General features: G+C 65.3%; 102 protein-coding genes, 1 tRNA gene, 2 rRNA genes and 1 pseudogene (1 of these 106 running past the window's edge). 43 read left to right on the forward strand and 63 right to left on the reverse strand.

Features of this window, described 5'->3' with window-relative positions; all coding sequences use genetic code 11:
- The 9 genes from H536_RS0110550 to hydA form a co-directional block, all read left to right on the forward strand.
- Positions 1–282, forward strand: a 23S ribosomal RNA gene (locus tag H536_RS0110550); the annotation flags it as partial.
- 87 nt (positions 283–369) lie between these two features.
- Positions 370–484: ribosomal RNA gene (rrf, locus tag H536_RS0110555) — 5S ribosomal RNA — on the forward strand.
- Between the two features lie 126 nt (positions 485–610).
- Positions 611–1,495 (forward strand): aldose 1-epimerase family protein, encoded by an 885-nt coding sequence (locus tag H536_RS0110560; RefSeq protein WP_024350445.1) that lies wholly within the window; start codon positions 611–613, stop codon positions 1,493–1,495.
- Positions 1,496–1,645: 150 nt separating this feature from the next.
- Positions 1,646–2,341, forward strand: a complete 696-nt coding sequence (locus tag H536_RS0110565; protein WP_024350446.1) for a GntR family transcriptional regulator — start codon at positions 1,646–1,648, stop codon at positions 2,339–2,341.
- Between the two features lie 526 nt (positions 2,342–2,867).
- Positions 2,868–3,662, forward strand: coding sequence for a transporter substrate-binding domain-containing protein (locus tag H536_RS0110575; protein WP_024350447.1), 795 nt, complete (start codon positions 2,868–2,870; stop codon positions 3,660–3,662).
- A gap of 66 nt (positions 3,663–3,728) precedes the next feature.
- Complete coding sequence (locus H536_RS0110580) at positions 3,729–4,403, forward strand: amino acid ABC transporter permease (RefSeq protein WP_024350448.1); 675 nt, start codon at positions 3,729–3,731, stop codon at positions 4,401–4,403.
- Positions 4,403–5,146, forward strand: a complete 744-nt coding sequence (locus H536_RS0110585) for an amino acid ABC transporter ATP-binding protein (RefSeq protein ID WP_024350449.1) — start codon at positions 4,403–4,405, stop codon at positions 5,144–5,146. Before H536_RS0110580 ends, H536_RS0110585 begins: the two co-directional genes overlap by 1 nt.
- Positions 5,147–5,194: 48 nt before the next feature.
- Positions 5,195–6,415, forward strand: a complete 1,221-nt coding sequence (locus H536_RS0110590) for a cysteine desulfurase-like protein (protein ID WP_024350450.1) — start codon at positions 5,195–5,197, stop codon at positions 6,413–6,415.
- 78 nt (positions 6,416–6,493) lie between these two features.
- Positions 6,494–7,921: a dihydropyrimidinase gene (gene hydA, locus H536_RS0110595; RefSeq protein WP_024350451.1), complete on the forward strand. Its 1,428-nt coding sequence runs from the start codon at positions 6,494–6,496 to the stop codon at positions 7,919–7,921.
- Positions 7,922–7,954: 33 nt separating this feature from the next.
- Here hydA and H536_RS0110600 read toward each other — a convergent pair whose 3' ends face one another.
- From H536_RS0110600 to H536_RS0110640, 9 genes are all read right to left on the reverse strand, one after another.
- Entirely contained in the window at positions 7,955–8,725 is a 771-nt protein-coding gene (locus H536_RS0110600; RefSeq protein ID WP_024350452.1) for a short-chain dehydrogenase/reductase, read from the reverse strand.
- Positions 8,725–9,612 carry a polysaccharide deacetylase family protein gene (locus H536_RS0110605; RefSeq protein WP_024350453.1) on the reverse strand — a complete coding sequence of 296 codons (888 nt, stop codon included), beginning with the start codon at positions 9,610–9,612 and terminating at the stop codon, positions 8,725–8,727. The genes H536_RS0110600 and H536_RS0110605 overlap by 1 nt, the downstream gene beginning before the upstream one ends.
- Positions 9,609–10,388, reverse strand: coding sequence for an ABC transporter ATP-binding protein (locus tag H536_RS0110610; RefSeq protein ID WP_024350454.1), 780 nt, complete (start codon positions 10,386–10,388; stop codon positions 9,609–9,611). The genes H536_RS0110605 and H536_RS0110610 overlap by 4 nt, the downstream gene beginning before the upstream one ends.
- A 13-nt stretch (positions 10,389–10,401) precedes the next feature.
- Positions 10,402–11,295 carry an ABC transporter permease gene (locus tag H536_RS0110615; protein ID WP_024350455.1) on the reverse strand — a complete coding sequence of 298 codons (894 nt, stop codon included), beginning with the start codon at positions 11,293–11,295 and terminating at the stop codon, positions 10,402–10,404.
- Between the two features lie 66 nt (positions 11,296–11,361).
- The gene (locus H536_RS0110620; protein ID WP_029703051.1) at positions 11,362–12,363 is read right to left on the reverse strand and encodes an ABC transporter substrate-binding protein; all 1,002 of its coding nucleotides are present in this window, start codon (positions 12,361–12,363) and stop codon (positions 11,362–11,364) included.
- A gap of 28 nt (positions 12,364–12,391) precedes the next feature.
- A complete protein-coding gene (locus H536_RS0110625; RefSeq protein ID WP_024350457.1) occupies positions 12,392–13,204 on the reverse strand; it encodes an enoyl-CoA hydratase in 813 nt (270 codons plus the stop codon).
- Positions 13,205–13,207: 3 nt separating this feature from the next.
- The gene (locus tag H536_RS0110630; RefSeq protein ID WP_024350458.1) at positions 13,208–14,386 is read right to left on the reverse strand and encodes a CaiB/BaiF CoA transferase family protein; all 1,179 of its coding nucleotides are present in this window, start codon (positions 14,384–14,386) and stop codon (positions 13,208–13,210) included.
- Positions 14,383–15,720: an amidase gene (locus tag H536_RS0110635; protein WP_024350459.1), complete on the reverse strand. Its 1,338-nt coding sequence runs from the start codon at positions 15,718–15,720 to the stop codon at positions 14,383–14,385. Before H536_RS0110635 ends, H536_RS0110630 begins: the two co-directional genes overlap by 4 nt.
- 157 nt (positions 15,721–15,877) lie before the next feature.
- The gene (locus H536_RS0110640) at positions 15,878–16,780 is read right to left on the reverse strand and encodes a LysR family transcriptional regulator (protein ID WP_024350460.1); all 903 of its coding nucleotides are present in this window, start codon (positions 16,778–16,780) and stop codon (positions 15,878–15,880) included.
- Positions 16,781–16,882: 102 nt separating this feature from the next.
- On the opposite strand from H536_RS0110640, the gene H536_RS0110645 reads away from it, so the two are divergent.
- Positions 16,883–17,836, forward strand: coding sequence for a LysR substrate-binding domain-containing protein (locus tag H536_RS0110645; protein WP_024350461.1), 954 nt, complete (start codon positions 16,883–16,885; stop codon positions 17,834–17,836).
- A gap of 152 nt (positions 17,837–17,988) precedes the next feature.
- Positions 17,989–18,807 (forward strand): HTD2 family dehydratase, encoded by an 819-nt coding sequence (locus tag H536_RS0110650; protein ID WP_024350462.1) that lies wholly within the window; start codon positions 17,989–17,991, stop codon positions 18,805–18,807.
- 13 nt (positions 18,808–18,820) lie between these two features.
- On the opposite strand, the gene H536_RS0110655 is transcribed toward H536_RS0110650, so the two are convergent.
- Positions 18,821–19,627: an HpcH/HpaI aldolase/citrate lyase family protein gene (locus H536_RS0110655; RefSeq protein WP_024350463.1), complete on the reverse strand. Its 807-nt coding sequence runs from the start codon at positions 19,625–19,627 to the stop codon at positions 18,821–18,823.
- A 370-nt stretch (positions 19,628–19,997) separates the two neighbouring features.
- On the opposite strand from H536_RS0110655, the gene H536_RS0110660 reads away from it, so the two are divergent.
- Positions 19,998–21,155 carry an acyl-CoA dehydrogenase family protein gene (locus tag H536_RS0110660; protein ID WP_024350464.1) on the forward strand — a complete coding sequence of 386 codons (1,158 nt, stop codon included), beginning with the start codon at positions 19,998–20,000 and terminating at the stop codon, positions 21,153–21,155.
- Positions 21,155–22,474 carry an MmgE/PrpD family protein gene (locus tag H536_RS0110665; RefSeq protein ID WP_024350465.1) on the forward strand — a complete coding sequence of 440 codons (1,320 nt, stop codon included), beginning with the start codon at positions 21,155–21,157 and terminating at the stop codon, positions 22,472–22,474. The genes H536_RS0110660 and H536_RS0110665 overlap by 1 nt, the downstream gene beginning before the upstream one ends.
- An 83-nt stretch (positions 22,475–22,557) precedes the next feature.
- Here the strand turns inward: H536_RS0110665 and H536_RS25485 are convergent.
- The 4 genes and pseudogenes from H536_RS25485 to H536_RS25130 all read right to left on the reverse strand — a co-directional run.
- A pseudogene (locus H536_RS25485) lies at positions 22,558–22,764 on the reverse strand (glyoxalase superfamily protein); the annotation flags it as partial.
- Between the two features lie 48 nt (positions 22,765–22,812).
- Positions 22,813–23,307, reverse strand: a complete 495-nt coding sequence (locus H536_RS25120) for an MATE family efflux transporter (RefSeq protein ID WP_342341760.1) — start codon at positions 23,305–23,307, stop codon at positions 22,813–22,815.
- Positions 23,237–23,509 (reverse strand): MATE family efflux transporter, encoded by a 273-nt coding sequence (locus tag H536_RS25125; protein WP_024350467.1) that lies wholly within the window; start codon positions 23,507–23,509, stop codon positions 23,237–23,239. Before H536_RS25125 ends, H536_RS25120 begins: the two co-directional genes overlap by 71 nt.
- Before the next feature lie 142 nt (positions 23,510–23,651).
- On the reverse strand, positions 23,652–24,008 hold the full coding sequence (locus H536_RS25130) for a hypothetical protein (RefSeq protein ID WP_244495421.1): 357 nt from the start codon (positions 24,006–24,008) through the stop codon (positions 23,652–23,654).
- A gap of 84 nt (positions 24,009–24,092) precedes the next feature.
- Here H536_RS25130 and H536_RS0110675 point away from each other — a divergent pair, with 84 nt between their 5' ends.
- From H536_RS0110675 to H536_RS0110700, 6 genes are all read left to right on the forward strand, one after another.
- Positions 24,093–26,861, forward strand: a complete 2,769-nt coding sequence (locus H536_RS0110675; RefSeq protein WP_024350468.1) for a caspase family protein — start codon at positions 24,093–24,095, stop codon at positions 26,859–26,861.
- Positions 26,862–26,881: 20 nt separating this feature from the next.
- A complete protein-coding gene (locus H536_RS0110680; protein WP_024350469.1) occupies positions 26,882–28,894 on the forward strand; it encodes a gluzincin family metallopeptidase in 2,013 nt (670 codons plus the stop codon).
- Positions 28,895–30,015: 1,121 nt separating this feature from the next.
- A complete protein-coding gene (locus H536_RS24350) occupies positions 30,016–30,234 on the forward strand; it encodes a hypothetical protein (RefSeq protein ID WP_155898458.1) in 219 nt (72 codons plus the stop codon).
- 131 nt (positions 30,235–30,365) lie between these two features.
- Entirely contained in the window at positions 30,366–30,728 is a 363-nt protein-coding gene (locus tag H536_RS24990) for a hypothetical protein (RefSeq protein ID WP_205620013.1), read from the forward strand.
- 664 nt (positions 30,729–31,392) lie between these two features.
- Complete coding sequence (locus H536_RS23725) at positions 31,393–32,139, forward strand: outer membrane protein (RefSeq protein ID WP_081651894.1); 747 nt, start codon at positions 31,393–31,395, stop codon at positions 32,137–32,139.
- 62 nt (positions 32,140–32,201) lie between these two features.
- Positions 32,202–32,870, forward strand: a complete 669-nt coding sequence (locus H536_RS0110700) for an SOS response-associated peptidase (protein ID WP_024350473.1) — start codon at positions 32,202–32,204, stop codon at positions 32,868–32,870.
- Between the two features lie 45 nt (positions 32,871–32,915).
- On the opposite strand, the gene H536_RS24355 is transcribed toward H536_RS0110700, so the two are convergent.
- From H536_RS24355 to H536_RS0110730, 8 genes are all read right to left on the reverse strand, one after another.
- Positions 32,916–33,137, reverse strand: coding sequence for a hypothetical protein (locus H536_RS24355; protein ID WP_155898459.1), 222 nt, complete (start codon positions 33,135–33,137; stop codon positions 32,916–32,918).
- A 591-nt stretch (positions 33,138–33,728) separates the two neighbouring features.
- Positions 33,729–34,169, reverse strand: coding sequence for a thermonuclease family protein (locus H536_RS0110705; protein ID WP_202814810.1), 441 nt, complete (start codon positions 34,167–34,169; stop codon positions 33,729–33,731).
- The gene (locus tag H536_RS24360) at positions 34,139–34,285 is read right to left on the reverse strand and encodes a hypothetical protein (RefSeq protein ID WP_155898460.1); all 147 of its coding nucleotides are present in this window, start codon (positions 34,283–34,285) and stop codon (positions 34,139–34,141) included. Before H536_RS24360 ends, H536_RS0110705 begins: the two co-directional genes overlap by 31 nt.
- Positions 34,286–34,412: 127 nt before the next feature.
- Positions 34,413–34,748 carry a hypothetical protein gene (locus H536_RS24365; protein ID WP_155898461.1) on the reverse strand — a complete coding sequence of 112 codons (336 nt, stop codon included), beginning with the start codon at positions 34,746–34,748 and terminating at the stop codon, positions 34,413–34,415.
- A 43-nt stretch (positions 34,749–34,791) separates the two neighbouring features.
- Entirely contained in the window at positions 34,792–35,508 is a 717-nt protein-coding gene (locus tag H536_RS23730) for a M48 family metallopeptidase (protein ID WP_081651895.1), read from the reverse strand.
- The gene (locus tag H536_RS0110720) at positions 35,498–38,563 is read right to left on the reverse strand and encodes a type I restriction endonuclease subunit R (protein ID WP_024350475.1); all 3,066 of its coding nucleotides are present in this window, start codon (positions 38,561–38,563) and stop codon (positions 35,498–35,500) included. Before H536_RS0110720 ends, H536_RS23730 begins: the two co-directional genes overlap by 11 nt.
- 42 nt (positions 38,564–38,605) lie before the next feature.
- Positions 38,606–39,805, reverse strand: a complete 1,200-nt coding sequence (locus H536_RS0110725) for a restriction endonuclease subunit S (protein ID WP_081651896.1) — start codon at positions 39,803–39,805, stop codon at positions 38,606–38,608.
- Positions 39,802–42,237: a type I restriction-modification system subunit M gene (locus tag H536_RS0110730; RefSeq protein ID WP_024350477.1), complete on the reverse strand. Its 2,436-nt coding sequence runs from the start codon at positions 42,235–42,237 to the stop codon at positions 39,802–39,804. The genes H536_RS0110725 and H536_RS0110730 overlap by 4 nt, the downstream gene beginning before the upstream one ends.
- 621 nt (positions 42,238–42,858) lie before the next feature.
- On the opposite strand from H536_RS0110730, the gene H536_RS0110735 reads away from it, so the two are divergent.
- Entirely contained in the window at positions 42,859–44,085 is a 1,227-nt protein-coding gene (locus tag H536_RS0110735; RefSeq protein ID WP_155898462.1) for a hypothetical protein, read from the forward strand.
- 402 nt (positions 44,086–44,487) lie between these two features.
- Here H536_RS0110735 and H536_RS0110740 read toward each other — a convergent pair whose 3' ends face one another.
- The 6 genes from H536_RS0110740 to H536_RS24370 all read right to left on the reverse strand — a co-directional run bounded on the left by H536_RS0110740 (position 44,488) and on the right by H536_RS24370 (position 51,246).
- Positions 44,488–44,889 (reverse strand): hypothetical protein, encoded by a 402-nt coding sequence (locus H536_RS0110740; RefSeq protein WP_162142660.1) that lies wholly within the window; start codon positions 44,887–44,889, stop codon positions 44,488–44,490.
- 590 nt (positions 44,890–45,479) lie between these two features.
- A complete protein-coding gene (locus H536_RS0110745) occupies positions 45,480–45,806 on the reverse strand; it encodes a DUF6634 family protein (protein WP_024350480.1) in 327 nt (108 codons plus the stop codon).
- A gap of 93 nt (positions 45,807–45,899) precedes the next feature.
- Entirely contained in the window at positions 45,900–48,176 is a 2,277-nt protein-coding gene (locus tag H536_RS23265) for an AAA family ATPase (RefSeq protein ID WP_024350481.1), read from the reverse strand.
- On the reverse strand, positions 48,176–48,481 hold the full coding sequence (locus tag H536_RS0110755; RefSeq protein ID WP_155898463.1) for a hypothetical protein: 306 nt from the start codon (positions 48,479–48,481) through the stop codon (positions 48,176–48,178). The genes H536_RS23265 and H536_RS0110755 overlap by 1 nt, the downstream gene beginning before the upstream one ends.
- 172 nt (positions 48,482–48,653) lie before the next feature.
- Positions 48,654–49,733 (reverse strand): hypothetical protein, encoded by a 1,080-nt coding sequence (locus tag H536_RS0110760; RefSeq protein WP_051141576.1) that lies wholly within the window; start codon positions 49,731–49,733, stop codon positions 48,654–48,656.
- A 796-nt stretch (positions 49,734–50,529) separates the two neighbouring features.
- The gene (locus tag H536_RS24370) at positions 50,530–51,246 is read right to left on the reverse strand and encodes a hypothetical protein (RefSeq protein ID WP_155898464.1); all 717 of its coding nucleotides are present in this window, start codon (positions 51,244–51,246) and stop codon (positions 50,530–50,532) included.
- A gap of 73 nt (positions 51,247–51,319) precedes the next feature.
- Here H536_RS24370 and H536_RS24375 point away from each other — a divergent pair, with 73 nt between their 5' ends.
- A complete protein-coding gene (locus H536_RS24375; RefSeq protein ID WP_155898465.1) occupies positions 51,320–52,135 on the forward strand; it encodes a DUF7946 domain-containing protein in 816 nt (271 codons plus the stop codon).
- Between the two features lie 213 nt (positions 52,136–52,348).
- Here H536_RS24375 and H536_RS23735 read toward each other — a convergent pair.
- The 4 genes from H536_RS23735 to H536_RS0110785 form a co-directional block, all read right to left on the reverse strand.
- Positions 52,349–53,292 (reverse strand): IS630 family transposase gene (locus tag H536_RS23735; protein ID WP_192844229.1). Its coding sequence is split into 2 segments (ribosomal slippage): positions 52,349–52,956 and positions 52,956–53,292, totalling 945 coding nucleotides; the frame shifts between segments, so codons are not numbered across the junction.
- A gap of 321 nt (positions 53,293–53,613) precedes the next feature.
- The gene (locus H536_RS0110775) at positions 53,614–55,497 is read right to left on the reverse strand and encodes an ATP-dependent nuclease (protein ID WP_024350486.1); all 1,884 of its coding nucleotides are present in this window, start codon (positions 55,495–55,497) and stop codon (positions 53,614–53,616) included.
- Between the two features lie 192 nt (positions 55,498–55,689).
- A complete protein-coding gene (locus tag H536_RS0110780; RefSeq protein WP_060576905.1) occupies positions 55,690–57,279 on the reverse strand; it encodes a site-specific integrase in 1,590 nt (529 codons plus the stop codon).
- A gap of 85 nt (positions 57,280–57,364) precedes the next feature.
- Positions 57,365–57,454 (reverse strand) — tRNA-Ser (locus tag H536_RS0110785).
- A gap of 255 nt (positions 57,455–57,709) precedes the next feature.
- Here H536_RS0110785 and H536_RS25135 point away from each other — a divergent pair.
- The 4 genes from H536_RS25135 (at position 57,710) to H536_RS0110805 (ending at position 64,139) form a co-directional block, all read left to right on the forward strand.
- Entirely contained in the window at positions 57,710–60,448 is a 2,739-nt protein-coding gene (locus H536_RS25135; protein ID WP_060576902.1) for a LysM peptidoglycan-binding domain-containing protein, read from the forward strand.
- 230 nt (positions 60,449–60,678) lie between these two features.
- A complete protein-coding gene (locus tag H536_RS0110795) occupies positions 60,679–62,493 on the forward strand; it encodes an ABCB family ABC transporter ATP-binding protein/permease (protein ID WP_228241137.1) in 1,815 nt (604 codons plus the stop codon).
- A gap of 111 nt (positions 62,494–62,604) precedes the next feature.
- On the forward strand, positions 62,605–63,303 hold the full coding sequence (locus H536_RS0110800; RefSeq protein WP_024350490.1) for a phosphatidylserine decarboxylase: 699 nt from the start codon (positions 62,605–62,607) through the stop codon (positions 63,301–63,303).
- A gap of 5 nt (positions 63,304–63,308) precedes the next feature.
- Positions 63,309–64,139 (forward strand): CDP-alcohol phosphatidyltransferase family protein, encoded by an 831-nt coding sequence (locus H536_RS0110805; protein WP_024350491.1) that lies wholly within the window; start codon positions 63,309–63,311, stop codon positions 64,137–64,139.
- Positions 64,140–64,147: 8 nt separating this feature from the next.
- Here the strand turns inward: H536_RS0110805 and H536_RS0110810 are convergent, their stop codons facing one another.
- The 4 genes from H536_RS0110810 to radA all read right to left on the reverse strand — a co-directional run bounded on the left by H536_RS0110810 (position 64,148) and on the right by radA (position 68,623).
- Positions 64,148–64,888, reverse strand: a complete 741-nt coding sequence (locus H536_RS0110810) for an SDR family NAD(P)-dependent oxidoreductase (protein ID WP_024350492.1) — start codon at positions 64,886–64,888, stop codon at positions 64,148–64,150.
- 37 nt (positions 64,889–64,925) lie between these two features.
- Positions 64,926–66,377 carry an amidophosphoribosyltransferase gene (purF, locus tag H536_RS0110815; protein ID WP_009209368.1) on the reverse strand — a complete coding sequence of 484 codons (1,452 nt, stop codon included), beginning with the start codon at positions 66,375–66,377 and terminating at the stop codon, positions 64,926–64,928.
- A gap of 122 nt (positions 66,378–66,499) precedes the next feature.
- Entirely contained in the window at positions 66,500–67,114 is a 615-nt protein-coding gene (locus H536_RS0110820; RefSeq protein WP_009209369.1) for a CvpA family protein, read from the reverse strand.
- Positions 67,115–67,234: 120 nt separating this feature from the next.
- Positions 67,235–68,623 carry a DNA repair protein RadA gene (radA, locus tag H536_RS0110825; RefSeq protein ID WP_024350493.1) on the reverse strand — a complete coding sequence of 463 codons (1,389 nt, stop codon included), beginning with the start codon at positions 68,621–68,623 and terminating at the stop codon, positions 67,235–67,237.
- A 173-nt stretch (positions 68,624–68,796) separates the two neighbouring features.
- Between radA and H536_RS0110830 the strand changes: the two genes are divergently transcribed.
- Complete coding sequence (locus H536_RS0110830; RefSeq protein ID WP_024350494.1) at positions 68,797–69,114, forward strand: DUF1294 domain-containing protein; 318 nt, start codon at positions 68,797–68,799, stop codon at positions 69,112–69,114.
- Here H536_RS0110830 and alr read toward each other — a convergent pair.
- The 7 genes from alr to rpsF form a co-directional block, all read right to left on the reverse strand.
- Positions 69,111–70,238: an alanine racemase gene (alr, locus tag H536_RS0110835; RefSeq protein WP_244495425.1), complete on the reverse strand. Its 1,128-nt coding sequence runs from the start codon at positions 70,236–70,238 to the stop codon at positions 69,111–69,113. The two genes, H536_RS0110830 and alr, sit on opposite strands and share 4 nt — an antisense overlap.
- 38 nt (positions 70,239–70,276) lie before the next feature.
- A complete protein-coding gene (locus tag H536_RS0110840; protein ID WP_024350496.1) occupies positions 70,277–71,764 on the reverse strand; it encodes a replicative DNA helicase in 1,488 nt (495 codons plus the stop codon).
- A gap of 212 nt (positions 71,765–71,976) precedes the next feature.
- Positions 71,977–73,266: a cyclopropane fatty acid synthase gene (locus H536_RS0110845; RefSeq protein WP_024350497.1), complete on the reverse strand. Its 1,290-nt coding sequence runs from the start codon at positions 73,264–73,266 to the stop codon at positions 71,977–71,979.
- Between the two features lie 215 nt (positions 73,267–73,481).
- Positions 73,482–74,090, reverse strand: a complete 609-nt coding sequence (gene rplI, locus H536_RS0110850) for a 50S ribosomal protein L9 (RefSeq protein WP_024350498.1) — start codon at positions 74,088–74,090, stop codon at positions 73,482–73,484.
- Positions 74,091–74,123: 33 nt separating this feature from the next.
- Positions 74,124–75,089, reverse strand: a complete 966-nt coding sequence (locus H536_RS0110855; protein WP_024350499.1) for a hypothetical protein — start codon at positions 75,087–75,089, stop codon at positions 74,124–74,126.
- A gap of 165 nt (positions 75,090–75,254) precedes the next feature.
- Entirely contained in the window at positions 75,255–75,503 is a 249-nt protein-coding gene (gene rpsR, locus H536_RS0110860; RefSeq protein WP_024350500.1) for a 30S ribosomal protein S18, read from the reverse strand.
- A gap of 6 nt (positions 75,504–75,509) precedes the next feature.
- Entirely contained in the window at positions 75,510–75,950 is a 441-nt protein-coding gene (gene rpsF / locus H536_RS0110865) for a 30S ribosomal protein S6 (RefSeq protein ID WP_009209377.1), read from the reverse strand.
- Between the two features lie 407 nt (positions 75,951–76,357).
- On the opposite strand from rpsF, the gene fabD reads away from it, so the two are divergent.
- From fabD to gmk, 7 genes are all read left to right on the forward strand, one after another.
- A complete protein-coding gene (gene fabD, locus H536_RS0110870) occupies positions 76,358–77,290 on the forward strand; it encodes an ACP S-malonyltransferase (protein ID WP_024350501.1) in 933 nt (310 codons plus the stop codon).
- A gap of 68 nt (positions 77,291–77,358) precedes the next feature.
- Complete coding sequence (fabG, locus tag H536_RS0110875; protein WP_024350502.1) at positions 77,359–78,096, forward strand: 3-oxoacyl-[acyl-carrier-protein] reductase; 738 nt, start codon at positions 77,359–77,361, stop codon at positions 78,094–78,096.
- Between the two features lie 184 nt (positions 78,097–78,280).
- Positions 78,281–78,517: an acyl carrier protein gene (locus tag H536_RS0110880; RefSeq protein ID WP_009209380.1), complete on the forward strand. Its 237-nt coding sequence runs from the start codon at positions 78,281–78,283 to the stop codon at positions 78,515–78,517.
- Between the two features lie 40 nt (positions 78,518–78,557).
- The gene (fabF, locus tag H536_RS0110885; RefSeq protein WP_024350503.1) at positions 78,558–79,823 is read left to right on the forward strand and encodes a beta-ketoacyl-ACP synthase II; all 1,266 of its coding nucleotides are present in this window, start codon (positions 78,558–78,560) and stop codon (positions 79,821–79,823) included.
- Positions 79,824–79,926: 103 nt separating this feature from the next.
- The gene (gene mltG / locus H536_RS0110890; RefSeq protein WP_029703065.1) at positions 79,927–81,018 is read left to right on the forward strand and encodes an endolytic transglycosylase MltG; all 1,092 of its coding nucleotides are present in this window, start codon (positions 79,927–79,929) and stop codon (positions 81,016–81,018) included.
- 40 nt (positions 81,019–81,058) lie between these two features.
- Positions 81,059–81,946 (forward strand): YicC/YloC family endoribonuclease, encoded by an 888-nt coding sequence (locus tag H536_RS0110895; RefSeq protein WP_024350504.1) that lies wholly within the window; start codon positions 81,059–81,061, stop codon positions 81,944–81,946.
- Complete coding sequence (gmk, locus tag H536_RS0110900; protein ID WP_024350505.1) at positions 81,943–82,608, forward strand: guanylate kinase; 666 nt, start codon at positions 81,943–81,945, stop codon at positions 82,606–82,608. Before H536_RS0110895 ends, gmk begins: the two co-directional genes overlap by 4 nt.
- A 46-nt stretch (positions 82,609–82,654) precedes the next feature.
- Here gmk and rsmA read toward each other — a convergent pair whose 3' ends face one another.
- The 6 genes from rsmA to H536_RS0110930 form a co-directional block, all read right to left on the reverse strand.
- Entirely contained in the window at positions 82,655–83,494 is an 840-nt protein-coding gene (gene rsmA / locus H536_RS0110905) for a 16S rRNA (adenine(1518)-N(6)/adenine(1519)-N(6))-dimethyltransferase RsmA (protein ID WP_024350506.1), read from the reverse strand.
- Positions 83,491–84,525: a 4-hydroxythreonine-4-phosphate dehydrogenase PdxA gene (pdxA, locus tag H536_RS0110910; protein ID WP_373279280.1), complete on the reverse strand. Its 1,035-nt coding sequence runs from the start codon at positions 84,523–84,525 to the stop codon at positions 83,491–83,493. Before pdxA ends, rsmA begins: the two co-directional genes overlap by 4 nt.
- 25 nt (positions 84,526–84,550) lie before the next feature.
- Positions 84,551–85,495: a SurA N-terminal domain-containing protein gene (locus H536_RS0110915; RefSeq protein WP_024350508.1), complete on the reverse strand. Its 945-nt coding sequence runs from the start codon at positions 85,493–85,495 to the stop codon at positions 84,551–84,553.
- A 205-nt stretch (positions 85,496–85,700) separates the two neighbouring features.
- Complete coding sequence (locus H536_RS0110920) at positions 85,701–88,148, reverse strand: LPS-assembly protein LptD (protein WP_244495420.1); 2,448 nt, start codon at positions 88,146–88,148, stop codon at positions 85,701–85,703.
- 143 nt (positions 88,149–88,291) lie between these two features.
- The gene (lptG, locus tag H536_RS0110925) at positions 88,292–89,374 is read right to left on the reverse strand and encodes an LPS export ABC transporter permease LptG (protein ID WP_024350510.1); all 1,083 of its coding nucleotides are present in this window, start codon (positions 89,372–89,374) and stop codon (positions 88,292–88,294) included.
- Positions 89,371–90,549, reverse strand: a complete 1,179-nt coding sequence (locus tag H536_RS0110930; RefSeq protein WP_024350511.1) for an LptF/LptG family permease — start codon at positions 90,547–90,549, stop codon at positions 89,371–89,373. The genes lptG and H536_RS0110930 overlap by 4 nt, the downstream gene beginning before the upstream one ends.
- 286 nt (positions 90,550–90,835) lie before the next feature.
- Between H536_RS0110930 and H536_RS0110935 the strand changes: the two genes are divergently transcribed.
- Both H536_RS0110935 and H536_RS0110940 read left to right on the forward strand, forming a co-directional pair.
- Positions 90,836–92,335: a leucyl aminopeptidase gene (locus tag H536_RS0110935; RefSeq protein WP_024350512.1), complete on the forward strand. Its 1,500-nt coding sequence runs from the start codon at positions 90,836–90,838 to the stop codon at positions 92,333–92,335.
- Between the two features lie 13 nt (positions 92,336–92,348).
- The gene (locus H536_RS0110940) at positions 92,349–92,801 is read left to right on the forward strand and encodes a DNA polymerase III subunit chi (RefSeq protein ID WP_009209392.1); all 453 of its coding nucleotides are present in this window, start codon (positions 92,349–92,351) and stop codon (positions 92,799–92,801) included.
- A gap of 23 nt (positions 92,802–92,824) precedes the next feature.
- Here H536_RS0110940 and H536_RS0110945 read toward each other — a convergent pair whose 3' ends face one another.
- The 3 genes from H536_RS0110945 to H536_RS0110955 all read right to left on the reverse strand — a co-directional run bounded on the left by H536_RS0110945 (position 92,825) and on the right by H536_RS0110955 (position 96,335).
- A complete protein-coding gene (locus H536_RS0110945; protein ID WP_156421785.1) occupies positions 92,825–93,493 on the reverse strand; it encodes a hypothetical protein in 669 nt (222 codons plus the stop codon).
- Between the two features lie 322 nt (positions 93,494–93,815).
- Positions 93,816–95,726, reverse strand: coding sequence for an ABC-F family ATP-binding cassette domain-containing protein (locus tag H536_RS0110950; RefSeq protein WP_024350514.1), 1,911 nt, complete (start codon positions 95,724–95,726; stop codon positions 93,816–93,818).
- Between the two features lie 99 nt (positions 95,727–95,825).
- Positions 95,826–96,335, reverse strand: a complete 510-nt coding sequence (locus H536_RS0110955; RefSeq protein ID WP_024350515.1) for a DinB family protein — start codon at positions 96,333–96,335, stop codon at positions 95,826–95,828.
- A 195-nt stretch (positions 96,336–96,530) separates the two neighbouring features.
- On the opposite strand from H536_RS0110955, the gene ndk reads away from it, so the two are divergent.
- Complete coding sequence (gene ndk / locus H536_RS0110960) at positions 96,531–96,953, forward strand: nucleoside-diphosphate kinase (protein WP_009209396.1); 423 nt, start codon at positions 96,531–96,533, stop codon at positions 96,951–96,953.
- A gap of 92 nt (positions 96,954–97,045) precedes the next feature.
- Here the strand turns inward: ndk and H536_RS0110965 are convergent, their stop codons facing one another.
- The 4 genes from H536_RS0110965 to uvrC form a co-directional block, all read right to left on the reverse strand.
- The gene (locus H536_RS0110965; RefSeq protein WP_051141577.1) at positions 97,046–97,543 is read right to left on the reverse strand and encodes a molybdenum cofactor biosynthesis protein MoaE; all 498 of its coding nucleotides are present in this window, start codon (positions 97,541–97,543) and stop codon (positions 97,046–97,048) included.
- Between the two features lie 2 nt (positions 97,544–97,545).
- Positions 97,546–97,797 (reverse strand): molybdopterin converting factor subunit 1, encoded by a 252-nt coding sequence (moaD, locus tag H536_RS0110970; protein WP_024350517.1) that lies wholly within the window; start codon positions 97,795–97,797, stop codon positions 97,546–97,548.
- Positions 97,798–97,867: 70 nt separating this feature from the next.
- Positions 97,868–98,449 carry a CDP-diacylglycerol--glycerol-3-phosphate 3-phosphatidyltransferase gene (pgsA, locus tag H536_RS0110975; RefSeq protein WP_024350518.1) on the reverse strand — a complete coding sequence of 194 codons (582 nt, stop codon included), beginning with the start codon at positions 98,447–98,449 and terminating at the stop codon, positions 97,868–97,870.
- A 91-nt stretch (positions 98,450–98,540) separates the two neighbouring features.
- Positions 98,541–100,613 carry an excinuclease ABC subunit UvrC gene (gene uvrC, locus H536_RS0110980; protein WP_024350519.1) on the reverse strand — a complete coding sequence of 691 codons (2,073 nt, stop codon included), beginning with the start codon at positions 100,611–100,613 and terminating at the stop codon, positions 98,541–98,543.
- A gap of 368 nt (positions 100,614–100,981) precedes the next feature.
- On the opposite strand from uvrC, the gene H536_RS0110985 reads away from it, so the two are divergent.
- Positions 100,982–101,653, forward strand: a complete 672-nt coding sequence (locus H536_RS0110985; protein ID WP_024350520.1) for an outer membrane protein — start codon at positions 100,982–100,984, stop codon at positions 101,651–101,653.
- 18 nt (positions 101,654–101,671) lie between these two features.
- Here the strand turns inward: H536_RS0110985 and H536_RS0110990 are convergent, their stop codons facing one another.
- From H536_RS0110990 to H536_RS0111000, 3 genes are all read right to left on the reverse strand, one after another.
- Positions 101,672–102,277, reverse strand: a complete 606-nt coding sequence (locus H536_RS0110990; RefSeq protein WP_024350521.1) for a glutathione S-transferase — start codon at positions 102,275–102,277, stop codon at positions 101,672–101,674.
- Between the two features lie 14 nt (positions 102,278–102,291).
- Positions 102,292–102,825, reverse strand: coding sequence for a hypothetical protein (locus H536_RS0110995; protein ID WP_024350522.1), 534 nt, complete (start codon positions 102,823–102,825; stop codon positions 102,292–102,294).
- Positions 102,826–102,887: 62 nt separating this feature from the next.
- The gene (locus H536_RS0111000) at positions 102,888–103,733 is read right to left on the reverse strand and encodes a 23S rRNA (adenine(2030)-N(6))-methyltransferase RlmJ (RefSeq protein ID WP_024350523.1); all 846 of its coding nucleotides are present in this window, start codon (positions 103,731–103,733) and stop codon (positions 102,888–102,890) included.
- Positions 103,734–103,917: 184 nt separating this feature from the next.
- Between H536_RS0111000 and H536_RS0111005 the strand changes: the two genes are divergently transcribed.
- Positions 103,918–105,030, forward strand: a complete 1,113-nt coding sequence (locus H536_RS0111005) for an alkene reductase (RefSeq protein ID WP_024350524.1) — start codon at positions 103,918–103,920, stop codon at positions 105,028–105,030.
- Positions 105,031–105,170: 140 nt separating this feature from the next.
- Positions 105,171–107,303, forward strand: a complete 2,133-nt coding sequence (locus H536_RS0111010; protein WP_081651898.1) for a molybdopterin-dependent oxidoreductase — start codon at positions 105,171–105,173, stop codon at positions 107,301–107,303.
- A gap of 225 nt (positions 107,304–107,528) precedes the next feature.
- Here H536_RS0111010 and H536_RS0111015 read toward each other — a convergent pair whose 3' ends face one another.
- From H536_RS0111015 to purM, 4 genes are all read right to left on the reverse strand, one after another.
- The gene (locus tag H536_RS0111015) at positions 107,529–108,347 is read right to left on the reverse strand and encodes an outer membrane protein (protein WP_024350526.1); all 819 of its coding nucleotides are present in this window, start codon (positions 108,345–108,347) and stop codon (positions 107,529–107,531) included.
- Positions 108,348–108,772: 425 nt separating this feature from the next.
- On the reverse strand, positions 108,773–109,210 hold the full coding sequence (locus H536_RS0111020) for a PACE efflux transporter (RefSeq protein WP_024350527.1): 438 nt from the start codon (positions 109,208–109,210) through the stop codon (positions 108,773–108,775).
- A 167-nt stretch (positions 109,211–109,377) separates the two neighbouring features.
- Positions 109,378–110,079, reverse strand: a complete 702-nt coding sequence (purN, locus tag H536_RS0111025) for a phosphoribosylglycinamide formyltransferase (protein ID WP_009209408.1) — start codon at positions 110,077–110,079, stop codon at positions 109,378–109,380.
- Positions 110,076–111,140 carry a phosphoribosylformylglycinamidine cyclo-ligase gene (gene purM / locus H536_RS0111030; protein WP_024350528.1) on the reverse strand — a complete coding sequence of 355 codons (1,065 nt, stop codon included), beginning with the start codon at positions 111,138–111,140 and terminating at the stop codon, positions 110,076–110,078. Before purM ends, purN begins: the two co-directional genes overlap by 4 nt.
- Before the next feature lie 92 nt (positions 111,141–111,232).
- Here purM and H536_RS0111035 point away from each other — a divergent pair, with 92 nt between their 5' ends.
- The 4 genes in view from H536_RS0111035 to H536_RS0111050 are tightly spaced (at most 23 nt apart) and all read left to right on the forward strand, a layout consistent with a single transcriptional unit that may run on beyond the window.
- Positions 111,233–111,838 (forward strand): CDP-alcohol phosphatidyltransferase family protein, encoded by a 606-nt coding sequence (locus H536_RS0111035; RefSeq protein WP_029703074.1) that lies wholly within the window; start codon positions 111,233–111,235, stop codon positions 111,836–111,838.
- Positions 111,835–112,995 carry an AI-2E family transporter gene (locus tag H536_RS0111040; protein WP_024350530.1) on the forward strand — a complete coding sequence of 387 codons (1,161 nt, stop codon included), beginning with the start codon at positions 111,835–111,837 and terminating at the stop codon, positions 112,993–112,995. The genes H536_RS0111035 and H536_RS0111040 overlap by 4 nt, the downstream gene beginning before the upstream one ends.
- Before the next feature lie 12 nt (positions 112,996–113,007).
- On the forward strand, positions 113,008–113,700 hold the full coding sequence (locus H536_RS0111045) for a P-loop NTPase family protein (RefSeq protein WP_024350531.1): 693 nt from the start codon (positions 113,008–113,010) through the stop codon (positions 113,698–113,700).
- A 23-nt stretch (positions 113,701–113,723) separates the two neighbouring features.
- On the forward strand, positions 113,724–115,343 hold the 5' portion of the coding sequence (locus tag H536_RS0111050; protein ID WP_024350532.1) for an RNA degradosome polyphosphate kinase. The gene runs 903 nt beyond the window's last position; only the first 1,620 of its 2,523 coding nucleotides appear in the window; the start codon lies at positions 113,724–113,726; its stop codon lies beyond the right edge, outside the window.

Here is a 115,343-nt window from a genome sequence, read left to right on the forward strand (position 1 = left end):
GGTCCCTATCTGCCGTGGGTGCAGGAGAATTGACAGGATCTGACCCTAGTACGAGAGGACCGGGTTGGACGTACCTCTGGTGGACCTGTTGTGGCGCCAGCCGCAGTGCAGGGTAGCTATGTACGGTCGGGATAACCGCTGAAGGCATCTAAGCGGGAAACCCACCTGAAAACGAGTTCTCCCTATCAGAGCCGTGGTAGACCACCACGTTGATAGGCCGGGTGTGGACGTGCGGCAACGCATGAAGCTTACCGGTACTAATCGCTCGATCGGCTTGATCATTCTCATTCGTCAATGCCCACCCAAACAGGGTGCGCAACACAATCACAATGCCCTCCCAAGACCAGCTTCCAACTTGCCATTTGCCGACCTGGTGGTTCTAGCGGGGCGGCCGCACCCGATCCCATTCCGAACTCGGCCGTGAAACGCCCCAGCGCCCATGATACTTCGTCTCAAGACGCGGGAAAGTCGGTCGCCGCCAGGTCTGCAAATCGCAAGTTGTACACAGAGACCTCTTCTTCACACCACACCACGCAAAGCCCCTCGCGCTCCACAGCCGAGGGGCTTTTTGCGTTCAGGGGCTCCGAGAGTGGCGAAGGCGGTGACGACGATGATGGAAACGCATGAGATCGCAGCCGAGGGCGTTCGCGCCGTGATCCGCGACGCCGGGGCCGAACTGGTCAGCCTGCGTGACGCGGCAGGGGAGGAACTCCTCTGGCAGGGCGGCCCCGAATGGCCGCGGCAGGCGCCGGTCCTGTTCCCCATCGTCGGCAAGCTCGCGGGCGATGTCCTGCGCGACGGTGGCAAGACGTACACAGTCGGGCAGCATGGCTTCGCCCGGGATTGCCGCTTCAACTGGATCGAGCAATCGTCTCGGCGGTGCGTGCTCCGCCTCGCCGACGACGCGGTGACCCGACGCGTCTATCCCTATCCCTTCGTGCTGGAGCTCATCTACGAGGTGACCGGGGCGACCCTGACCGTAAGGACCCGGGTGAGCAATCCCGGTGAGGAGCCGCTGCCCTGCGGCGTCGGCGCGCATCCGGGGTTTCGCTGGCCACTGGTCGACGGCGTGGCCAAGACGGACCATGCAATTCACTTCGACCGCCAGGAGACGGGCGTCGCCCTGTCGGTCAGCGATGCGCTGCTCGGCGCCGAAAAGCCGCTGCCTTTCGATTGCCGGACGCTGCCCTTGTCGGAGGCGCTGTTTGCGCGGGACGCGCTGGTGATGCCGGATGTCGCCAGCCGCAGCGTGACCTACGCCGCGCAGGCGCCGGACGGGGAGATTGTCCGTTCGATCACCATCGGTTGGGAGGGCTACAAGGATCTCGGCATCTGGTCGCGATCCGGCGGTGCGCCGTTCGTGTGCATCGAGCCCTGGTTCTCGATGGCGAGCCCGATCGGCTGGGATGGTGCCTTCATCGACAAGCCGGGGATCCTGGTCCTGCCGCCCGGCGCCAGCCGCGACTTCACTTGGCGCGTAGGCGTCGATGCGTGACATTCTGCGGTTTCGGAGATAGCCCGGACCCGTGAACCGATCCGGCATCGCGTGAGGACAGGCGGCTTCCCGCGCGGCAACACGTATGGACTTTCGATGCCGTGTGGTATGCGATCGGGTGGGAACCGCGAAAAGGAGCATCATCCGCCGATGGCATTGTCACGCGATTCCGCCAGCCGCGTCGATCGGATCTGCCTCGCCATTCGGCGGGCGATCATCGAACGCGCTCTGGCGCCGGGCGACAAGCTGCCCGAGGACGCGCTCGGCGAACGCTTCGGCGTCAGTCGTACCATCGCGCGGCAGGCGCTGGGCCAATTGGCCGGCGAAGGACTGGTCGATCTCCGCCGCAACCGGATCGCGGTGGTGGCGACTCCCACCTTCGAGGAGGCGCGGGACACTTTCGACATCCGCGTCGAACTGGAGCGGCTGGTGGTCCGGCATCTGGCCGGCGCGCTCAGCCCGGAGCAGATCGCCGAGCTCAACGCCCATATTGCGGCGCAGGACAAGGCCGCCGGTGGTCCCGAAGCGGCGTCGATCCGGCTCGCGACGGATTTCCACGTGCTGCTGGCCCGGATGACCGGCAAGCCGATCCTCATCCGCTATGTCAGCGAGGTGGCCTATCGCAGCGGCCTGTCGCTCTCGGCCTATGGCCGCCCGCATTCGCCCGAATGCGCCGTCAACGAGCATCGCTCGCTGGTGGAGGCGCTGGCCAAGGGCGATCGCGACGCGGCCATGCGGCTGATGGCCGGGCATCTGGAAGCCGTGGCCGATCGGGCGTTCCTGCCCGATGCCGACCGGGGCACGAAGAACCTCGTCGATATTCTGGCGCCCTACGTCGAGGACTGACGCGGCGCGACTGCGTCAGCCGGTCGGCGTTCGAACGCAGATGCTGGCGCGGCGGGCCTGATGGCGAGCCCGGTTGGAGAGGTCGTGCGATCTCGTGCAGGCCGCGCTCACTCGTTTTCTGTCCCCGAGGGCCACCGGCGCGGAGCAGATTGGCTTCGAAGTGGCGACCCGCCGCCTCAAGGCTCCCGGCAGCCGGAGCGCCAACATTGAGCGCGGGTTCGCCCGTCGCCGGACCTCCCTGTGAGCAGGCCCCGGACGCTTCCCTGTCGCCATCGCGACGTTCGAGCCCGGACCGCATCCTGGAGGTGCTTTCGCCGATCATTCCCAGAATCTGGAGAAAATCGCCCTGCGGGATTGCGCGCCGGGATAATTCGCATACACTTTGTGCTCTAAAGTGCATGCGAAAAATATAGGCACCTGCATGCCGACGGTAGAAGCAGGTGCTGCGGGACGTCACGCCATCCAGTTCGATCTCCAGGCCGGCCGCGTGCCGGTGTGCTCCACCAACGAGACAGGGAAGACTTGCATGATCCGGACCCACATGATCGCCGCCGCCACCACCGCGCTCCTTCTGGTCGCCGGTCCCTCGCTCGCCGAAACGCTGACCGCGGGCGCCAATATCGGCAACGTGCCCTGGGAGTTCCAGGACGAGAATTCCGAGATCGTCGGCTTCGAGGTCGATCTGCTCAAGGAGGTCGCCGACCGCCTTGGCTATGACGAGGTCGACATCCAGAACGTGCCGTTCAATGGCCTGTTCTCCGCCGTCCAGTCCGGCCGCATCGACGTGGCGATCTCCTCGATCACCATCACTGACGAGCGGCTCCAGTCGGTGTCCTTCGCGCAGCCCTATTACGACAGCGACCAGTCGCTCTCGACCCGCGCCGATTCCGGCATCGCCGGCAGCGGCGACTTGAAGGGCAAGACCGTCGGCGTCGATACGGGTTCGACCGGCGACATCTATTCGACCGAGCGCGAGAGCGAGTGGGGTCTGGCCGGCATCAGCCGCTACGAAGGCCTGAGCCCGGCCATGCTCGATCTCGCGGCGGGGCGCATCGACGCCTATGTCTCCGACATTCCGGCGGTCGCCTACTATCTCAAGGACAAGCCCGAGATGAAGGTCGTCGAGCGGCTGGCCACGGGCGAGCAATATTCGATGATGTTCGCCAAGGACAGCGAGCTGGCCGGCAAGGCCAACGAGGTGCTGACGACCCTCAAGGACGAAGGCTACATCGCCGATCTGCACGAGAAATGGTTCGGCATGCAGCCGGAAGCCACGACGAGCACGGTGGAAGTGCGCGAGATGCCGAAGCCGAAGTCGTAATTTGACCGAAGGGCCGGGCGCTTTGCGTCCGGCCCCGACGCCTCTCCCGGAACAGTCGGCGGCTTGATGGATATCGTCCACACCTTCTTCAATATCGACGTTCTCCTGCGCTATTACCCGCTGCTCCTGGAAGGCTTGTGGCGGACGATTGCGCTGGGAGCCCTGTCCATCGTGCTCGGCCTGGTCGGCGGCCTCGCTCTGGCGATGATGCGGATCTACGGGCACCCGATCCTGAAATTCCTGGTCGTTGCCTATGTCGACGTGTTCCGGGCGCTGCCTGTGCTGGTCTGGCTGGTCATCGTCTATTACGCGCTGCCCTTCGTCGGCATCCGGCTTTCGGCCTTCGCCTCGGCGACGACGGCGCTGACGATGATCTCCAGCGCCTATACGGCGGAAATCTACCGCGCCGGCATCGAGGCGATCCCGCGGGGCCAGTTCGAGGCGGCCCAGTCGATCGGGCTCAGCCAGTGGTTCCTGATGCGCGACGTGGTGCTGCCGCAGGCGATCCGCATCGTCATTCCGCCGCTGACGAACAATTCGATCAACGTCATGAAGGACACTGCGCTCGCCTCCGTGGTGGCGCTGCCGGACCTTCTGAAGCAGGCGACGCAGGCACAGGCGCTGGCGGCCAATCCGACGCCGCTGATCGGCGCGGCGATCCTCTATCTCCTGCTGCTGTTGCCGCTGGTGCGTCTCGTCGCCGTCTTCGAGGCGCGCCATGCCAAGAAGGGAGCCCGCTGATGGAGGCGACCCGGCCGATCATCGAGATGCGTGGCGTCGGCAAGCGCTTCGGCAAGTTCGAGGCGTTGAAGGACATTGACCTCGAGGTCGCCGCCGGCGAGGTCGTGGTGCTGCTCGGGCCCTCGGGCTCCGGCAAGTCGACGCTGATCCGCTGCATCAATCTTCTCGAGCAATATGATGCCGGCGACGTCGTTGTCGACGGCACGCGGGTCGAGGCCGGCCGCAGGCTGCAGAGCGTGCGCCAGGAAGTCGCCATGGTCTTCCAGGCCTTCAATTTGTTTCCCAACCATACCGTCCTCGACAATGTCGCGCTCGGTCCGGTGCGGGTGCGCGGTCTCAGCTGGCAGGAGAGCCGCGCCCGCGCCCGACGCCTGCTCGAACGGGTCGGCATTGCCGAACAGGCGGAGAAATATCCGGTGCAGCTTTCCGGCGGCCAGCAGCAGCGCGTCGGCATTGCTAGGGCGCTGGCCATGGAGCCGCGCATCCTGCTCTTCGACGAACCGACCTCGGCGCTCGACCCGGAAATGGTCGGCGAGGTGCTCGACGTCATCAAGGGACTGGCGGGCGAGGGGGTGACCATGATGCTGGTGACCCACGAGATGGGCTTTGCCAGGCAGGTGGCCGATCGCATCGTCTTCATGGAAGCCGGCGAGATCAAGGAGATCTCGACGCCTGAAACCTTCTTCACGGCGACCCGGAACGAGCGCGCCCGCGCCTTCCTCGACGCCGTCCTCAACCACTGACGCGCGGGCAATCCCGCACATTCTGGCAGAGACCGAAAGGCACATCCGATGGCACTCGACATGGACTTCGTCCGCCGGCAGTTTCCGGCGCTTTCCGGCGACTGGGTCTTCATGGACAATGCTGGCGGCAGCCAGGTGCTGTCGCGGGTTGCCGACCGGATCTCCGACTACCTCCTGACGTCCAACGTCCAGACCGGGGCGACCTACGCGCCGAGCCAGCGCTCGACGGAACGGGTGCGCGAGGCGCGCAACGCCTTCGCCCGCTATCTGAACGCCGCCGATGCCGGCGAGATCGTCATGGGCGCCTCGACCACCATGCTGATCCGGGTGCTGTCGGAGGCGATGAGTGGCAGCCTGTCCGCCGGCGACGAGATCATCGTGACCAACACCGATCACGAGGCCAATATCGGCCCGTGGCTGAAGCACGATGCCCGCGGCATCGTCATCAGGTTCTGGAACTGCAATCCGGAAACGCTGGAGCTCGATCTCGACGACCTGAAGGCCTTGATGAGCGAGCGCACGAAGCTCGTCTGCGTCACCCATGCCTCGAACATCTTCGGCACCATCAACCCGATCGCCGAGATCTCGGAGATCGCCCATGCGGGCGGCGCGCAGGTCTGCGTCGACGGCGTCGCCTATGCGCCGCACCGCGCCGTGGACGTCCAGGCGCTCGGCGCCGACTACTACATCTTCAGCGCCTACAAGGTCTTCGGCCCGCATGTCGGGGTGATGTGGGGCCGGCGGGACCGGCTCCTCGAGCTCGACAACATCTATCATTTCTTCTTCGGGAAGGACGCCGTGCCGCACAAGCTGGAGCCGGGCAACATCAATTACGAGCTCGCCCATGGCTCGGTCGGCGCCATCGACTATGTCGAGGAACTGGGTGTCATGGCTGGCGCCACGGCGGGCCGCGCGGCGATCGAGGCCGGTTTCCGCGACATTGCCGAACAGGAGCGGGCGATCACCGCGCGGCTTCTCGACTTCCTCGGCAGCCGCAACTCGATCCGCATCGTCGGTCGCAATTGGAGCGCCGTCGAGGACCGGGTGGCGACGATCAGCTTCATTGCCGGCGATCGGGATTCCAAGGCGATCGTCGATCAGGTCGATCCGCACATGATCGGCATCCGGCACGGGGATTTCTACGCCAAGCGCCTGATCCAGGATCTCGGCCTTGCGCCGCAGAACGGCGTCGTGCGGGTATCGATGGTCCACTACAACACGCTGGACGAGGTCGACCGGCTGATCGCCGCGCTCGAACCGGCGCTCTAGCCGCGCTTGTCCTATCCCGCTGCCCGGCCGAGATCGCACTGGGTAGCCCTTCCTTCGTTTCATCGATCCGGACCGCCCATGCCCTACGACCTCGTCATCCAGAACGGCACGATCGCCACCGCGTCCGACGTGTTCCAGGCGGATATCGGCATCCGCGACGGCGTGATCGTGCAGATCGGCCGCGACCTCGGTGAGGCGGTCGAGACCATCGACGCCACCGGGCGCTATGTCCTGCCGGGCGGGATCGACAGCCATGTACATATCGCCCAGCCGTCGGGCGAGGGGATCGTCATGGCCGACGATTTCGAGAGCGGCACCCGCTCGGCTTTGTTCGGCGGCAACACCACCATCCTGCCGTTCTGCCTGCAGGAGAAGGGCCGGCCGCTGCGCGAGGCGCTGAAGGCCTATCACGCGCTGGCCGACGGCAATTGCTACACCGATGTCAGCTTCCATCTGATCGTCTCGGACCCGTCTGACGCGGTGCTCGGCCAGGAACTGCCGGCGCTGGTGGAGGACGGCTACACTTCCTTCAAGGTGTTCATGACCTACGAGGATCTGCGGCTCAGCGACGGCCAGATCCTCGACACGATGGATGTGGCCCGCCGCACCGGCGCCCTCGTCATGGTCCATTGCGAGAACGAGGACGCGATCCGCTATCTCATCGGCCGCCACGAGGCCGAGGGCGATGTCGCGCCGCGCGCCCATGCGTCGACCCGGCCGATGGCGGTGGAGCGCGAGGCGACCCATCGCGCCGTGTCGCTGGCCGAGGTCGCCGACGTGCCGCTGGTGATCGTCCATGTGTCGAACCGGGAGTCCATGGAAGAGATCGAGCGGGCGCGCCGCCGCGGCCGCAAGGTGATCGGCGAGACCTGCCCGCAATATCTGATGCTGACCGCCGACGATCTGGACGGGATGGACTGGGAAGGCGCCAAGTTCGTCTGCTCGCCGCCGCCGCGGGACGCGGAGAGCCAGGAGGCCTGCTGGGACGGGCTCGAACGCGGCGTCTTCGACCTGTTCTCATCCGACCATTGCCCGTTCCGCTACGACGACCCGGCCGGGAAGCGCAATCCGAAGGGCATGACCAGCTTCCGGCACATTCCGAACGGCATTCCGGGCGTCGAATTGCGGCTGCCCATCCTGTTCTCGGAAGGGGTGAACAAGGGCCGGATCGACCTGCCGCGCTTCGTGGCGCTGACGGCGACCAACCAGGCCAAGACCTATGGCCTCTATCCCCGCAAGGGTACGATCGCCATCGGCGCCGATGCGGATATCGCGATCTGGGATCCGGCGATGACCCGCACGGTCCGGCACGCCGAGATGCACGACGGCGCCGACTACACGCCCTATGAGGGGCTGGAGCTCACCGGCTGGCCGACGATCGTGGTTCTGGGGGGCAAGCTGATGGTGTCCGACGGGGCCCTCGTCGGCCGCAAGGGCGACGGCCAGTACCGCAGCCGCGACCGCTCCTATCTGGCGACACGGCGGGATCGTCCCGCGGCGCTCTGAGCCGCGGACCGGGATGGCCGCTCACGGGAGCGCTTAGCCTCGATGACGCATGCCGCCATCCACATCGACCACCGTTCCGGACAGATAGGCGGCCGCCGGCGAGGCGAGCATGGCGACGATGCGGGCGACTTCTTCCGGTTCCGACAGGCGGCCGAAGGGACGGTTAGAGATCATCTCGCGCCAGCGCTCGGGATCGCCCAGCGCGCTCTCGGCACGGCCGCGGGCGACGGTGACGATGCGCTCGGTTCGCGTGGCGGTCGGATTGACGCCGAAGACGCGGACGTTCCAGTCGGGGCTCTTGGCGCCGACCGCCTCGGTGAAGGCGATGAGCGCGGCATTGGCTGTCGAGCCGCAGACATAGTCGAAGCGCGGAGACCGGCCGAGATCGCCGATGATGTTGACGATGGTGCCGCTCTCGCGCGCCTTCATCCGCTCCAGATAGAGCCGCGTCAGGTCGATATAGCCGAACACCTTGAGCTGCCAGGATTCCTGCCAGGTCTCGATCGGCAGGGCGAAGAGGTCGCCGCCGGGAATGGCGCCGGCGCAATTGACCAGGATGTCGACGTCGCCGGCTTCCGCGACCAGAGCCGCCCGGGCGCCGGCCTCGGCGAGGTCGCTGACGATCGCGGTGACCGCCGTGCCGTGGGGCGCCAGCCGCGCTTTCGCATCGGCCAGGCGATCGGCATCGCGACCGACGATCGTCACGGCGGCGCCTTCCGCGGCGACGAGATCGGCGATGGCGAAGCCGATGCCCTTTGTGCCGCCGGTGATCAGCACATGCTTGCCGGACAGATGCAGGTCCATCAGCCGGCACCTGCGCCAAAGGGCTCGGCCGCGGCGTACCAGTCGGCGATCTCGGAGCCGCTGGTGAACAGCACGTCGTCGCTGGCCTTCAGCAGCTCCACCATGTCGCGCAGTTCCTGCAGGCGATGCGGCACGCCCATCAGATGCGGATGCAGGCCGATGGCGAGAACGCGCGGATTGGTGTCGATCTCGCGGCGGAAGAGGGCAAGCGTGCGCTGCAGCCGGTTCAGCATCTCGCCGGTCGCGTGCTTCTCGATGGCGTAGACGATGGAATCGTTGATCTCGAGATTGTAGGGCATCGCGATCAGCGGCCCGTCCGGCGTGGCGATCCAGGACGGAAGGTCGTCCACCACCCAGTCGAAGACGTGATCGACGCCGGCGCGGCGCAGGATGTCCGGGGTCTCCAGGCTCTCGCGCAGGCCTGGGCTGAGCCAGCCGCGCGCCGGCGTGCCGGTGAATTGCTCGATCAGCCGCAGGGTCTCGATGACCAGCGCCTCCTCGCTGGCGCCGGCATGGTTCAGCGCGCGCTGGTGCAGGCCGTGGCCGACGAACTCCCAGCCGGCGTCGCGCATGGCGCGGGCCGCCTGCGGATAGGCGGCGATGACGCCGGCATTGATCGAGGTGGAAGCCGGCAGGCCGAGATCGGCGAACAGTTTCAGGATGCGCGGCAGGCCGGCGCGCATGCCGTAATCGGCCCAGCTGAAGTTCGGCACATCCGGCACCGTCTCCTTGCCGTGCGGCGGGGTGATGATGGTGCGCGGCATCGGCTGGTCGAACTGCCAGTTTTCGACATTGACCACCAGATTGACGAGGATCTTCCGGCCCTGCATCGGCGGCAGGGACGGTCGCTCGGACGACATGCGGTAGGGGATGCGGGGATTGCTCATGCGGCCTGCGTCTCTGCCTGTCTGTGGGCGCTGCGCATCTCGGCCATGATCTCGGCCTTGTAGCGCGTGAAGTCGGGGGTGATCAGGTCGTCGATGGAGCGCGGACGCGCGAGTTCGATCGGGATCTCGCGGCCGATCCGCGCCGGCCGCGCGGTCATCACGCAGACCCGGTCGGCGAGCAGGATTGCCTCGTCGATGTCGTGGGTGACGAAGACGACGGTGGTGTTCAGCTTCTCCCAGACCTTCAGCAGCAATTCCTGCATGGCCAGCCGCGTCTGGGCGTCGAGCGCGCCGAAGGGTTCGTCCATCAGGAGGGCGCGCGGCCGCATGACCAGCACCCGGGCAATGCCGACGCGCTGGCGCATGCCGCCGGAGAGCTGCGAGGGATAGGCCTTGGCGAAATCCTGCAGGCCGACGATCTCCAGAAGCTCGCGGGCGCGCTCCTCGTAGTCGGCGCGGGCCACGCCCTGCATCTTGGGGCCGAAGACGACGTTCTCCCAGACCGTCAGCCACGGAAACAGCGCCGCTTCCTGGAAGACGACGCCGCGATCGGGGCCGGGCCGGCCGATGGTGCTGCCATCGATCAGCGCGCTGCCCTCGCTGTTGTTCTCGAAGCCCGCGAGGATGTTGAGGAGGGTGGACTTGCCGCAGCCCGAGGGGCCGAGCAGGGCGACGAACTCGCCCTCGGCGATATCCAGATCGACGCAGTCCAGTGCCCGGATCGGGGTGGCCGCATGATAGACCTTGGCGACCTGGCGAAGCTTGATTTCGGCCATCGGGAATTCCTTCTCAGCGGGTCTGCGCGAGGCGCCAGGACAGGGCCCAGCGTTCGGCGAGGAGGATGAGCTGGTCGCTCAGGAGGCCCATGACGCCGATCGACACCATGTCGGCGATGACCACGTCCATGCGGCCGACATAATAGGCGTCCCACAGGACGTAGCCGAGACCGGACTTCACCGCGATCATCTCGGAGACGATGACGGCGGTCCAGCCAATGCCGAGGCCGATCCGTAGGCCGGTGAAGATCGAGGGCAGGGCGGCGGGCAGGACGACGCGCCGCAGGATGTCGAAGCGGTTGGCGCCCATCATCAGCGCGGCGCGGATCAGATTGCGCTCGACATGGCGGGCCCCCTGGGTGGTGTTGATGACGATCGGATAGAAGGCGCCGAGGGCGATCAGGAAGATGGCGCTGAAGCCGCTGATGCCGAAGACGGCGACGGAGAAGGGCAGCCAGGCGGTGATCGGCACCGGGCGCATGATCTGGACCGTCGGGTCGAGAATCTGGGCGCCGAGGCGGCTCCAGCCGATCAGGATACCGGCGGGCACGCCGACGGCGATGGCCACGAAGAAGCCCTGGGCGACGCGCTGCGTGGAGAAGACGACATTGGCGAACCACGTGCCGCTATAGGGATTCAGCCCCATGCCGGCCTCGCCGAAGGCCCAGACCCACCAGGCCGAGACGACCCGGTCGGGGGTCGGTAGGACACCGCCGAAGAGCGAGCCGTCGGTGCCGGCGAACTGCCAGATGGCAATGATCGCGACCGGCAGCAGCAGACCGAGCAGCAACTGGCCGACACTGCTGGCGAGAATGAGCTGGGGCAACGTGCTGCCCAGCGTTCGCGCGCCCGGGGCGGCGAGTCCGGCACCGTCCGGAACGGGCTGCTTGACGGAGGTATCGGACATGGCGGTCTCCTGGCTGCGGGACGGGTGCCTCGCCCCGCGTCGGATCGCGGGGCGAGGCGGCAAGGATTACTGACCCTTGGCGGCTTCGACGATGGACGGATCCCAGTGATCGGCGATCTGGTCCGAGACGTCCTGCTGGATCACGCCGAGTTCGGCGAAGGCCTTGGCCTGGCGCTCGATCTGCTCCTGGTCGACCACCGAGCCGAGGGTGATCGGCTTGGCAGCTTCCGCCGCCACGTCCGGTGCGAGACCGGTGAGGTCGGCATAGGCCGCGGCAAAGGCTGCCGGGTCGGCGGCGAGCTTTTCCTGCGAGCTCAGATAGGCCCAGACGAAGCGCTCGACGGCGCCGCGCTTTTCCTCCAGCGCATCCTTCGTCGCCATCAGCATGCCGAGTTCGGCCCCGACGGCTTCCGATGCGCTGTATTCGAGGTTCTTGGCGAAGTAGCCGTAATCCTCGATCACCGGCACGGATTCGAAGGGCTCCCATGTGACGATGGCATCGACTTCGCCGCGCTTGAGCGCCTGGTCGAAATTGGCGCCGCCACCCTGGATGTTGACCGCGGTGAAGCTGTCATAGGGGATGTTCTTCTCGGTGACCGTCGCGGCGAACTGGAACCAGACAGCCGAGCCCGGCGCGATGCCGACCTTCTTGCCCTTCAGGTCTTCCCAGGAGTTCAGTTCGACGCCCTTGCGGCCGATGACGTATTTCTTGGAGGAGCCGACGCCCATCAGGCCGACGACGTTCTTGGAGCCCTGCGACAGCGAGATCGCGAGGTCGGCGGGGCCGACGGTGGCCATGTCGAGGGAGCCGGACAGAAGCGCCGTCCGGGCGTCGGCGTAGCGCGCGAATTCGACGGTCTTCAGGGTCACGCCGAGCTTTTCGAGCTCGTCCGAGATCAGGGTGATCGGCGCCAGATGCCCGACCTTCTGATAGCCGACCGTCAGCTCCACCGGATCGGTGAGAGCCTCGGGAGCCGGTCCGAGCGCGAAGGCCCGGAGCGGCACGAGGCCGACCGCGAGGCTGGCCGCCACTGCGAGGGAGTGGCGTATAATGCTGCGTCTGTTCATGTCGTCACCTATCGCGCCGAGGAAGAGGTCATTTTCGCTCAATCGGGGCCGTCTCGGCAGCGGCCTTGAAGAGCGGACGGCGTTTCTCGCTGAAGGCCTTGCGGCCTTCGGCGTAGTCGGAGCTGGCAAAGCAGGCCGCGACGAGGGCATCGACCGCCGCGGGGTCGCGCGCGCCGGCCGGGCGGGCCAGCTCGATGAGGGCCCGCTTGGTGGCGATGAGGGTCAGCGGCGCGTTGCCGGCGATGGTGTCGACGAAGGCGTCGCGCTCGGTCTCGAAGCTGGCCCGCGGATGGACGTTCTGGACGACGCCGAAGCGCAGCGCGTCGGCGGCGCCGAAGGCGCGACCGGCGAACATGATCTCCGCGGTGGCAGCCTGGCCGATCAGCTGCACGAACATCTCGATTGCGGAGAGCGTATAGCCGAGCCCGAGCTGGGCCCCCGGCATGCGGAAGAGCGCGCTGTCGTCGGCCAGCCGGAGGTCGCAGGCGAGCGCAAGTTCCAGCCCCCCGCCGAAACAGACGCCGCGAATGGCGGCGATGGCCGGCTTGGGGCAGGCGGCCAACGTCGTCAGTGCCCGGTCGACCGCGACTTCGTAGGCCGCGACCTGCTCCGGCGTGTCGCGCAGGGTGGCGAATTCCGAGATGTCGGCTCCGGCACAAAATGCCTTCGGTCCGGCGCCTTCGAGGACGATGACGCGAATGTCCGGATCGGCCGATGCCTCGGCGACGAGGGTCGGCAGCATCCGCCACATGGCGAGGCTGAGCGCATTGCGGCGCGCCTCATGGCTGATCGTCAGGATGGCGGCGTGGCCGGCGCGGCGAAGGTCGATCGTACCGGCCATGGCTCAGACCACTCCCTTGGCGCGCAGGGTGGAGATCTCGTCCGCCGACAGCCCGGCTTCGCCGAGAATGGCGTCGCTGTGTTCGCCGGCATCGGGGGCGGCGCTGTGGAAGGCGGCGGGCGTGCGGGTCATGGTGATCGGCTGGCCGACGACCCTGATCGGGCCACGGGCGGGATGCTCCAGGGGAACCGCGATGTTGAGGTGGCGGACCTGCTCGTCGGCAAAGACGTCGGCGAGGCCGTTGATCGGGCCGCAGGGCACGCCGTGGCGGTCGAGAAGATCGAGCCATTCGGCCGAGTTGCGGCTCGTGAAGATCTCCTGCAGCAAACCATTCAGCGCCGGGCGGTTAGCGAAGCGGTCCGGCTGGGTGCGAAAGCGCGGATCGTCGGCCAGTGCGGGTCGGTCGATCGCCTCGCAGAAGGGGCGCCACTGGTTCTCGCCGCCGACGGCGATATTGATGTGGCCATCGGCGGTCTGCACCACGCCCATCGGCGTGACATAGGGGTGGTCGTTGCCGGCCTGGGCCGGTTCCTCGCCGTCGATGAGGTAGCGCGCAGCCTGGAAGTCCATCATCGAGATCATCGCTTCCAGAAGCGAGGTGTGAAGCCACTGGCCTTCGCCGGATGTCTCGCGCTCCTGCAGCGCCAGGAGAATGCCGCAGGCGGCGAACACGCCCGCGGAGGAATCGGCGACCGCGATGCCGGCGCGCACCGGACCCTGGCCCGGCAGGCCGGTAACGCCCATCAGGCCGCCCATGCCCTGGGCGATCTGATCGAAGCCGGCGCGCATGCTGTAGGGGCCTGTCTGGCCGAAGCCCGAGATCGAGGCGAGGATGATGCGCGGATTGACCGCCTTCAGGTCGTCATAGGCGACCTTCAGCCGGTCCTTCACGTCGGGACGGAAATTCTCGACCACCACGTCGGCATCGCGCACCAGCCGCATGAACACGGCATGACCCTCGGGGGTCTTGAGGTTGAGGGTGAGCGAGCGCTTGTTGCGGTGCAGATTGAGCATGTCGTAGCCATGCCGCGCGCCGCTCATATTGGCGTTCGGATCCACCCCCACCGGGGCCTCGACCTTGACCACGTCGGCGCCGAAATCGGCCAGAATCCGGCAGCAGGTCGGCCCGGCGCGCACCCGGGTCAGGTCGAGCACGCGGAGATGGGAGAGGGCGGAGCTCATGCGACGAGACTCTCGGTAGATTGCAGGATCGGTTGGGCGAGCGGCGGCATCCGGCCGTGCCAGGAGGATGTCGCCTGGAAGGCGGCGCCGAGTTCCAGAAGCGCGCGGTCGCTGCCCGGCCGGCCGACGAGCTGAAGCCCGACGGGCATGCCGCGATCGTCGATGCCGGTCGGCAGCGCGAGGGCGGGCAGGCCGAGATAATTGGCAAAGCGCAGGAAGGCGCTGAGGGCGTAGAGCGTGCGACCGGAAAAGCCCGGCGCGGCAGGATCGATCTCCGCCAGCGTGGGGGTGCGGATCGCCATGACCGGCGTCAGAAGAAACGCGCTGTCGCCGAACACCGATGCGAGGAAGGCCGCCCGGGCCGCTTCGCGCCCATCAAGGTCGCGTCTGAGCGTGGCGTCGTCGATCCGGCCGCCGCTCGCCAGCCGGCGCGCCAGTTCCGGGTCCTGTTCGGCCAGTGCGGTCGAGGCGCCGAGACCGCGTGCGGCTTCGGCTTGCAGAACCCGCAGGGCGGCGTCGCCATTGGCGTCGACCGCAGGGCCGGCCGAACGACCTTCCAGCGGGTAGCCGAGTTCGAGAAAGTGGTCGATGCCGGCCTCGCAGGCGACGCGGATAGACGGCTCCGCGCGCTGCAGAAGGTCTTCGGCGACCGCGATGCCGCGGTGGGGCGTGCCAGCATCGCCGGACGGCAGAAGGCCTGTCGCTTCGGCGACCATCAGGATGTCGGCGGCGCCGCGGGCAAGAATGCCGATCGTATCGAGGCTCGGAGCCAGCACCATGGCGCCGTCGGCCGGCACGAGGCCGGCGGAGGGCTTCCAGCCGGTGACACCGCAGCAATGGGCGGGGATGCGCACCGAGCCGCCGGTATCGGAACCGAGGGCGACGAAGGCGGCGCCGCTGGCGACGGCAGCGGCGGAGCCCGATGACGAGCCGCCGGGTGCGAAGGCCGGGTTCCGGGGATTGCGGGCGGTGGCAAAGCCCGAGGGCTCGTAGGCGAGTTTTGCCATCCGTGCGAAGCCGATGCAGTCGGCCCCAGCCGCGTCCATGCGGTCGAGGATCGCGGCTGATCGCTTGGGTGGGGCCGCCAAGGGTTCTGCCATGCCGCAGGACGGCGCGCGGCCGGGCCTGTCGAACATGTCCTTCGCGGCATAGGGCAGGCCGGCCAGAGGCCCGTCGGTGGAAGGGGCGGCCCCGGAGGTGCAAGTCATGCCATCCGCGACGAACAGGCTGAACGCCGCGTCGAGTTTGTCCCGCGCGGCCCGGCAACGCTCCGCCTCGGCGACGCGGCGCTGCGGCGTCAAAGCGGTCCATTGGGGAAGCGTCGGCAGGGACATCAACGAGGCGCCTTTCGGATGCCTGTTTCTTAAGCCTGTTCAGCCTATGTGCGAAATCTGGTTCGGGGAATGAGAATTCAGCGTCGTCTGGTTTCGAATTTGGTGAAACCGTGGGTGCCGGTTGCTTTCGTCTGGTCGCGACTTGCCGGAGGGCCGATTAACCGGCGGTCGAGGCGCGCTCGCGCAAGAAGGCGATGAGGCGCTGGGTCGACGCATTGGGCGTGTCGGAGGGCTGGGCACAGATGGTGAAGCGGCGCAGCGCCCAGGGCTCGTCGAGCGGCACCAGCGACAGCCGCAGGGCTGCCGCTAGCGGTCCGATCGCCCGCCGCGGCATGATGCCGATGCCGAGCCCGCGCCCGATCATCTGGCACATCACCTCGAAGCTGCGGACCTGGACCCGGACCCGGGGCGCCCGGCCGTGCACCCGTGACTGCTCGGACAGAAGGCGATGCACCGCCGTACCCGGCTCCAGAGCGATGTGGTCGTCCTCGAAGAGCTCGTCGAATTTCAGCCGGCGCGCGGCCGCAAGGCGATGGTCGCAGGGGACGGCGACGGCCAGCATGTCGCTGGCATAGGGATAGCTGGACAGGCCCGACATCTCGCTGCCGGCCACCACGACGCCGACATCCGCCTGCTTGTGATAGAGCGCCTGCAGCGTGTCGCTGATCGGCCGCTCCTCCAGATCGATCTTGATGCCGGGATGCGCCTTGGCGAATTCCGCCAGATGCGAGGCGAGGCACTCCACCAGCACCGAGCTGGAGGCGAAGACGCGGACGATGCCGCTCGCCCCGGAGCGATGATCCTCCAACGCCGCCTCCACCTGCTGGCCAAGGTGCATGACGTCGCGGGCATAGCGCAGCACGATCATGCCGGCGGCGGTCGGCTCCACCCCATGCGGCCGGCGCAGCAGCAGCGGCAGGCCGGCCTCGTGCTCCAGGAGGCCGACGCGCCGGCTGGCGGCCGAGGCGACGATGTTCATCCGCTCGGCGGCCCGGCTGATGCTGCGCGTCTCGCAGATGTTCACGAAGAGCGCGAGGGAGAAGAGGTCGTGGTTTCGCATGGGGGCATTAGAGAGCAGCGACGCGGCCGGCGGAAGCGGGCCCTGTACAGATGCGGCGCGCGGGCGCTACCAATAGGATGTTCCTATTTCCCGGAGCCTTCCTTGGACTCACGCCAGCTTGCCTATTTCCGCCAGATCGTCGACAGCGGATCGATGAGCGCGGCCGCGCGGGTGCTCGGCATCGCCCAGCCGTCGCTGTCGCAGCAGACCCGCAATCTGGAAACTCACCTCGGCACCGAACTCCTGTCGCGGACCGCACGGGGCGTGGTGCCGACCGAGGCGGGGCAGGTGCTCTACGACCATTCCTGCCGGATCGGCAGCCTCATGGCCGAGGCCGAGGACGCGGTGCGGGCGATCGGGGCCGAACCGTCGGGCCGGGTCGAGTTCGGCATGCCGGCCTCGGTGTCCATGGCGCTGTCGATTCCGCTCGCCGAGACGGTGCGGGTGGAGATGCCGCAGGTGCGCTTCTGCGCCACCGAGGCGATGAGCGGTCATATCCGCGAACTCGTCACCAGCGGCGAGATCGACCTGGCACTGCTCTACGACCAGGACGGGATCGGCGATTGCCCCTCGCGGCTGATCCTGATGGAGGATCTCTGGTTCTACGCCGCGCCGGACGACTGGCCGTTTGCGACGCCGCCCGGCGTTCCGGTGCCGCTGGCCGAGGTGATGGCGCTCGATCTCGTCCTGCCGTCGCAGCGTCACGGGCTGCGACGGTTGATCGACCGGGTGGTCAAGGCCGAACGGCTGCAGACGCGGGTTGTCACCGAGATGGATTCGCTGCAGCAGATCAAGGCGCTGGTCGCCCGCGGCAGCGGCCACACCATCCTGTCCCCGGCGGCGGTGCATGATCTGGCCGAGACCGGCCGGCTCTTGGGCAGCCAGATCGTCTCGCCCCGCATGCGCCGCCCGGTCTATCTGGTGCGCTCGGCCAGGCGGCCCGTCTCGGCGGCGACCCGGGCCATCGAAACCCACTGCATCCGGGTCATCGAGGATCTGGTGCGGCGCGGGATCTGGCAGGCCGAGTTCCCCGACAGTCAGAGCGCGAGCCTATGACAGCCGCGACGACGGCCTATTGGACGGCGATCCGCAGCGCGCTCTAGTTTGCCTCCTCACGGGGCGGTCCCTTCGAGGCACCGCCAGGGCGGAAGATCACCGGTTTGCGCAAGTCGCGCTGGCGGTCCGGCGGCAGGAAAGGCAGACGATCGATGGACGAGGCGATCCGCAAGGAATGCATGGCCTATGTCGGGCGCCAGCGTGAAGCGACCGACAGCATGGCGCCCGAGACGGCGGCGAAGCAGGCGCATGCCCTTGGCGTCGCGGCGCCGGAGGCCGAACTGCCGGCGACCTGGCACTGGGCCTATTTCAACCACGGCTTTCCCATTTCGAACCAGGGCGAGGACGGCCATGAGCGGCTGGGCCTGTTCCTGCCGCCGGCGCCGTTCCACCGCCGCATGTGGGCGGCCGGCGACGTGACGGTGCATCGTCCCCTGCGCATCGGCGTGCCGGCGACGCGGCGCTCGACCATCACGGATGTCGCCTTCAAGAGCGGGCGGACCGGCGACCTCTGCTTCGTGACCGTCGACCATGCGATCGAACAGGATGGCGGGCTCGGGGTCGCCGAGCGGCAGACCATCGTCTACCGCGACTGCGGGCTGCCGGAAAAGGCGCTGCGCGCTCCCGGCGATCCGGTCCCGGACGGCTATGTCGTCCATCCGGACATGGAGCTGTTCTTCTATTCGGCACTCACCCATAACGGCCACCGGATTCACTGGGACCGGAACTTCTGCCGTGAGGTCGAGGGCTATCCGGGGCTAATCGTCCACGGCCCGCTGATGGCGACCAAGCTCTGCGACGCCATGGCGGGCACCGCGTCCGTCCGCCGGTTCGCCTTCCGGGCGCTGGCGCCGGTTTTCGACACGACGCCGATCCGGCTGGTTCACCCGGCCGCCGGCACCGGCGGCGAGGGGCGCATCGAGCGCTCCGACGGGGTGATCTCCATGCAGGCGACGCTCGAAACCGCCTGACCAACGACCTCCTTTAGCGGCCCTCCTGCTCTCCGGCGCGGGCGAGAAGTGCCTCGGCCTGGGCGACCAGTGGCCGATCCAGCATGGCGCCGTCGAGCTGGATCGCGCCGCCGCCGGCCGCCTCCGCCGCGGCGACGATGCGGCGGGCCCGGCGGATCGCGTCGTCACCGGGCCGCATCGTGTCGTGGACAGGACCGATCTGCGCCGGGTGGATGCAGAGCCGCGCACCGAAACCGAAGGCAAGGGCCCGGCGGGTTTCCGCGATGACCCGCTCGACATCGTCGATCGCCGGGGTCACCCCGTCGATGGCCGGCGCGAGACCGGCAAGCCGGGAGGCCAGCGCCAGTTCGGCGCGGTAGATCGCCATGGCCTCCGCGTCCTCGGGCAGGCCGAGATCGAGCATGAAATCGATGGTGCCGAAGGCCAGCCGCACGACCCCGGCGACCTCTGCAATGGTGCGCGCTGCCGCCAGGCCGCGCGCGGTCTCGATCAGTGGAATGACCGGCTTCGGCATCCGGGCGACGTCATCCGCCGTTTCGGCCTTGGCCAGCATCACGCCGGCGACGCCCGGATGGTCGAGACACTCCATGTCGGCATCATGCCATGGCGTGCCGGCGGCGTTGATCCGCACGAACACACCGGCGTCGCCGGCGAGCGCGGCGAGCAGGCCGGCCCGTGCCACCTCCTTGTCCGCCGGCGCGACCGCATCCTCGAGATCGACGATGACTGCATCCGCGCCCGAGGCGAACGCCTTCGAGATCCGCTCCGGGCGGGTCGCCGGGACGAAGAGGAAGCTGCGGGAATTGGCGGGATCGCGCATGAAAGGTCTCGTCTCGACAATGGCGGGCAGGACGGGCCGCTGGCATGATGCGGCCTCATCTGATGGCTGATCCTAGCCGGCCAAACCGTCGTTCGGAACGGACTGGGCGTCTATCGACCCGATAGTCCGGCCCTATCCACCCGCTGACGGCCGGGCAGATGGCGCGGTCCCTCCATCGTGAGTGACGTCAGGGGCTTGTCGCCAACCCTTGCGACAGTGATTCAGCCGGTTCGATCAGAACTGGAAACGGCGAGCCTCAATCGCGGACAATCGTGCGACTTCCATAGGAGTTGGCTATCGCCTCCATCGCCCGTGCGGTCTGCCGGTTTCCGTGCCGGACGCTATGCTGTCCCGAGCACAGGAGCGCAGCATGACCACGATCGACACCCATGACGAGATCCGCGAAGCGGTGGGCCGGCTCTGCCAGGATTTCCCGGGCAGCTACTGGCGCGAGCTGGACGAGCGCCGCGCCTATCCGACCGATTTCGTGAAGGCGCTGACCGAGGCCGGTTTCCTCTCGGCGCTGATCCCGGAAGAATTCGGCGGATCGGGACTGCCGCTTTCGGCTGCCGCTGTCATCCTCGAGGAAATCCACCGCCAGGGCGGCAATGCCGGCGCCTGTCACGCGCAGATGTACACGATGGGCACGCTGCTCCGGCATGGCTCGGACGCCCAGAAGCAGGCCTATCTGCCGCAGATCGCCGAGGGGACGCTGCGGCTGCAGTCCTTCGGCGTCACCGAGCCGACCAGCGGCACCGACACTGGGTCGCTGCGCACCACCGCCCGCCGCGACGGCGACGTCTACCGGATCAACGGCCAGAAGATCTGGATTTCCCGGTCCGAGCATTCCGACCTGATGATTCTCCTCTGCCGCACGACGCCGCTCGATCAGGTCGAGAAGAAGACGCAAGGGCTGTCGGTCTTCCTCGTCGACATGCGCGAGGCCAAGGCGAACGGCCTGACCATCCGGCCGATCCGCACGATGATGAACCACGCCACGACGGAGCTCTTCTTCGACGACGTGCCGGTGCCGGCCACCAACATGATCGGCGAGGAAGGGAAGGGGTTCCGCTACATCCTCTCCGGCATGAACGCCGAGCGGATCCTGATCGCCGCCGAATGTATCGGCGACGCCAAATGGTTCATCGACAAGGCCGCCGCCTATGCCGGCGAGCGGGTCGTCTTCGGCCGGCCGATCGGCCAGAACCAGGGCATCCAGTTCCCGATCGCCAAGGCCTATGCGCGCATGCGCGCGGCCGAGCTGATGCTGCACGAGGCGATCCGGCTCTACGAGGCGAACGAGAATCCGGGCGCCGAGGCGAACATGGCCAAGATGCTGGCGGCCGAGGCGAGCTGGGAGGCGGCCGAGGCCTGCGTCCAGACCCATGGCGGCTTCGGCTTCGCCGAGGAATACGACGTGGAGCGCAAGTTCCGCGAGACGCGCCTCTATCAGGTGGCGCCGATCTCCACCAATCTCATCCTCTCCTACCTCGCCGAGCACGTGCTCGGCATGCCGCGGAGCTATTGATGTCGATCGCCGCCCGTCTCGCCCGTTTCGCGCTCACCGAAGATCCCGGTTCGCCGGCGGCCCGCCGCTTTGCCAGGCTCTCGCTCTTCGACTGGGCGACGGCGGGACTGGCCGGGCGCAGCGAGCCGGTGGCGATCGCGGCCCGGCGCATGGCCGCGAGTGAGGCAGGCGCCGGCGCAAGCCTCATCGGCGGCGGGACGGCGACCCCGCGCGCGGCGGCGCTTGCCAATGGCACGACCAGCCACGCGCTGGATTGCGACGACACGCATTTCCTGCATATCGGCCATCCGAGCGTCGTCGTGATGTCGGCAGCCCTTGCGATGGCGGAGATGGAAGGTTCGTCCGGCCAGGCCTTTCTCGACGCGCTGGTCGTCGGGCTCGAAGCGACGTGCCGGGTGGGCGACTGGCTGGGGCGGTCGCATTACGAGGCGGGGTTCCACCAGACCGGCACCGCCGGCGCCTTCGGCGCGACCGTGGCGGCCGGGCGCCTTGCCGGGCTCGACGAGGCCGCGATGATCTTCGCATTGGGCCTCGCGACGACACGCGCATCGGGGCTGAAGAGCCAGATGGGGACGATGGCGAAACCGCTCAACGCGGGCTTTGCCGCCGAAGCCGGCGTCACCTGCGCGCTCCTCGCGCGGGCCGGCGTCGCCTCCAATCCGAACGGGTTCGAGGACCGCCAGGGGTTCGGGCCGACCCATGCAGGAACCGGACACATGGCAGCCTTCGACGGGCTCGGCGAAACCTGGGTCTTCCCCGACATTTCCTACAAGTTCCACGCCTGCTGCCACGGCCTCCACGCGACACTCGAGGCATTGCGAAGCCTGCGCGACGACGGCCTGGCGCCCGACGCCATTCGCAGCGTGACGATCTCCACCAACCCCCGCTGGTTCGACGTCTGCAACAAGCCGGAACCCGCGACGGGTCTGGAAGCAAAGTTTAGCTATCGCCTCGTTACCGCCATGGCCCTTCACGGGCTCGATACGGCGGACCTTGCCGTCTACGACGCGGCCAACTGCGTGCGCCCCGATCTCGTGGCGCTGCGCGACCGGGTCACGGTCGAGGCAGACCCGTCGCTGACCGACACGCAGTCCCGCGTGTCCGTGGAGACGGGGGACGGCCGGCAACTGACCGCCAGCCACGACCTTCTGGCCGCCGCCGACCCCGACACCATCGAGACGCGGCTTGCCGCAAAATCCGCCACGCTCCTCGGCCACGACCTGTCGGGCGCCCTCCTGCAGGCGGTCGACAGCCTTAGCGAGGCCGCGGATGTGACCGCATTGGCGACCCTTCTCGCAACGAAGGCGCCGGCCGACTGACTCAGCCAGGCGAACGATCGTAGCGCACCACGTCCACCGCCGCGTCGAAATCGAGCACGAGCCGGAACCTGCCCCGGCCGCAACTGTTCGGCAGGAAGGACGATCACCGTGACCTCTTGCGAGAGGTAGCGGCCCGTCACCCGCCCGCCGACATTCCAGCCTTCCGGCGGCCGGTCCCGAACTGCCACATGCAGCGCGTTCCAATCGCGGAAGCCATGCCGGCGGGCGATCAATTCGAGCGCCTGGGCGTGGCTGACCGCGGTCCTCGCGGCGGCGAGCTCTTCACGCAGCCCGCCTTGCCATGTCCCTGGCCTCCGCGAATGTCGGCAGGCCGCGTGTCATGTTCCCACCTTTTCGGCGCGCAGGAAGAGGCCCCATCGCAGGGATCGCTGCTTCGCCAGTTGCATCAGAACGAAGGCCGTCAGCGCGAGAAGCAAGACCTCTGACAGAGGGGAGGCGAGCCAGATGCCGGGCTCGCCCATCGTCCCGGCCAGCAGATAAGTCAGCGGCATCGCGAGGATGTAGGATTTCGAAAGCCCGAGGATCGCCGCGCGCCCGGCGTCGCCGATCGCCTGGAAATGCATGGCGATCATCATCAGCGGCCCCGCGGCAAAGAAGCCCGCCGAGATCACCGGCAGGATGCGCGCGACCTCAGTAACGACGACAGGGTCGGACACGAAGGCGGTTCCGATCGGGGCCGCGAAAACACTCATGCCGATCTGCAGGGTGAGACGGTAGCCGAGGGCCGCAAGAACGCCAGTCCTAAAGGCTGGCATCGCTGCGCTGATAACTCCCGGCACCGAAATTGTTACCGGTGATGGTCTGCATCGCATAAGCCAGGCCCAGCAACGGCAGGAAGGCGAAGGTGAGCAGCCGCGTGATGATGCCATAGGCCGAGCCCGCCACGCCCCCGTCCAGCACGCCGATCAGGACGTAGTTGAAGCCCATTTCGGCCAGCACCGCGGACCCGCCTGCCGCCAGCAGCGCGACCGGGGCGCCAAAGCCGAGAAACAGCGCGATCAGGATCAGCCCCATGCAGGCGGTAAGGCCGTGCGCGCCCGCATAGACACCGCCGGCCACGTCGACCTGCCGCGCGCCGGTGTGGCGGTGAGGATACTCGACATGCCCGACGAGACCAGCGTCGAGAGCGCCACGATCAGCATTTAGAGCGGGAACATCAGGGTGAGGGCAGCCAGCGCCTGCGCGCCCACGAAACGCCCAGGAACAGCGCATCGGCGACCGCCAGCAGACCGTTCATGCCCATCACGAAGATGATCGGAAGCGCGGTACGGAGGTAGATCGGGCCAAGCGGTCCGCTGAGAAACGAATTGGATTGCGACGACATGACCCCGTTTTCCTTCCGGCTCTTGTCGCGCAAGAACTGGACGGGGCCCGCATTACCATCCGCGCGACAGGTGCCGAGGATGACGACGATCGTCTCTGCTACAGAATCGCACGAATGCGGGAGGTGCAAGGCCTGCGCGCCTTCTGTGAAGGAAGGGACGACATCAGGTTGTCTGTTGACATACGTCAACTAAATCGGTCGAATGACGTAAAGTCAGTTGACAAATTCTGTTCAACCTCATCAAATTGCTTCAACAGATAATGGTTGTTTGCAATGGCTCGATCTTTTCACTCTGTTGACTTGAACGCGTTCCGCGAGATCGCAAGTGCGTTCCCATTCACGCGTCGCATCACGGAAGTGCATCTCCATCACACCTGGCGTCCCCGGCAGAGCGATTATCGCGGTCTGGCGACCATCCAGTCCATGTGGCGACACCATACGCAGAACAACGGTTGGAGCGACATCGCCCAGCACGTCACCATCGCGCCAAGAGGCGAGATCTGGCTCTGCCGCAATTTCAACGCGGCGCCGGCGAGTTCCAGCGGCTTCAACGGCAATGCCAGCGCTGGGCCCTTCATGATCGAAATGATCGGCGACTTCGATGTTGGACAGGAAACGATCACGAAGGAGCAGAAGCAGGCGACGCTGGGTGTCATCAGCGCCATCCAGATGCGGTTCAATCTCGCACCGCAGGATATGAAATTCCACAGCGAGATGTCGGGCAAGACCTGTCCGGGCACGAGCTTCGACAAGGCTGAATGGATCGGCGAAGTCGCAGCCATGACCGCGGCTGGCGGAAACCCGCGTTCAAGCAAAGCGCTCTTTGCGGATCAGTTCCGGCGTGGCGCCAGCCTGATCCAGGACCTTCTCGCCCTGCCGCAGGCCGTGGACGATATGGCAACGGCCGAACATGTCGTCGGCTACGAGATGTTCGAGGCGGAAGAGCCCGGCGGACGGGGTGGCAGCCTGAGCGGCGCCGAGCCGTCCCCGCAGATGATCGAGGCGCTCTCCGATCACGTCGTGAACCTGGAGAGGGGTAGCTTCTCGGATTCCGGCCGGATCGGGACGACGAAGGCCGATGTCGATCGCTTGTTCGAGGAGCGTATCCCCAAGGAAATCGCAGCGGCCAAGGCGCGCAAGGAGCCAGCGCGGCTTCTGTTCTATGCGCATGGTGGTCTTGTATCGGAGAAGAACGCCTTGCACGGCGCCTTCAAGCAACTGCGTTTCTGGCGTGAGAATAAAGTCTATCCGGTCTTTTTTATCTGGGAGACCGGTCTCGCCGAGACGATACGGCAGCTCATGACGGGCACAGTGGATCGAATCCGCGGCGGGGCTCGAGGTCCGTTCGACTTTCTGCTCAACGCCCCGATCGAGGAGCTGGTTCGCGGGGCTGGGGGGCGGATCGTATGGGACGGAATGAAGTCGAGCGCGGAGCGCGCGAGCGGCGACGGTGGCGGAGCGGCTTACGTTGCCGCCAAAGCCGCAGCTCTCGCCAAGAAACACGGCGACGACCTGGAGATCCACGTTGTGGGCCACAGCGCCGGATCGATCTTCCATGCCTATTTCCTATCGGCACTGGCCAACTCCGGCGCCAGCGTCAAGACGGCGCATTTCCTTGCGCCGGCAATCCGCAACGACCTGTTTCACCAGCGTGTGGCGCCGCTGCTCGGCAAGAACGTCGGGCCGCTGACCATCTTCACGATGAGGAAGCAGCGCGAGAAAGACGACACGGTAACGCCAGTTTATCGTCAGTCCCTGCTGTACCTCATCTACGAGGCTCTTGAAGAAAGGCGGAAGACCGACATTCTCGGCCTCGAAATCTCGCTGCGCGGCGACAAGCTGGCCAGCGATATTTTTGGGCTACGGGGGATGCCTTCCGAGCTGGGCGAAGTGGTCTGGGCCCCGAGCAATGGCAGCGACTTTGGCAGCGCGAGCGATTCTTGCACCCATGGTGGGTTCGACGATGACGCTGCGACAATGAACAGCGTCGTGCGCCGGGTCCTCGACCGTCGAAACGGGGAGCCGATCTTTCCCCTTGAAGACGGCGGCGCGCGCGTGGCGAGCAACGATCTATGGGATGGCCAGCTCGATGTCTCTGCGCAGGTCGAGGAGGCGCTGGCTCGGCTGTCCTTCACCCCGATCGGATCGTCTCCGGCCGGCACCTCGGTGCAGCCAGCGACCCCGGTTGCCACCAGGCCGGTTGTCGGCGCGCGGCGAGCGCTCTGCATCGGGATCAATGACTACCGCTACATCAGTCCGCTCAGGGGATGCCTCGCGGACGCAAAGTTGTGGGCCCAGACACTTGAGGCACTGGGCTATACCGCGCAGATCCTACCCCAGGAAGCAGCGACTGCGGCAGGAATCCGAGCCAGGGTCACCAGCTTCGTGGCCGCGGCCCGGGCGGGGGACGATCTGGTCCTGCAGTTTGCCGGACATGGCACCCAACTCGAGGATCTGAGCGGGGATGAAGCCGAGGAGGGGGCTGCGGTCGGGGAGATCAAGGACGAGTGCCTGTGCGCCATCGACTGTGGTTCGGATGACGACGGCCTGGTGATCGATGACGAACTGCGGATCATCTTCAGTGGCCTGGCGGATGGCGCGTCCCTGACCTGCTTCTTCGACTGCTGCCACTCAGGCACGATAAGCCGTGTGCATGCGCGCGCCCTATCCGCGACGCGCCTTGGCGCGAGGGGCGGGACAGCAGAGAGCGATCTGCGCGCACGCTACGTCGACCCGACCCCTGCGATGAAACACGCATACGCCAGGCGCTCGGCCCAGCTGCGACGGTCGGGCAGCCGTGCGCCCTTCATCCAGAGGGACGTTTCCTTCAGCGCCTGCACGTCTCAGGAACTCGCGTACGAGAGCAATGGTCAGGGCGAATTCACACTGCAGGCCACGAGTATCATCAGCGAAGGCATCGGGGTGACGTCGAACAGCGCCTTTCTCGATCGCATTCTTCAAAGATTCGGAGAGGTGCGACGTCAGAGCCCGGTCCTCGACTGCGCGCCCGAGAAACGTAGCGCGTATTTCTTGAGCCTTTGACCTGATGGTGGACGAGTCCGATGGCCGATCCTGCAACTCCTGCTGCGCCGGCACCGGACGCCGTCCAGTCTGTCGCCCAGACCCGGTCTGGCGAGGAACTCGGCTCGATGCACGAACCCGTCGCGTCCGAAGAAGGAGAAGACACGCTCTTCCGGATCAGCAAGCGCGTCAAGCTGGCGTTCCATACGCGGCTCTATGAGCGTCGGAGCGGGGATCCGGTTTATCGCCCGTTGTCCATCTACACGCGCGACCCATCCATCTCGCGCCTTGAGGGCGGCATCGCGCGGACGCGCGTGCAGTACGAGCCACTAAAGCCGGGGCCGCGGGGTTCGGTCGTGGAAGTGTCCACGTCGGACGGCGATGGCAATGATTGGGCGGCGGCGGATCTTGAAAATCCGCTGGTGCTGATCGAGGGAGGCTACGCGCCATCGCTATCCGACCCGCGCTTCCACCAGCAAATGGTCTACGCCGTTGCGATGACAACCTATGACAGCTTCAAGGCTGCCCTGGGCCGTAACGTTGCCTGGTCGTTCGACCGAGTCGATCCGGCGGACCCGCATCAGCGGAACCGGGTCCTCCTGAAACCCCATGGGGCGAACGCGGCAAACGCTTGGTACGACAATGCCAGCGGAGAAATCGTCTTCGGGTACTTCACGCCGAAGAACGCCACGTCGACGGTCCCGCCCGGCCGGGGTCACATCTTTACATGCACCTCGCATGACATCATCGCGCACGAGATGAGCCACGCCCTGCTCGACGGGCTGCGGGCGGCATTCCTCATCCCGAGCCACCACGACGTGCTCGCCTTCCACGAGGCATTCGCCGACCTGATCGCCTTCTTCCAGCATTTCACCTACGAGGACGTCGTGCGCTCGGCCGTGAACCTGACCCGGGGCAACCTCGACAAGGCAGAGAACCTGGTTTCGATTGCGCAGGAATTCGGCAAAGGCCTGGGTGAGGGCAAAGCGGCGCTGCGAACCCTCAACGACCTCGAGAGCGACTTCGCAGATTTTCTGGACAGCTCGCAGGATCAGCCGACCCGGCAGATTCTGACCTACGACTCCGCTCTGCGGGAAGACAACGGGCACGAGCCCCACAACCTGGGGCGCGTGCTCGCGCGAGCCGTCTTTGCCGCCTTCATCACATTGTATCGCAGAAAGTCCCAGCGCTACGTCAAGCTCGCCACCGGTGGAACCGGAAAATTGCCGGATGGCGATATCTCGACGGGGTTGCAGAACCTTCTCGTCTCCGAGGTGCGCAAGCTGGCTGGTCAGTTCCTCTCTATCTGCATTCGGGCCATCGACTATTGCCCACCCGTCGACGTGCGATTTGGCGACTATCTTCGCGCGCTGATTACCGCCGATCATGATGTGGTTGCGGACGACCGGTGGGCTTATCGCGAAACGCTCATCCAGGCTTTTGCCAAGCGGGGGATCTATCCCGACGACATCCGGTCGATGACGGAGGATACGCTTCTTTGGCAAGGGCCCCAGATCCAGATCGATCCCGAGAAAAGCCTTGGTTTCGGATCCATGGCGTTTGAGGGAGATCCGGCCAAGCCTGTCAGCATCAAGGAGATGTGCCGCCAGGCCGGGGTGCTCGGCCGCCTCGTGACGCGTCCGCATTGCGCACGTGAATTCGGACTCGTCAGCCCTGAAAGCGCCGAGTTCGCAACCGGCGAGTATAGCCTTCCCGTGGTGGAATCGATCCGCTCCGCGCGACGCATCGGACCCGACAAACAGGTGATCTTCGACATCATCGCCGAGGTCGTCCAGAAACGGCGCATCAAGCTTCCAGGCCATCGCCCGTTTGAATTCCACGGCGGCGCGACGATCATCCTCGGGCCGCTCGGCGAGATCAGATACGTCATTCGCAAACGCGTCGATCATCAGGATCGGCCCGCCGAACAAATCGAATTCATGAAGAGTTCGACCGGCGCGCGGTTCTGGCGCACAACAAGACAGGGTTTCAGACCTTCGACTGATGTCGCTCGGCTACTGTGCGCCCAGGCGCCTCAGGAGGCTGCTCCATGATGGCTGCGGTTAGAGTAGCCCCCGGGCTGAACTTTGGCCGAGGAGCACTTCGGCAGAATCCCGGCGCCGGACATCCCGAGCGCCAGAGCAAAGTCTTCGAGTTTGTCTGGCTTGACTTGGGATGCGAACGCCATTGACGATCACCAGCGATGCAAGCTGGCGCTAAGCCTCAAGAGTCGTAATGGGTTCGTCGATGCAATAGCCCAGAACTGGGCGCGGGGTTGGCGAGATGGACAATGATTTGCAGAGCAATCTTCGACCTCTCGCCGACGTCTGATACGGGCTCCTTCGAAGCGTTCGCTTATCGGATGGCTGTTGTGGGGCTAACGGACCGGCTGACCTCAACGATCTGAGGGGTGCGCTCGCGCACTGGTCGATCCGCCCGACGCGGTAAAAGCATCTGCAGTGGCCGCCGAGAGCGAGGCCAAGGCCGCTGCGACGGCGACTCTCGCGAAACTCAGCTACCTTTCCGCCGAGGACCATCGACTCCGAAGACAGCCCGCGCGCTTAGCCGACATCCCTCGTCCGCAGCGAGCGTTTGTCGGGCGCGCGCCCGGCAAGGCTGATGAAATCGATTGGTGCCCGAATGCTTGGACAGAGAACACCGTTAGTTGTGTTCTTAGATGCGAACCACCCGCAAGACCATGCGTGCTACGGGGCGGTTGCTAATACCGCAATCTATGAAGCATCAGGAAGATCAATGGCTTAAACGCTGGATGGCGGAGAGGAAGGGACTCTCGCCATTTGATCCAAAAAGCCTGAGAAACATGGCTTCGCGACCGCAGTATCGAGGCGAGGTGTACCAGTCTAGTGGATCGGCGTCCAGGCGTTGTTATTATCGATTCTGACAGCGGACCGAGGCTGCTGCCCGATCAGCTCTCGCCGGGTACGCACCCGAAGAACTCCTTCGACCTCGAACCGGAGGGGTCGATGCGCGCGAGCGTCGGATGCTACTGGCCAAAAAATATCGCCGAGGCAAAGGCGGAATTCGGACACAGTGAAAGCATTAGCTGCGCCCCTATCGGCCCGAGAACGGGAGTTGATGCTAGGCGAAAAGATCTGGAGCCATTTCGCGAGGCTATCGGGAAACCTCTCACCAGAGGCGAGACCAAGAGGGGAACTTGCGCCCAGGAAAGCTGCATCCGCACAAGCCTCCGGACGACGGCCACGTCATTGCGTTCGTGGTCGTAGTGTTGATTGGCGCAGTCTTGATTTTGCTGACCTTGTTGATTCAAGGGAGCTGGGAAAACTTACCAGACGCTCTCGACGCGCCAACATTCATCAATCCGCACGATGCAGATGGCACGTTTCCTCCTGGCATCTCACAAGGTTCGCGCTGATCGCAGAACTGAGAACGACGGTATCAGCGATGCTGACGTAACGATCCACGGTCGCAAAGAAGCGCGTGGACAGTTACATGAACGCCCCTCCAATCAGCAAAAATTTCTGATCTGGCATCTCGAGAGCGACTGTGAGTTCCGAGCAGGGTGCCCGCCCGTACAACCCGACCGCGATCGGCAGCCTCCGCGAGATCGCTCCGCTCATTGACGAGATGCGAGTGTTCTTCGCAAAGTGCGAGGGCAAGCGGCCAAGCTGCGGCATCCAGGAAGTCGCGTCGCTCGAAATCCGGTTCAACGCCACCGACTTCCGCATCGAACGGGCGCTGGCGGCTCTGGATGAATTAGGCGAGATCGATGGTCGGCCTTGCTTCAGGGCCACGTCAACCTGCCGGGCGCTCAAGCTGGCAGAGGCAGCAGAATCAACCCCTCTTCGATCACCTGTTCGACGGCGCGGATTGCACTATCCAGCCGCTTCCCGCTGGCAACGAAAGTAGTTGCTCATCTGCTCATCGCTCAAATCGAGCATGTATTTCGCTTCAGTCGCGGAGAAGCCGGCCTTCAAGGCATTGCTCAACGCGGTCCATTGGGGATTGTGCGACACCAGGGGCGCTGCGTGGGTTTGGTTTTCCAAGGGGAGGCGCTGAGTGGCGCGCTGATTCGCTTGCATCTCGAACTCCGGGTTCAGGCCTGCTCGAGCGAACGCAATACATCTCGGAGGTTCAGTGGGACGAAAGGAGGAAGCTGAAACGCATCTGGTACTGAGTGCAGAGTGTTCAGCGAATATGGTCACCGCGTGTCCGCTGCAGCGCAAACATACGCTGCGCTTCACTACCGCATCGGCTAATAGACATCGTCAAGCAAAGCCCGACATCTCCAGACCGCTCGATCCGGACCGCGGACCGGCTGCCCGTCCTGGGTGCCGGGCATCTTCCATTCCGTGACCTGCTTGGTCGGGCTATACTCCGTCCGTGCCATTTGGATGAATCTTGCAAGATCACCCATCGGCTAAGCCGTCGCACTCGTTGAAGCGTAGTGCAGCGGCTTTCAAAGCTCGCGAGCAGGCCATTTACCCAATTTTAGCTGTCTTTTCAGCAACCATTAGGCGCGATGACGAAGGAGCGGTAATCATTTTCCATCCAATTTGATGGGAAGTGTTCCATGCGTGTTCATCATACTCTCCTCACCTCGATCGCTTTTCTGGGCCTTGGCCTTCTCCCTGCTGCCGCCGCTGATCTGGTCTATGAAACCCCGACGCCTGCCTATACCCCGGCGACGGACAGTCTCGGCGACGTAGATTGGACGGGCGGCTACGTCGGCGCTTTCGGTGGCGCTGCTACTGGTGACTTTGACTACGAAGCGCGTAGTGGTGGCAATACGAGTGGTATTGGGGTGTCTGGCGGCGGGCTCTTCGGGGGAGCGCAAGCCGGATACGACTATCAGATGGGAAGCGTTGTGGTCGGTGGTGTCGCCGATATTGCTGCTACGGACATCGAAGCCGACGTCGATACACGCTCCGCTACCGGCGCAACAACAGCGTCAGCGTCAGCAGACTCACGCCTGAAATATCTTGGTACGGTTAGGGGGCGCGTTGGTTACGCGGTCGATCGGGCTTTGGTCTACGGTCACGGGGGTTATGCTTACGGCAAGACCGAAGCAGAGGTGTCTTCGACGGTTCGCACCGGCGGAGTTAGTCAGACCGCTACGACGAGAACCGACAGCGATATGAAGCATGGATATGTTCTCGGCGCAGGCGCTGAGTTCAAAGCCACTGACACCATCTCAGTTCTGACGGAGTACGGCTATCACGACCTGGGTCAGGACCGCATCTACAGTGGCGCTGGACAGCAGATTGACGAAGATGTTGAATTCCACGCAGTGAAAGCTGGTGTGAACTACCGCTTCTGAGATTCCGCCCTTCGCCGTGAAATGCGGCGAAGGGTTTCCCGTATTCTCGGGAGAGCAATCACGTGTGCAATCTCTACTCGATCACCAAGGGCCAAGCAGCAATCCGCGAGTTCACTGGCGCTATGCGTGACAGCACCGGCAATCTGCCTTCGCTGCCGGGCGTCTTCCCAGACTATGCCGCGCCAGTGGTTCGAAACGCTGGTGACGGTGAGCGCGAACTCGCGATGATGCGGTGGGGCATGCCTTCGCCGCAGTTCGTCTTGAAGGGTCGCAGCGTCGACGGAGGCGTGACCAATGTCCGCAATGTGAAGTCGCCGCACTGGCGGCGGTGGCTGGGGCCGGCGAACCGATGCCTTGTACCCTTCACCAGCTTCTCGGAGTACGAGACGACGGTAGAAGGTAAGAAGGCGCCTGTCTGGTTCGCAGCCGGCGAGAGCCGCCCGCTGATGGCATTCGCTGGCATCTGGACGAACTGGACCAGCGTGCGGAAGATCAAGGAGGGCGAGGTCAACGCCGACCTCTTCGCCTTCCTGACCTGCGAGCCGAATGGCGTCGTCGCTCCGATTCATCCGAAGGCGATGCCGGTCATTCTGACCGAGCCCAAGGAGATGGATATTTGGATGCGAGCAGAATGGTCGGAGGCGTCAGCGCTGCAACGGCCATTGCCCGACGAGCTGCTGCAGATTGTTGCCCGAGGTGAACGGAAGGATGACGGCGACCGGAGCCGGTAACTCTCCCGGCTGCCATTCAACGGTCGCCTCTGCCTTGCGAGGGGGCTACGCCGCCTTCTTCGCTCTGCGCTTCACTGGAGACTTTCGCTTAGGAGCCCATGGCGGCACGCCAGCGGCTATAGCACCGCAAGCAAGCGCAATTGTCGTGTTGGCACCTTCGTATTTGAAGCGGGTGATTTCTTCGACGGAAACGAACAGCCGTTTCGCTGCTTCGCTGTCCGACAGCCAATTCAGATCGAGCCAATCGATAAAGTCGTAAGCGGTCATCTTCGGTCCCCATCAGAGCCGAATCAATCTCATTCCTAGTGACGAAAAGAGTCAATGAGGGCGTTAATATTTCGTTAGAGTATCTACCGCCCCGGCACCTTTGCCCGGACCCGCATGCTGATGTCTCGATTGCCGCAACCGCCGCAGATGATACGGGGCTTCCACCGGACGAAGACCTGATCGTGCCCCCATCGGCGAATTGCCTCGTCAAGCGTTAGGCGGAGGGTCCGATGGCAATGGTTGCAAGTCCATGTGAGCCCCATGCCGACGTCGGCAAGCTTACCAAGTGTGTTGATGACGGTCGGGTCGGAGGAAGGGGACGTCATCGAGGTTATCGGGCCGTCAGGCCCAAAGCTGCGCACCAGCGATCCCACGACGCCTGCGCAGCGGCCATCGCATCTTCCCGGTTGTCCGCCTTCCCGGCCGTCTTTGATATCCCGAAAGGGTTCACGCCGCGCACCGACCACTGCCAATCTCCATCTGCGCGGGAAATGACAGATGCGATCAGCCTGTCGTTCCGAAGGCCGTGCCAGCAGTCCTCCCTACGATCCTCCCAAGTCAATGGCACGGAGCCCTCGGCTACTGCGTCGTTTAGCGTCGGCACCACCGATTTCCCTCGTTCGGCCACGGTTGGGATAGCCCTTCCGTGATCAGCACCTGCCCGGCGTCGCGGCCATCGGACAGGATTACTCTGGCGAGCTCGCGCCCATAGCGCCCACGCCCGCCGGTCCACTCGATATGATACCCGCCGGCCATCAACTGCCGCAAGCGATCCCGCGCCTGGAGCCCAAGCCGCTTTTCGGCATCACACTCCGGCTGGCTGATCTCGGGTGTGTCAACGTTCAGGGCCCGCCACTTCACGCCGCGCTCCCATCCTGTGTCGCCGTCCACGATGCAGGTCAGTTTGCGCGCCGCTCGGTCGCCCCCGGAGCAAACCGGGATCGTGCCGGCGAGGGCAGGCGAGAGCATCATCGTCAGGATGATCGTGAGTGAGGTCCGCATCAATCCGAGTCCCTGTTCACGATATTCCATGCGCCGTCACCATAGCTGATCTCCCGCAGCATTTCGTCGATGAGCTGTGCGCTGGTGGAGCGCACCACTGCGGGATCCGAAAGATCTGCGATCAGATGGAGTTCGTTGATCGCCATTTCCCGCGTGTCGGCGAAGGGCGAAGCGGGTGGCCAAGGCGTTGAGCGGCTGGGCGGTATCGCCGGACCATGGGCTGTCGGCCACGTATTCCACCATCGTCACTGGCCAGCCCACAGGCGCCGATGATCATGGATGGAAACCGTCATCGACGTGATCATAGCTTAAGGGTGCGGAGTCCGGCGAGCGCGGATGGCGGAAGGCCAGACGCCGACCCGCTGGCTTGTGACCGGAGCCGCCAAGGTAGCAGTAGTTTAAGATCCAGATCAGCAAAATTTTCTGATGGCGGGTGCGGGCCGAAAGCAGAACGGCGGCTTCGGAGCAGCAGCAGGCAAAAAGCTGCCGGTCCCACGTAAGTGAAATGGATCTTCGACCAAAATGAAAACGATACGTGACCGGCAAAATAGCCCGCTCGAGGGAACAGGACGTTTCCACAAGCCGTCCGCCGGCCTCAGTTTTGTTCATCGAATGGAGACGCGTAAAAGATCTATAGCCTTGCACTTAGAGACTATTCCCAGGCGGCGAGCGGGAGCGAATTCAAATTCTTCCGGATCTGACGCCAAGACGGGATTTCTTTATCAAGGAGGGCAGTGAACCGCGCATCATGGGTCGGCGAGATGAAATGGGCTAACTCATGGACGATTACATAATCCGTTGTATTTTCAGGCTTTTTTGCTAGCTCTGAATTCAGCCAGATGATGCGCTTGTCCGGGTTGCAACTACCCCATTTGGTCTTCATCGAACGGATGCCCCACTTCTCGGGGATGACGCCCATCCGAGCGCTCCAGTTTGAAACCCGTGGCCCGGCCAACTGACGAAGCTGCGCCTTGTACCAATTCTCCATCCACCGTTCGCATTGCTGCTGACTGCTGTTTGCAGGAATTTCCAGCAGTAGGCGATCGGCGCCGATGGGAGTGATGCGATGCATCGCCTTCGCGGTTTCGCTCACGGACAGCCTCAGTGAGCGACCGAACAGATAGTGGGTTTCTCCTGATACGTATCGGCGCGGCGGTTGGCGATCTTGGGCAGCAAACTGGGATTGTTTCCGCTTGATCCAAGGCATGCGTGTCAGCACAGCGATTCGTATTGCATCTGGACTTAAGGCGGTGGGTGCCGCGACCCTGACGCGCCCGTCAGGAGGATAGCAGCCGATGTGCAGATTCTTGATCTTCTTGCGGACGATCTCGACATCAACGCCGCCGATTTGAGCGAATTCAGTATTCACTCTGGTTCTTCAGGATCTCAAAGATCCGCTCCACGGCATCGGGATCGGTCAGCAACTGAGCGAGGCAGCGCCGGACCTTTCGTTCTTTCATCGCATTGCCCCGCCAGCCGAACGGTGCGGTATCGCGAACGGCGCGATCCACAGCAATCGCTAGACCCTCATCCTGATTGAGGTTGTCGAAGAGCGCTTTCCGGCCCGGGCTGTCAATCGATTGCGGATAATTCGCTCCGTGGCCGGCTTTGACATCTCTCACCAGCGCAGCGATCCGATCGAGATATGCCGCGTAGTCTAAAGCTTCCTGTCTGCGCTGACGGATCAAGTCTGTCAGAAGCTCAGACATCTTGTCGTAAAAGCGCGGATTGACGGGCGTTTCGTCGATGATCAGCCTGCGAACGTTGTTCTCGATCGCTTCAGCCACGTTTTCCCGGTTTCGCCTCGCAGGTGGGAGATCATCCGTCGCGGCTGCACCTTTGCTTTCGACGAGGTCGATCAAACTGATATCGCTGAGGTCGGAGATGACCTCCGAGTCTTCTGCACGAATGTAGGTGTCGATCAGATGCCGCATTGCGTGCTCGTATAGCTTCATGTCCACAGCATCGCCGCTGTGCAGCCTGACAGCATCCCGTATGCCGATTGCGTGCTCGGCTTCGCGCCGCAATTCTCCTAACTCGAGCTCGTTGAAGGACGAGCCTTCGGGTTCAGCGGCGACATTGGCGTAGGCGCGCGCGTAGTTGCCGGAAATCCGGTAGAGCGCTTGGCGGCGACGGGCTTTTTCTTCGGCGTTCGGGTCGTTTTCCAGCCCCTGGGGACTGGAGAAATATGCGTAGATTTCATCGTCTCCTTTAGGCTGTTCCACGCCGTCTAGCAGACCGAGCCAGACGTCGCGAGCGGTGCGAAGATCTTCGTCGGCCTGTTCGGCGCGATTGGTGATCAGGCCCTCGACGTCCTCCCTGTCAAAGGCGTCGAACGCCTCCGAGGTGTAGTCATCGACGGCGCTTTCGATGTTCCGGAACAGATCTTTGTAGTCGACAATATAGCCGAAGTCCTTGTCTTCCCCGTCGAGCCTGTTCACCCGGCAGATCGCCTGGAAAAGACCATGGTCACGCATCTTCTTGTCGAGATAGATGTAGGTTGCCGTCGGCGCATCAAACCCAGTGAGAAGACGGCTGACCACGATCAGCAGCTTCATACGCCCGGGCTCCTTCTTGAATAGCCGCAGCGCCTCTTCCTCGTAATCCTCTTCTGAGGTGTCACCGAGAAGGTCGGAATAGACCTTGTGGACGTACTGCCTCTCGGTCTGTCCCATTCCTGTTTCCTCCCCGGTCAGTTCCGGGGCCGCCCGTTTATAGGACGTGACGATGGCGCACTTTTCGACCAACACCGAGCCGGAGTTCCTGATGATCTCGAAGAACTTGCACGCCTCCGGGATTGACCCTGCCACCAGCATCGCGTTGCCGGTGCCAGCACTCAGGCGTGGCTTCATCTCCATGTCCATGATGATGTCGCTAGCGATCTGCTCAAGACGGTCGCGGCTGGACAGCACGCGCTGCAACGTGCCCCACCGCTGTTTCAGCGCGGCCTTTGCAATCGGCGTCAGCATCTTTGTATGCGACTCAAACCAGGCGTCGATTTTGCCCGGAGCGTTGATCCGCTGGTCGATGTCGCGCGCCTCGTAACGCAGGTCCAGCACGACACCATCCTCGACCGCCTCGTCGAAGCGGTAGGGCGTGCCGATATAAGGGCCAAAGGTCTCCAGCGATGTGCCCTTGTCGGCCTTCAGCAGCGGTGTGCCGGTGAAGCCGATGAACATCGCCTCAGGCAGCACTTGCCGCATCGCGCGGGCCAGCTTTCCGGATTGCGTGCGATGTGCTTCGTCGATAAACACGTAGAAATTGCCGACTGGCGCTCCGATCTTTGCGCTCTGGATATCCGAAATCAGCTCGGCCATCTCGGTCTCTTCGCGCTTGCCAAACTTGTGGACCAGCGAGCAGACCACGCGATCGGTTGGATCGGCGAGCGCTGCCATCAGGTCGTTGCCCGACCTCGCGCGGCGCACTTTGTCGCCGGTATTGCCGAACACATCTTGGATCTGGCCGTCCAGCTCCTTGCGGTCGGTCACGATCAGGATGCGCGCGTCAGGGAGCGACTCCCTGATCCATCGTGCCAGCATCACCATAATCAGGCTCTTGCCCGATCCCTGGGTCTGCCAGATGATCCCGCCCTCGTGGGCCGTCACGCGTTCCTGCGCAGCCTTCACGCCGAAGTATTGGTTCGGTCGGGCAATCTTCTTGATGCCCGCGTCGAACAGCGTGAAGTCGTGGATCAGTTCTAAGAACCGCGCGGGCGCCATCATCTGCGTCACGTCACGATCCAGGCGGGCGGTGATCTTGCTCTCTTCCTTCCAAGCCAGCCAATAGGGTTGCGGCGTTTGGATCGGGGCGTAGCACAGCCCCTCGCTGTCATTTCCGGCAAAGGTGATCTGCACCGTGGTGAAGAAGTGCCGGATGAATTCGGGCCGCTGGTTGTCGAGCGTCTGGCGGATGCCTTCACCTACGCCCACGGTGGATTTCTTCAGCTCCACCATACCAAGCGCGATGCCGTTGATGTAAAGCACCAGATCTGGGCGCTTGTTCCAGGCCTTTGCGTCCTTGCCCTTGATCGAGACCTCTTCGGCCACACCGAGATTATTGGCGCCCACATCGCCCCATTCGACGAAGCGGACAGTGACCGGCGCCTCGCCCGGTCCGGGGGCGATGGCCACGCCGTAGCGGAGTATGTCGTAAAAGCTCTGGTTGGCCTCATAGAGCTTGGTGCCCTCCATCCGCGCCTCGCGTTCAAGGCGGGTGATGGCCTGGGTGATGACCTCGGGCGTATAGCCTCGCGCCTCTAGCCAAGGGCGGAGCAGGGAGGGCTCGATATTGGCGTTGCCCTCGCGCTTTTGCCAATCGCCGAGGTAGCGCCAGCCGAGGCCGCCAAGCGTGCCGGATTTGTCTCCGCAGAGCAGGTCGATGACCCGGTTCTGAGCGTTGCGTTCCGCCTCGCCGATTTTGCTCATGGGGCACTCCGTTCTGGAAAAGTCACTTGTCGGACAATGTTGTCAGACCAGCCTGATCCGTCCGGTCAATAGGTTTTGCATCATGCCCTCCTTCACCTGCCGCGCCTTTTCGAGGCGGGTATCGAGGGCTTGGATTTCGGCGTTCATGTCGGTCAGGGCGGCGGCAATGGCATGTTGTTCTGCCAAAGATGGGGGGCATAGGAAGCTGAATTCTGTGAACGTCGGGCGTCTCAAGGAGTCCACTGTCGCCTTCACCGTGTTGGTCATCGCGTGTTTGCCGAAGAACTGCCGCAAAATGGTGTGGATGAAGCGCCCAGACACATCTTCGGTAAATCCCGAGATGCAATAGACCCTTTGATGAACGTCGAATTTCCCGTTGATGTAATGGAAGATTTCCCCAATCCGCCCCTCTCCGGGCACGAGTATAGCTTCGCAATCGTAAGACCATGTCCGAATTCGTTCGACATTGTCGGAGCGGACAAAAAATGGGAAATCTCCCATTGAGTCTTTGTCTTGGTTGTTTCGGCTTCCTGTTGCGATCCGCGCGACTTCTCCCAGCTTTCGCTCCAGCCACTCCCCCGAGAACCCTGGAAGGCGGCGCTTGGCGGTCAGGAGGTCCTGCATCGCGCCTTGTTTGATGAGCCGCTTCTTGGCGATCAGCCGCTCCAGCCCTTCGATCAGCGTATCCGCATCCGAAAGCGCCTCAGCGATGACTTCTTGTTCGCGGGCGGCAGGAAACACAACTAACAGCGCTTTAATCTGCTTCACGTTCATGCGCTTGAAGGTTGAACCAACCATGGCGTCGGAAAACTGCCGTCGTGCGAGGCCAGACTGAAGAAATTGCTGAATGAAATCTGTAGAGTAATCCTGTCGCCGTTTGCGAAGCAGACAGACATCTTGACCCATAGCAAACAGAGGGTGTGCTTCCGTAACTTTCGCCACCTCACCAACGGTAGCATTGCGGCTAAAAATCAGGTCCCCCGCTTCAGGCTTACGCCCCCCTTCGATCATCTTTCGATAGTAATCTGCCGTGGTTTGATTGGCTTCAGAAAGATCGACAGTCCTCGATTGTGTCTCGCGAATGCTCGCCAAAGGAAAACCGGACGCTACGAATGGAGCGGTGACGTGCTTGCAGTCCGTCACGGACCACATTTCGCTCAAACTGGCGCAGTCCCAGTCTGTAGGAATAAGCCCCAAACCGGTTTCCTTCAGTCCCTGCGCCCTTTCGCAATGAATATTCATTTCCGGATGCCCATTGCTTCGAGGTGAGCGGCTACCCTAGCCTCTGATGCGGCTATCTGCTCAGCCATCTCCTGCAGCGTGTGACCATACCGCTCCGTCAATATGCGCACCCGGGCGGTTATATGCTCCGTCCGCGCCTCGATCTCTGCCTCGATCAGTTCGGCGATGTCGGTCAGCCACTTGTCATCCACAACCAGTTCGCGGATCTCTTCCTCGGTCAGGTCCTGGTATTTCTTCAGAGTGGCCTCGGTCAGAGCTTCCTCTACCTCCTTCACCACCTTCTTCGCCGCCGTCTCGGCCGCCATTAGGCTGGCCACCTGTTTCAGCAGTTTTGCCTCCTCTGGCTCGGCCTCGCCAGATTTTGTGCGCGTCTTGACCGATGCGCCGGTCAGCTTGCCCGCCTCAGTCATAGCATCGGCGAGCAGCCCGCCCTCGACCCCGTGTTCTTCGACCATCTCCTCGACCTCGCGGCCCAGCTCCTCGGCCTCGGCCTGCGCATCCTCTAGCGCCTGCTGCATCTCGGGGAAGAAGCGGGCGATGATCAGCCGGGGCGGGATGACATCGGCCACAAGACGCACCTTGTTCACGGTCAGGTCGGCCTCTTCCAGCCATCTGACCTTGTTGCCATCAACTTCCTTGCGAGCCTCGCGCAACTCCTTGGCAGCCTCCCATCCGTCATGGGCGATGATAAACACATCGTCCTGCATCACCTCGTCCCAGTAAGACATGAGCCGCTGATAGGCCTCATACTGGTCGATGAGCGGCGCCTCGGCGAAGCGCGCCAGCATGTCTTCGGCGATGGTGTGGATAAGCGCCTTGGGCTTGTCGCCCACTTGGATGCCATTCATCATTGGCGCGTTCTGCTCGGCCCACCCCTCAAGGATGGCATGCACACGGTCGCGGAAGGCGCCGAACTCGGGGTGGTTTCGGATGGTGGCGCGAACCTCTTCCGGCTCAACCAACGGGTCCGAATAGCCCGCTCGCCGGTTCGGCCCGAAGAGCGTGGCACGGATGCCCGGCATGACGTCCCAGAAGTCGGCCAGCAGGTCGATATCACGGTTCGGAACGCCGCCTTTCAGATGCGCCTCGATATCCTGAAGATCCTCGGGATCGGAGCCATCGATGTAGCGCGGGATGTTCAGGTTGAAGTCGTTGCGCGTGATCTCGGCATAGGGCACGAGACGAGAGTAGCCCTTGATCTCGACTTGGCGGCTGTAGGCGTCGGTGATCTTGTGAATGTCGCGCTCGCGCAGGCGGTTCTTCGGGCCGTCCTTGGTGAAGCCACGGGAGGCGTCGATCATGAAGACCGGGCGCTCCGCACAGGCGCTGACCTTGTCGAGCACGATGATCGAGGCGGGAATGCCGGTGCCGTAGAAGAGGTTCGCGGGCAGACCGATGATCGCCTTGATGTAGCCGCGCCTGAGGATCTTCTCGCGCAGCTCGGCCTCCTTGTTGCCCCGGAAGAGCACGCCATGGGGCAAGATCACCGCGCCGGAGCCGGTGGGCTTCATGGAGCCGAGGATGTGAAGCAGAAATGCGAAGTCGCCGTTCTTCTCCGGAGGCGTGCCGAGGTCGAAACGACCGAAGCGGGTGTCGCTGGTGAGGCCGGAGCCCCAGGCTTTGTCCGAAAAGGGAGGATTAGCGACGACGAAGTCGAAAGTCTGAAGTTCGGTCTCGGAGGCTTTGAACTGGGGTTCGCCGATGACGTCGCCCGGGGCGATCTCGGCATCCTCCCGTCCGTGCATGATCATGTTCATCTTCGCGAGACCGCGCGTGGTGATGTCCTTTTCCTGGCCGTAGAGGGTCAGGCTGACATCCGCGGCATCGGCGGCTTTGAGGAGCAGTGAGCCAGAACCGCAGGTGGGATCGTATGCCGTCTGCCTGGGGCTGGTGGCACGATTGACACCCGCAACGGCTGCGACGATGCGTGAGACCTCGGCTGGGGTGTAAAATTGCCCCTTGCTCTTGCCGGATTCTGTGGCGAAGTTACGCATCAGATATTCGTAGGCGTCGCCAAGGATGTCGTCGCCATCCGCCCGGTTCCGGCTGAAGTTCAACTCTTCCCTGCTGAAAATGTTGATCAGAGAGGTAAGCGTGGCGACCATTTTGGCGCCGCGACCGAATCTCTCCGTATCGTTGAAATAGGCACGGTCGATGACGTTCTTCAGATCGTTGGCTGCAGCGATGCCGGCGATGGCCGTATCGATCCCTTCGCCGATGTCCTTGGTGCCGCGCAGCTTGCGAATGTCATCGAAGGAGCAACCGGTTGGTACTTCAATCAGGGCGTCCTGCTGTCCCGCTCGGTCGGAGACGTATTTTACGAATAGCAGAGTGAGGATGTAGTCCTTATAGAGCGAGGCATCCATGCCGCCGCGAAGCTGGTCGCAGCTATCCCACAACGAACGGTAAATATCGCTTTTCTTGATCGCCACTCTGCGCTCCAACGACGTGGGCGACTCATATGCCCGGGTGTTCGGATCTTATGACGACAGAAACGGGTATGGCGCTTGGTTGCAAGGAAAGCAGTCTCGCGTCAGCACTCCTGTTGCCCAAGCTTGGAAGGTGATGGTTGGGATGGTGTCGCGGGACGTGGCTAAGCTGGCGCTGGTCGTGCGCGCTTTGGCTGGGCCCAGAACGTAAGCGCGCAATTGCTAGCGAGCTCTATAAGGCGCCGTTGCTCAACGGTGCGACGGTCCGAGCTAGAACGCCTGCTTTCGCTTTCATAAAGGAATGGCAGCTTCCGATACAATCAACAACGGCGGGAGACGACGACAATGGGCGCTATTCACCCGTATAGGGAGTTCGGCCACGCATCCCTAGCGTGTCGACTGGCAGCTCATTTGCCGCGTGGTTGGGAAAAATTTGCTGATCTGTCACCTTGCCGGGCGAGCAGGATTGGAAGCTTCCGCCTTGAGATTGCCCGCATATTTCATCGCCTACAACTCTAGCCAATCTGTTCAACAAACCTGAACCTCTGCCTCCTATAGCGTCGCCTCGAAGTCAGCAGCCCATCGTTCGCGACAGCATGCTGGCTTCTTCCAAGGGTGATCAACGTGGCAGAAAGTCAGAAGCAGCAGACCAAGTCGAAGAAGATCAGGACCTCCGAACAGGCCAAGCCCGCCAACGAGGCGGAGGATTTCGACTTCACCGGCGTGCCGGCTGAGGTCAAGACGGAACTTCTCGAGATCGAGGAGGAGTGCGTGTCGGCGGCACGCAACAACCTAGAAGAGGTGTTCCGCCTCGGCCAGCGCTTCGCCAAGGCGAAGGAGAGCCTGCCCAAAAGGTACGAGGAGTGGGTCCGCAAGCGCTGCCTCAACTTCACGACCCGCACCGCCAGTAACTACCTCGCAGTGCACGAGCGCTTCCACAGCCAGAAAGACAAGGTGATCCGGCTCGGCCTGAAGTCCTCGGCCCTCTACGAGATGGCGAACGCGCCCGAGGCGGCGGTTGCCGAGATCTTCGACCTCATCGAGTCCGGCGAGACGCTCCTCGGTGCCGACGTGACCCGGGTGCTGAAAAAGTACAAGGATCCGGCCAAGCAGCGCGGACGCGCTGAAAAGGGCGGACCGGCGGGACTGAAGGCGTTCGTTGCCGAGTGCAACGTGACCGCGCAAAAGCGCTGGGTCCAGATCGCTGAGGAACTGCTCGCCTTCCTGAACGAGGTTTACCCCGACGACAGCGAACGCCTGCTGGTCAAGAAGCCCGATCTGTTGGCGGGCCTCGTGGCACGCGCGAAGTGGCTGAGCATGGAACTCTCGCGGATGTCCGGCTGCGGTTTCTACGACGCTGCCGATCAGAAGCTCGGCTATGCCTTGATGGAGATCCGGAAGTGGCCCAGTCCGACATGGAAGCGTTTCGGTCAGACGCTGTTCAACTCCGGGCGTGGCGAGGGCGTGACGCTGGAGCCGTTGAAGCAGGAGATTCGTGACGAACTCATGCCCGGACTACGGTGGGCTCTCGGCCGGGAAGCTGAGGGCGACACCTTCTTCATCACGGAGGATCTGAACACATCGGCGGAGGCGGTCCCCGATAAAGCCGCCGATGAAGCACTCACCGCGGTGGCGGTCGACGAGGTCGCTACCGTTGATGTCGAAGAGGTTACCAGCGAAGAAGCCGACGTTGATCGGGCTTCCGCCGATACGCCCGCTGCCGCACCGAACGTTTCTGACCCTTCGGTCGTGAGCTTGGAGAAGCCGCGGAAAGCCGACGGGCCGATGGCTTCCGAGAGGGCGGCGAGCGCGGCGAACGATGCCAAGCCGCGGAGCGCCGAAGCGTCGTAGACTACGAGATAAACAAGGGGCGGCCATCGGCCGCCCCTTGTTTGCTTCTGCTGCTGCCTCGATCCTGAATCGCCTGTCTGATAAACACCGTTTGAAGAAGTAATGGGCGCGATCGGGTCAGATGCAAACGGTGTTTGCGGGAATGCGCTACCGGATCGGTGGAAATCGACCTTGGGGGAAGAGATCCGAGGATCGTGAGTGCTGGCGGACCACGCGGGCTCAGTCAGCGGTGCGGGTGGTATCCAGCCGGACGAAGACGGACAGCTTGGACTTCAGGACCTCAGGTGATCAGGCAGACCAGCGAGCCTTGATCTCGGCCGAATGGTGTGTGGGCCGCGTTGCGATCATGGATCCGGTGCCAGCTTCGCGGCGACCGACGGCCCGAGGGAGATACCTGGACATTCAGTCGGCGTCCTCTTCGTGACGGTCCCGCCCAAGATGCGGCTTTCTCTGAAACGCCCAGCCATTCTTGTAGCGCTTGACCAGGTCGTCGAACCGCAACTCCGTTCCCTCGCGATCGAAGCCGAGCTCCACGAGCCTGCGCACTACCTCCCATCTGATCTTCCTCAGCCCTTCGTGATCATTCTTCTCGAGGCAAAGGGTAATGAACCAATGGAAAGCGACGGCGGCGACATCGTCCCGGGAGGGGATCCGTGCCTCCGCCAGTGTCGCACGGTACTCGCGCTGATACGCCGCCTGGCGTTCGTTGCGGGACGCCCGTTTCGCGCTGTGGGTCTCGTCATCCGTCCGGGCGCTCTTTTGCCTGGTCGACCTGGAGGGCTTCTGGCTGTCGGCGTTCATCATCGTCTCGGCTACGTTGGTCAGGACCGCGTGGCGACCGTCACGAGGTGTGCGAGGCCGACGCAGCCACGATGTAGCCCGCGAGTTCTGAAGGCTTCGTCGGTAACCGCGTCGGCCTTCGCCTCAAATGCCAAACGGCGTTTGCACGACTGAATCGGGAATCTCGACGATCGCAACGCTGATCTGCGGCTTTGAATCGCGGGTGTGGAGGTTCGCAACGTCTGGCCGGAGCATTGAATCAGGAAAGCGCAACTTTACTTGCGTCATTCCAAATCATCCCGACGTGCGGGCGCTTTGAATTGAAGCGCAGTGGGCTGGCGAGGCCGAAAGCTCCGACGCATGTCGTCCTGAGCCGGGACGCTGAATCGCCCGTGCAGAGCTTTGCAACGGGCAATCACAGGTTCGCAACGGCGATCCGGAGCATTGAAACGGAAAAGCGCAACTTGACCTGATTTGGGATGCGTTGCCGGGAAGGCATGGCACGTCACCAGCACGTCGATCGGGCTCAAGGTCAGGCGGTGGCAGCGGCGGCAGCCGTCGGCTTCGCCGCCTGTCTCCGGTGCCGAACATGCATCGGCATGCCCCCAGGAGCCTCAGCCTTCACTGGCCGGAGGTCCTAGCCGATAGAAACGGCTGAGCGTTCGTGCATACCCGTGGTGGGGCGCAAAAAGGTGGAGCTGCGAGGTGACGGTCCTGGTACCGCTGCGCAGCTTGGGGTGGCCATAGACCTCGCCCGTCAGGCAGGGCTGCATGCGCCCGCCGAGCGCCCAATGCTCAAGAACCGGCGCGTCGGCGAGATCCCGCGGCGTCGGGTGCGATCCTTCGCTGATCCGGGCAATGTCCCGATGGAGTTCGGTCAGGAGAAGCAGTTCCTGATCCATATGAAGCGCGGTGCCGTTCGGCATGATGATGATGCTCATGGTGGTGTCCTTCGTTCAGGCGAGCGGGTGTCTCGCCTCGTGGCAGAGGCGGGTTCGGTTTGGTGGTGGAGTGCGATCGGCGCGTCCGGCGAGTTACCCGGACGCGCCGGGCTCTTGTGACTGGCTCGTCGTGCCCTCCGCGAACACGGCTGCGATCTCGGCCGCGTTCAGGCTGCCCGCCTCGGTCAGGGCGTCGGCCAGCCGCAGCAGGCTCGCCCGGTCTGCCGCGATCCTGCGGGTCGCCAGATCGAACGCCGCCTCCAGCCGGGCATGGACGGCTTCGCTCAGAGGGCCATCGTTCAGAAGCAGCAGTTCCGCCGCCTCCATGGAGCGGTGCAGCAGCGGCAGCGACGACCCGAAGCCCAGCTCAATCTCCATCGACAGGGCGAGCCGGGTGGCATTGGCGAGATCGCTCGTCGCCGATCCGCCGGATCCGGCGGTGACGTCGCCGAACACGACGGCCTCGGCAGCGCGTCCGCCGAGCTGGGCGGCGATCAACGCCATGACCCAGTCCGGAGATTGCACGATGTCCATGTCAAGCATCGCCTCGGCGTAGCCGCCGCCGGAATCCTCGATCGTCAGGGCGACTTCGGTGCCGAGCTTCAGGGCGCGCCGAACGAGGGCATGACCTGCCTCGTGTACGGCCATGCGGTATCGCACGTCCCGGGATCGTCGGACGCGGCGGTGGGCAAGCCCGGCATCGAGATCGGCGTAGGTGAGCCTGCGACCTTGCCGCCGCGCATGACTGCGGGCCTCGCGCACCAGCCGCTCGATATCGGCGCCGCTGAGGCCAACGGCGCGGCGCGCCAGATTGTCGAGAGCACTCGTTACGGTGTGCGATGCGCCCGGGGCGGTCGCGACAACCGCGTCGCAATCTTCGCCGAGGTGGTGGGCCAGGATCCCGATCAGCGCGGCACGGTCGGGCATGGGGATGGTGATCTGGCGTTCCCAGCGACCGGACCGCTTCAAGGCCTCATCCATCGCCTCCGGCCTGTTCGTTGCGCCGACGATGATGACACCTTCGGATTTGGCCGCGCCGTCCAACAGCTCCAGCATCTTGTTGACCAGCGCATTCCAGTAGTCGGCATGGCTACGGTTCTGGGGTTGCCGTTTGCCGATGCCGTCGCACTCGTCGATGAACAGGATACACGGGGCGTAGCGCCGGGCCTCGCTGAAGGCTGCGTTCATCTGCTTGATGACATCGCCGAGATAGCTGGCCTCCAGCCAGGTCGAGACCGAGGTCACGTGCAGTCGCAATTCGAGGCTGTTGCACAGCGCCCGGGCGAAGGTGGTTTTGCCCGTTCCGGGCGGCCCCGACAGCAGCAGGCGCGAGGAGAGCTGGTCCCATGGCAGGGTGCCCGCACGCCAGAGATCGAGATCGGCCTTGAGATCCAGTGCCCAGCCCTGTGCTGCACCGTAGCCGGACAGCGTCTCGACGCGGAGACGCTGCGGTCCGCCCGATGACTGCGGTTGGATGATTTCCGATGCAGGGGAAACGGAGGCGGTCCGCTTGCTGGTGCGATGCCGATTCCCGCTGCTCGCCGACAGACTGGTTGGCGGGCGGTCCCAATCGCGATCGCCCTGGGACCTGCTGCTCCATGGGCCTGACGTTGCTGCACCCGACTTGTCGTCTTCGGCTTCGTCATCGCGCCTGGCCAGATGCGTCAGCACGGCGATCATCCGGGCGATCGGCACGCCGGGCCGGATCGCCAATGACAGATCACCAAGCGACAGGCGCGCCGGATCGAGAGATGCGGCCGCGATCGCCGACTGCACATCGGCCTCATCGTGTCCGGTGATCAGCGCTGCCGTTCTGGCAATGATCGGCGCGTCGAGGCGTCCAGCATCCAGCACCCGGTCGGCGGCCAGCGTCAGCAACGGCGGAATCCGATCCGTTTCCGCGATCACCAGAAGGGGATGTCCGGCCCGGGCCGTGTGGGCGATCCGGTCGCGCAGGACTGTCTCGTCCTCGCTCTCCTGACCTGCATTGTCGGTCTCGCAGAGCATCGACACGATCCGCCAGTGGATATCTGCTGCATCGGTAAAACGCACATGGCCGACCGGACGGATGTATTCGATCTCGACGGTCTGGGCCCGGCCGGGAAGGACGGCGCCCGCTTCCAGAAGGCGCTTCGCCGAGTCGACAAAGCCTCGGGTGTCGGCGCGGAGAATGACGACGGACGTCTCGAGATCGAGCAGATCGCCGAGGGTGCCGACATCGATCCCGCTTTGTTGCAGCCCCTGTTCGATCATAAGGAGCGTGGCGACGCTTTCGGCGATCGCGTGCGCACCGCTGGCCGCGGCGACCGCAAGAGAGGGAGTCGTCGAAACGTGTTTGCGCGACCTGCGCTGCTGCTTGCCCCCGGCCATCAGACCGTTCCTTCGCAAGAGTGCCGTCCGCCATCCTCCGCGACAAGGCCCTTGCCCTGTAACCAGTCCAGCACGAGGCGGCAGGTGGGGTCTCCGGCATCAGCGTGGCGGGCGAGGGTCTCGACGAGGATGGCGGGGTAGCTGTGGCGGGGACGGTCGCCGGGGCGGGCGCTCGTCCTGGCGACGTATCGCTCGTGCTGGCGGGCGGTCCAGAGCGACAGGCCGACCAGCAGGGCCGTGTCCTCCCGCTCAACGGTCTCCTTCGTGGGAGGGGCGGGCAGGAAGCTCGCCTGCTGTGAGGACATCTGTTTATCGGGCGACTGCTGGATCGAGGAGTTCGGCGTGAACGGCTGGTGCATGGACATGGCTTTCCCGTGCGCCGCGCCAACTCTGCGGCTGCGGCGTAGTTGAATCAGAGGATGGATGCGGAGACGGCAGCCGGGATCGGGTCAGCGATCCGGCGTGGCTACGGCCGGATCAGGCGCCGAGGCGGCCCTTGGCGAAGCCGAAGCGGATGCTGCGCGGTATGGGCGGGGACGCTGATCGGAAATTTTTTCCGATCATGTCGCCGGAGGCGACATGCGCGCACGCCGGGCCGAAGCCGTCAGCGTCATCAGATTTGAAGGCCGAGCAGGGGTCGAAGGCGTCGGGCCCGGGTTCTAAATGACCGAGGCTTGACCACTGCGCGTGCAGGGAAGGGGCCCGATCAATGCCGACCAGCCTCTGGGCTTCGGCGACCAGCAGCATGCGGATCGCCGCGCCAAATCGGCGGCGCAATTCAGTCATCGCCTCGGCTGCGCCATCGATCTCCAGCAGGTCGTCGATCTCGTCCATTGCCCAGATGCCGTTCGCCTGGTCGCTGGGTGCGCTCGCTCCGTCGACGATCGCGATGCCGACTGTGTCGACCGACAACCGTTTGTGCTCCTTGTAGAGCCAGTCCGGCAGGATCAGCGAGGTCGCAAGCATCCGGGTCTTCAGTTCGGCCAGGCGGTGGGTGTCGAGATAGGACGCGACCGAGCGCTTCACGTCGAGGATGACGGCGCTGCGATAACGGCGGTTCACCACCACGAGGTCAGGCGTATAGGTCACCCGGGTTCTGGCGTCGGCGTCGAAGCTCAACCCTTGCAGGGTGCCGCTGCGGTTGTAGGCGATGGCTTCCAGCGCCGCCGGTGTCACCGGCAACCGCAGCGACTGCCACAAAACGACGAGGTCCGGATTGCGCTGACCGATCGCGATGATCGCCTGCTCAAGCAGCTTGCCCTCGTGGAAAGAAACCGACCGGATCAGCGAGGCAAGGCCGATGAAGTCGCCAAGGATTGCGTCCGGCGACGGCGTGCTGGTGGCGACGGCGGTGACCGCCCTTCCGATCAGTGCGTCGAGGTCGGTTTCGATTTCCGCGAACCGGACGCGGCAGGAATAGCGTGCCTGCTTGGCATCAGCCGCAGCAGCACCCTTCGAAGAACGAAGCATGGAGAATCCCTTCGGGTGGGAGACGATCAGCGCGAACCGGGACAGCAGCCGGGAACGTCCGGGCGCGAGCCGGAACGGCTGGCGCACGGCGCATGACGGTGACGATGAGGGCAATGGCTCATCGCGTCTGTCTGTGGTCGGTGATCGTCAGGAATGGAAACGGAACGGGTGCTGCGCTTCAGGCGCGGACCACCTGCGACCGACGCATCGGTGCGTGGTGCGATCTCCACGGGCATATCAGCCGCGCGTTTGCCGTTTCTCGTTCTTTCCTCGAAGAGACGAAGCGTTTATGGCTCGTCATAGCCCAAGACCTCTCATACAGGTTGCGGGTCAGGCCCTCGTTCGGTGTGCAACCACCAGCGAGGGCCGTCTCGTGTCAGCTCGGGGTGATCCCAAGCCCGAAATGGAAACTGAGCCCTTCAACCTCCGATCGCAAGGCGCCGGCGATGCCTCGACGCCGGAATGGTTAACGAGGAGCTCGCAACTGCTGCAAATATAAGATTGCGCTGCCGGATCTTGTTTGAGCGGAACAGCACGGCGGCAACGAACTCATCGCTTACCGCCATGACCCGAGTTGAATGACGCGGCGCCTAAGCAAGGGGGAGGGAACTCCTAGCCTTCGACCTAGAATATTGCCGTCAGCAATCGCCCGAACGGTAGACCTCGACGCTCTGAGATCGCCGAAACGGAAATCTGTTCCGATCTGATGTAGCTGGGCTATCCGGCCTACTGCGTCACATGTTGCGCCTCGAGGGAGGAATGTCGACGAGCGGTCCCGCGCCCAACGTGCCACGCTTCCCCATGTTCGACCGGTTTCGACCCATTCCAGCCGTCGCATACTCGCACCGCGACGTCTGCTCGAGGAGCAGATGCCGTCGCTATTTCATGACTCGACCGGAGGAACAACTGACGAGGTTTTGCGAGGAAATCGGATGTCAAGAGCTCGCTCGATCAATCGCCAATTGTCTTCGCTGGGTGGATGACGGGCGATGGAGATCAGGTTCTTAATGGAATCTCGGATGTCATTCTTGGTCGGGGCTACTGGATCGACAGCATCGGCCTCGAATCGTGCATACGGATAGAGCGCGTTAGTGCTGAAGTGTAGATGTCCAAGATCTCCTAAAAGTATCTCTTGCATACCGCCTCTAAGGTTTCCGGTAGTTGAACTGTATCGAGACGTGAATACCTGAAATTCTGCGATAAACGTCTGAATACGCTGAAAAACTTCACTGTTCAACGTCGGGGCAGAAGACATGAGATCTGTCAGCGAATGGTCCGGAGTTTCAACGGGCGACAAAGATCCATCTATAACAGGGATTACGCACCTTTTATAAAATTTTGTCAGCGATGCCAGGGCTGGCACAAGCTTGATGCGGGCGCTCGCTTCTTCTTTACGGCGGACACGTTCTAGCTCACGTTGCTGAATCTGGATCTGCCTCCACAATAGGTATGCGCCGATGCCTGCGGGCAAACCGGCCAGAATGGCGGCTACAAGAGTCTGCCAGTCGAAAAGGAGGTTGATCCAGTAGGTGTCGAACTTGGGCTCAGGCTTCACGAGCTCGAACGCAGCGGAATACAATTTTCTGAAGAAGTCGAGCATCCGATTAGTCGCGTGAGTTGATTTCTTCAGCGACGCCGATTAACCCCTGGTTGCGAACGGTAAGGGGTTGAGGATGGCTGGAGATAGTTTCGGTTTGCGGGTTCGGTTTAGCGGCGGCGACGCTGATAAGCAAATGCTCGATGCATATGACGGGTCCACATCCTTACATGGCTTCGCCCAAGCGCTTCAGATTGCGACGAACGCATATATCAATCAGGACGTAACAAACTACGCGACGGCTCTGAAGAATGCAAAAGTCTTCATGCGCCCGGCGCGACAAGGCAGTTTCATAACTGACTTCACTACCGTCATCACCCGCAAGCCTAAAGGAGTGACGGTCAACGCTCAGACGTTCTACGACTTCATCACGTTTGCTTTCAATCAAGCAGTGGGACGGACACCTGCTGCGCCAAAGACTGCCTATGTCGACGGGTTAATTGGCCCTGAGAAGCCTTTCTTTGATGACTTAACGGAAAACTTGGAAGGCAGCTTACAAAGAGCTCACCGGGTTATATCCGAGGGCGGCGTAACCGAGGTTTCGGTTCAAAGACCTCGAGGGGAACAGCTTGTCGAATTCGATCTTGAGACAAGTCTCTGGGTGAACACGATGTCGACCAGCGCATTTCCTCAATCTTTCACAGGAAATATTACGCGCTTTAATTCCGTCTCTCCTAATGGCCGAGCGTTCATTGACGAGTTTGGCAGAATCGTTCCCTTCAAGCGTGGTGGAGATTTTCCTGAAGATAAACGCGGATTATTAAGTTGGTCACTTCACGGGAGTAATCTCGACACGAAAAAGAAGCTCGAACTTGTGGCGAGAGAAGTGAAATCGTCAAACGGTGTCGTAAAGCGACTTGTGGTTTCTGACTGTGCTCGTATCGAGGAATGACCTGAGCTAGGCATCCCCGAATCAGATTTGGTGGTGGAGGATGCCTATACGGTGACAGGCGTTCCAGGCCACGTTGGCAGATCTGTTGTCAAAGTCGATAACCGACAATAGCTCGCGATGATCCACCCCGTTGACACAACGATCGCTCCTTACGGCTCCGAGTCGTGACTTTGTCGGCGCAAAGCAGTCGCCGACGACTAGAGCACATCCGGCTTAATCCGGTTCATATCCGGCAGCGGCGAAGTAGTTGGCGCATTCGTCTGGCTTGAAGAGCGGGATGACGGCGCCGACTGCATCCCACAGCCCGTCGACTGTCCTTTCGGCCTTCGATCTCGTCAGTACCTTGAGCTTGGAGAAGGCCATTTCGATCGTGTTGAAGTCCGGACTATAGGGCGGCAGAAAGCGCAACTCGGCGCCGGCTTGCTCGATCGCAAGACGGACACCCTCCGCCTTGTGCGCCGGCAGATTGTCCATGATCACGACGTCGCCGGGCAAGAGCGTCGGCACGAGGACCTGTTCGACATAGGCCCGGAAGGCGATGCCGTTCATGGCGCCATCGAGGACCATCGGCGCGGTCATGCCGGTCAGGCGAAGGGCGCCGGTGAAGGTGGTCGTCTTCCAGTGGCCGTGAGGAACCCCGGCCCGGCAGCGTTCACCGCGAGGAGCCCGTCCACGCAGGCGGGCCATTTTGGTAGAAAGCCCGGTCTCGTCGATGAAGACAAGCTTGGCCGGATCGAGACCGAGCTGGTCATCGAACCACGCCTGGCGCCGCTTCAGGAGGTCGGCGCGCTCCTGCTCCAATGCATGTGCGGTCTTTTTTTGAACGTCCAACCACGGCGGCGGAGCCAGACGCTCAATGCGCTGCGGCCGATCCGGACACTCGCCTCCGCATCGAGACGGCTCACCATCTCATCGAGCGTGATGTCCTTCTGCTCTTCGATCATCCCGAAGCTGACGGCCTTGTGCGGATCGAGGGTCGACCCACGCCGCCAGCCCTGCGGCCGGGCCGTTCGCTCGCCGATCCTGGCTCTCCCGATCCACCGGATCGCCGTCGATATGCCGATCCCGAACCGGGCGGCCACCTGGCGTGCAGACATTCCGTCCGACGACGCGTTCAGTACTCGTGACCGCAGATCCTCGCTCAATGCTCTGGCCATCATCCACCTCCATCGAAATGGAATTTGAATCAGACACCGCTCCAACCGTCACTTCACATCCGATTCATCAATCGAAGGACGTGCTCTAGTGGTCCGCCTGACCGCTTCCCACCCGGTCGAGCCGATCGCGCCGAGGATGGGAACGTCCGGAAGCGGTCGGATGGCGATCGACCCATTGCGGTCGTGCCTGCGCGACCTTGCGGATTCCGGATGGGGACGTATGTTCCACTGCTACTACAGCAGTGATGCGCCCATCTCGGCCATTTGAGTGGCTGCCAGTTCATCCCGAAAGCTGCGGTTCGCTGGAACGGGCGTGGACTATCAGCCGGGCTGGATTTTGCCGACCGCGTCGTTGAGGTTATCGTTCCTCGCTACGGTCAGGGGAAATCCGGTCAGATTGAAAATCTCCGAAAGGAGTTCGACGCGCACCGCAGGTTGATCATCACTCGTCGCATTTCGAAAGGTGAAAAGTCCTTTGATCGCCGGCAGGACCGAGATCGCCATGCCCTCTATCTGAACATCGGTTGAGTTGATTTCCATCGCCTGGAAGATCGCGCCCAGCGCCGCTGCCAGCTTGCCGCGCAGAAGCACACTTTCGTCGATGCTGCGCCCGGGCGCAGCGTAGCGTAGCGCGCGAACGAGTTCGGGATATGCGGTCGCGATTTGCGCCGGCGGCAGTGCGGCAAGGCGTTCGGCCTCGGCGCTCGCACGAGCGGGTTTGCCGGCCCCGGTCGAGGTGTCAGCGAAGTAATTCTCGATAGCGCCGTGGCGGAGGAAAAAGCAACCGAGCTTCTCGAGACCGTCAAGCAGCACGCCATAGCGGGTGGCCAACGCCGCCATCTTTTCACCGAGATCACCGGTAAACGCTGAAGGTTGGGTGAGCAGTTGAGCCATTGCGCACCGCCGACGCCTTATATCCGGATCCTGCTTGTCCGACCAGTAAGGATACGCTGCGATCGCCGCATCAAGTGCGACGCCATTCGTCGCGATTAGCCCCGCAAGTTCGGACCGCAGCTTGCCATCGAGGTCGATGAGCGAAGGATGACCGCTGGCGTTGGCGATCACGCTCGCCTCGTCAGCGCTGCTGAACTCGTTCACCAAACTGTTGTCGTCCACAAGGGCGTCGAGATCAGCGAGCACAGCGACCCGCATGCCGATCTCGGTGAAGAGCTTCCTTGCCTCGCGGAATTCGCCCTTGCCGAGCGCGGGGAGGATCTGGGTGTTGCGCGCCTCGATCTTCATGCCGAGGCGATGGGAGGTCCGCGCCGCGACGACCTCGTCGCTTGGTCCTTCGACCAAGAGGATGTGTTCGGCAAACAGCGCCTGCCGGTGGGATAGGCTGGTGCGTGCGACGAAATTGGCGAGCTTTGAGGATTGAAGCAGCCCGTTGGCGGGATCGATTTGGCGGCAATCGGCGTCGCCACCGAAGAACACGATGCTGGGAAGGTCGGCGAGCGAGTGGAGAGGCAGGAACGAAGGCGAGTGTGTTGAAATCACGATCCGCTTCTTGCCCTTTTGAGCCCAGTCACCGGCGACTGATACCATCTCTTCGAAGATGAACGCCTGGAGCTGCGGATGGAGCGAGATTTCGGGCTCGTCGACAATAAGAGTGCCGATCGTGTCGTCGTAGATTGCGGCTAGGAGCGAAACGAGCTGAGTAATGCCGCTCGCTTCGAGCCCGGATTGATAGCGCGCGTTGTTGGACATGGCGGTAAACGACACTGCGAGTCCTTGCTGAATCCACTGAAAGTCTATCCCGCGATCAAAGAGCTGTTGCAGCCGAGTTTCGACCTTTATTCGCAAATCGGGACGGTGATCGAGATTCATCAGGTCGCCCGCGACGCTCTCAATCTGATGCCAACTGGAGCGGTAGCTGACGTGTCCGTAATATGCCTCGCCATCGATCGAACCGACACCGGGAGAATCGATTGCGGCGCGGAAGCGCTCGATAGGGCCGGTACGCCCCGCTGGGAGGAAGCGGACATGGGCGGCTTCCGCACCGCGATTGCGAAGTGCTCGTTGGATGGACCGCAGGGCCCGGGTCTTACCGCTGCCGTTGGGTCCTACGAGGGTGGTGATGCCGGGGCGGATCGTGACCGTACCGCCAGGCTTCCCGGATATGACGTCGAGCGGAATCGCAATGTCGGTCGTCGGAGCAGCAGCGGCAGCGGTGGAAGGGAGGTGTAGTGCGGGATCGTCGGACACGAGAACCTTTTGGGATCGAAGTTGGCTTTCGGCACATGTTGCAGCGACGCCGTACGAGCACAATGAGTCCATGGCGAAATGGCAGCTTTCGCAATCCGCCGCTCGAAGCCAGACGGTCAGTTTTCCACCCATTACAGTCGAAAAAAAACGTTATGCCTCCGGCGAAGGATACTGGGGTCGGCGGTATTTTCCCTAGGTCCCATTGGTAACCGAGTAGGCGGGAAGCTTGGCAATCTCTCTGAGCAGCACTTCCGGTTCATGGTCACCATAGAGGTCGCCCTCGGTTTTGAATGCATGCCCCTGCATGTACGTCACCGTTCCTGGATCGAGGTCGTGTCGACGCGCAAGAGTTTTGAAGCGATGACGCCAAGCGTGGTTCGGCTGCAACACGGGGTCGGTGATGCCGATCGAGCGGACCCAGGACGCAATGCGTTCCCCCACTTTCTTATATTGCGGGTTCTCGACAGACCCACCTCTCATTCGCGAAGGGTCGTAGAATAACGGTCCGCTACCCTGACCACTGACGAAGTCGAGGAAACCTTGCTCGATCAGATGAGGGTGGATGGCGACATATCGCGAGCGCTCGTTCTTTGTCGTACCCGCGTCGGGCGTGATGAAGATGAGAGGAATGCCTCGCGTTTCGATCACATCCTGTTTGCGCAGTTGTCCGATCTCGCCGACCCGCGCACCCGTATAGGCACAGAGCCACGGCAACCATCGGCGCGCGGATGCGTACTTTGGAGTAATCCGCCCCTCAGGCGCTAGCAGCGCGGCGCTGAGGATGCGATTGGCCTCGTCGTCTGTGTAGCCGAGCGAGCGGATGGGGGCCTTCTTCTTTTGCGTAACCGCGACTTCGGTCAGCGGGCTCTCCTTGATCCTGTCGTTCTTTTTGGCCCATGTGCACGTCGCGCGCAGTGCCGCGAGATAGCCATTGTTCACAGTGCCTGCCGACAATCCTCTGTTCAGGAGGGCGTCCTTCCACGCGAGACACCAAGTCTTGTCGATGGTCCTGATATCAGGATGTTCCCGTGCAATACTGCGAATGATACGTCGCCACGCTTTGAGGGTTGTTGGAGCCAACCCTTGCTCCTTGGCGTACGCTTCGAAAACGGCCGACAACGAGTAGCGGTCGGCGGATTCAGTGACGGGTGATGTTTGAGGGATCGCAGGCTCGATGGGAGCCAATTCCGGGAAGCGCGTAGCGTCCGGGTCCGGGCGGTAGTCGCCGCCAGCCATCCGGTCCAGATGCTCGCGCGCCTGAACGATGGCTTGGCCTACGGCGGTGTGGATTGCCTGCTTGGCATCCTCCGATACAATCATGCCTCTGGCGCTGAGGAATGCTTCTACGCGGTCCATATAATAGGACGACCGCACACGCTCCAGGATGCCGCGCATGAGCGCCTCATCGCCTGCGAACGACATGCGCACCTTTTTCGGCGTGAACAGTGCCTGGTCGGTCACCAGATCGCCTCGCCAGCCAGTCCGGTCCTGTGGATTGTCAGCGTATGTGGCCACGATTTCGCGATAGATCTCGCCAGCGATCGCGACCGCTTGGCGGTGGCTTACGGGCTGCACCCCACGTCGAAGCGACGCCCATTGCAACTCGATCTCCGCGGCGACCCGAGTGAATTCGACACGCGCTGCGGCGGGATCACGCGTGCGAAGCGACAGTCTGACTTCGGTCTTGCCGACGAGCGGCCGAAGGTCGCCCGGAACCTTTCGCCGATACCAGAAAATGCCCGAATCCGGGTGACGCCAAGGAGCAACCATTCGCAATCCCATGTGTACCGTCCTGGTGTACCAGTGCGGCGGTTGCGAAACCTTGAACGGCTGGAAGCCGTGTGTCGTATGGGCTTGAATTGGTTGGTGGCGGAGAGGAAGGGATTCGAACCCTCGATACGGTCTCCCGTATACTCCCTTAGCAGGGGAGCGCCTTCGACCACTCGGCCACCTCTCCAGTTGCGCGGATTACCCGTCGTGGCACGTGCTTGCAAGGGCGTGGACGAGAAAACTCGTGGGGAATCGCCGTCTTCGCCAATTTCGTTCGTTCTCGGACATGGGCGACGTGTGGTGGCGTGCCTTCGCACCGGGCTGCGCAGACGAACCGCAGCGCGGTTCGCTTGTGACCGGGTCGGGGCTTCGCTAAAGATCACAGGGAGTTGTCCCCGGGGTTCAGCGGCCGTGCGATCGGGGCGGCGGCAATGGTGTGATCATGCAGAAAAAAGCTTTCGGAATCGTCCTCGTCTGTCTCGTGCTCCTGGCGGCGATCGTCGCCGGCTACTGGGACATGCTGAGCAGTGAAAAGCTGCGGGTGGCGCAACGCGGCGATCCGGCCGAGGTGACGGATGGGGTCGCCGGTAAGGACGCTGGCAGCGAGACGGCGGATGCCGGGCCAGTCCCGGACGATTCGACGGAAATGGCCGCGACCGATTCCGAAGCGGATGCAGGGACTGCGTCGCCCGGTGCAGACGTTGCGGACGAACCGTCGGTCACCGAAGGAGACGCGACCGCTTCGGCAACGTCCGATGTCGCGCCGGCCGTCGCGGGGAACGAAGAGGCTGGGCAAGACACCGAGGCGCAGCGACAGCCGGAGACGGCACAGGCGCAGACGGAGGTCGCGACTGCGGGCGAGGGGGATCAGGGATCTGTCGAGGATCCCTCGGTTTCCACCGAAGCCGGTGCGGTCGCGGGTTCGGATGTCACGACCGACGCAGCTTCCACGCCGTCGGCCATTGATGATGCCGGCGATTCGGACGCGAGCGCTGCGGGGACTGTCGCGGATGCGTCTGCGAATGTGGGCGAGGCCGGTGCTGGCAGTACGGGCGCTGGCGACGATGCGGGTGGAACGGAGCCTCCTGAGGGCACCGCATCCGACGGCCAGAATCGAACGGTCGCAGGGGCGAGCGAGAGCGGTTCGGCGCAGAATGGCGACGCGGCCTCGACCCCGACAGCCGGTGCGGACGTTGCCGATGTTTCGGAGACGCCTGGCGCCGGTCGTACGGAGGACGGGGCAAGCGGCGATCCGGTGACGGCCGCCAATGAGACCGGCGACGCTGAGAATCCTGCGTCTGCCGAATCGGTCGACGCTGCCGCTGCCGCGAATGCCGGCGATCGTGACGAGGGGCGCGCCGACGGCGACGCTGCTGCAGCTTCCCAAGCGCCGCGCTTCGATCTGCTGCGGGTCGAGCCCGATGGTTCCACCGTCATTGCCGGGCGGGCGCCGGCCGACAGCAGCATCGCGCTGATGTCGGACAAGACGGTGCTCGGCGGCGATACGGCCGGGATCGGCGGCGATTTCGCGGTGGTGCTCGATGCTCCGCTCCCGCCGGGCGATCATGCGATCACCATTCGCGCGACGTTACCGGACGGTAGCGTCACGCGCTCGCAGGAAACCGCGATCGTCAGCGTTCCGCCGCGCGACCGCCCGGGCGAACTGCTGGCGATGGTCGAGGCGCCGAATGCGCCGACCCGGCTCATCGAGATGCCGGCCGCCGGTGGTGATGCCGCAGCGCCTGGCGCGGCTTCTGAAGCAGCGCAGCCGGCTCTGCCGGCGGAGGCGGGGTCGCCGTCCGAGGCCGAGAAGCCTGAGCCGGCGGATGCGGCCAGCGCATCTCCCACGCCGAGCGAGACGGCTGCACGTCTGCCCGCAGAGGGCGCGTCCGCACCTGCGGACACGGCCGCGGAGGGTACCCCGTCGGTGGCGGTCCCGGCGGAGGGTTCCGCGGACAGTGCCGCCAGCACGTCGGACGAAACGGATGTGACGGCGAGCGATGCGCCGGTGCAGCCGGGCGGCGCCGTGATGCTGCCGCGCGACAGGAGTGCCGACGCCGTGCCGTCGAGCCCGTCCACGGTGCCGCTGCTGCGGGTCGAGGCGGTGGAGGTCGAGGGTTCGCAGGTCTATATCGCCGGCGCCGCCGAGCGCGGGGCGCGGGTGCGGGTCTATGTCGACAATGTCTTCCTGGCCGAGGACGAGGCCGGCTTCGGCGATCGGTTCCTGGTCACCGGCGACACCGGCATGAGCGTCGGCGAGCATCTGGTGCGCGCCGACCAGATTTCGCCGGACGGCCGCGTCGTGGCCCGCGCCGAGGTGCCGTTCACGCGCCCCGAGGGCGCGACCGCCGCGGCCGTGGCGCCGGCGCAAGATCGCGCGCCGCAGGAGAAAGCGTCGCAGGACAGTTCGGCTTCGAACGCGGCCGGGAGCAATGAAGAGGCTTCGTCGGCAAGCGTACCGGACGCGTCGTCGATGGCGAATGCCGAGAATGCGAGCCGGGCGACGGATAGTGCCGGGCTGGTGGATACGAGCGAGACCTCTCCCGAGGCCGGGACCGAGAAATCCGGTCGAGTGACGGTTGCGGACGCCAATGAGACTGCTGCCGGTACGCCGGATGCAGCCGCGCCGGCTCTGGCCGAACCCGCGGCGGGCGGGCCGGGCGACAGCAGCGAGGCCGGGCGCGACGCCACTGGTCAGGAAACCGGCGCCGCCGCCGATGCCGCGTCGGGCGCAACGGGCGAGTCCGGTGGTTCTTCGTCGACAGTCGTGGCGTCCGAGGCTCCCGAGCGTGCGGTCGTTGCCACCAGTCCGGAGCAGGCCGACGCCCAGAGGCCACGGACTGATCCGGCGGGTAGCAGCGCGGGTGACCAGCCCTTGACCGGATCCGCGGCCGATGGCGATGAGGCCGACGTCCCGGTCAACCGGCAGCCGGCGCTCGCCAATGCGGATGGGCGCGTGATCATCCGCAAGGGCGATACGCTGTGGGAGATTTCGCGGCGGACCTATGGTGAGGGCCAACGCTACACGGTCATCTACCTTGCCAATGGCGACCAGATCCGCGATCCGGACCTGATCTATCCGGCGCAGGTCTTCCGCCTGCCGGAGACGCCGGCGGACGGCGATGCCGGCGAAGGCGACGACGCCGGTGCCATCGAGGCGACGGGCGAAGGTGAAGGCTGATCGCGCCGCGACGCGCAGGGCGGCGCAAGGCCGCAAGATGCGCGGCGTCGTTGTATTCGGCCGGGCGGTGATCTAGACGCGGGCGGACACAGACCAGACGTCGACGGCGCGGCGGGACAGCCCGGCGCGCCGCTTCGTTGGAAAGGATCGACGTGGCGTCAGACCCCGGTAAACGCGTGTCCGGCGATAGCGGCCGGACCTTCGAGACGCTGGCCAATCTGTGGCCCTATATGTGGCCGTCGGAGCGCCCGGACCTGCGGATGCGCGTCGCCTATGCGACGATCTTCCTCGTCCTTGCCAAGCTTTTGACCGTCCTCGTCCCGTATTTCTACAAATGGGCGACCGACGCCCTCGACGGCGCGGATACGGCGACGGAATGGCTGCCGCTGGCGCTGACCGGCGCGATCACGCTCGTCGTCTCCTACAATGTCGCGCGGATTATCTCGGTCGGGCTCAACCAGTTGCGCGACGCCCTGTTCGCGCGGGTCGGCCAGCATGCCGTGCGGCGGCTCGCTTACCGCACCTTCGTGCACATGCACCGCCTGTCCCTGCGCTTCCATCTGGAACGGCGCACCGGCGGCCTGTCGCGGATCATCGAGCGCGGCACCAAGGGCATCGAGGCGATCGTCCGCTTCACCATTCTCAACACGCTGCCGACGATCCTGGAATTCGCGCTGGTCGCGATCATCTTCGGCTTCGCCTACGGCCTGTCCTATCTCGCGGTCATCGCGGCGACGGTCTGGCTCTATGGCTGGTTCACCATCAAGGCCAGCGACTGGCGGATCGCGATCCGCCGCGACATGAACGATTCCGACACCGACGCCAACACCAAGGCGATCGACTCGCTGCTGAACTTCGAGACCGTCAAATATTTCGGCAATGAGGGCATGGAGGCAGAGCGCTTCGACCATTCGATGGCGCGCTACGAGACGGCCGCGACCCGTATCTGGACCTCGCTCGGCTGGCTGAATTTCGGCCAGGGCGTGATCTTCGGCGTCGGCATGGCAATCGCCATGGTGATGTCGGCGCTGGAAGTGCGGGCCGGCACCCAGACGCTGGGCGACTTCGTCTTCATCAACGCCATGCTGATGCAGCTCTCGGTGCCGCTGAACTTCATCGGCTTCGTTTATCGGGAAATCCGGCAGGGGCTCACCGACATCGAGGCGATGTTCGGCCTGCTCGAGGTCGATGCGGAGGTGAAGGATCCGGCCGGCGCGCCGGCGCTGACCGTCACCGAGGGCGCGATCCGCTTCGAGGACGTGCGCTTCGGCTACGATCCGGCGCGCGAGATCCTGAAGGGCATTTCCTTCGAGGTGCCGCCGGGCAAGTCGGTGGCGATCGTCGGACCGTCGGGCGCCGGCAAGTCGACGATCTCGCGACTGCTGTTCCGCTTCTACGACGTGAAGTCCGGCCGCATCCTGATCGACGGCCAGGACATTGCCAAGGTGCAGCAGGCGTCGGTGCGCGGCGCCATCGGCATCGTCCCGCAGGATACGGTGCTGTTCAACGACACCGTTCTCTACAATATCCGCTACGGCCGGATCACGGCCACAGAGGAAGAGGTGCTGCGGGCGGCCGAACTGGCGCAGATCGCCGGCTTCATCCGCGAACTGCCGGAGGGCTTCAACTCCATGGTGGGCGAGCGCGGCCTGAAGCTGTCGGGCGGCGAGAAGCAGCGTGTCGCCATCGCCCGGACCATCCTGAAGGCGCCGCCGATCCTCGTCCTGGACGAGGCGACCTCGGCGCTGGACACCCATACCGAGCAGGAAATCCAGACGGCGCTCGATCTCGTCTCGCGGGAGCGCACGACGCTGACGATCGCCCACCGCCTGTCGACGATCATCGACTGCGACGAGATCATCGTCCTGAAGGCCGGGGAGATCGTCGAACGCGGTTCCCATCGCGAACTGCTTGAAAATGCGGGGCTCTACGCCGAAATGTGGGCGATGCAGCGCGAGGCCAGCGAGGCCGAGGAAGCCCTGCGGCGCGCCCGCGAGGCGGACGAGTTCGGGATCGTCGATCGCCGGCGCACGCCGGAGACGTGATATCGGTTCTCGTAAGTGGCGCAGAGGAACCGTCTTTGCTTTGCCGCCATTGCCCCTTATCCGACCGGCAGGCGCAGCCGCGTCGCCAGTTTTGAAGGAACCAGACAGCCAGTGACCATCTTCACCTCGATCCGCAACGCGCTCGTGCCGATCCACCGGGCGGGATATCCGTTAATTGCGGGCTTCTTCGTCGTCTCGCTGGTCCTCGGCTTCCTGTGGGAGCCGTTGTTCTGGGCCGGCCTCGTCCTGACCGCATGGTGCGCCTATTTCTTCCGCGATCCCGAGCGCGTCACGCCGGTCGCGGAGCATCTGGTGATCAGCCCGGCCGATGGCCATGTCTCGCTGGTCGGCCACGTCATGCCGCCGGCGGAGCTCGACCTCGGCACCGAGCCGATGCTGCGCATCTCGGTGTTCATGAACGTCTTCGACTGCCACGTGAACCGCGCGCCGATGCGCGGCCGGGTGCGGCTGATCTCCTATCGCGAGGGTGAGTTCCGCAATGCCGAACTCGACAAGGCCAGCGAGGTCAACGAGCGCTCCTCGATGGTGATCGAGGGACCGCGCGGGGAGATCGGCGTGGTGCAGATCGCCGGGCTGGTCGCCCGCCGCATCATCTGCTGGTCGAATGTCGAGGACCGGATCGAGGCCGGCGAGCGCTTCGGCCTGATCCGCTTCGGCTCGCGCCTCGACGTCTATCTGCCGGACGGCTTCGTGCCGCGGGTGGCCGAGGGCCAGCGGGCCGTGGCCGGTGAGACGATCATCGCCGAGTTCGGCGAGAACCTGAAGACGTGGCCGTCGAGGCGCGACTGATGGCGATCGAGTCGCCGTTTCCGCCCTTCGATCCGGGCAAGCCGGACGCCGAGGACGACAAGGTTCGCCGGCGCATCCCGTTCCGGCATATCGTGCCCAACCTCATCACCATCCTGGCGATCTGCGCCGGGATGACCGGCATCCGGCTGGCCTTCGAGGGCCGGTTCGAACTGGCCGTCGGCATGGTGCTCGGTGCGGCGCTGCTCGACGGTATCGACGGGCGCGTGGCGCGTCTCCTCAAGGGGCAGAGCCGGTTCGGCGCCGAGATGGATTCGCTTGCCGACATCGTCAATTTCGGCGTGGCGCCGGGGCTCGTGCTCTATGCCTACATGCTGCACGATGCCGGTTCGCTCGGCTGGATCGCGGCGCTGCTCTACGCCAGTGCCAGCGCGCTGCGGCTGGCCCGCTTCAACACCATGCTCGACGATCCCAAGCGGCCGAAATGGCAGTCGGCCTTCTTCGTCGGCGTGCCGGCGCCGGCGGGGGCGGGAATGGCGATGTTCCCGATCTATCTGAGTCTCGCGGGCTTCGAATCCGGCCTGCCGGAGGTTACCGCGGTCGTCGCCTCGGTCTATCTGGTCTTCATCGGGCTTCTGATGGCCAGCCGCATTCCGACCTGGTCGGGCAAGGGCGCCGGCATCCGGGTGCGGCGTGACTACGCCATCCCGATCATGCTGGCGGTCGTCTGCTATATCGCGGTTCTGTTGAGCTTCTTCTGGGCGACGGCGACGCTGACGGTGCTGGTCTATGGCGCGTCGATCTTCTTCTCGGTCCGCGCCTATCGGCAGCGGCAGAGCCGCGAAGCCGGACGCAGCATGTCCGGCATGTCGCTTTAGGGCGACCCTCAGGCGGGGTCGCGATAATCCAGAAAGCGATCCTGCCGCACGTCGAACAGCTTGCCCGTCGCGGTCACGTCGGCGAAGGCGAGGGGCACGATCTTGGCCGCGACCTCGCGCGGGGTCGGCAGGGTCTTGGCGTCCTCGCCCGGCATGGCCAGTGCGCGCATGGCGGTGCGGGTGGCGCCCGGATTGACCGAGTTGACGCGCAGCGGCAGGTTCTCGGTCTCGTTGGCCCAGGACTTCACCAGCGCCTCGCAGGCGGCCTTGGTGGCCGCGTAGAGCGACCAGTAGGCCTTGGCCGAATGCGCTGCGCCCGACGACATGATGATGGCGCGCCCTGCATCGGACTTGCGCAGCAGCGGGTCGGTGGTCCGGATCAGCCGCCAGGTGGCGTTGACGTTCACCGTCATCGTCTTGTCGAAGACCTTCGCCTCGATGTGGCCGATGGGCGCGAGGACGCCCAGGAGGCCGGCATTGGCCACCAGCACGTCGAGCTTGCCCCAGCGCTCGTGGATTGCCCCACCGAGACGGTCGATGCCGCCCATGTCGGTCAGGTCCAGCGGCACCAGGGTGGCCGAGCTGCCCAGTGCCTTGATCTCATCATCGAGTTCCTCGAGACCGCCCACCGTGCGCGCGACCGCGATCACATGCGCGCCCTCGGCGGCGAGGCCCTTGGCGATCTGGTAGCCGATGCCGCGCGAGGCGCCGGTGACCAGTGCGACGCGATCTTGAAGCTGCTTTGTCATCTGCTGTCTGCCGGTAGAATGGATATGGTCTGGGGTCTCAGCCGGCGCCGCCGAGCAGCGTCAGGGGACGGACGTTCTCGACGCCCTCCTGATCGGTCAGCGAGGTCGGATAGTCGCCGGTGAAACAGGCGTCGCAGAATTGCGGGGCCATCTTGTTGCGCGACGGCTCGTCGGTGGCCCGGTAGAGCCCGTCGATCGACAGGAAGGCGAGGGAATCGACCTTGATGAAGTCGGCCATCTCCTCGACCGTCATGCGCGAGGCGAGCAGCTTGGCCTTTTCCGGCGTGTCGACGCCGTAGAAGCAGCTGGCACGGGTCGGCGGCGAGGCGATGCGCATGTGCACCTCGGTCGCGCCGGCCTCGCGGACCATCTGGACGATCTTCTGGCTGGTCGTGCCGCGCACGATCGAATCGTCGACGAGGATGACCCGCTTGCCCTCCAGCATGCGCCGGTTGGCGTTGTGCTTGAGCTTCACGCCCATGTGGCGGATCGAATCCGTCGGCTGGATGAAGGTCCGGCCGACATAGTGATTGCGAATGATGCCGAGCTCGAAGGGCAGGTTGGATTCCTGCGCGTAGCCGATTGCCGCCGGAACGCCCGAATCGGGAACCGGCACGACGAGATCAGCCTCGGGATGGCTCTCGCGGGCCAGTTCGCCGCCGATCTTCTTGCGGATCTCGTAGACGTTGCGGCCTTCGACGGTGGAATCGGGCCGGGCGAAATAGACATATTCGAAGATGCAGAAGCGGGCGCGCCGCGCCTGGAACGGGAAGATGCTCTCGATGCCGTCGTCGCTGATGACGACCATCTCGCCGGGCTCGATGTCGCGCACGAAATCCGCGCCGATGATGTCGAGGGCGCAGGTCTCGGACGCCAGGATCGGCGAGCCTTCGAGATCGCCGAGAACCAGCGGGCGAATGCCCAGCGGGTCACGCACGCCGACCATCTTCTTCGACGACAGGCCGACCAGCGAGAAGGCGCCTTCGAGCCGCGTCAGCGCGTCGACGAGCTTTTCCACGAACAGCCGGGCGGCGCTGGTGGCCACCAGATGCAGGATCGTCTCGGTGTCGGAGGTGGAGGAGAAGATCGAGCCGCGGCGCTGCAATTCGCGCTGCACGGTCATGGCGTTGGTGATGTTGCCGTTGTGGGCAACGGCGAAACCGCCGGCCGACAATTCGGCAAAGAAGGGCTGGACGTTGCGCAGGCCGCCGCCGCCGGTGGTGGCGTAGCGGGTGTGGCCGATGGCCGAGGAACCGGGCAGGCGCTCGAGGACCGCCTGCTTGGTGAAGGTATCGCCGATCAGCCCGGCGTGGCGCTCGACATGGAACTGGCTCCCGTCGAAGGAGACGATGCCGGCCGCCTCCTGGCCCCGGTGCTGCAAAGCATGCAGGCCGAGCGTGGTCAGTGCGGCCGCATCGGTCCGTTTGAAAATGCCGAAAACGCCGCACTCTTCGTGCAGCGAGTCATCGCCGAAAGGCGTGTCATCCATCGATTTTATCCGCCGTTTGCCGTTGTCGGTCGGCCGTCCGTTAGATGCCCCACCCTATACGCGCTTATGTCGTCGCATGCGAGGCGGTGAGCGAAGAGATCATGCCGCGGCCGCAACGCCGGCTAGTTCGCCGGCTGCGCGGGAGTGTCGGTGCCTTCGATGACACCTTCGATCGAGGTCGGCTCGCCGGGCGTCGCCGTGCCCTCGGGAACGCCATCCGCATCCTGCGGTCCGCGGATGCTGTCGAGGATGACCTCTTCCGGGTTGTCGGGCAGGGCGGCCACGAGCTGCTGGCCGAGGTTGTCGAGGAACGGCTTGGAGCGCGCGCCGGCGATCCAGTCCGGCTGGTTCTCGGGGGCAAGCCAGTTGAAGAACAGCATCGCCACGACGACGAGGAGCAGGCCGCGCACGGCGCCGAAGATGAAGCCGAGCGTGCGGTCGAGCGCACCGATGCGGCTGTCGATGATGAAGTCGGCGATGCGCAGGGTGATGAAGGAGACGATGATCAGGACGACCAGGAAGATCGCTGCGGCGGCCGCCACCATGGCGACGGTGTCGGAGGCTATGTACTCGGCGGCATAGGGGGTCAGCGGCTTGTAGAAGAAGAAGGCCGCAGCCGCCGCGACAAGCCATGAGACGACCGACAGGATCTCCCGCGAGAAGCCGCGGACCATGGCGAGCAGCGCCGAGACCAGCATGATCGCGAAGAGAATCGCATCGAGAAGCGTGACGGTCATGAAGGATGGCCCCGTAGGCATATGGATCGTGCGGGCGGGCGCGGGATCGTCCGGGCTGCCCCGCTCGCCCACGCTGTAGCGCTTTTCATGACAGTTTTACACTAGGGACTTGCCGGAAAATCAAGCCTCGCTCCCATTGCCGCCCGCCGCGACCCGCGCGACGAGATCGGGCAGGGCCTCGATCTCATTGGCAACCATGTCGCGGGTGCGCGGCAGGTCGGGGCTGCCCGACGGCAGGACGGCCTGCCGGAAGCCCAGCTTTTCCGCCTCCTTCAGCCGCTGCGCCGCCTGGCCAACCGGGCGCACCGAGCCGGACAGGCTGATCTCGCCGAAATAGACGCAATCGGCGGGCAGGGGCGCGCCGCTGAGCGAGGAGACCAGCGCCGCGGCCACGGCCAGATCGGCCGCCGGCTCGGAAATGCGGAAACCGCCGGCGACGTTGAGATAGACGTCGTGCTGACCGAGCCGCACGCCGCAATGAGCTTCCAGCACCGCCAGCACCATGGCCAGCCGCGGCTGGTCCCAGCCGAGGACGGCACGCCGCGGCGTGCCGAGGGCCGAGGGGGCGACGAGGGCCTGGATCTCGACGAGGACCGGCCGGGTGCCTTCCATGCCGGCGAAGACGGCGGCGCCGGCGGCCTTCTCGTTGCGCTCGCCGAGGAACAGCTCGGACGGGTTCTGCACCTCGCGCAGGCCGAGATCGCCCATCTCGAAGACGCCGATCTCGTCGGTGGGACCGAAGCGGTTCTTGACAGTGCGCAGGATGCGGTAGTGATGCCCGCCTTCACCTTCGAAATAGAGGACGGCATCGACCATGTGCTCGACCACCCGCGGGCCCGCGATCTGGCCTTCCTTGGTGACATGGCCGACGAGGATGACGGCGGCGCCGCTGGCCTTGGCGAAGCGGATCATCGCCTGCACGCCGACCCGCACCTGGGTCACCGTGCCCGGCGCGGATTCGGCGAGGTCGCTCCATAGGGTCTGGATCGAATCAATGATGACGAGGTCGGGACGGCGCGCCTCGGCGAGGGTCGCGAGAATGTCCTCGACATTGGTCTCGGCCATGAGCTGAACGTCGGTATCGGCCGCGTTGAGCCGCTGGGCGCGCAGCCGCACCTGCGCCACCGCTTCCTCGCCCGAGACATAGACGACGCTGTGCCCGCGCCGCGACAGGGCGGCTGCGGTCTGCATCAGGAGCGTCGACTTGCCGATGCCGGGATCGCCGCCGATCAGGAGAGCCGAGCCGCGCACGATGCCGCCGCCGGTCGCCCGGTCGAGCTCGTCGATGCCGGAGACAATGCGCGGCGCCTCTTCGAGTTCGCCGGACAGCGGCAGCAGCGCCGAGGGCGTGCCCTTGCGGCGACCGCGCTGGGGTCCGCCGCCGATGCCGCCGGAGGCGTTCTCCTCGACGACGGTGTTCCATTCGCCGCAGGATTCGCACTTGCCCTGCCAGCGCGTATAGACCGCGCCGCAGCTCTGGCAGATGAAGGAAGGTTTCGCTTTGGCCATGGCGCCTTCTTGGTTTCCACGCGCCCGTCAGTCAAGAACAAAACAAAAACAAGCCTGCGGTCGGCCCAGCATCGAGAGGCGATTTCAGGAGCTGCGCGCTATCGTTAGGCCGGCAAGGGTTCGGCAATCTCGCGATGCGATGATCGTGGCCGCAACCTGAGCGCGAGGCGACGATGCTGATCATCGGTTTCTATCTCGTGGCGGTGAATATCGCCGCCTACTGGGCGTTCGTGTTCGACAAGACGAAGGCGCGGGCCGGAGTGCGGCGCACGCCGGAAAGCACGCTGCTGCGCTACGCGCTGATGGGCGGCAGCCTCGGGGCCATCGCGGCGCAGCAGATCATCCGCCACAAGACCCGCAAGGAACCGTTCCGCACGCAGCTCTGGGCGATCGCGGCCATGCAGGTGCTCCTGATCGTGGGGTTCGGCATGGCGGTTCTCGTGCTGGGGGCCGATACGGTGCAGCAGTGGATCGTGGGGCAGGTCGGCTAGAACCAGCGGCGCTCGACCCTCGGACCGAGGCCGGTCAGCAATTCATAGGCGATCGTCCCGGCCGCACTGGCCACCGCGTCGATCGACAGGTTCGGGCCGAAGAACTCGGCCCGGTCGCCGGGCGCGAGCGCGTCATCCGGGACATCGGTGACATCGAGAAGGGTCAGATCCATCGAGACGCGTCCCAGCACGGGCACGCGCTGCCCGGCGACGAAGGCCTGCGGTCCGGGACGCACGTCGCGCACGGCCACCCCGGCGCCCGAGGCGGCGCGGTGATAACCATCGGCATAGCCGAGGCCGACCGTCGCAATCCGCGTCTCACGTGTGAGCGGTGCGGCGGCGCCATAGCCGGCGGCCTCGCCGGCAGTGGCGGTGCGGACCTGCAGGATGGCGGCGGTGAGGCGCGCGACCGGCCGCAGGACGCCGCGCGAAGCCGGCCCCGCCTCGCCGCCGTAAAGGGTGATGCCGGGACGGGTGAGGTCGAAGCCGAATTCGCTGCCGAGAAACACCGCGGCGGAATTGGCGAGCGAACGTGGCACGCCAGGAAACAGCCCGGCCAGTTCCAGGAACCGGGCATGCTGCCGGGCGCTCTGGTCCGTCGGCTCGTCGGCCGAGGCCAGGTGGCTCATCACCAGAGCCAGATCGAGTGCGCCGGATGCGGCGAGGCTAGCTGCGGCTTCGGCGTCGGCGCGGTCGAGCCCCAGCCGGTTCATGCCGGTTTCGAGCTGGATCGCCGCCGGCGCGCGCCGTCGGGCGGCCTTCAGACCGTCACGCCAGACCGCGATGTCGCCGGGCGTCGAGAGGACCGGGATCAGACCGGTCTCGAGATGCAGGGGGACGCTGGCGGGTTCGAGCCCCTGCAGGACGAAGATGCGCGAAGGCGCGGTACCGTCATTCGGGCGCGCCAATCCATCAAGCGCTGCCCGCACGATCCGGCCTTCCTCGGCCCAGGCGACGAAGAAGTCGCGGCAGCCGGCGGCGTGGAGCGTGCGGGCGGTCTCGGCAGCGCCGAGGCCGTAGCCGTCGGCCTTGACCGCGGCGCCGGTGCGCGCGCCGGGATTGCGTGCGGCTAGCAGGGTCCAGTTGGCGGCGAGCGCTGCGCGGTCGATCTCGACCACGGGCATGCGCCCGAAACGGTGCGGAGCAGTCACGACCGCACCGGCTATTCGAACCGTTCCGGCAGATAGCTGTCGTCGGCGAGATCGGTGAAGCGGGTGTATTCGGCCTGGAAGGCGAGGGGCACCGTTGCGGTCGGGCCGTGACGCTGCTTGGCGATGATCACCTCGGCCTTGCCACGGGTCTCGTTCAGCGCCTGCTCCCATTTCAGATGGTCGTCCGTGCCCGGCTTGGGCTCGCGGTTGGCGAGGTAATATTCCTCGCGATACACGAACATCACCACGTCGGCGTCCTGCTCGATCGAGCCCGATTCACGCAGGTCGGCGAGCTGCGGGCGCTTGTCGTCGCGATTTTCCACCTGACGCGAGAGCTGCGACAGGGCGATGATTGGGACGGCCAGCTCCTTTGCCAGCGCCTTGAGGCCGGTGGTGATCTCGGTGATCTCCTGCACGCGGTTGCCCTGGGTGCGGCTCGAGCCCTGCATCAGCTGGACATAGTCGATGACCATGACGTCGAGGCCGCGCTGGCGCTTGAGGCGCCGGGCCCGCGCCGAGAGCTGGGCGATCGAGATACCACCGGTCTGGTCGATATAGAGCGGGATCCGCTGCATCGTCTCGGAGCAGCCGACGAGCTTGACCAGTTCCTGATCGTTGATGTTGCCGCGCCGGATCTTCGAGGAGGAGATCTCGGTCTGCTCGGAGATGATGCGGGTGGCGAGCTGCTCGGCCGACATTTCCAGGCTGAAGAAGCCGACGACGCCGCCGTTCTTGGCCTTGAAGGAGCCGTCCGCCTGCTCCGCCGGCTCGTAGGCGGCGGCGATGTTGAAGGCGATGTTGGTGGCGAGCGAGGTCTTGCCCATGGCCGGCCGGCCGGCGAGGATGATCAGATCCGACGCCTGCAGGCCGCCCATGCTGCGGTCGAGGGCGCTGATCCCGGAGGAGACGCCCGACAGGCCGCCGTCGCGGTCCTTGGCGGCGGTCGCCATCTCGACGGCAAGCGTCACGGCTTCGGTGAAGGACTGGAAACCGCCATCGTAGCGGCCGGTCTCGGCCAGTTCGAACAGCCGGCGCTCGGCGTCCTCGATCTGCGCCTTGGGCTCCATGTCCAGCGGCGCGTCGAAGGCGATGTTGACGACATCCTCGCCGATGCGGATCAGCGAGCGCCGGATGGCGAGGTCGTAGATCGCCCGGCCATAGTCGGAGGCGTTGATGATCGTGGTCGCCTCGGCGGCCAGACGGGCGAGATACTGCGCCACGGTCAGGTCGCCGACCTTGTCGCCGGCGGCGAGGAACGTCTTGATCGTCACCGGATTGGCGATCTTGCCCATCCGGATCATCTCGGACGTCTTGGCGAAGATCTCCCGGTGCAGGGGCTCGAAGAAATGGTCGGGCTTCAGGAAATCGTGGACGACGTAATAGGCGTCGTTGTTGACCAGCATGGCGCCCAGCAGCGCCTGCTCGGCCTCGATATTGCTCGGAGCCTCGCGATAGAGCGCCGCCGCGTCGTCGTCCATCTTGCGCGCTGCATCCGCCATGCCGCGTCACCTCTGCCATCGCTTCAGGAAGCGTTCTGACTACACCACAGGGCCGTCCGCTGCCAGCGATTCGCACCGGCCGTGACGCCGATCCGGCGGTGAGTGATCCGCATCGGCGAAACCGCCACGATGGGCGGCGTGACGGTGGATAAGATCGGGGATAACCGGCGCGGCTGTTGACGGGTGCGCCGGTGTCCCTTCGGCCCGAATGACTATTCCGCGGCCTGCCGGTCCATTTCGGTCCGTCCGGCGGCGATCGGGCGGACGGTGTCCCGCTGCTCGAGTTCGCGCAGCCTGGCTTCGGCTTCCAGCATGTAGTCCCGGGTAATCGGCAGGGTGTCGACCTTCCTCGTCAGCTGGACCTGGAAGACGACGCAATCCTGCCAGCGGAACGCGGTTTCCGACGCGGCGAGGTAGAACTCCCACATCCGGCAGAAGCGCTCGTCATACAGGGCCCTGGCCTCGTCGCGGCGCGCGGCGAAGCGATCGCGCCAGTGGCGGATTGTCTCGGCGTAGTGAAGCCGCAGCACCTCGACATCGCTGATGATCAGGCCGGCGCGCTCGACCGAATGGGCGATCTGCGAGAGGGACGGCAGATAGCCACCTGGGAAGATGTACTTGTTGATGAAGGCGTTGGTGTTGGCCGGTTCGTCCCAGCGCCCGATCGTGTGCAGCAGCATCACCCCGTCCTCGTCCAAAAGGCGGGCGCACTGGCGGAAATAATCGTCGTAGAAGTCGACCCCGACATGCTCGAACATGCCGACCGAGACAATCCGGTCGAACGGGCCGGCGGTGTCGCGGTAATCTGCGATCTCGAAGCGCAGATGGTCGGAGAGCCCGGCCGCATCGGCCCTTGAGCGGGCGATGCCCAGTTGCTCGTCGGACAGGGTGATGCCGGTGACGTCGGCGTCCAGATGGCGCGCGAGATACAGCCCCATGCCACCCCAGCCGCAGCCGATGTCCAGTGTCTTCAGGCCCGGCCGGTCGAAGGCCAGCTTGGCGGCAATATGGCGCTTCTTGGCGAGTTGCGCCTCGTCGAGCCCGGCGCCGGGCCGGTCGAAATAGGCGCAGGAATATTGCCGGTCGACGTCGAGGAACAGGTCGTAGAGCTCCGACGACAGATCGTAGTGGTGCTTGACGTTCCGCCGCGCGCGCTGCGGCGTGTTGTTCTGGATCACCCGGCGATAGATCAGCCGCAGCCGGGCGATCGCCCGCATCCACGGCTCGTTCTGGGCCTTGTTGCCGGCGTTGCGGAAGACCAGCGCCAACATGTCGAAGATCGTGCCCTCGGTGATGTCGACGCCGCCATTCATGTAGGCTTCGCCGAATTTCAGGCCGGGATTGATCGCCACGCCGCGTTCGGCGGCGGCCGTGTTGAAGCGCAGATGGACCGGATCACCGGTGCCGTCGCCCCAGCGGGTCACGCGGCCGTCACTGTCGGTCACGGTGAGATCGCCGAAAACGAGAAGATGCTTCAGATACGTCGCGAGTATGCGGTTCATGTCACCACTCCTGCGTCGGCCTGAGCCTGACGGCTCGCGGCGTCACGGGAACTTATCGCTTGGTATGCACTGCCTTCCTTATCTTATGGGCCACCGGCGCGATGGGAAGGGGGCCCGATCCCAACGCAAAAGGGGCCGGCAATCAATGCCGGCCCCTCTCGTTACGGGTCGCTGCGGAATCGTCGGTGCGGGCAGGGCCCGCCGGCGACTGCCGATCAGTTGGTCTCGTCGGACTCTGCGGTCGCTTCGTCGGTCTCGCCGGCTTCGACTTCTTCGCCGTCCAGCTCGTCCTCGTCCAGCTCTTCCTCTTCCTCGTCGATGCCGTAGATCGCATCGGCGGAGGTCAGGTCTTCACCGCGCGCCTGGCGCTCGGCTTCGTCCTGCGAACGGGCGACGTTGATCGAGATGCTGACGTCCACCTCGGGATGCAGCGCGATCGTGATCGGGTGCACGCCGATGGTCTTGATCGGCTGGTTCAGCTGGATGTCGTTGCGGTTCACCTTGAAGTCGGCCGCTGCGAGCAGGTCGGCGATGTCGCGGGTGGAGACCGAACCGTAGAGCTGACCGGTCTCACCGGCCTGGCGCACGACGATGAAGCTCTTGCCGTTGAGCGAGGAGGCGACGCCCTGGGCCTCGGCCTTGCGCTCTTCGTTGCGGGCGATGAGCTGGTCCTTCTGCGCTTCGAAGCGCGCAGCATTGGCTTCGTTGGCGCGCAGTGCACGGCCCGACGGCAGCAGGAAGTTGCGGGCGAAGCCGTCGCGAACCTTCACGGTCTCGCCCATCTGGCCGAGCTTTGCGATGCGTTCGAGAAGAATGACGTCCATTGGTCTGTCCTTTCAGGAGGTTTGGTTCTTGGATCAGTTGCGACCGGTCGGTGCCGGATCGTCCGGGCGCCGCCAGGTTTCGTAGATCCCCATCGCCAGAAACAGGACGATCGGGAAGGAAAGCAGGATCAACGCCGCATAGCTGGAGAACAGGACCAGAAAACGGCCCTGGCGTCCGCGGGTTCGGCGATGCAGTGCCGCGAGCCCGACCAGCGTGAAGGCGGCGGCGAAGCCACCGAGGAGCACGTCGCCGAGGAGGCCGATCGTGCCGCCCGCGAAAGCGGCGCCGGCGGCCACCGCGAAGATGACGAGGCTGATCTGCGGCAGCTGCGCGCTTGTCGGAATGTCGTCCTTCGGCCGCGGCAGGCGGCCCGAGACGCGCACGATGGCGGCGCCGAGATACAGCCCGACGATCAGCGAGATCGCCACGACGGCAGGCTGGACGAAGGGGACGAGGCCGATGATCAGCTGCGCGATGGCGCGGCGCTCGTCGTCGGTCGCCGTGTCCATGGCGCCGCCGCTCTGGCGCAGGGCGTCGACGACGGCCGGGATGAAGTCCTCGGGGTCGAAGCCGAGATACCAGCCGAGAAAGATGCAGGAGCCGATCGCCATCAGCGTGATCGCCATGAGCACGCGCGACAGCGGATACCAGTCGAGGGGCGGAGCGGCGTTCGCTGCCCCCAGCGGGCGCGGCGCATCGTCGGCCAGCGGGCGGGCCAGCCCGACGAGATGACCGGCGACGGCCGTCGGCAGCGCCATGGAGGCGAGCAGCGTCAGCGCGCTCGGCACGGACTGGGCGATGGCATAGATGGCTGCTGTGGCGACGGCGGCGGAGACGAAACCGGCGGTCGATCCCCAGCCGAGGCTGGCAATGGCGATGGGAATGGGGGCGGCCAGCGCAAGGCTGACGGCGGAGCTCGACTGCAGCACGATACCGGCGAACAGCAGCGCGCTGGCAAGGCCGGATATGATCGCGATGATGATGGCGGTGGGCTGCATGAACTCGTTCGCTGTCCTGCTCGTGGCAGTTAGAGGCCAGATGCCCCAACTCGGCTTGGCGGACGGTCGCGGCACCATGCCGGCTTTCGTCCCGTCATTCCGGCGCCGCCTGATGCGTCCGGAAAGCCGGCGGCGCCATGAGCGCCGCCGGAGATGTGGTCGGTCCTACTTCAGGACGTAGGGCAGAAGGCCAAGGAAGCGCGCGCGCTTGATGGCCTGGGCAAGAGCCCGCTGGTTCTTCTGCGACACGGCCGTGATGCGCGACGGCACGATCTTGCCACGCTCGGAAATGTAGCGCTGCAGGAGACGTACGTCCTTGTAGTCGATCTTCGGCGAATCGGTGCCGGCGAACGGGTCGGACTTGCGACGGCGATGGAAGGGCCGGCGGGTGGGAAGCTGGGCGATATCGACCATCTTGGCTTACTCCGAATCGGTGTCGCGGGGGCGGCGGGGACGGTCGTCGTCGCGGTCGCGGCGCGGGCCGTCTTCGCGGTCACGACGCGGGCGGTCGCCACGATCGCCACGGCGCGGACGATCGTCGCGCTTCTGCATCATGGCCGACTGGCCTTCCTCGTGCTCTTCCACGCGGATCGTCATGTAGCGCAGGATGTCTTCGTTGAAGCGCATCTGGCGCTCCATCTCCTGCACCGCCGCCGACGGGGCGTCGATATTCATCAGCGTGTAATACGCCTTGCGGTTCTTCTTGATGCGGAAGGTGAGGGTCTTCAGACCCCAGTTTTCCACCTTGCCGATCTTGCCGCCATTGGTCTCGAGAATGCCGCGGAGCTGCTCGACGAGCTGCTCGACCTGCTGGTTCGAGATATCCTGGCGCGCGAGAAATACGTGCTCGTACAGAGCCATGCGCTATCGCCTTTCCGTTTCACGTTCGCATTCGCCCGGGTACAGCGGCTAAGCCTCAACGACTTTCGTGCGAAACCCGCGGGAAGCAGGACGATCGGAAAGGCGTCAGTACAAGAACGGTCGAGAGCGGAGACACGGGAAACCGATACCTTTTGGCATCTGTTGTCGACGACATCGACAGCTTTCCGTTCAGCCCCCAGCTGAGACCCGGACAATGAGGAGGGTTCCACTACCCGCTTGCGCGGCGTTTGGCAAGTCCCGCCGGCCATTCGCCGCGCGGTCGCCGCGCCTCGGCCGGGTTGTCGCGCCCGGCTCGAGCACGGATCGGGCCGCCTGCTTGACAGGACGGGCTTGACCAAACCATTGCCTGCACTCGTTTTGCAACCAGCAACACAAGGGAGAGCCGCATGACCACCGCACTGGTCTTTCCGGGACAGGGCAGTCAGAGCGTCGGCATGGGCCGTACTCTCTATGACAGCTTCGACGCCAGCCGTGCCGTCTTCGACGAGGTCGACGAGGCGCTCGGCGAGAAGCTGTCGGCGCTGGTCTTCGAGGGACCCGAGGACCGTCTGACGCTGACCGAAAATGCCCAGCCGGCCCTGATGGCGGTGTCGATGGCGGCAATCCGCGCGCTGGAGGCCGAAGGCTTCTCCGTCGAGACGGCGGCGTATGTCGCCGGCCACTCGCTCGGCGAATATTCGGCGCTCGCCGCAGTCGGCGCGCTGTCGATCGGGCAGACGGCGAAGCTGTTGCGCATCCGCGGCAATGCCATGCAGGAGGCGGTGCCAAGCGGTGCGGGCTCGATGGCAGCGATCATCGGCCTCGATGCCGAGGCGGTCGCCAAGCTCTGCGAGGACGCTGCCGAGGGCGAAGTCTGCGAGCCGGCCAACGACAATGGCGGCGGCCAGATCGTCATCTCCGGCAATGCCGCGGCGATCGACCGGGCGATTGCGCTGGCGCAGGAGCGGGGCGCCAAGCGGGCGCTGCCGCTGTCGGTCTCCGCGCCCTTCCATTGCCGGCTGATGCAGCCGGCGGCCGATCGCATGGCCGAGGCGCTGGCCGATGCTGAGATCCTGGTTCCGCGTGTTCCAGTCGTCACCAATGTGACGGCCGGTCCGACATCCGATCCCGCCGAGATTCGCGAGCGGCTGGTGCGACAGGTGACGGGCCAGGTGCGCTGGCGCGAAAGCATCGAATGGCTGGCGGCCAACGGCGTGAATTCGCTGGTCGAGATCGGCAGCGGCAAGGTCCTGACCGGGCTCGCGCGCCGAATCGATCGCAGCCTCGAAGGGCGCGCCATCGGCACCGCTGACGATGTCCGCGCTTTCACCGCCGGCTGATCATCCTATCTAGAGAGAGCCGCAGGCGCCTGGCGCTGCGGAGCAGACCATAACGGAGGGAATCCGACATGTTCGATCTGACCGGGCGCAAGGCGCTCGTGACCGGCGCCAGCGGCGGCATCGGCGAGGCGATCGCCCGCGCCCTGCACGGCGCCGGTGCGACCGTGGGCCTGCACGGCACCCGACGCGAGAAGCTGGACGACCTGGCCGCTTCGCTGGGCGAGCGGGCGATGGTGTTTCCCGCCGATCTGTCCGACCGGGCCGAGCAGAAGCGGCTGGCCGAAGCCGCCGAAGCCGAAATGCAGGGCGTCGATATCCTGGTCAACAATGCCGGCATCACCCGCGACGGGCTGTTCGTGCGCATGTCGGACGAGGACTGGGACGCGGTGCTGGAGGTCGACCTGACGGCGGCGTTCCGCCTGACGCGCGGCGTGACCCATCCGATGATGCGGCGCCGCTTCGGGCGAATCATCAACATCACCTCGATCGTCGGCGTCACCGGCAATCCCGGCCAGGCGAATTATTGTGCGGCGAAGGCGGGCATGATCGGCCTGTCGAAATCGCTTGCCCAGGAAATCGCCTCGCGCTCGGTGACGGTGAATTGCATCGCGCCCGGCTTCATCGCCAGCGCCATGACCGAGAAGCTGAACGACAAGCAGAAGGACGCGATCATGGGGGCGATCCCGATGAAGCGCATGGGCGAAGCCGATGAAATCGCCGCATCGGCGGTGTATCTGGCGTCCAACGAGGCCGGCTACGTCACCGGCCAGACCCTGCACGTCAACGGCGGCATGGCCATGATCTGAGGGCACGGCTGCCCCGCCGCTGGCCGCTTGGCCCCCGCGGCAGGGCATGCTATGCGCCGGCACTTCGAATTTTCCGCTGTCGTTGCCTGCGGACTGGCCGCGACGAGGATGACCACAACGCTTGATAATGCGTCGTGCCACGTCTAACGAAAGCGGCGAAACCAATCGCAATAGAGGACTGACAATGAGCGATACCGCTGAGCGAGTGAAGAAGATCGTCGTCGAACACCTGGGCGTCGAGCAGGAGAAGGTCACGGACAACGCGAGCTTCATCGACGATCTGGGCGCCGACAGCCTCGATACGGTCGAACTCGTCATGGCTTTCGAGGAAGAGTTTGGCGTCGAGATTCCCGATGATGCCGCCGAGACCATCCTGACGGTCGGCGACGCGGTCAAGTTCATCGAGAAGAACCAGGCCTGACCCAATCGGGCGGCCTAACCGCCTGGGCGAAGAGCGATTGATGAGACGAGTAGTCATTACAGGCGTCGGCATGGTCACGCCCCTCGGGGCGGGTGCCGGCGTCACATGGAAACGTCTGCTGAACGGCGAAAGCGGCCTGAAGCGTGTCGACAACTTCCAGGTCGACGACCTGGCGTGTCAGATCGCCGGGCAGATTCCGCGCGGCGACGGCCAGGACGGCACCTTCGATCCGGACCACTGGATGGAGCCGAAGGAGCAGCGCAAGGTCGATGACTTCATCATCTACGCTGTCGCAGCTGCGTCCGAGGCCCTCGACGATGCCAACTGGCATCCCGAGACCTACGAGGACCAGATCGCTTCCGGCGTTCTGATCGGTTCGGGGATCGGCGGCCTGCAGGGGATCGAGCGCACGTCGCTGATCCTGGCCGAGAAGGGCCCGCGGCGCATCAGCCCGTTCTTCATTCCCGGCAGCCTGATCAACCTGGCCTCCGGCCATGTGTCGATCCGCAACGGATTGAAGGGCCCGAATCATTCGGTGGTCACGGCCTGCTCGACCGGCGCGCATGCGATCGGCGACGCGTCGCGACTGATCGCGCTCGGTGATGCCGACGTGATGGTGGCAGGCGGTGCGGAATCACCGGTCGGCCGCCTCGCTATGGCCGGCTTTGCCGCCTGCAAGGCGCTGTCCACCCACTTCAACGACAACCCGACGGCCGGTTCACGGCCTTACGACCGCGACCGTGACGGCTTCGTCATGGGCGAGGGCGCCGGTGTGGTCGTTCTGGAAGAATACGAGCACGCCAAGGCGCGCGGCGCGAAAATCTACGCCGAGGTCATCGGCTACGGCATGTCGGGCGACGCCTATCACATCACGGCTCCGGCCTCCGATGGCGACGGCGCGTTCCGCTGCATGTCGGCGGCGATGAAGCGGGCCGGCGTGCAGCCGTCCGAACTCGACTATGTCAACGCGCATGGTACCTCGACGCCGCTCGGCGACGAGATCGAGCTCAGGGCGATCGAGCGGCTGGTCGGCGATGCCGCCAGCGGCATCACCATGTCGTCCACCAAATCCGCGATCGGGCATCTGCTCGGTGCGGCGGGCTCCGTCGAGGCGATCTTCTCGGCGCTGGCGATCCGCGACAATGTCGCGCCGCCGACGCTGAATCTCGACAATCCGTCGGTGGAGACCAAGATCGATCTCGTTCCGCACGAGAAGCGCGAAAAGCGCATCGACGTGGCGCTGTCGAACTCCTTCGGCTTCGGCGGCACCAACGCTTCGCTCGTGCTGCGACGCGTGGCCGACTGACAACGATGGCGGCGGCGCATGATGCCGCCGCTGCCGTTCGGGCTTTCGCCACAATCCGATGGTGCTTCGGCAGCCACGAGGCAATTTCATTCGGGGGTATGCGGTGACCGACGAACGCGGCGAGGGCGCTCGCTCAGGCAAGGGCCGTCGTGGCCGGGGTCCGGCTCCGGCGCGCAAACGCTCGCGGGCTTCCCGCAACCAGCTCGTCATCTTCCTGAACTTCTGCCTGTCGACCGCGCTCTTCGTGATGCTCGCGGCCGGTGCGCTGATCTATTGGGGCGTCGGCCAGTTCGAGGGCGCAGGCCCGCTGCAGGCCGAGACCACATATGTCGTGCCGCGCAACAGCGGTCTGCAGACGATTGCCAGCGGGCTCGAGCGGGAAGGCGTCATCAGCGACGCCACCGTGTTCGAATACGGCGTGCGCTTCGCCGGGACCGCGGGTGACCTGAAGGCCGGCGAATACGCCTTCGCGCCAGGCACCTCGATGCGCGAGGTGATGGAAAAGCTCCGCGAGGGACGCTCCATCATGCATTCGGTGACCATTCCGGAAGGCTGGACGGCGGAGCGGGCCTTCGAGCGCATTGCCGCCGAGCCGTCCCTGACCGGCGACATGCCGGAGATGGTGCCGGAAGGCACGCTGATGCCCGACACCTACCTGTTCCAGCGGGGCCTGACCCGCAAGGAAATCGTCCGGCGGATGCGCGAGGCGCAGAACAAGCTCGTCGCCGAGATCTGGGAGACCCGGGCGGACGATTTGCCGATCGACGATATCGGCCAGTTCCTGACCCTCGCCTCGATCGTCGAGCGCGAGACCGGCATCGCCGGCGAGCGCCCGCATGTCGCCTCGGTGTTCGTCAACCGGCTGCGCAAGGGCATGCGGCTGCAGTCTGATCCGACATTCCTCTATGGCGTCTATGGCGGGGCCGGCAAACCGTCCGGCAAGCCGGTGACCCAGTCCGACATCGACAGCGACACGCCCTACAACACCTACAAGATCAAGGGTCTGCCGCCCGGTCCGATCGCGCTGCCCGGCCGGGCCGCGCTGGAGGCCGTTGCCAATCCGCTGGAGACCAAGGACATCTACTTCGTGGCCGACGGCACCGGCGGCCATGTCTTCGCCGAGACGCTGGACGAGCACAATCGCAACGTCCGCGACTACCGTGCGCTGGAGCGCCAGAACCGGGCCGAGCAGTAGCAACGCCGCCGTTCCCGGCGGCGCGAGGGGGAGAACCGCGATGCCGGTGCAGAGCATGACGGGCTTTGCCCGCCACGAGTCGACGCAGGCCGGCGCCGAGTTCGTTTGGGAATTGCGCTCGGTCAACGGCAAGGGGCTCGACCTGCGGCTGCGTCTGCCGCAGGGCTTCGAGGCGATCGAGGCGGATCTGAAGCGAACGGCCGCCACATGGCTGAGCCGGGGCAACATCCAGGCCAATCTCCAGATCCGGCGCGACGAGACGGCACCGGCCTTTACCATCAACGATGCGATGCTCGGCCAGCTTCTGGCACTGTCCAGCCGGCTGGTCGCCGATGGTCACGCCGGCCCGCCGAGCGCCGACGGCATCCTGGCGATCAAGGGGATCGTCGAGGTCGCCGAGAGCCGTCTCGACCCCGAGGAGCGCGAGGCGCAGCTCGCTGCCGCCGGGACGACCTTCGTCGCCGCGGTCGAGAGCCTTGCCGCCGCGCGGCAGGCCGAGGGCGCCGCCCTTGCCGACATTCTCTCCGAGCGGCTCGCCGAGATCGAACGGCTGGCCAATGCGGCCGAGGCCGATCCGTCCCGCAGCATCGAGGCCTGCCGGGAGCGACTGCGGGCGCAGGTGGCCGAACTGATGGGCGCCGACGAGCGGCTCGACGAACAGCGTCTGCACCAGGAAGCGGCGATGATCGCCGCCCGCGCCGATATCCGCGAGGAGATCGACCGGCTGCAGACCCATGTGGCGGCGGCGCGGGCGCTGCTGTCGAACGGCGGGCCGATCGGCCGACGCCTCGATTTTTTGTCGCAGGAATTGAACCGCGAATCGAATACGGTCTGCTCCAAGTCGAATGCGACTTCGCTGACCGCCATCGGACTGGAACTGAAGGTGGCGGTCGATCAATTCCGTGAGCAGGTGCAGAACATAGAATGACGTCGATTTTCGAAACGGAATCGGGGGCGCCGATCGCACGCCGTGGGCTGATGCTGGTGCTGTCGTCACCGTCCGGCGCCGGCAAGTCGACCATCGCGCGCAATCTCCTGGAGTCCGATCCCGGCTTCCAGCTCTCGGTCAGCGTGACCACGCGCAAGCGGCGGGCCAGCGAGATCGACGGCGTGCATTACCGCTTCATCGACCGGGCCGAGTTCGAGCGGCTGCGTGACGGGGGCGCCCTGCTGGAATGGGCCGAGGTCCACGGCAATTTCTACGGCACGCCCCGGGCTGCGGCCGAAAAGGCCATGCGCGACGGCCGCGACATGCTGTTCGACATCGACTATCAGGGCGCGCTGCAGCTGCAGGAGCAGGCCAAGGCGGACGTCGTCTCGGTGTTCATCCTGCCGCCGTCCATGACCGAACTGAAGACCCGCCTCCTGCGGCGCGCCGAGGATTCCGGCGAGACCATCGCGGTCCGCCTGAAGAACGCCAAGGTCGAGATCGAGCGCTGGCGTGACTACGACTACGTCGTCGTCAATGAGGATCTGGACAAGGCGTTTTCGGCCGTGCGGTCGATCATCAATGCCGAGCGGCTGCGCCGCGACCGGCGGCCGGGCCTGTTCGACTTCACCGCCGAACTTCTCTCCCAGACCGTCTGCTGAGACCGGGGCATGCGCCCGTCACCGGCTGACAATCTGAGTCAGCCGGCTAGTCCAGGCCGTTGGCAAGGCGAACGAATTCGCTGATCGAAAGGGTTTCGGCCCGGCGCTGCGGATCGATGTCCGCCGCCACGAGAAGCGCTTCGCCGCCAAGGCTCTTCAGGCTCTGGCGCAGCATCTTGCGGCGCTGGCCGAAGGCGGCGGCGGTCACGCGTTCGAGGGCTGCCAGGCTCGCCGGCTCGGGTTCGACGCGCGGCCGGAGCTGGATGACCGAGGAGGTGACCTTGGGCGGCGGCGTGAAGGCTTCCGGCGGCACGTCGAAGAGGATCTTCGCCTGCGTTCGCCACCCGGCGAGCACGCCGAGACGGCCGTAATGCTTCGAGCCGGGCACCGCGACGATGCGCTCGGCCACCTCGCGCTGGAACATCAAAGTCAGGCTCGACCAGAGCGGCGGCCATTGCGGCGTCGCGATCCAGTTGAGCAGCAGTTGCGTTCCGACATTGTAGGGCAGGTTCGCGACGATCTTCAGCGCGTCGGCGCCCTCGGGGCGTGCAACCTCCGCCAGATCGAAGTCCAGCGCATCGGCGCGGCGGATCTCCAGCCGGCCGGGATAGTGCGCGGCGATGGCCTCGAGCGCCGGAATGCAGCGGCTGTCCTTCTCGATGACCACGACACGCGATGCGCCTTCGGCGAGCAGCGCACGGGTCAGGCCGCCGGGGCCGGGGCCGACCTCGACGATTGTCGCCCCCTCCAGCGGCAGTGCCTGGCGGGCGATCCGACCGGTGAGGTTAAGATCGAGAAGGAAGTTCTGGCCGAGGCTGCGCTTGGGATCGAGACCATGCTCTTCCAGGACCGCACGCAGGGGCGGCAGGCTGTCGATGGGGCTCACGCGTTGGCCGTCGCGGCGCTGCCTGCACCCGTGCCGATTTCGGCCATGCGACCGGCCAGCCGGATCGCCGCGAGGAAGCTGTCGGGTCGGGCGTCGCCCGAGCCGGCGATGTCGGCGGCCGTGCCGTGATCGGGAGAGGTCCGGATGATCGGCAGGCCGAGGGTGGCGTTCACCGTCTGGTCGAAGGCCAGCGTCTTGGCCGGGATCAGCGCCTGGTCGTGATACATGCAGACGGCGACGTCGTAGCGGGCCCGGGCCTCGGGATGAAACATCGTGTCGGCAGGCAGCGGCCCGACCGCGTCGATGCCGGCGGCGCGAAGGCGCGCGACGGCCGGGCGGATCACCGTCTCGTCCTCGGTGCCGATCGCACCCTTCTCGCCGGCATGCGGGTTCAGACCGGCGATCGCGAGGCGCGGGCGCGCAATGCCGAGGCGGGCGCTGTAGTCCGCGGCGACGATCCGGCAGGTCGTCTCGATCAGCTCCGCGGTGAGCTGGGCCGGCACGTCGGCGATGGGGATATGGATGGTCACGGGTACGCAGGAGAGGTCCGGACCGGTCAGCAGCATGACAGGCGTAAAGGGACGTCCGAGCCGCAACTGGCACAGATGCGCCAGATATTCGGTATGGCCCGGATGGTGGAAGCCGGCGTCGTAGAGCGCCTTCTTGTCGATCGGTCCGGTGACGACCGCCGCGGCGCTCCCCTCCAGCACCAGCGCCGTCGCCCGGTCGATCGCCTCGATCGTTCCGGCGGCATTGGCCGGGTCTGTCTTGCCGGGCGCATCGGACTGGCGGTTGACCAGCGGCAGGACGGGCAGGGCGCCGGCAGGCACATCATGCGCTTCCGCCGGATTGTGGATCATCGCGATGGCCAGCTCGCGGCCGAGACGGCGGGCTCGCGAGGCGAGGACGTCGGGATCGCCGATCACGAAGAAGGGCGGCAGATCGGCCCGGTGGTCGCCATGGATGGCGATCACGATGTCCGGGCCCACACCCGACGGATCGCCGAGCGTCACCGCGATCGGTGCATCCATCGCAAAATCCCGCATGAGCTGCCCCTTAGCGGCGAACGATCTGAGCTCTGTCGCGCAGCTTCTTCAGATAGGCTGCGTCGGGTTCGGCCTGTTCGCCGAGCTTTTCCATCTCCCGTGCCTGGAAGACGAGGGCGGCGGCCTTGTCGTCGGAGATGTTGCGGGTGTTGCACACGGCGATGAACTCGACACCGCGTTCGGTGGCCTGGGCGGGGGTGGCGCGCCCGACGGAGGTCGCCTGGATGTCCTTCTTCCAGCGCGGCGGCAGTTCCGGCTGGGCGACGCGGCCGAGGTCGCGCACGGTCACGTCACGCAGGCCCTTGGCGAATTCGTAGGTGGAATCGCAGGAGCGGAAGCGCGAGCGCATGCTCTCGGCCTCGCGCTTGCGCTGGGCCATAAGGGCCGAACGCTGGGCGTCGGGGATGACGAAGATCACCTGCTGGAGCGTGTATTCGGTGGTGCTCGGCTTTTCGCCGCCCTGGGCCAGCATGCGCTGGACCACGTCCTGCTCGCTCAGTCGCTCGGTGCTGCGCATGTTCGCCTGAACGGCCTGGCCCCAGCCCATCTGCACGCGGATGTAGTCCTTGAAGCCGTCCGACGAGAAACCGGCGCGCGACAGCACCTGCCCGAGCTGCTCGCGGGTCAGCTTGTTCTCGGCGGCAAAGCGGCCGAAGGCCTCGTCGACCGCCTCGTCCGGAATGGCGATGCCGCGGCGCCCGATCTCCTGTTTCTTCAGCGCCTCGTCGATCAGCTCGTCGGTCGCCTTCTGCGTGGCATTGCCGCCGACGCGGCGCAGCTTCAGGAAGGCGGCCCGCTGGCGGATCTGGTAGCTGGTGATCGGCATGCCGTTCACCACCGCCTTGATCTCGCTGGCGGCCTGTACCGATACGGTGGTGGCGGGCAGCGTGGCAGCGGCCGACCCGGCAAGGACGAATGCGAGGGCCGCGCGTCTGGCGACGTTTCCAACGATCATGACTGCTTCAACTCCCTGAATGGCGGCGCGTCCCGCTCCCGCGCCCTGTCCTTCGCCCGCTCATGGCGACCATCCGCCCGGATGTCGCACAGGGCAAGGCTCCCGCAAAGCCGTTTCGCCTGCAAGTCCGGACTGCTCGTAGCGTGCAGCTTTGGCGAAACCGTGATCTGGTCGGCCGTTCGCCCGGCGGCGGGGCGAACGGATGTCAGCCGTCGTCGCCGAGATCGTAGGAATAGCCGAAATCGGAAATCGTGCGGAGCCCGATGGTGAACATCAGCCGCGAGGAATCCGATTCCTGCGAATAGCGGTTCACCGTATCCTGGTAGGAGACGAGCAGGCTGAAGCACTCGTCGGCATAGCCGATGCCGAAGGTCTTCTCGACCACCGACTGGTTCTTGATGTCGTAGCCGACCGAACCGAAGGCGCTCCAGTTCTCGGCGAATTTCAGCGTGCCCGAACCGGTGATCTGGCTGCGATCCTCGATCGAGCCATAGATCGGCTGGGCGTCGATGTTGGTGTAGGTCACCGTCGCGGTGGCATCGGACGAGCCGTAGGTTCCGAAGACGTCGGTGCGCCGGACCGCGAAGCTCTCCTCGTCGAAGCGGGCCTGGGTGCCGAGGGTGATGCCGATCGGCGTGCCGACGGCGATCGAGCCGACATAGTCGGAGCGATCGGACTCCAGACCGGAATCGTAGCCGACCAGCGCCAGATCGGTCTGCGCGAAGGAGTTCACGCCGCCCAGATGGTAGGACTGGCCGAACACCGCGTTGACCGAGTAGCCGCCGTCGAAATTGCCGGCATATTTGACGCCGACATTGGCGCGCGAGCCGCCCTCGATCCGGTCGTAGCCGGAGAACTTGTCGAGCGCGAACAGATTGGCGGTGTTGAACACCAGCGTCTGCGCGTCCTCGTTGGGCAGAAGGCCGATCTTCTGCTCGTCCGGCCGCAGGATGACCTGGCCGATCGGCTCGATCACATGCGAGGAATTGGCAGTTTCGATCAGATAGGGGTAGCGCGCTTCCATCGCCGCGGTCGCCATGCCGCGCGTGCCGGTATCGTCCAGCGACAGGGCGCCCTGACGGTAGTAATCGGCCAGCCAGTCGCCCTTCTGGTCGTTCGGGACCAGATTGTAGGCCGCTGGCGTCACCGGATTGGGGATCGTCACCGGCCGGCCGGTCGCGGGGTCGGTATAGGTGTAGGGCTCGTAGTAATAGTTCGCGAAGCCGTCGGAGCGCATGTCGGCGGTGTAGAAATCGCCGCGCACCGAGGCGGTCGGCGACAGGACGAGACCGGTCTCCAGCGTATAGGAGTCACGCCAGGCAAGATCAGCCGAGGCGCGGGTATAGTCGCCCTCCAGCGCGTTGTAGCGCAGAAGGTCGGAGCGATACTGGTAGCCGTTCATCGGCGTCCGGCAGGCCTCGTTCATGTCGTCGACGAGGTAGAGCGAGGTCGCGCAGATCGGATCGACCGAACCGTCGTCGCGATGCAGCGACGCGACGTTCATCTCCAGCTTCACTTCGCCGCCGAGAACGCTTTCCTGCTCGATGCGCTCATAGTCGAAGCTCGGCGCCACCAGCGGCTGGGTGTCGGCGGCATCCGGGTTGACCGACTGATACTGGAACTTCTGGCCGCGCAGGTCGAAATAGCTCTGGTCGCCGAGACCGGTCAGATAGATCTCCGACGTCTTCACGGTGTCGCCGTAGCCGGGGATTTCGTAGGTCGCGGAGAAGTTCTCGTCCGACTGCACCATGACGTCCCAGCCGAGCGTCCAGCGCTCGCTGAGGGCGAACTGCGCCTTCGAGCCGATCATGCCGCGTTCGGTGTTGTCGAAGTCGGGGGAGGCTCTGGTGAGTTCGCCGGTCGTCGTGTTGTAGACGTTGTCGCCGGCAAAGGCGTCCGGGTCGTTCTGGCTGATGCCGGCGGCCTGCAGCGTGAAGAAGCCGTTCTCGAAGGCCTGGCGGTACTCGGCCTCGGCCAGGAAGCCCTGCTTGGTGTAGTAGGTGCCGGACAGGGTCACGTCCTTGTCGTCGGCAATGTCGATGAAATACGGGGTGCGCAGGCCGTAGCCGAGATTGCTCGACGACTTGAAGGTCGGGGTCAGGAAACCGGTCTTGCGCTTGACCGTCGGGTCCGGCGACTGGAAGTACGGCATGTAGGCGATCGGCACGCCGAGCAGCTCGAACTTGGCGCCGTAGTAGCGCACTTCCTTCTCGGTCTGGTCCCAGACGATCCTGCGGGCCTTCACCTGCCAGAGCGGCGCCCGATCCGGATTCTCGCGGCAGGTTTCGCAGGCCGTGTAGACACCCTGCTGGAAAGTCGTGACGCTGCCGTCCTGACGCACGGCGTCACGGGCGGCGAAACGGGTGTTGTCCGGGGTCTCGATCCGCAGCGCCTTGACGAAGCCGTCGCGGAAATCATCGGTGATGTCGATGCTGTCCGCGTAGACCTTATTTCCGTCCGGCTGTTGCAATTCCACATCGCCCGAAGCCACCAGACGACGGGTGTTCTGGTCGTAGGTGACGTTCCGCGCGACCAGCTTGTAGCTGCCATAGTCGATCCGCACACCGCCGGAAGCGGTGACGATGGAGTTGTCGGTATTGTAGGTGACGGTATCGGCTTCCAGGAACATCTGGGCGTCGTCCGGCACCGACATGTCGGCCGGAATGACCGCCTGTGCCCACGCTGCCTGGCCCCCGAAGCCGAGGCCGCAAATGGCTGTTCCCGCAAGGAGAACCGCCCGTATGCCGGCCTGCGCGTCGCGGCGTTCTGCGCGACTGGCCCCCCTCGCAACCATACTCAACCATCCTCTTGATGGAGCAGGATCGTCACCCCAGACAATCCTGCCGCCAAGACCGGAAACCACGCTGCCATAACCGGTGGTACCACGTCATTGCTTCCGAGAGCTTTCGCCAAGAACGTGACGACGTAAAGCACGAATCCGGCCATTACACCGCCCGCAATCGTCCTACCAGACTGGCCCGTGCGCGAAAACCTCGTGGCGACGGTCGCGGCGAGCAAAGTCATGGCGATGAACAGGGCCGGCTGCGCCACCAGCGTGTGGTACTGCATCCGGAAGGCGTCGGTGTTGAAGCCCAGACTTGCGGCAACGTCGATCTTCGAGCCGAGCTGCCAGATGGAGATCGCCTCGGGATCGGCGATCCGCTGTTCGACATATTCGGGGCGCAGGCTGGTGGGAAGCTTGTATTCCTTCGGGAATTCCGGCCGGTAGCCGACCCGCGTCACCCGCGGCTTCTCCAGAAGCCAGTACTCGTCGTTGAGAACCGCGCGCGCCGCGTCGATGCGCTCCTTCACGATGCCCTCGTCGTTCATAACGAAGGCGGTGATGTCGCCGAGAACCGTGCCGCCGCGCGCCACCGTCTTGGCGCCGAGGATCGACTGGACGCCGTCGCCCTCCTGACGCAGCCAGGGCACGCGGTCCGAGCTAGAGACGTCGCCGCCGGCGGTCATGGTGGTCTGCATGTCCTCGGACAGGGTCTTCGTATAGGCGGTCAGCGGATTGTAGACGAAGGTCGCCACGATCCCGATCAGGAACGAGCCCACCACGAAGGGCAGGAGGATCTGCCAGATCGAGACGCCGGAGGCACGCGCCACGACGAGTTCCAGACGCCGGTTGAGGGTCAGGAGCGTGTAGATCGACGAGAACAGGACGATGAAGGGGAAGGCCTGGCCGATGAAGCTCGGCACCCGCAGCAACGAGAAGAGGGCGGTCGCACCGAAGCCGAGATCCTCGAAGCGGCTGCGACGGCTGACCTCGATCAGGTCGATCAGGTAGATCAGCGCGAAGACCGTCAGCAGCGTCGACAGGAAGCTGACGACATACATGCGGAAGAAATAGCGGTTGAGGGTCCAGTTCCTCATCGGGCGGCCCCCGCGGCCCGGCGCCGGCCGAACAGGGCGGCATAGCCGTCCTGCAGGGCGGTCGTCGCCTGTTGCAGCGGCGCCCAGCCGGCGAGGTCGAAATTGCGCCAGATCAGCGCGCTGTTCAAAGCGATGGCGGCCAGCGGCAGCAGATAGGAGATCACCACCCAGAAGACGCCCTGCTCGATCTGGGAGAGAGTGACGAAGCCGGCGGCTTTCAGCATCAGCCCGCCGCACAGACCGAGGGTCATGGCCGGGCCGGTACCCTGGCGGTTGGTCGAGGGCTGGCCGGCAACGACGATCGCCCACAGGACGAAGGCGATGGCGAAGAGCCAGTTGGTCATGCGGTCGGTCAGTTCCTCGGTGAAGCTGTGCGGCCGTTCCTGGTAGAGGCCGTCATTGGGATCGGGCCATATCAGCGCGGCGGTGCTGCGCTCGGAGGCGCGCACCCAGCTGTTATCGGTCGCCGGCCGCAGCGCGGCGAGATCGAAGGCATAGGTCTGGAACTGGATCACCGAGACGCTGTTGTCGGCGGTGTTGCGACGGTGCAGCTGGCCGTCGAACAGGAGCAGCAGCGAATTGGCGTCCTCGTCGATGATCTTCGCCTCGCGGGCGAAATAGGTGAGGTCGCTGGCCGGGTCGCGGGTGTCGGCGATCACGAGGCTCTCGACCGTCGCGCCGTTCACGTCGCCGATGCTGATGACGATGCCGTCCTGCACCTGCTCGAAGCGGCCGGGCTTCAGAAACAGGGTGATCATGTCGGCGTTGATCGAGCGGATACCGTTCTGGAACGCACTCATCGAGGCCGGCCCGACGACATTGCCGATCAGGAGCATGATCAGGCCGCCCAGAAGGCCGAGGGCGACGATGGGACGCGCGATGACGGCCTGGGACGCCCCGGCGGCCGAGATGACGGCGCGTTCGGAATCGGAATTCAGCGAGTTCAGCGCCTGGATCGCGCCGATCAGCAGCGCGAAGGGCAGGACCCCGGCGAACAGGTCCGGCAGCAGCATCAGGGCGATCCAGAAGATGTTGCTGGCGGCCGAGGCGCTGGTCTTGACCACGTCGATGCGCGACAGCGCCTGGACGATCCAGACGATCAGCACCAGCGAGGTCAGCGACGAGGCCGCATACACGAAGGCCCGCTTGAAGATGTAGCGTTCCAGAATCGTCATGCGGTTCCCGTTCCCGCGGCTGCAGATTGGCCCATTGCCTCGCTCGATTTTTCACTTGCGGCCGGCGCGGGCCTGGAGAAACAGCCGGCGGCCGGCTCTCGTCGTGGAAGGAAGATTACACCAGCTTGGCTAAAGAAGGGCGAAGAACGATGGTGAACAGGGCGTATCTTCGGCCGCGGGCCTTGCAATGCGGCCCGTCCCGACCATCATTGCCCGCGTCGCCGCATGCCGCCCCCGGACGGCTGTCCCGCCGCGACACGATTTCATTCGACCCGCAGGAGACATCATGGCCAGCCTTCCCTCGATCGAGTTCGTCGCAAAGGATGCACCAGCCAAGGGTGTGCTGGTCGTCCTCGCCGGCAAGGATGCCGGCCTGGCGGCGAGCGCGGGCGACGCGGTTCGGTCCCTCGTATCGCGCGCCGCGGGCGTCGCGAGGTTCAAGGGCAAGCACCTTGCGACACTCGACGTCCTGGCACCCGCCGATGTCGATGCCGACCGGCTGCTGGTCGTCGGCACGCATGCCGACAAGCCGCTGACCGACGAGGACTGGCTGAAGCTCGGGGGCGTCATCGCCGCGAAGACCAAGGGCGCGCCAGAGGTGACGATCCGCTGCGAGCGCGCCGACGGCGACGTCTCGGCCGCCGAAGCCGCGATGCTCGCCGCGGGCGCCAGCCTGCGCGCCTATGATTTCGACCTCTACAAGACGAAGTCGTCCCGCAAGAACGGCGACGACGAGCCCAAGGTCGCCTCGAAGATCGCCCTGGCCGTCGCCGACATCGCCGCGGCAAAGGACGCCTACACGGTCCAGGAGGCGATCGCCGCCGGCACGATGCTTGCCCGCGACCTCGTCAACGAGCCGGCCAATGTTCTCGGGCCGGTCGAGTTCGCCGACCGCATCGCCGCGCTGTCGCAGCAGGGGATCGATGTCGAGATCCTCGGCGAGGCGGAATTGCGGGCGCTGAAGATGGACGCGCTTCTCGGCGTCGCACAGGGCTCGCCGCGGCCGCCGCGCCTCGCCATCATGCGCTGGAACGGCGGTCCCGACGACGAGGCGCCGATCGCCTTCGTCGGCAAGGGCGTCGTCTTCGACACCGGCGGCATCTCGATCAAACCGGCGGGCTCGATGGACGAGATGAAGGGCGACATGGGTGGCGCAGCCGCCGTGGTCGGCGTGATGCGGGCGCTGGCGGGCAGGTCCGCCAAGGTCAACGCCATCGGCATTGTCGGCCTCGTCGAGAACTCCGTGGATGGCAATGCCCAGCGGCCGGGCGACATCGTCACCGCGATGTCCGGCACGACGATCGAGGTGCTGAACACCGACGCGGAAGGCCGCCTCGTTCTGGCCGACGCGCTCTGGTACTGTCAGGACCGCTTCAAGCCGAAATTCATGGTCAATCTGGCGACGCTGACGGGGGCCATCATCGTGGCGCTCGGCAACCAGCATGCCGGCCTGTTCTCCAACAATGACGAATTGTCCGACCGGCTGCTGGCCGCGGGCATCGGCACCGGCGAGAAGGTCTGGCGCCTGCCGCTGGCGCCGGAATACGACAAGATGATCGAGGGCAAGTTCGCCGACATCAAGAATATCGGCGGCGGACGGGCGGCCGGCGCGATCACTGCGGCGCAGTTCCTGCAGCGGTTCGTCAACGACGTGCCATGGGCGCATCTCGACGTCGCCGGAACGGCGATGGGCTCGCCGGCCAACGAGTACAACCAGTCCTGGGCGTCGGGCTTCGGTGTGCGCCTCCTGGACCGGCTGGTGTCCGACCACTACCAGGCCGGCTAGGGACCGCGGCCCGATGACCGAGGTCCTGTTCTACCACCTGACCCAGAGCCGGCTCGAGGAGGCGCTGCCCGACCTTCTCGAGAAGAGCCTGGGGCGGGGGTGGCGCGTCGTGGTGCAGTTCTCCTCGGAGGAACGCCGCGACGCCCTCGACCATCATCTCTGGGTCTATCGCGACGAGAGCTTCCTGCCGCATGGCAGCGATTCAGACAGCAGCGGTGCGTTGCAGCCGATCCTGCTGACGGTCGAAGCCGAGCAGAAGGCCAACGATCCGCAGGTGCGGTTCCTCGTCGACGGGGCCGTGCCGGCGAGCCTCGAGGGCTATGTGCGGGCGGTCTACCTCTTCGACGGCCACGATGCCGAACAGCTCGATCTGGCGCGCTCGCGCTGGAAGGTGGAGAAGGCCGCCGGGCACGCGGTCACCTACTGGCAGCAGAACGACGACAGCCGCTGGATCAAGAAGGCCTGAGCCGGCGATGGTTCTGCCGGATGTCAGCGTTCGCTGCTGTGGCCACCGAGCCAGCGTTCGTCGCGCGTATTGGCCGGTTCGGTCCGCCGCGCCAGATGGGTCGGCACTGTCTTCGCCGCGGTGAGCGTCGCCCGGTACCAGCCTGGTCGCAGATGGACGATCAGGGCGAAGGCGAGGAGATTGGCGAAGCTCGCCAGTTCCAGCGTTTCCTCGATCCAGACGGCGTTGCGAGCCTCGGCCCATTCGGCGCCGACGAGCATCAGCGTGCTGGCACCCACCGGCACGAGCCAGAACAGGGTGACCTCGCGGATGCTACGAGCCAGCGGCACCCGGCGGTACAGCAGCAGCGCCACGGCGCCGAGCGCCAGGGCAAACGGGATGACATCCTTGTATGTGCCGGTCAGGCACGGACCGCCCTCGTAGAAGCTGCTGGAGCAGGCCGGCGTCTCGCGCATGCTGGCCATGGCGCAGCCGAAGCTGCCGAGCAACGTCACGTAGAAGGTCTCGAAGTCGAACCGCAGCGCCGCGATCAGGAAGCCGACGGCGGCCAGCGCGACGGTTGCGACCTGCAGCAGTTCATGCGGGCTGTTCTCGGCGATCGTCGCATCGCCGGCGGAGGCGCCCACCAGCAGGAGGCTGCAGGCGACAGCGAACAGAATCGCTCCCGCTGCAATGGCGGCGAAAACCGCCATCTCACGCCAATGCAGCCGTTGTCGCACGACATGCAGAATGTCTCCGGGGAGGCCTGACAGGCCGGCATATGAGATGCGCATGCAAGGTGCTTTCCTGAAGCGCTCTCCATGACTGTCCGAAAGGACTGGCGGCCAGAGGGCGGCTTCGACATGGCGGGGCCGCCCGGCGGGGACAGCCAGCGCCGACCGAACGCCGGCAACGACGTGTTGCAGGCGTGTGCAGCCAAGATGTCATTTTCGTGACGCCCACCGCAAGCCGGGGACGTTGCTTGCGATAACGACTATCCGTTCACCGGCTGGCGGCTCGCGGTGGTCGATGGTGTTATTCGGCGGCCATTGCGGAATCGTGTTCCTCGGTCAGGCCGAGCCAGTCTTCCTCGCAGGCGGCGAGCGTCTTGGCTGCCGCAGCACGCTGCTTGTTGAGCTCGCTCGCCTTGGCCGGATCGCTCGTGTAGAGCGCCGGATCGCCGAGCTTCTCGTCGAAGGCCTCGATGGTCTTCTGGAGACGCGAGATCTGGATCTCGAGCTGGCTGATCTTCTTCCTGAGCGGCTTCAGGGCCTCACGACGCTCGGCGGCCTGGCGGCGCTGGTCGACCTTGGAAACCGGCGCGGGCGCAGGCGCGACCTCACCGACGCTGCCCACGGCCGGAGCGCCGCTGCCCTTGGTCGCGCCGGACAGGACCAGCTTCTTGTAGTCTTCCAGATCGCCGTCATAGCGCGACACCGTGCCGTCGGCGACGATCCACAGGCGGTCCATCGTCGCCTCGACCATGTGGCGGTCATGGCTGATCAGGATGACGGCGCCGGGATAGTCGTTCAGCGCCCGCACCAGACTCTCGCGCGCCTCGATGTCGAGATGGTTGGTCGGCTCGTCGAGGATGAGAAGGTTGGGCGCGTCCAGCGTGGCAAGACCCATCAGCAGGCGGGCCTTCTCGCCGCCCGACAGCTTCTCGGCGGCGGTGTCCATCTTCTGGGTCGGCAGGCCCATCTGCGCCACCTTGGCGCGCACCTTCGGCTCGGTGGCGTCGGGCATCAGCCGGCGCACATGCTGCACGGCGCTTTCGGCCGGGCGCAGATCGTCGATCTGGTGCTGGGCGAAGAAGGCGATCTTCAGCCCCGGCGCGCGGGTGATGGTGCCGCTCTGCTCGCGCAGCCGCTGGGCCAGGAGCTTGGCGAAGGTGGACTTGCCGTTGCCGTTCTGGCCGAGGAGGGCGATCCGGTCCTCGGTGTCGATCCGCAGGTCGAGACCCGACAGGATCGGCCGGCCGGGCTCGTAGCCGACCGTCACATGCTCCATGCGGATGATCGGGGAGGCCGCCTGCTTCTCCGGCCCCTCGAAGACGAAGGGCGTGACGTGCTCCTCGACGATGCCCTGCAGCGGCTGCATGCGTTCCAGCGCCTTCAGGCGCGACTGGGCCTGCCGGGCCTTGGACGCCTTGGCGCGGAAGCGCTCGACGAAGGCCTCCATGTGCTTCTTGGCGGCTTCCTGCTTGACGATCGACTTCTGCAGGAGTTCCAGCTTCTCGGCGCGCTGACGCTCGAACTGGTCGTAGTCGCCCCGGTAGAAGACCAGCTTCTTCTGGTCGAGATGGACGATCGCATTCACCGCGTTGTTCAGGACGTCGCGGTCATGGCTGATGACGATCACGGTGTAGGGATAGCGCGAGACAAAATTCTCGAGCCAGAGCGTGCCTTCCAGATCGAGATAGTTCGTCGGCTCGTCGAGAAGCAGCAGATCGGGCCGCGAGAACAGCACCGCGGCCAGCGCGACGCGCATCCGCCAGCCGCCCGAGAAGGACGAGGCGGGGCGGGCCTGTGCCGCCATGTCGAAGCCGAGGCCCGACAGGATGGACGAGGCGCGGGCTTCTGCGGAATGGGCCTCGATATCGGCGAGGCGGGTGTGGATGTCGGCGATCCGGCCGGGATCGGTGGCCGTATCGGCCTCGGCCAGGAGATCGACGCGCTCGCGGTCGGCCTTCAGCACGATCTCGATCAGCGGCTCCTCGGTGCCGGGGGCCTCCTGGGCGACCTGACCGAGGCGGGTGTTCTTCGGGAACGACACGCTGCCTGTCTCGGCCGCCAGTTCGCCGGTGATGACCTTGAACAGCGTCGACTTGCCCGCGCCGTTGCGGCCGACGAGGCCGACCTTGCTGCCGGCCGGCAGCGACAGGCTGGCATTGTCGATGAGAAGGCGCCCGGCGACGCGAGCGGAAAGATTGGTGATCTGAAGCATGGCGCAGCTTTTGCCACGCCATGACGCAGTGCGGAAGGGGACGATGGGAGACAGTTGCGCGCCAAGCTGTTCGCGATCGCCGCAGCGATGGCTCTCTCGCTAGGTATGTCCGGTCTCGCGCTGGTAGGTCACGAGGTCGAACCCCGGCGCCGCCCGGCCAAATCCGGTAAGGATCGCATGGGCCTGACCGCGATGGTGGGTCTGATGATTGAAGACGTGGAGGAGCGCGGCGCCGAGCTTCTGGGTGAATTCCCGCGGGTCGGAAAGCGAGCGGTAGGAGATGGGACTGTCGAGGTCGTGATCGGTCAGGCCGTCGATCCAGTCGGCGATCCGGGCGTCCTCGGCCTGTCTTGCCTGCTGCAGCTCGGCGAAATCTTCGAACAGGATGGCATCGAGCCGGTCCGGCGCGTCGCCGGTGCCGGTAAAGCGCCGCATCCAGATCCGGTCGGCGACGAGGAGGTGGTTGAGCGTGCCCAGCATGGAGCCGAAGAATACGCGGCGGTCGGCCCGCAGTTCCGTGGCGGTGAGATCGGCGGCGGCGCGATAGAGCCGTTCGTTGCACCAGCGATTGTAGCCAGCCAGCAGGCGGGCGGTGTCGGTCGAGAGCATCGCGAATCTCCGGCATCAGATAGTGGCGAGGGCCACCATGGCCGTCGAGAATTCCGCGCCTGACCGAAGCTGGCAAGGCGCAGCTTGCGAAATCGCGCCGGGGACGGGGCGGGTGCGCTGCAACGCCTTGCTCCGGCCAAGGCGCGTCGCTATAGGTCGCCCACTTTCCCCGATCCAATCGAAAAGGACTAGGACATGGCGGTCGAACGCACGTTCTCTATGATCAAACCCGACGCGACCCGTCGCAACGTGACTGGCGCGATCACCGCCATGCTGGAAGAGGCCGGCCTGACGGTCGTGGCATCGCGCCGCGTGTGGATGAGCCGCCGCGAGGCCGAGGGCTTCTACGCCGTCCACAAGGAGCGCCCGTTCTTCGGCGAGCTCGTCGAGTCGATGTCGTCGGGCCCGACGGTCGTCCAGGTGCTGCAGGGCGAGAACGCCATCGCGCGCAACCGCGAGATCATGGGCGCCACCAACCCGGCCGACGCCGCCGAGGGCACCATCCGCAAGGCCTTCGCCCTGTCGATCGGCGAGAACTCGGTGCACGGCTCCGACGCGCCGGAGACGGCTGCGCAGGAGATCGCCTACTGGTTCTCCGAGACCGAAATCGTCGGCTGATCGCCGACGCTTCAGGTGACTGAACGAAGAAGGGAGGCCGATGGCCTCCCTTTTTTCGTTTCAGGACAGGGGTGCGCTCGTTGTCCCGGGCATCAGATCCGGTGCCAGCGATCGGTTGCGGCGTCGTCGGTGTCTTTCGCCTCGATCCAGCCGCCGGTGCTGCCGTCGACCAGATGCTCGCGCTTCCAGAAGGGCGCCTGGGTCTTCAGGAAGTCCATCAGATAGGACGCGGCCTCGAAGGCGGCCTGGCGATGGGCGGAGGAGCAGGCGACGAAGACGATCTCCTCGCCGGGCGCAACGCGGCCGTAGCGGTGGATCGCGCGGCAGCCGAACAACGGCCAGCGCGCCAGGGTCTCGCGGGCGATCCGCGCGATCTCGCGTTCGGCCATGCCGGGATAGTGTTCGAGTTCCAGCGCCGCGAGGCGGCCGCCCTCGTCGCGGCAATAGCCCGAGAAGGTGACGAGGCCGCCAACGGCGCCGCCGCCGGTCATGGCCGCGATCTCGGCCGCGATGTCGATGTTCTCCGCCTGGATCCGGACCACCGGCTCGATGTCGGCGGACGAGGCCGGGATGGCGGTTCCCTCAGTCATTTTCAGCCCCCGGTCATCGGCGGGAACAGCGCGATCTCGCGGGCGCCGGCGACGGGTTCGGAATGGTCCGCATGTTCCTGGTCGATGGCGACGCGGATGAATTCCGGCGACTGGAGCGCTGCCGCGTAGGTCTCGCCGCGCCCCTTCAGCCAGGCCAGGAGATCGGCGACCGTGACGATCCCCGCCGGCAGTTCGACCTCCTCGTCGGAGACGCCGATGCGTTCGCGCACCCATGCGAAATAGGCGAGTTTCATGGGGAACCTCCTGCAATGGACATCGGGCTGGCGCGCGCGAGTGGCCGCGACGGGCGCGGCTTGGCCGTCGTCAGTCCGCGATGTGCTTCAGACCGGCACGGAAATAATCATAGCCGGTGTAGAGCGTCACGATTGCCGAGATCCACAAGAGCACGATCCCGGTCTCGGTGGCGAGGGGGTAGATATCGTCGGCCGCAGGCCCGGCAAGCAGGAAGCCGATCGCCACCATCTGGATGGTCGTCTTCCATTTGGCGAGCTGGGTGACCGGCACCGAGACCTTCAGTTCGGCGAGATATTCGCGCAGGCCCGAGACGAGGATCTCGCGGCACAGGATGACGATGGCCGCCCACAGGCTCCAGCCGGCGATGGTGCCGTCGGCCGCCAGCAGCAGCAGCGCCGCGGCGACGAGGAGCTTGTCGGCGATCGGGTCCAGCATGCGGCCGATGGTCGAGGTCTGCTGCCAGGCGCGCGCCAGATAGCCGTCGAGGAAATCGGTGACGCTGGCCGCCAGGAAGATGAACAGCGCCGACCAGCGCGCATAGTCCGGGCTTCGCAGCGTCCCTTCCAGGAAGAAGCAGAGGACGACGAGCGGCACGCAGACGATGCGCGCATAGGTCAGGAGATTGGGTAGGCTGTAGGCGCGAGATGCCATGGAAAGTCCGCTTCGGCTGTGCGTGTCAGTACAAGCCCGCAAGCCGGGCTTTCGTCAACCGCCATTGTCGGCATGACACATGACGGTCAGTTCATCCACGCTCGTGGAAGTGGTCGTAGATCGATTTCGCCATGGCCGCCGAGATGCCCTCGACCTCGCGCAGATCGCTGAGGGCGGCCCGCGACACGGCCTTGGCCGTTCCAAAATGGTGGAGCAGGGCGCGCTTGCGCGACGGGCCGATGCCGCCGATCTCGTCGAGCGGATTCTTCACCAGCTCTTTCTTGCGCCGCGCCCGATGGGTGCCGATCGCGAAGCGGTGGGCCTCGTCACGCAGCCGCTGCAGGAAATAGAGCACCGGATCGCGGGGCGGCAGCGAGAAGGGCTCGCGCTCGCCAGTGACGAAGCGCTCGCGGCCGGCATCGCGGTCGACACCCTTGGCGACGCCGATCGTGGTAACCCGGTCGGCGATGCCGAGCTCGGCGAGAATTTCGCGGACGGCGGAGATCTGGCCCTTGCCGCCGTCGATCAGGACGAGGTCCGGCCAGGCGGGCATGGACGAGTCGGACAGGGCATCCTGCGGATCCTCCTCGTCTTCGGTCTGGGCGGAGAGGTCCACCGGGGTGTCGCCGTGCTCCTTGATCAGCCGCGAGAAGCGCCGGCGCATGACTTCCTTCATCATGCCGAAATCGTCGCCCGGCGTGATGTCGTCGCCGCGGATATTGAACTTGCGGTAGTGATTCTTGGCAAAGCCCTGCGGGCCGGCGACGATCATGCCGCCGACGGCGGCGGTGCCCATGATGTGGGAGTTGTCGTAGACCTCGATCCGACGCGGCGTGCGCGCCAAGCCGAAGGTTTCGGCGACGCCCTTGAGGAGCCGCGCCTGCGACGAGGTCTCGGCCAGCCGGCGCCCCAGCGCCTCGCGGGCATTGGCGGTGGCATGGTCGACGAGGTCGCGCTTCAGGCCGCGGGCCGGCACGCCGATCTGCACCCGGTGCGAGGCCTTCAGGCTCAGCGCTTCGGCCAGAAGCGGGCCGTCGTCGACCATCAGCGGCAGCAGGACGAGGCGCGGCACCGGCTTGTCGTCGTAGAACTGCGCGAGGAACGCGCCGAGCACCTCGCTCGGCTCCAGCGAGGAATCGGCCTTCGGGAAATAGGCGCGGTTGCCCCAGTTCTGGCCGGTGCGGAAGAAGAACACCTGGATGCAGGTCATGCCGCCTTCCTGGTGGATGGCGAAGACGTCGGCTTCCTCGATCCCGGTCGGATTGATTCCCTGGTGGCTCTGGACGTGGGAGAGGGCGGCGAGGCGGTCGCGGTAGATCGCGGCGCGCTCGAAATCGAGATCGTCGGAGGCCTCCTGCATGGCCGCCGACATGCCGTTCTTGATCTGGTTGGACCGTCCGGACAGGAACGCTTTGGCCTCGCGCACGAGGCCGTCATAGTCGGCGATCGAAATCTCGCCGGTGCAGGGCGCCGAGCAGCGCTTGATCTGGTGCAGCAGGCAGGGCCGGGTGCGGCTCTCGTAGACCGAATCCGTGCAGGTGCGCAGCAGGAAGGCGCGCTGCAGCGAATTGATCGTGCGCCCGACCGCGCCGGCCGAGGCGAAGGGGCCGAAATAGCTGCCCTTTCGCGAGCGCGCACCGCGATGCTTCATGATCGCCGGCGCCTCGTGATCCTCGCTCACCAGGATGTAGGGGAAGGATTTGTCGTCGCGCAGCAGCACGTTGTAGCGCGGCCGCAGACGCTTGATGAGGTTCGCCTCGAGCAACAGCGCCTCGGTCTCCGTGCGCGTCGTCACGAATTCCATCTGCCGCGTCTCGCGGATCATCCGCGCGATGCGCTGGGTGTGGCCGCCCAGCCGCGTGTAATTGGCGACGCGCTTCTTCAGGGAGCGGGCCTTGCCGACATAGAGGACGTCGCCGTCCTTGCCGAACATGCGATAGACGCCCGGCTGGTTCGGCAGCCGCTTGGCGAGCGCGGCGATGAGCTCGGCCCCAGTGAGGTCGCCCGCAAGCTGCTGGCCGGCATCGTCCCAGTCGATCGAGGCCAGCAGCGCCGCACTGGCCGCGGCGGCATCACCGTCCGGGGCTTCGCTGCCCTCGTCCAACGGATCGGACTCGGCGCCGTCGATCAAATCGTCGTCTGTCTCTTCAGGCTCGTCGATCATTTTATCCTGGCCGGAGCGGGGCTTGGCGCCGCTTCCGGATATCTAGAATCAGGGTCCGCCATGCGTCGGCCGTGGGGATGCCGGTGCGGTTGCGCCCCTTCTATATGATTCCGCACCGGCGAGAATGCAGGGGGTGGCGATCACTTCCGCGCATCTGGCGACAGCGCATCACGGCAGGTGTCGCGATTCGGCAACTATCACTGGAAAACGCGCCGAAACGATGCAGCCATTCGCGATGTCGGCTGTTTCCTTTTGGAACGATCCCCACATCGGATCGAGAGTCATGTGGTTGCCGCGCCCCGAACGGGCGCGGGCGCCACGAGCGCCGGCCGGGACCTTTGCCGGCGGGATCGGGAAGGAGAAGGCGCATGCTGAACCTGCTTCGCAGTCTCGCGGTCGGAACCGCGGCGGCCGTTGCCCTGGTGCCCGCCGCACGCGCAGCCGACGTGATCTATGAAGAGCCGCAGCCGCCGGTGGTGGCGCCGCTCGCTCCCTCCACGCCGGTCTATGTCTGGTCGGGACCGTATGCGGGCGCCTTCGTCGGCTACAACACGTCGAATTTCGACCAGTCGGCCGGTGCGAGCTTCGACGGCGACGGCTTCGTCGGCGGCGTCTACACCGGCTACAACTGGCAGACCGATCAGTTCGTCTACGGTCTGGAAGCCGATCTCGGCGGGTCCGATGTCGATGCGAGCGGAACCAATGCGGCCACCGGTGCGCAGATCGATGCCGACAGCAACATCTTCGGCTCGTTCCGGGCACGGGCGGGCGTCGCGGTCGATCCGTTTCTGGTGTTCGCGACGGGCGGCGTGGCCGCGGCGCGCAACGAGTTGTCGCTCAACGGCTTTTCCGACAGCCAGACGAGCATCGGCTACACGCTCGGCGCCGGTGTCGAAGCGCGCGTCAGCGACGATGTGACGACGCGGCTCGAATATCGCTATTCGGATTTCGGCAGCGAGACCTACGATCTCGGCAATACCAGTATCTCGTCGGGCTTCGACGAGCATTCGATCCGGGCCGGCATCGCGCTGAAATTCTAGCGGCCGGCCCGGTCGGAATCAGCTCGCCGGCATGGACGGCTTGAGATCGGCATAGGCCGGGAACTGCTGCTCAAAGCGCTGCAGCCAGGCTGCCAGCTGTGGCCGTTCGCCCTCGATCTTGCCCGGGAAGCGCATGGTGGCCCAGCCGAGCAGCGCCGCGACGGCGAAGTGGCCGATGGTCAGGTCTTCGGGAAGCGCCAGAATTTGCTCTTCCAGCGATGCCAGGCCGCGATCGGCCTTGCGCAGCTGCTTGTCCACCCAAGGCTGGTGACGCTTGTCCTCGGGCCGGTAGCGGACCTCGTAGACGGACAGGATCAGCGCATCGACGATGCCGTCGGCCGTCGCCTCGACGGTGGCGGCGATGCGCCACGGCTCGATCGCCTGCGGCACCATCTGATTGCCGCTCATGCGGTCGAACAGGGCGCAGATCACGCGGCTGTCATAGACCGTCGCGCCATCGTCCATGACCAGCACGGGGATCTTGCCGAGCGGATTGGCCTTGAGCAGCTCATCGGGCTCGGCAGTGGTGTCGACCGGCACGGTCTCGACGGGGATGCCGCAATGGCTGGCGGCCATGCGGACCTTGGCGGCAAAGGGGGACGGGGCGGAATAATAGAGACGCATGCTGTTCGACGATCCTATTTGGAGACGTAGCCATACCCGGTGCGTCCCTCCTCCGGGAAGCGGCGCAGCGATTCGCAATTGGCACCATAGACGTGCCATTCGTCGAGACCCAGAACGCAGCCCTCGGCCCGCCAGGACGCCACCGGCGAGAAGCCGCCGAGATATTCGCCGGCTGCCGCAAAGCCCATCGGATGCTCGATGACGTAGTAGACGGTGCGGCTGACATGGTCGGACAGAAGGGCGGTCGCCTGGCAGTAGCGGCGCTCGATCGGCTCAGCCGGCAGCGGCTCGCCGGCGCGCTGCGGGAAATAGGCCTTCTCGAACATGCCGCTGAATTCGAGGATCTCCAGCTTCACGCCGACCATGGTCGGCGCGCCGTATTCGAACTGGTCCTCGACCTGGCCGAGGACGTCGGCATCGTCGCAGGCCGGGACCAGCGCGGCGCGCAACGGAGCGGGCTCGCCGTAGCGAAGATCGGCCGCCTGGGCGGGCAGGGCCGCCACACCGGCGACGAACAGGGCAAGGGCGGCAGCGATGGCACGATACATGGGACAGCCTTCCACGTCGGATCCGTTTGGGTTTCGGTAGCACGAAATCACTGCGGGCGACCTCACGGGCGCGGCGACGACGACGTAAAAACCGAAAATGTTGCCGCGGCGCCGCTTCCCAGCAGCGGCGCGAGGGTCGTCAGCACCGCTTCGGCCTCGGCGGCGAAGACGAAAGGCGGATTGATGACGGTCAGGCCGGTGCCGACGAAGCGTTCGTCGGTCGAATAGGGCTCGCGGAAGAATTCCGCGGTCACACGCTCGCTGACGGGCAGGGCATCGAGGCGTTCGTGCAGGGCCGCGACCAGGGCCGGGCGCTTCAGCGGATACCAGACGGCATAGATGCCGCCGGCCCAACGCTGCAGGGCCTTGGCGAGTCCTTCAGCAATGGCGTCGACCTCGTCGGTGCGTTCGAAGGGCGGGTCGATCAGGATGAGGCCGCGCTTCTCTTTCGGCGGCACGTGGGAGCCGAGGGCCAGCCAGCCGTCAAGGGCGATTGCCTTGGTCTGGATGTCGCCGGCAAAGAGCGTCTTCAGCGCCGCGGCATCGGCAGGGTGCAACTCGTAGGCTGAAAGACGGTCCTGCGGCCGCAGCAGGCGCCGCGCGATGAGCGGCGAGCCCGGATAGCGGTCTTCGGAGAGATCGGAGGCCAGCGCCTCCCGGTATTCGGCCAGGAGCGGATCGTCCATGACGTCGGCCGCGGCCTGGACCAGCCGGCCGACACCATCCGCATGCTCGCCTGTCCGCTGCGCTTCGTCGGATGTGAGCGAATAGCTGCCGCGGCCGGCATGGGTGTCGAAGACGCGGAACGGCTTTTCCTTGCGCTTCAGATAGGCGATCAGCCGGGTCAGCAGGGCGTGCTTGACCACGTCGGCGAAATTGCCCGCGTGATAGGCGTGGCGATAGTTCATCGGGCGTCGTGTTCCTTCGGTGCAGGTGCCCGCGCGCGAACACTCTCCAGCGGCGTGGGGCGATGCCGGATCGCGGCTGGCGAACGCTGTGTTCATCCGCCTTACCGCGCTGCGGCAAGTCCCCATCTCTCGCGGCAACGCCGGCACATGCCGGCCGTCTTTGCATCCGGAAGAGGACACCGCAATGGCTGACGAGAAACTGTTCGAGCCGCTCGATCTCGGCCCCACCCATCTGGCCAATCGCGTCGTCATGGCGCCGCTGACCCGAAGCCGCGCCACCGACGACGGCGATCTGCGCGACATCCATGTCGAATATTACCGCCAGCGGGCCGGCGCCGGCCTGATCATCACCGAGGCGACGAACATCTCGGCGGAAGCGCGCGGCTATGCCTATACGCCGGGCATCTTCACCGACCGCCAGGTGGCGGACTGGAAGAAGGTGACCGATGCCGTCCACGCGAAGGGCGGCAAGATGTTCCTGCAGCTCTGGCATGTCGGCCGCATCTCGCACCCCGATTTGCAGCCGGGCGGAGCGCTGCCGGTGGCTCCTTCTGCGGTGAAGCCTGACATGAAGGCCTTCACGGTCGACGGCTTCAAGGACATTCCGGCGCCGCGGGCGCTCGACAAGGACGAGCTGCCGCGTGTCGTCGCCGACTACGTGAAGGCCGCCGAGAACGCCAAGGCCGCCGGCTTCGACGGCGTCGAGGTGCATTCGGCGAATGGCTATCTTCTCGACCAGTTCCTGCGGGACGGCGCCAACCAGCGCACGGACGAATATGGCGGCTCCATCGAGAACCGCATCCGCTTCCCGCTCGAGGTCGTCGATGCCGTGGTCGGCGTCTGGGGCGCGGAGCGCGTCGGCATCCGCATCTCGCCGGTCAGCCCGGCCAACGACCTGACCGACAGCGATCCCGAGCCGCTGTTCACCCGCTACGTCGAGGAGCTGTCGAAGCGCAAGCTGGTCTATCTCCACGTCGTCGAGGGCGAGACCGGCGGGGCCCGCGATCCGCAGGAGTTCAAGGCCTGGTCGCTGAAGGACAAGTTCGACGGTCTCTACATGGGCAACAACGCCTATGACCGGACGATGGCGATCGAGCGCGTGGCAAACGGCGAGACCGATCTCGCCTGCTTCGGCCGGCCGTTCATCTCCAACCCGGATCTCGTCGAGCGGCTCAAGCTCGACGCGCCGCTGGCCGAATGGGACCAGGCGACGATGTATGGCGGCGACGAGAAGGGGTTCATCGATTACCCGGCATTGAGCGAGGACGAGCGCTCGCGACTGGCAAAGGCGGCCTGATCGCGTCGAACTCAGCACAGCGAACGTAGACGAGAGAAGGGTCGGGCCGGCGGGGTCCGGCCCTTCCTTGCGTCGGGGTACAGCCGATCGCCGGGGACGATGGTCTTGATCGTGAAAATGAATTGGGGCCGGGACCGCTCTTGCGGTATCGTCGCGCCATGAACAAACCGCTTCCCGTCGCCATCGGACATTCCGCCTGTCCGCATGATTGCCCCTCCACCTGCGCGCTCGACGTCGAGATCCTCGAAAACCGGACGATCGGCCGGGTGCGCGGGGCGGCGGCGAACGACTACACGGCCGGCGTCATCTGCGCCAAGGTCGCGCGCTATGCCGAGCGCATCCATCATCCCGACCGGCTGATGACACCGCGGCAGCGGGTCGGCGCGAAGGGCGAGGGTGGCTGGCGCGAGATCTCCTGGGACGACGCGCTCGACCTCGTCGCCGAACAGTTCGTGAAGGCCGAGGCAAGGCACGGATCGGAGGCGGTCTGGCCCTATCAGTATGCCGGCACGATGGGGCTGGTACAGCGCGACGGCATTCACCGGCTGCGCCATGCCAAGCGCTATTCCGGCCAGTTCGATTCGATCTGCACCAACATGGCCTGGACCGGCTGGTTCGTCGGCGCCGGCGCCATGCGCGGCGCCGATCCGCGCGAATTGTCGAAGTCGGACTGCATCGTCATCTGGGGCACCAATGCGGTCGCCACCCAGGTCAATGTGATGACCCACGCCGCAAAGGCTCGCAAGGAGCGCGGCGCCAAGATCGTCGTCATCGACATCTACGACAACGCCACGATGAAGCAGGCCGACATGGCCCTGAAGCTGCGTCCGGGCACCGACGCGGCGCTCGCCTGCGCGCTGATGCACATCGCCTTTCGGGACGGCACGGCCGACCGGGACTATCTCGCCCGCTACACCGACGATCCCGCCGGGCTGGAGGCGCATCTGGCCACACGGACGCCCGAATGGGCGGCCGCGATCACCGGCCTCGACGTCGCCGACATCGAAGCCTTCGCTGCGCTGGTCGGCCGGACTCCGCGCAGCTATTTTCGCCTCGGCTACGGCTTCACCCGTCAGCGCAACGGCGCGGTGGCGATGCACGCCGCCATGTCGGTGCCGGCCGTCTACGGCCACTGGCGCCATGAGGGCGGCGGGGCGTTCCACTCCAATTCCGACATCTTCGGCCTAGACAAGTCCGAGATCATGGGCGTTGCCGACCGCGATCCGTCGATCCGTTATCTCGACCAGTCGCGCATCGGCGCCGTCCTGACCGGCGACGCCGAGGCGCTCGCCGGCGGTCCGCCGGTCGCGGCCATGCTGATCCAGAACACCAATCCGGCCAATGTCTGCCCCGAGCAGCGGCTGGTGCGGCAGGGTCTGCTGCGGGACGATCTCTTCACCTGCGTCCACGAGCAGTTCATGACCGACACGGCGCAGATCGCCGACCTGGTGCTGCCGGCGACGATGTTCCTGGAGCATGACGACATCTATCGCGGCGGCGGGCAGAACCACATCGTTCTCGGGCCCAAGCTGGTCGATGCGCCGGAGACGGTGCGCACCAATCATTTCATCATCGAGGAACTGGCCAAGCGCCTCGGAGTCGCCGATCATCCGGGCTTCGGCCTCGACGAGCGGACGCTGATCGACAACATGCTGAAGGCCGCGGGCGACAGTGAAGGCTTCGACGGCCTGCAGCGCGAGCGCTGGATCGACAGGCAGCCACCCTTCGAGGAGGCGCATTTCCTGAACGGCTTCGCCTGGCCGGACGGCAGGTTCCGCTTCAGGCCGGACTGGACCGGGGGGCAGGCGCCGAACCGGCCGCCGGACAGCATGGGCCCGCAGGGGCCGGTTGCCGGTCTGCCGGAGTTTCCCGACCACGTCACGCTGATCGAAACCGTGGACGATGCGCACCCCTACCGGCTGGCGACGTCGCCGGCGCGGCAGTTCCTCAACTCGACCTTCGCGGAAACCCGCGGATCGCGCTCGCGCGAGGGGGCGCCGGAGCTGCTCGTCCATCCCGAGGATGCGCTGCGCGAGAGCCTCGGCGACGGCGAGATCGTCACCATCGGCAACAGCCGCGGCAGCGTCCGGCTGCCGGTCAAGGTCAGCGATACGGTCAAACCCAGGGTGCTGATCCACGAGGGCCTGTGGGCGAATACGGATTTTCTCGACGGCGAGGGCATCAACGTCCTGACCGGAGCCGATCCCGTCGCCCCCTTCGGCGGCGCGGCGTTCCACGACAACCGGGTCTGGCTGCGGACCGCACGGGCATAGCCGGCCGGGTTGGCGCGTGGCGTCGAGGCCAGAGTCTCACGCGGTCTTCAGTGGCTTGTGCGGTGAAGCTGAGGTTCTGAATCAGAGTCCGTTCGCGCCCGTAAGACGCTGAAAGTGCCGACATTTCGCGCACTTTGCACGTTACTCAGTTTCGTCTGGACACAAAAAAGCCGGCGCGAAGAGCGCCGGCTTTCCTGTTCGGACGGACCGGACGGTCCGCCGAAATCAGTTGAACTTGTAGGAGACCTTGGCGGTCACGGTGTGGAAGTCGAAATCGTCGTCGACGGCGAAATCGGTCGAGCCACCGACGCCACCGGCGAAGGGGCCGCCGTTCAGGCGCGTGTAACCCGAACCACCGAGGTTGGTGTAGAGATACTCGGCACCGAAGGACATGTTGTCGGTGAACTTCACTTCCATGCCGCCGCCGACGGTGTAGCCGAAGCTGTCCTCGTCCTCGGAAACGACGGCCGGCGTCGCGCCGGTCACGGCCGGGGAGTTGGTCGAGAACGAATAGTCGACGTCACCATAGGCCAGACCACCGGTGACATAGGCGAGGGCGCCCGGGGTCACGAGGTAACCGACGCGGGCGCGCACGGTGCCCAGATAGTTCAGCTCGCGGTCGGTCCGGTAATAGGCCGGGGTCGAGGAATCGGCGTTGGACGAGCGGGTGATGTCGATGGCGTTGATGTCGGCGAGGACACCGAAGACGACGCTGTCCATCTGGTAGTCGTAACCGATATGCGCGCCGCCGAGGAAGCTGGAGTCGACATTCGAGTCGAAGTTCGAGCCGAAGGCGGTCTGCACGGCCGAACCGCCGAAGGCGAAGCCGTTGGTGCGCAGGTCGACATTGTCGGGATCCTGCGGGTTGAACGCGCCGCCGCCCTGGACACCGAGATAGATGCCGGTCCAGCCGGACGCGACCGGGCTGATCTCCATCGGCGCCGGTGCCATCGGCTCTTCGTAGATCACGTCGGCGGCCTGGGCGTAGGTCGCGAAGGTCAGGGCGGTGGAGGCGGTCAGGATCGAGAGAAGGTAGGTGCGCATGGAATTCCTCGTTTGTTGATGTCCATGCTTATGCGGCGTTGTACTTGGTTCGCCTATGCCCGCTCTGCCACACCTGCGTATTCCCCGACTATCTTTGCATCACTGATGTGTGATGCCGAAATAAAACACCCGAATGCCGAGGCGCGCGCTAAGGCGGAAGACCGAAAAGAAAAGTAAAGCGGCGATCACATTCTTGCTACCGAGGCGTGATGCGAAGTGTTCCCGCCTAAGAAATATTGTGACGGCGCATAACGGAGGCCAAGCGGTCCAAGACGTGAGCTGCGAGGCCAGCCGTATGCTCACGCCGTCGTCGCGCGGCGGGAACTCAGGGAATAGTCGGGACTGACGGATGTGCCGGGGCAATCCCGCCTCGCGGTCGCACGGACGATCCGCGAGCGAATAGTCCGACGCGCGGTCCGCGGCTCTCAGCCTTCGGCCGCCGCTTCCCGCCATTCGGGCAGCGGGAAGATCCGGTCATAGGCCCAGTTGAAGGCGAAGGCGTAGACCGCATAGAACGCCGCGAAGCTCGCATCCATCAGGAAGGCCTGAACGATGCCGATCTCCAGATACAGCGCGATCACCGGCAGCAGGAAGGCGAGCAGGCAGGCCTCGAACACAATCGCATGGACGACCCGGATCAGCGGCGTCTTGCGGGTGGTGCCCCGCACGCGCTGCATCAGATGGTCGAAGCCCAGATTGTAGACGTAGTTCCACAGCGTCGCGATGGTCGCGCCGATGACCGTGACGACGCCGATATCGGCGAAGGGCACGTGGAACAGCCACGCCCCGGCCGGGGTGACGAGGGCCAGCCCGACGATCTCGAAGCTGACGGCGTGACGGATACGATCGGGAGTTGAGCGCATGGCGACCCTGCTTGTCCTGTGCCGGGTCGTCCCGGCGATATGATGGGAGGAAAAAGGAAGGTCGTCCTTCGCGGCGCATATGGCACCGCGGAGCGTCGATCGCAACCGGCATGCCCCGGCGCGAGCCGGGTCAGACGGTCATCGGCACAGCGTTTTATGGCGACGGTTCAGCCGTTGCGGCGGGCATCCGGCGACACGAGGATCGGGTCGCCATCGCCGAGGCGCATGGTCTCGTCTTCCACCGGCGGCGCCGGCTTGACGATGGCGCGTCCGTTGGACATGCGCACAGCCCCGTCCAGAACGAGCCTCAGGGCGTGGGGGTAGAGCCGGTGCTCGGCCCGCAACAGCCGCTCGGCGACGGTCTCCGGCGTGTCGCCCGGCACGAGGGCGATGGCCGCCTGCGCGATGATCGGGCCCTCGTCCATGCGGTCGGTGACGAAATGCACCGTGCAGCCATGGATGCGCATGCCGGCATTGATGGCGCGCTTGTGGGTGTCGAGGCCGGGAAACAGGGGCAGCAGGGACGGGTGGATATTGATCAGCCGGCCCTCGAAGCGTCGGACGAAATCGGCCGACAGCAGCCGCATGTAGCCGGCAAGGCACACCACGTCCGGCGCCATCTCGTCGAGTGCCCGGATCAGCGCTGCCTCGTGGGCGGCCCGGTCCGCATAGGCGGTCTGGTCGATGGCGACGGCCGGAATGTCGTAGCGCCGCGCGGTGTCGAGCCCGGGCGCGTCCGGCCGGTTGGACACGACGCCGGCGATCTGGCCGGGGTAGCCCGGGTCCATGCAGGCGGCGATCAGCGCACTCATGTTCGAGCCGCGGCCCGAAATGAGGACCGCGATCTTCTTGCGGCGCACCGCGTTCATGCCAGCGCCAGCGCGCCGTTGAAGGTCACCGCGGCGTCCTGGCGCGGGCGGATGCGCCCGAGCGGCACGACCGTCTCGCCAGCGCTCTGGAGAATGGCGCTGACGGCCGCGGCGTCCGCATCGGAGACCACCACGATCATCCCGATGCCGCAGTTGAAGGTGCGCAGCATCTCGGCTTCGGCGACGCCGCCCGCCTGGGCGAGCCAGCCGAAGACCGGCGGCACGGGAACCGCGAAGAGGTCGATGTCGGCGCGCATCGTGTCGGGCAGGACGCGCGGAATGTTTTCCACGAAGCCGCCGCCGGTGATGTGGGCGAGGGCCTTGATGCCGCGGGTTTCGGCAAAGGCGGCGAGCAGCGGCTTCACATAGATGCGGGTCGGCGCGATCAGCGTCTCGCCGAGGCTGCGATCGGCGTCGAAGGGGGCCGGATCGGAATAGCCGGCGCCGGAGCGCTCGACGATGCGGCGGACCAGCGAGTAGCCGTTGGAATGGACGCCCGACGAGGTGAGTCCGAGGATCATGTCGCCGGACTCGATATTGCCGGCCGGCAGGAGGCGGTCGCGCTCGACCGCGCCGACGGCGAAGCCGGCCAGGTCGTAATCCTTGTCGGCGTAGAGGCCGGGCATCTCGGCGGTCTCGCCGCCGATCAGCGCGCAACCGGCCTGCCGGCAGCCCTCGGCGATGCCCTTGACGATGGCCTCGCCCTCGCTCGGATCGAGCTTTCCGGTGGCGTAATAGTCGAGGAAGAAGAGCGGTTCGGCGCCCTGCACGACGAGATCGTTGACGCACATGGCGACGAGATCGACGCCGATCGTGTCGTGCAGCCCGGTCTCGATGGCGATCCGCAGCTTGGTGCCGACGCCATCATTGGCGGCGACCAGCAGCGGATCGTTAAAGCCGGCGGCCTTCAGGTCGAACAGGCCGCCAAACCCGCCGATCTCGCCATCGGCACCGCGCCGCGCCGTGGAGCGCACATGCGGCTTGATGCGTTGCACGAGATCGTTGCCCGCGTCGATGTCGACGCCCGCGTCGCGATAGGTCAGTGGAGTCGTTTCGGCCATGGTCCCCGCACCGTTTTGGTCGAGTTGACATGATCGCCGGCTGTGAGCAAGACCCGGCTTCCAATGCTAAGGATTGTCGCCATGGTACGACAATGACCGGCGACGGACCAAAACACGGCCCCGGGCACCCGCTGACCCTGCCGAACATCATCACGATTGCCCGCCTTTGCGGCGTGCCGGTGCTGATCTGGGCGCTGATCGAACGCGACTGGACGCTGGCCTTCGCGATCTTCGTCGTGGCCGGCCTCTCCGACGCGGTCGACGGCGTGATCGCGCGGCGCTGGAACCAGCAATCCGAACTCGGCCTCTATCTCGACCCCATTGCCGACAAGGTGCTGCTGGTCTCGGTCTTCGTTGGCCTGGCGCTGCTGGAGCGCTTGCCGGGCTGGCTGGCGATCGCGGTGGTCAGCCGCGACCTGCTGATCGTCGCCGCGGTGCTCCTGTCCTACGTCATGGGGCGGCCGGTCACGGTGCGGCCGCTGCTCATCTCCAAGCTCAATACCGTATCGCAGATCGTGCTGGCCGGCGTGGCCCTCGGCGAGCCGGCCTTCGGCCTGTCGCTGACCGCGGAAATCGAATTTCTGGTGGCGGTCACCGTGGTCTTGACCGGTGTGTCGGCCGCCGCCTATCTCGTTGATTGGCTTCGACACATGAACCCCAACGACGATCCGTCCGACCGCAGAGGCGACCCCCAATGACCGATCGAAGCGCGCTGATCCGGCGGCAGGTCCTGTTCTGGAGCGTGGCGGCGCTGGTCTCCATTCTCCTGCTGTGGGTATTCTCCGGAATCCTCCTGCCGTTCCTGGTCGGCATGGTGATCGCCTATTTCCTCGATCCGGTCGCCGACTGGTTCGAGCGGCGCGGCTTCTCGCGGCTGATGGCGACCATCGTCATCCTGATCCTGTTCGTCCTGTTCTTCGCCGCGGCGATCCTCGTCGTCGTGCCGGTGGTTGGTTCGCAGATCGCCAGTTTCGTCGAGCGCATCCCCGATTATCTCGATCGCCTGCAGGCGATTGCGGTCTCGGCCCGCAGCGGGCCGCTGGCCTTCCTGTTCACCGGGGAGGAGATGAACTTCAAGCAGGACTTCGCCCAGTTCGCCAGTGAAGGGACCGGCATCGTCACGACCTTCCTCGGCGGGCTGTGGTCGTCGTCGCTCGCCGTCGTCAATTTTGTCTCGCTGTTCATCGTCGCGCCGGTCGTTGCCTTCTATTTGCTGCTCGACTGGGACCGGATGGTCGACGAGATCGACGCCTGGACGCCGCGCCAGCATGTCGACACGGTCCGACGGCTTGCGCGGGAGATCGACCGGTCGGTGGCCGGCTTCGTGCGCGGGCAGGGCAGCGTCTGCCTGATCCTCGGCACGATCTATGGCGTCGGCCTGACGCTCACAGGATTGAATTTCGGCCTGCTGATCGGCCTGTTCGCCGGGTTGATCTCGTTCATCCCCTATGTCGGCTCGGCGATCGGCCTGATCCTGGCGCTGGGCGTGGCGCTGGTGCAGTTCTGGCCGGACTGGGTCTCGATCCTGATGGTCGCGGTGGTGTTCTTCGTCGGCCAGTTCTTCGAGGGCAACATCCTGCAGCCCAAGCTCGTCGGAGCCTCGGTCGGCCTGCATCCGGTCTGGCTGATGTTCGCCCTGTTCGCCTTCGGCGCCTTGTTCGGCTTCGTCGGCCTGCTGATTGCCGTGCCGGCCGCCGCGGCTGTCGGAGTGCTGGTGCGCTTTGCCCTGTCGCAATATCTGCAGAGCGAGATGTATTACGGTCGCACGCAGCCGCAGCAGCCCGCCGTCCAGATCGAGACGCAATCGGCGCCGCCCGCCGTCGGCACCGTGCCGCGCGGCGAGGCGGGCGAGTAGGACGCGATCGCGATGCCGACCCAGATCCCGCTCGAACTGCCGCATGCGGCCTCGCTCGCCCGCGAGGACCTGATCATGTCGCCGTCGAACCGGCTCGCCGTGGAGGCGATCGATTCCTGGCCGCATTGGCGGCATTCGGTGCTTCTGATCGTCGGGCCGCCGGGATCGGGCAAGACCCATCTTGCCAATGCGTGGAGCGAACGCGCCGGAGCGACGGTGGCGCGGCCCGGCGCGACCGAGGCGAGCCTTGCGGCCGCCGATTTTCGCGTGGTGGTGGACGATGCCGACCGGACGGCCCTGTCGGAGGCCGAACTGTTCGGCCTCGTCAATGCGGCCCGGCTGGGCGGCGGCAGCCTTTTGTTGACCTCGCGGGTGATGCCGCAGGCAATGAACGTCGCGACCGCCGATCTGCGCTCGCGCCTCGCCGCGGCGACCATCGCCGAACTCGGCGCGCCCGACGACGCGCTGCTGACCGGTGTGTTGATCAAGCTTTTCGCCGATCGCCAGATCGCCGTGTCGCCCCGGGCGGTGAACTATCTCGTGCAGCGCATGGAGCGCTCGCTGGATGCGGCCGGCTTCCTGGTGGCCGAGATCGACCGGGAGGCGCTGGCGACGCGCGAGCGGATCGGCACGCGATTGATCAAACGGGTGCTTGACCGCGGCACTGCGGCGATGCGTCATGCGACTGTCGCATCCGGCCGCTAACCGGCGGCGACGGAGGAGTTTGCATGGACGACACCACACCGCCCCGACCGGAACGCAAGCCGCGCGCGCCGCGGCGCCGTACGGCGACCCCGCGCAGCAATACCAGGGCATCCGCCACGGCGACGCCCGCTGAAAATACAGCGCCCGGCAACGGTGAGGCGAAGGATCTGGCGCGCACGCCGATCCGCCGCAGGCCTGCGAAAGCTCCGGCAAAGTCCGCGCTGACAGAGCAGCGGACCGCCGACAGCGTGAAGCCGGCGGATGCCGGCTCCGGTGCGCACAAGCCGGAGGAGGGCGCCCCGGCCGCCGCCTCGACCGACACACGGGTCAGCGAAGCCTCGGTCATCCTTGAGGCCCCGACGGCCGAGGTCGAGGCCCGCACGGCGGCGCAGAACCTGGCGGCCGAGACCGAGCTGCCGGCCGACCGCTTCGTCAATCGCGAGATTTCCTGGCTGCAGTTCAATCGCCGTGTGCTGGAGGAATCGCTCAATCCGGCGCATCCGCTCCTGGAGCGCGTGCGCTTCCTGTCGATCTCGGCCGACAATCTCGACGAGTTCTTCATGGTCCGCGTCGCCGGCCTCGCCGGTCAGGTGCGCGAGAAGATCTCGGTGCGCAGCATCGACGGGCTAACGCCCCAGGAACAGCTCAACCAGATCCTGATCGACGTTCACAATCTGCAGGAAGAGCAGCAGGCCTCGCTCGCCGAACTGGTGAAGACATTGCGCGAGGAGCGCATCCAGATCGTCGGCGCCGGCGATCTCAAGCGCGAGGACCGCGCCTGGCTGGAGAACCATTTCAACGAGACGATCTTCCCGGTGCTGACGCCGCTGTCGGTCGATCCGGCGCATCCGTTCCCGTTCATCCCCAATCTCGGCTTTTCGATCGCGCTGGCGCTGGTGCGCGAGCGCGATTCGCAGAAGATGAACGCCCTGCTGCGGCTGCCCGTGGCGCTGCAGCGCTTCATCCAGATGGAGCCGAACGCGGCGGGCATGACCCGCTTCGTGCCGCTGGAGAGCGTCGTCGCCCTGTTCATCGGCAAGCTCTTCCCCGGCTACCGGGTCAGCGGCGCCGGCACGTTCCGGATCATCCGCGACTCCGATATCGAGGTCGAGGAGGAGGCCGAGGATCTGGTGCGGCTGTTCGAGAGCGCGCTGAAGCGGCGCCGGCGCGGCTCGGTGATCCGTATCGAGTTCGATTCGGTGATGCCGGAATCGCTGCGCAACTTCGTCGCCAACGAGCTCGAGGTGCCCGATTCCCGGGTCTCGGTGCTCGACGGCATGCTGGCGCTCGATTCGGTGTCGCAGCTCTGCAAGCTGCCGCGCGACGACCTGAAGTTCACGCCTTACATCCCGCGCTTTCCCGAGCGCATTCGCGAACACAATGGCGACTGCTTCGCGGCGATCCGCGAGAAGGACATCATCGTCCACCACCCGTACGAATCCTTCGACGTGGTGGTGCAGTTCCTGCGCCAGGCGGCGCAGGACCCCAATGTCATCGCGATCAAGCAGACGCTCTACCGGACCTCGAACGATTCCCCGATCGTGCGGGCGCTCATCGACGCGGCGGAATCCGGCAAGTCGGTGACGGCGCTGGTCGAGCTGAAGGCCCGCTTCGACGAGGAGGCCAATATCCGCTGGGCGCGC

This window comes from Aurantimonas coralicida DSM 14790 (assembly GCF_000421645.1).
GTDB lineage: Bacteria > Pseudomonadota > Alphaproteobacteria > Rhizobiales > Rhizobiaceae > Aurantimonas > Aurantimonas coralicida.

Bases quoted from the DNA above. Each gene is read 5' to 3' on its own strand.
- H536_RS0110560 (WP_024350445.1), top strand. From the start codon at position 611: ATGATGGAAACGCATGAGATCGCAGCCGAGGGCGTTCGCGCCGTGATC.
- H536_RS0110565 (WP_024350446.1), top strand. From the start codon at position 1,646: ATGGCATTGTCACGCGATTCCGCCAGCCGCGTCGATCGGATCTGCCTC.
- H536_RS0110575 (WP_024350447.1), top strand. From the start codon at position 2,868: ATGATCCGGACCCACATGATCGCCGCCGCCACCACCGCGCTCCTTCTG.
- H536_RS0110580 (WP_024350448.1), top strand. From the start codon at position 3,729: ATGGATATCGTCCACACCTTCTTCAATATCGACGTTCTCCTGCGCTAT.
- H536_RS0110585 (WP_024350449.1), top strand. From the start codon at position 4,403: ATGGAGGCGACCCGGCCGATCATCGAGATGCGTGGCGTCGGCAAGCGC.
- H536_RS0110590 (WP_024350450.1), top strand. From the start codon at position 5,195: ATGGCACTCGACATGGACTTCGTCCGCCGGCAGTTTCCGGCGCTTTCC.
- hydA (WP_024350451.1), top strand. From the start codon at position 6,494: ATGCCCTACGACCTCGTCATCCAGAACGGCACGATCGCCACCGCGTCC.
- H536_RS0110600 (WP_024350452.1), bottom strand. From the start codon at position 8,725: ATGGACCTGCATCTGTCCGGCAAGCATGTGCTGATCACCGGCGGCACA.
- H536_RS0110605 (WP_024350453.1), bottom strand. From the start codon at position 9,612: ATGAGCAATCCCCGCATCCCCTACCGCATGTCGTCCGAGCGACCGTCC.
- H536_RS0110610 (WP_024350454.1), bottom strand. From the start codon at position 10,388: ATGGCCGAAATCAAGCTTCGCCAGGTCGCCAAGGTCTATCATGCGGCC.
- H536_RS0110615 (WP_024350455.1), bottom strand. From the start codon at position 11,295: ATGTCCGATACCTCCGTCAAGCAGCCCGTTCCGGACGGTGCCGGACTC.
- H536_RS0110620 (WP_029703051.1), bottom strand. From the start codon at position 12,363: ATGAACAGACGCAGCATTATACGCCACTCCCTCGCAGTGGCGGCCAGC.
- H536_RS0110625 (WP_024350457.1), bottom strand. From the start codon at position 13,204: ATGGCCGGTACGATCGACCTTCGCCGCGCCGGCCACGCCGCCATCCTG.
- H536_RS0110630 (WP_024350458.1), bottom strand. From the start codon at position 14,386: ATGAGCTCCGCCCTCTCCCATCTCCGCGTGCTCGACCTGACCCGGGTG.
- H536_RS0110635 (WP_024350459.1), bottom strand. From the start codon at position 15,720: ATGTCCCTGCCGACGCTTCCCCAATGGACCGCTTTGACGCCGCAGCGC.
- H536_RS0110640 (WP_024350460.1), bottom strand. From the start codon at position 16,780: ATGCGAAACCACGACCTCTTCTCCCTCGCGCTCTTCGTGAACATCTGC.
- H536_RS0110650 (WP_024350462.1), top strand. From the start codon at position 17,989: ATGGACGAGGCGATCCGCAAGGAATGCATGGCCTATGTCGGGCGCCAG.
- H536_RS0110655 (WP_024350463.1), bottom strand. From the start codon at position 19,627: ATGCGCGATCCCGCCAATTCCCGCAGCTTCCTCTTCGTCCCGGCGACC.
- H536_RS0110660 (WP_024350464.1), top strand. From the start codon at position 19,998: ATGACCACGATCGACACCCATGACGAGATCCGCGAAGCGGTGGGCCGG.
- H536_RS0110665 (WP_024350465.1), top strand. From the start codon at position 21,155: ATGTCGATCGCCGCCCGTCTCGCCCGTTTCGCGCTCACCGAAGATCCC.
- H536_RS25120 (WP_342341760.1), bottom strand. From the start codon at position 23,307: ATGCGATGCAGACCATCACCGGTAACAATTTCGGTGCCGGGAGTTATC.
- H536_RS25125 (WP_024350467.1), bottom strand. From the start codon at position 23,509: ATGGGGCTGATCCTGATCGCGCTGTTTCTCGGCTTTGGCGCCCCGGTC.
- H536_RS0110675 (WP_024350468.1), top strand. From the start codon at position 24,093: ATGGCTCGATCTTTTCACTCTGTTGACTTGAACGCGTTCCGCGAGATC.
- H536_RS0110680 (WP_024350469.1), top strand. From the start codon at position 26,882: ATGGCCGATCCTGCAACTCCTGCTGCGCCGGCACCGGACGCCGTCCAG.
- H536_RS23725 (WP_081651894.1), top strand. From the start codon at position 31,393: ATGCGTGTTCATCATACTCTCCTCACCTCGATCGCTTTTCTGGGCCTT.
- H536_RS24355 (WP_155898459.1), bottom strand. From the start codon at position 33,137: ATGACCGCTTACGACTTTATCGATTGGCTCGATCTGAATTGGCTGTCG.
- H536_RS0110705 (WP_202814810.1), bottom strand. From the start codon at position 34,169: ATGGAATATCGTGAACAGGGACTCGGATTGATGCGGACCTCACTCACG.
- H536_RS24360 (WP_155898460.1), bottom strand. From the start codon at position 34,285: ATGGCGATCAACGAACTCCATCTGATCGCAGATCTTTCGGATCCCGCA.
- H536_RS24365 (WP_155898461.1), bottom strand. From the start codon at position 34,748: ATGAACAAAACTGAGGCCGGCGGACGGCTTGTGGAAACGTCCTGTTCC.
- H536_RS0110720 (WP_024350475.1), bottom strand. From the start codon at position 38,563: ATGAGCAAAATCGGCGAGGCGGAACGCAACGCTCAGAACCGGGTCATC.
- H536_RS0110725 (WP_081651896.1), bottom strand. From the start codon at position 39,805: ATGAATATTCATTGCGAAAGGGCGCAGGGACTGAAGGAAACCGGTTTG.
- H536_RS0110740 (WP_162142660.1), bottom strand. From the start codon at position 44,889: ATGATGAACGCCGACAGCCAGAAGCCCTCCAGGTCGACCAGGCAAAAG.
- H536_RS0110745 (WP_024350480.1), bottom strand. From the start codon at position 45,806: ATGAGCATCATCATCATGCCGAACGGCACCGCGCTTCATATGGATCAG.
- H536_RS23265 (WP_024350481.1), bottom strand. From the start codon at position 48,176: ATGGCCGGGGGCAAGCAGCAGCGCAGGTCGCGCAAACACGTTTCGACG.
- H536_RS0110755 (WP_155898463.1), bottom strand. From the start codon at position 48,481: ATGTCCTCACAGCAGGCGAGCTTCCTGCCCGCCCCTCCCACGAAGGAG.
- H536_RS24370 (WP_155898464.1), bottom strand. From the start codon at position 51,246: ATGCTCGACTTCTTCAGAAAATTGTATTCCGCTGCGTTCGAGCTCGTG.
- H536_RS24375 (WP_155898465.1), top strand. From the start codon at position 51,320: ATGGCTGGAGATAGTTTCGGTTTGCGGGTTCGGTTTAGCGGCGGCGAC.
- H536_RS0110780 (WP_060576905.1), bottom strand. From the start codon at position 57,279: ATGGGATTGCGAATGGTTGCTCCTTGGCGTCACCCGGATTCGGGCATT.
- H536_RS25135 (WP_060576902.1), top strand. From the start codon at position 57,710: ATGCAGAAAAAAGCTTTCGGAATCGTCCTCGTCTGTCTCGTGCTCCTG.
- H536_RS0110795 (WP_228241137.1), top strand. From the start codon at position 60,679: ATGTGGCCGTCGGAGCGCCCGGACCTGCGGATGCGCGTCGCCTATGCG.
- H536_RS0110810 (WP_024350492.1), bottom strand. From the start codon at position 64,888: ATGACAAAGCAGCTTCAAGATCGCGTCGCACTGGTCACCGGCGCCTCG.
- purF (WP_009209368.1), bottom strand. From the start codon at position 66,377: ATGGATGACACGCCTTTCGGCGATGACTCGCTGCACGAAGAGTGCGGC.
- H536_RS0110820 (WP_009209369.1), bottom strand. From the start codon at position 67,114: ATGACCGTCACGCTTCTCGATGCGATTCTCTTCGCGATCATGCTGGTC.
- radA (WP_024350493.1), bottom strand. From the start codon at position 68,623: ATGGCCAAAGCGAAACCTTCCTTCATCTGCCAGAGCTGCGGCGCGGTC.
- H536_RS0110830 (WP_024350494.1), top strand. From the start codon at position 68,797: ATGCTGATCATCGGTTTCTATCTCGTGGCGGTGAATATCGCCGCCTAC.
- alr (WP_244495425.1), bottom strand. From the start codon at position 70,238: ATGCCCGTGGTCGAGATCGACCGCGCAGCGCTCGCCGCCAACTGGACC.
- H536_RS0110840 (WP_024350496.1), bottom strand. From the start codon at position 71,764: ATGGCGGATGCAGCGCGCAAGATGGACGACGACGCGGCGGCGCTCTAT.
- H536_RS0110845 (WP_024350497.1), bottom strand. From the start codon at position 73,266: ATGAACCGCATACTCGCGACGTATCTGAAGCATCTTCTCGTTTTCGGC.
- rplI (WP_024350498.1), bottom strand. From the start codon at position 74,090: ATGGACGTCATTCTTCTCGAACGCATCGCAAAGCTCGGCCAGATGGGC.
- H536_RS0110855 (WP_024350499.1), bottom strand. From the start codon at position 75,089: ATGCAGCCCACCGCCATCATCATCGCGATCATATCCGGCCTTGCCAGC.
- rpsR (WP_024350500.1), bottom strand. From the start codon at position 75,503: ATGGTCGATATCGCCCAGCTTCCCACCCGCCGGCCCTTCCATCGCCGT.
- rpsF (WP_009209377.1), bottom strand. From the start codon at position 75,950: ATGGCTCTGTACGAGCACGTATTTCTCGCGCGCCAGGATATCTCGAAC.
- fabD (WP_024350501.1), top strand. From the start codon at position 76,358: ATGACCACCGCACTGGTCTTTCCGGGACAGGGCAGTCAGAGCGTCGGC.
- fabG (WP_024350502.1), top strand. From the start codon at position 77,359: ATGTTCGATCTGACCGGGCGCAAGGCGCTCGTGACCGGCGCCAGCGGC.
- H536_RS0110880 (WP_009209380.1), top strand. From the start codon at position 78,281: ATGAGCGATACCGCTGAGCGAGTGAAGAAGATCGTCGTCGAACACCTG.
- fabF (WP_024350503.1), top strand. From the start codon at position 78,558: ATGAGACGAGTAGTCATTACAGGCGTCGGCATGGTCACGCCCCTCGGG.
- H536_RS0110895 (WP_024350504.1), top strand. From the start codon at position 81,059: ATGCCGGTGCAGAGCATGACGGGCTTTGCCCGCCACGAGTCGACGCAG.
- gmk (WP_024350505.1), top strand. From the start codon at position 81,943: ATGACGTCGATTTTCGAAACGGAATCGGGGGCGCCGATCGCACGCCGT.
- pdxA (WP_373279280.1), bottom strand. From the start codon at position 84,525: ATGGATGCACCGATCGCGGTGACGCTCGGCGATCCGTCGGGTGTGGGC.
- H536_RS0110915 (WP_024350508.1), bottom strand. From the start codon at position 85,495: ATGATCGTTGGAAACGTCGCCAGACGCGCGGCCCTCGCATTCGTCCTT.
- H536_RS0110920 (WP_244495420.1), bottom strand. From the start codon at position 88,148: ATGTCGGTGCCGGACGACGCCCAGATGTTCCTGGAAGCCGATACCGTC.
- lptG (WP_024350510.1), bottom strand. From the start codon at position 89,374: ATGAGGAACTGGACCCTCAACCGCTATTTCTTCCGCATGTATGTCGTC.
- H536_RS0110930 (WP_024350511.1), bottom strand. From the start codon at position 90,549: ATGACGATTCTGGAACGCTACATCTTCAAGCGGGCCTTCGTGTATGCG.
- H536_RS0110935 (WP_024350512.1), top strand. From the start codon at position 90,836: ATGGCCAGCCTTCCCTCGATCGAGTTCGTCGCAAAGGATGCACCAGCC.
- H536_RS0110940 (WP_009209392.1), top strand. From the start codon at position 92,349: ATGACCGAGGTCCTGTTCTACCACCTGACCCAGAGCCGGCTCGAGGAG.
- H536_RS0110945 (WP_156421785.1), bottom strand. From the start codon at position 93,493: ATGGCGGTTTTCGCCGCCATTGCAGCGGGAGCGATTCTGTTCGCTGTC.
- H536_RS0110950 (WP_024350514.1), bottom strand. From the start codon at position 95,726: ATGCTTCAGATCACCAATCTTTCCGCTCGCGTCGCCGGGCGCCTTCTC.
- H536_RS0110955 (WP_024350515.1), bottom strand. From the start codon at position 96,335: ATGCTCTCGACCGACACCGCCCGCCTGCTGGCTGGCTACAATCGCTGG.
- ndk (WP_009209396.1), top strand. From the start codon at position 96,531: ATGGCGGTCGAACGCACGTTCTCTATGATCAAACCCGACGCGACCCGT.
- H536_RS0110965 (WP_051141577.1), bottom strand. From the start codon at position 97,543: ATGACTGAGGGAACCGCCATCCCGGCCTCGTCCGCCGACATCGAGCCG.
- moaD (WP_024350517.1), bottom strand. From the start codon at position 97,797: ATGAAACTCGCCTATTTCGCATGGGTGCGCGAACGCATCGGCGTCTCC.
- pgsA (WP_024350518.1), bottom strand. From the start codon at position 98,449: ATGGCATCTCGCGCCTACAGCCTACCCAATCTCCTGACCTATGCGCGC.
- uvrC (WP_024350519.1), bottom strand. From the start codon at position 100,613: ATGATCGACGAGCCTGAAGAGACAGACGACGATTTGATCGACGGCGCC.
- H536_RS0110985 (WP_024350520.1), top strand. From the start codon at position 100,982: ATGCTGAACCTGCTTCGCAGTCTCGCGGTCGGAACCGCGGCGGCCGTT.
- H536_RS0110990 (WP_024350521.1), bottom strand. From the start codon at position 102,277: ATGCGTCTCTATTATTCCGCCCCGTCCCCCTTTGCCGCCAAGGTCCGC.
- H536_RS0110995 (WP_024350522.1), bottom strand. From the start codon at position 102,825: ATGTATCGTGCCATCGCTGCCGCCCTTGCCCTGTTCGTCGCCGGTGTG.
- H536_RS0111000 (WP_024350523.1), bottom strand. From the start codon at position 103,733: ATGAACTATCGCCACGCCTATCACGCGGGCAATTTCGCCGACGTGGTC.
- H536_RS0111005 (WP_024350524.1), top strand. From the start codon at position 103,918: ATGGCTGACGAGAAACTGTTCGAGCCGCTCGATCTCGGCCCCACCCAT.
- H536_RS0111015 (WP_024350526.1), bottom strand. From the start codon at position 108,347: ATGCGCACCTACCTTCTCTCGATCCTGACCGCCTCCACCGCCCTGACC.
- H536_RS0111020 (WP_024350527.1), bottom strand. From the start codon at position 109,210: ATGCGCTCAACTCCCGATCGTATCCGTCACGCCGTCAGCTTCGAGATC.
- purN (WP_009209408.1), bottom strand. From the start codon at position 110,079: ATGAACGCGGTGCGCCGCAAGAAGATCGCGGTCCTCATTTCGGGCCGC.
- purM (WP_024350528.1), bottom strand. From the start codon at position 111,140: ATGGCCGAAACGACTCCACTGACCTATCGCGACGCGGGCGTCGACATC.
- H536_RS0111035 (WP_029703074.1), top strand. From the start codon at position 111,233: ATGACCGGCGACGGACCAAAACACGGCCCCGGGCACCCGCTGACCCTG.
- H536_RS0111040 (WP_024350530.1), top strand. From the start codon at position 111,835: ATGACCGATCGAAGCGCGCTGATCCGGCGGCAGGTCCTGTTCTGGAGC.
- H536_RS0111045 (WP_024350531.1), top strand. From the start codon at position 113,008: ATGCCGACCCAGATCCCGCTCGAACTGCCGCATGCGGCCTCGCTCGCC.